Source organism: Bacillus sp. DWP3-1, assembly GCF_049896565.1.
Classification (GTDB): domain Bacteria; phylum Bacillota; class Bacilli; order Bacillales; family Bacillaceae; genus Bacillus.
Map to the genome: position 1 here is coordinate 57,672 of NZ_JAFCUN010000005.1, position 115,343 is coordinate 173,014.

Sequence of the window (115,343 nt, forward strand, 5' to 3'; positions counted from 1 at the left end):
CAGTGTCGTTCTTGCTTCAGAAGGATACCCGGAGGACTACGCAAAAGGCACACCGATTGGTGCTTTGCAAACAACGGTGTCTGATGTCGTGACCTTCCACGCAGGAACAAAAAAAGAAAACGATCAATTCGTCACAAATGGCGGCCGTGTAGCGAATGTGACGGCATTTGACGATACATTTGAAGCGGCAAGATCAAGAGTGTATGAAGCGGTTGAAGAAATCATGCAGCCAGGTCTATTTTACCGCCGTGACATTGGCGCCCGTGCACTGAAGGCTGCGGGGAAATCCGTTTAATTAAAACACCTTTCTATCTGATGAGATGGAAAGGTGTTTTTTGTTCATGAGAAGGGATGCCGATAGAATATGAAGAAGTAGTATGGGATCACGAATAGATATAGGGAGGAAACATGGAAATCAAAGCATTTATCATCTTTGCAATCGTCATGCTTATTTTATATCTCATAACTATAAATAACATCATGTTGACTGCCATTAAGCAGAATAAATTGAAAAAAGGCTTAGCCATTAGTTATATGATCATTTCAATTGTTTCTGGCATTGCTATTTCTTCATTTTTAATTTGGAAGTTTTTCATTAGCTAAGAGAGGATGAGTATATGGTGCAATTGAAGAAACTTGCAAACGAGCGTTTTTCTGCCTTGATCTGTATTGATTCATTTAATGAGCGAATCCGTTTGGATGACTATAGCGGCAGGGTGCGGGATGTGATTCAGTCGGTACTTCAGGAAGCGGCGGACTGTAAGGTTTCTAAGGTCATTGTGAAAGTAAGACGTGAGCATGTACCTCTTTTTTTAGAAAAAGGCTTTCGGCTTGAAGGGGTGTTTTCTCATTATTTCCTCGGAAGTGATGCGTACGGCATGTCGCTTTTTCTCACTGAGGATCGAATGAACAGTTCGTATTGGCTGGAGGAAGATAAGATCGTCGCATCCATTCAAGCGAAGGAGATGAAAAAAGACCAAGGCACGTGGCAGGATGAGTATGTGATGAGGAAAGCCGATCCGAAGGATATTCACAAGCTGGCAAAGCTCTATGATACGGTCTTTGAAACGTATCCTACGCCAATGAACGAGCCAGATTATATCCAAAAGGTAATGGCGGAAGGGACTGTCTTTTATGTTGTTGAACATGACGGACACATTGTGAGTGCAGCATCCGCTGAAATCAATGCGTTATATGGCCATGCGGAATTAACAGATTGTGCGACCCTTCCATCATACAGAAAACTAGGATTCATGCATCATTTGATTCTAGCACTTGAAAAAGAACTCCAGTCGATGCATATCTATGTCTTTTATTCTCTTGCACGTGCACTGTCCTATGGGATGAATCAAGTGTTTTATCAGCTCGGGTATACGTATACCGGGCGCTTCCAAAACAACTGCTATATTTTTGACAAAATTGAAGATATGAATCTATGGGTCAAAACGCCGAATGAATCATGAAATGGTTCTCATCTGATCTAGCAGACCAGATAGACGGTACGCCATGATACTGAGCTGCAGCTTCATCCGATCATCAGTGGATTTGAGGCTGCAGCCTGTTCTCGTTTCAATTTGTTTCAGCCGGTAGCTTAATGTATGTCTATGAATAAACAATTCTCCCGCAGATTTTTGAATATTTTCATTGTGTGCCAAATACACTTCGAGTGTATGGATCAGGTCAGCCCCTTGTTTTTTCGTAAAAAGCAAAGGACTTAACAGCTCCACGTAAAAGTCATGCAAATTCATACCCGCTTCATTCATTTCAAGAAGCATGCCATATAAGCCAAGCTTTTGATAATGAATGATGCTTTCGTCTGTTTTTAAAAGCGGAAGGAGCCTTGCTGCATACTGCGCTTCCTTCGCGCTTTTTGCAAAGAGACTGATCTGGTCATAGGCTCTCCCGATGCCAATGACAATCGGATGGACGGGAAAAAAATACGACCAAGTGCTCCGGCACTCCTCTGCTGCGCGATACCACTCCGCTTCTTGAAACGCTTTTTTTCCTGCGGGTGTCAGGACAAAAATGGAATCGAGCCTTGCCTTTAGTAAAAAGGGAATATGTCTGCGTTCAAAGATCGATGTGAGTAATTGAGAGAGGCGCTGCATCATTTGATGATCGAGCTGTGTGTGCTGATGCTGAAATTGAAAGTAGATCACCACCTGCTCATCGCTCATATCATATTGCAGCTTTGTTGCTTGTTCGACCACGTAGCTTTCTTCTGTATATTGCTGCTGCAAAATATCATCTAACAAATGTCCCTGCATTTGGTTTTCTGTATCTTGAATGGCCTTTTGCTTCAGCCATTCAATCGCATACACTGCCCCGGCATGCTCGATGGCAATCGCGTCGAGATGATGCCACGTATCCTTTTTCTTTAAAGACACAATAAACCCGAAAATATCCCCCATCGCAATCACCGGACATGCGGCGAGGACAAACGCTCCGTACGTGTCATAGACGAGCCGGCCTTTCTCCTCTGCCTGCTTAAGAAGGGGCATGGTTTCAATTGGTTCACGATCTGTCAGAAAGCCAAAGGCAGGAGAGTACGTCACTTCATCTTTGATGAGATGAGCCGCTGTTTGATGTAAAAAGACATCAAGCACGACAATGTTCGCTGCAGTGAGATGTGCCAGTTCATCTGTAATTTGCGTCACATTTTTATTCCTTACATTTAATTGGGTCAGTCTTTGATGAATCGCTGATGAATATTTAAGCTGATGGAGCTGACTGCTCACGATTTGTTCTAGGACGGCTTTTGTAATGTCTGAGAAATTGATGTGCGGCGGAATTTCGATGAGCGGAATGCCGCTATTTTTCGCTGCTTGAATGAGTGATGCTGGAATGTCGCTTAAGTATACACCTTTATAAATAGCGATGGCTGATAGCCTTTGAGATTGAATCAATTCCTCAAGCCGGTCGCGTCTTTCTTGATTGTCCGCGAGTCCGAATCCGGTTGTGACGAGTAATTCCCCTTCGGAAAGCCTCGAGGTGTCCTCGATAATTTCCACGATGGTCACCCACTGTATGAGGCGGTCCAGTCCATTTTCTCCAGCAAGCAGCTTTGTTCCCTTCATGATATCGAGCGAGAGTGCATCTTTGACGAGAATCGCCATAGACTCATGACCTCCTTTTGAACACTCTTATACACGATGTATAAAAAATGCGTGTGAAATTCGGGCATGTGGCGAATGGAGGATGACTGCCCTCTTGATTAAGCTAATCTTATAACAAGTATACAAAATTTTCTTGCGATTCATGAAAAAAGAAAGATGCAGCTGCTGACAAGAGAGGGAGGAATGGCAAAGTGGAGACCCGGGATTACTTAATCAAACCGATGTTGAATCAGCATTATCCTGTGGCTGTGAAAGGAGAGGGGATTTATTTATATGATCGGGACGGGAAAAAATATTTAGACGGCTCTTCGGGGGCTGTCACGGCAAGTATTGGACATGGCATACGTGAGATCATTGATGCCATGACAGAGCAAGCGGAAAAAGTGAGCTTTACGTACAGATCGCAATTCACAAATGAACCAGCAGAAGAACTTGCCTATGAATTGAGTACGCTTTGCCCAGGTAACCTGAACTGGTCTTTTTTTGTCGGAAGCGGATCAGAGGCAACGGAAACGGCTATGAAAATTGCTATTCAGCATTGGCAGGAGCAGGGGAAGGCTGAGAAAAATCACATTATCTCAAGATGGATGAGTTATCACGGCATCACACTCGGTGCGCTGTCGATGTCAGGACATATTGCAAGGAGAGAGCGCTTTGAACCATTGCTCGAAAAGCATCCGGTGCTGTCTCCGCCATATAGCTATCGTTCATGGCTGCCAAAGGAAGAGGTCAAGCAGGTCGAATGGTATGTCCAGGAATTTAAAACCGTCATTCAGCGTATAGGAAAAGAGAGGATTGCCGCTTTTATTGCAGAGCCGATTGTTGGAGCATCGGGAGCGGCGCTTGTACCGCCAGACGGATATTTTGAAGCGATGAAGCGTGTCTGTGAGGAAAACGGTATTTTAATGATTGCAGACGAAGTCATGACAGGCTTTGGACGAACTGGGAAAATGTTTGCGATGGAACATTGGGGCGTCGTACCAGATATTATGGTTCTCGGCAAAGGCATGAGTGCCGGCTATTCACCGATTGCGGCAGCCGTCTCAGCAGATCATGTTATCGCACCGATTCTGAGCGGTTCAGGTTCTGTGATGGCAGGTCACACCTATAGCGGCAATCCGCTTTCAGCAGCCGTCTCACTAGCTGTCATACGATATATGAAAAAACATCAGCTTCCTGAACGAGCGGATCTGTCTGGCCGATATTTAATGAATGCTTTAAAGGATTTGCAAACAAACCATTTCATCATAGGAGATGTGAGAGGAAAGGGACTGCTCATTGGCATTGAGTTTGTCGCAGACCGCTTATCGAAAACACCATTTCCTGCCCATGCTCAAATGACGCATTTAGTCGTTGAGACGGCCAAGCAAAATGGCTTGCTTGTTTACCCAGCAAGCGCTGGAGAGGATGGAGTGGGAGGTGCAGCGGTCATGATTGCACCGCCGCTTTCCATCACGCAGCAGGAGATGGATGAACTCATTCAATTATTTGAGCAGACAATCACGCAGGTCGAACAAGAAGTCATCAACCGAGGGTTTTTCCCATCTGCGATGTAGGGAGGAAAGATGATGAACAAAACAGCGAATGTTGATGAAGTGATCACGCATTTTAGGGACGGCATGACCATCATGTTTGGCGGGTTTGGCGGCGTAGGGTCCCCGCCATCATTGATCGACGCCATCCTAGAAGCGAATATCAAAGATCTGACATTGATCGGAAACGATGCAGGCTTCCCGCAAATAGGTGTTGGCCGGCTGATCACAGAAGGAAGAGTCAAGAAGATCATTGCTTCTCATATTGGCTCAAATCCAATAGCCGGACAGAAAATGCAGGCAGGTACACTAGACGTTCATTTTTACCCGCAAGGCATTCTAGCAGAAAAAATTCGAGCAGGCGGGATGGGCTTGGCAGGCATTGTGACAGATGTCGGCATGGATAGCCTCAATCTCGATGAGAAGCAGCTCGTTCCGCTAAACGGGAACACATATATCCTTGAGCCTGCGCTAACAGCGGATATTGCCATTGTGAATGCCCTCAAAGCAGACGAAGCAGGAAATCTGATTTTTGATAAAAGTGCACGGAATACAAACCCGATTGTGGCGATGGCAGGAGACTGGACCATTGCGGAAGTGGAAGAGATTGTGCCTGTGGGCAGTCTTCATCCAGAAGAAATCGTGACACCAGGGGTATTTGTGAACCAGATCGTGCAATCAAAAGGAGTGAACTGGACATGGGCATGGGAGACATCGATTTAAGACACCGCATAGCCAAACGCGCGGCGCAGGAAATTGAAGATGGTATGATCGTCAATCTAGGGATCGGCATCCCGACACTTGCAGCTGAATACATCCCAGCGCATTACAGGGTGTGGCTGCATGCAGAAAACGGCATTATGGGGGCAGGAGCCTCACCAGCACAAGGAGAAGAAGATCCGAATTTGTGCAATGCAGGCGGTTTTCCCATTACATTAACAAAAGGCGGTTCATACATGGACAGCACGACAGCTTTTGGCATCATTCGAAAAGGCATGCTGGATATGACCATTTTAGGTGCACTTGAAGTAAGCAGTCAGGGTGATCTTGCGAATTGGATTGTGCCGGGCAAACGAGTACCGGGGATGGGCGGAGCGATTGAGCTTGCGCAAAAGGCGAAAAAGGTTGTGGTGGTGATGAGCCACCTTGATAAACACGGTGAGTCAAAGGTGAAATCTGCCTGTACACTGCCCTTAACCGCTAAGTCTTGTGTGGATCTGATTATTACGGATATGGCAGTCATTGAGGTCAAATCACAGCTGCTCATTTTACGTGAAGTCATGCCGCCGTTTCAGCCGGAAGATGTCATAAGGGCGACAGAGGCCCCATTAATTTTAGCGCCTGATGTCAAATCTGTTGTGTAGAAAGGATGACTGACTTGCAGCCAATTACACGTATCAGAAGCTGGATGAGAGAGCACCAAGATGAAGCGATTGCGCTTCTTCAGCAAATGGTGCAATGTGAAAGCACCCAAGGGAATGAACAAGATGTGCAGCAAATCGTAACAAATAAGCTTTCCGCAATTGGTTTTGATGTAGATGTATGGGATATTGGCGGAGAAGACCTGCTGGAACATCCGTATTTCTATTCCCCGAGGCGTTCCTTTAAAGGAAGTCCCAATGTCGCCGGACGATTGAAGGGGAAAGGCGGCGGCAAATCCATTTTATTAAATGGGCACGTGGATGTTGTTCCAGCAGGAGATACGAAACAATGGACATATCCGCCCTACAGCGGGCATATCATAAACGGGAGACTTTATGGACGCGGGGCAACAGATATGAAAGGCGGAAATGTTTCTTTACTCTTCGCACTAGAGGCACTGCATGCGCTTCAGATTCCGCTGAAAGGAGATGTTGTGTTTCATAGTGTCGTCGAAGAAGAAAGCGGCGGTGCAGGCACCCTTGCAGCCATACTGAGAGGGTATACAGCAGATGCGGCCATCATTCCAGAACCAAGTCATATGAAAATCTTTCCGATTCAGCAGGGATCTAAGTGGTTCAGACTGTATATTAAAGGAAGGGCAGCTCATGGCGGAACAAGATATCACGGTGTTTCCGCTATTGAAAAGAGTATGATCGTTCTTACGCATATAGCGGCACTTGAAGAAGAACGAAATCAGCGCATCACCGAGCCGTTATTTCAGCATATCCCAATTCCGATCCCCATCAACATGGGGAAAATTCAAGGCGGTGATTGGCCGTCCTCTGTAGCAGATCTGGTCACAATGGAGGGCAGACTTGGAGTGATGCCAGGTGAGACGGTTGAGCAGGCAGAGAAGGAATTAGAAAATTGGATGACGGGACTTGGGGAAAAGGATGAATGGTTCAAAGATCATCCTGTCGAGGTCGAATGGTTTGGGGCAAGATGGCTTCCAGGCTCAATCGATACGGATCATCCACTTTTATGTCTATTGAAGGAACAATATGAAGCAGTCAAGAAGGAGCCGCCAAAGATCGAAGCCGCTCCTTGGGGAACAGACGGCGGATTACTGTCACAGGCGGCAGGTATTCCGATCATCGTGTTTGGACCTGGAACAACAGAGCTTGCCCATTTTCCGAATGAATCCATCGACATTGAGCATGTGATTGAAGCAGCAGAAATTATCGCAGGTACGATGGTGGAATGGTGTGAAGCAGCGGAGTGATATGAAAACGATCACAAAAAAAGAAGGCTGTTCACTCAGCCTTCTCTTTATGTGTGTCCTGCTGCTCACACATATATGTCACTGGACAAAAACGAAGAATGCCAGATGCCAGTTTCATCCCGCCGCACATGATGCTGAAAAGCAGCATTTTACTCCATGGTTTTCTAGCATATAAAGAACCAGCCACAGTACATATTGTCATTCCGCAGGCAATTCGAATGAGCGCTTCCATTAAGCCGAGATTAGGTTTCATTGAAGGTGAATCTCCTTTTTTAAATATTTTAAGTGTGATTTCAAGAAATTGTAACGTTTCATTAATGCGTAACGTGGTTCGTTATGTTACGATAGTGCTAATACAAATGAAGGAGAGTATGTGAATGTCCGAACGTACTTTTAATTGGAGAAACAATGACATCCGCACACAAATCGATGTAGTCGACTCAAAAATAGTTCCAACACTCCTTTTAACGAATGGACTCGTGCTAAACCCATTTTTGAAACAATGGGTGAAGGCAAATATTTGGATACATGATGATCGAATTGTTTATGTCGGAGCAGAGCTTCCTCAAAATAAATTAGCTAAACGTGTGATTGATTGTGAAGGGAAATACATTGTGCCTGGGTATATAGAGCCTCACGCGCATCCGTTCCATATTTATAATCCCCAATCACTTGCAGAATATGTGTCTCAATTTGGCACAACAACGATGGTCAGCGATAACTTATTTCTTCTTTTGCAGAGCAATGAAAAGAAAGCGCTTTCCGCTCTGTGTGAATTAAAACAGCAGCCATTTCAGTATTTCTGGTGGTCTAGATACGATCTTCAGACTGAAGTCAGATATGAAGATGAGATGCTTCCTATCAACTATCGCAAGGAATGGATTGATCATCCTGATGTCCTTCAAGGCGGCGAATTAACAAGCTGGCCAAGATTGATGGACGGTGATGATCTCATTTTATATTGCATGCAAGAAACGAAGAAGCAGAGAAAACGAATTGAAGGGCATTTCCCCGGAGCTTCCGAGAAAACGCTAACAAAAATGAAGCTGTTTGGCGCGGACAGCGATCATGAAGCGATGAATGCGGACGATGTGCTAAAACGCTTGTCCCTTGGCTACCATGTCTCACTTCGTCATTCTTCCATCCGCCCAGATTTAGTGAACATTTTAAGAGAACTGCACGAGCGTGATTTTAGACACTATGATCACTTTTTCTATACAACAGACGGAGCTGCGCCTCATTTTTATGAGGAAGGTATGATTAATCGTTTGATTTCAATTGCCCTTGAAGAAGGCGTGCCTATCATTGATGCGTATAATATGGCGACATTTAACATTGCAAAATACTATCAAATTGATGACCTATTAGGTGTTGTCGGTCCCGGCCGGCTGGCTTCTTTGAATATTTTAGATGATCCGATGAACCCAAATCCTGAAACGGTGATATCTAAAGGGGTTATTCTCAAATTGGATGGCGAGAACCAGCATCAATTTCAAGAAACTAAATGGAAAAATGGCGGGCTTGTTCCATTAGATTTATGCTATGATCTGACGATGAGTGATTTGCAATTTTCCATGCCGCTAGGTGTCAAAATGAGAAATGCTGTCATCATGGAGCCTTATACAGTGGAGATTGATAACTCGGTGAACCAGCTGTCCTGTGACCATGATCAAAGTTTCTTTAGCTTGATTGACCGAAAAGGCGAGTGGCGTGTGAATACGATGCTCAAAGGTTTCGCAAACAAAGTGCAAGGCTTTGTCAGCTCATTTTCGCTCACGGGTGACATTTTAGTGATTGGGAAAAATAAAGAGGACATGATGCTGGCACATAAGAGAATGAAAGAAATCGGCGGGGGGATCGTCCTCACAGAGAACGGGAAAATTTTGCACGAAATCCCGCTGCAATTATCAGGCTGTGCATCGGCTGAACCGTTTGAGACTGTTCTTCAGCAGATACAAACATTACGCGAGCTGCTCATTGAGCGAGGCTATCCATTTGATTGCCCAATTGATACACTTGTCTTTTTCCAAAGTACACATTTGCCGTATATTCGAGTGACACCAAGAGGAATATTTGATGTCATGAAAAAAACTGTACTCTTTCCGTCTATAATGCGTTAAAATATAACAGAGTGGAGCTGTATCATCTTTGCCACATTTCTGACAGCTGTTATAGGGCAGAAGTGAGCAATGGATCTCTTCGCTGCCATGTAAGTGAAAATGCTTATGTGGAGTTGTTGAAGCAGAGGGCTTTGACATGACGAGTGAAATGCCCTAATTGAAAAATGAATCTGTCGGTTACGCTGGCCGACCAACATATTTTGAATAATTGAGCGAGGCGGGGCGCATGTTTGTGGTCTCGCCGAGCTTTCCGCACAACCTGTATTTTAGGGCATACCTAATCAAGCAGAAGTGATTCTGATATCGAAAGCAAACAAGTTTGTCAGATTGTCGTACAAGGAAAATGACAGAACTTGTCGAATTTGTATACGATAAAGAAGCTTCGGCTTACGAAAGAACTGACGGCATTTCCAGCGTAGAACCAAACCTGTCATGATTCGTTCAAAGCTCATTGCTGAGGTTGAAAAAAATTAGTCAGGAAAGATACCGCTTTTCTTCTTAGAATGTCGTGCGAAGCGGTGTGCCAATAGTAAAGGAGAAGATGTATAAAGATGCAAATTGATAAATTAAGGGGCAAAAGCTTAGATCAGTTATTCAACTCCATCTTATCCCTTAAAGACCTGGAAGAATGCTATCGATTCTTTGATGATTTGTGTACCATCAATGAAATCCAATCTTTATCACAGCGTCTTGAAGTAGCGCGTATGCTTCGCGAGGGGAACACGTATCATAAAATTGAGACGGAAACAGGTGCGAGCACTGCAACCATCTCACGTGTCAAACGCTGCTTGAACTACGGAAATGATGCCTATACGATGGCACTTGACCGCGTAGCAGAACAGCAGGCAAATGACGAAACAAAATAAAACAGCTTTCACTGTAAACAATCCTTTTCAACAAGAATGGAGTTGTTTACAGTTTTTTTATGGAGAGCGCTGAAAAGACAAGCAAGGACTGGCTGAATCAAGCGGTCCTGTTTTTTATTTTAGCTCGCCTATAACCAACACGCATCCTCCATCTCCTATCATTTGTCTAAGTTCTTTATACGCGATTGAGCCAAAATGTCAACGAAAAAAAGGTGCGAAAACGCACCTTTTCTCAAACTAGACAGATGGCTGTGTCCCTGAAAACATCGGCACTTCACTTGTCTGGCCATTTTCTTGTCTGTAGATAATATGTTTTTCATTAAAATGAATGGGAGATTCAATTCCAGCGGCTGCGGATAAGTTAAACAAACCTTCTCTTAGAGAAAGGATATAATTGCAGACTCGGTATTTCTTTTCTTCAATTGATAAACCCTTTTGCAGCTTTGGATCCGTAGTGGCGACCCCGACTGGGCATTTATTCGTGTGGCACACTTGTGCGCGAATGCATCCGACTGAAAACATGAGTCCCCGTGCGATATTTACAAAGTCAGCACCCATGGAAAGGGCAATCGCAATTTTATCAGGTGAGAGAAGTTTGCCGGAAGCAAAGAGTTTTACCTGATCTCTGACACCGTATTCTTTCAATATTTGATGAACCATTGGGAGCGCCGTGAAAATGGGCAGCCCTGCGGAATCTGCCAATTCATGAAAGGATGCGCCAGTGCCGCCTTCTCCGCCATCCACTGTAATGAAATCAGGATGCTTTCCGCTTTTTTTCATATACGCTGCAAGCTCTTCAATGTTTTCTTTATGTCCGACCACAAGCTTGATGCCAACAGGCTTTCCGCCTATACTTCGCAGCTGTTCAATGAAATCAAACATATCAGGAATGGAGTGGAACATCTCAAATCGGTTTGGGCTGTCAATGGATTGATGGGGCGGCAATTTACGGATATTCGCAATTTCTTCGGTGACCTTTTCGCCGTCAATATGACCGCCGCGTGTTTTTGCTCCTTGTGCCAGCTTCAGCTCAAAGGCTTTGACTTCCTCGTGCTCACTTTTTTTCTTAAATTCTTCAAAGGAGAAAGCACCATCCTCTGTTCTGACACCAAATAGACCAGGCCCAATCTGGCAAATGATATCGGCTCCGCCTTTGAGGTGATATGGGGAAAGCCCGCCTTCACCTGTGTTCATCCACGTACCGCCAGCCATTTTTAATCCAGAGGATAGTGCTGTAATGGCCCTGTCGCCTAAAGATCCGTAGCTCATGGCAGACTGTCCAATCAGGCCTTTTACACGGAAAGGCTTTTGACATGTGTGTTCGCCAATCACTTGTACATCGTCTTGATGGAGATAGTAAGGTTTTGCTTCGACCTCTTTGGTATGTTCACTTCTTCGCAGTAAATTGTCTTGATCAATCTGATACACTTTTGTATGAATTTTTTCAGATTGATCGATGCGTAACTCATCTCGTTGCTTTGGAAATAGGACGTTGCGAATGTAGTAACCAGGCTTGTCAAAATCACGTTTTGATCCAAAGCCCATCGTCCGGCTTTTGTACTTCCCAGACATGACAGCTTGCTCATATTCTCTTCTTGAGAAAGGAAGCTCCTCCCGATCATTCAGAAAAAGATATTGGCGCAGCTCAGGTCCTATTTTTTCAAAAATAAACCGCAGCTTTCCAATGACCGGATAATTTCGCAGGACAGAATGCTCTTCCTGTTTTTCATCTCGCATCCAAATCCAGATGAATAAAATGATTGGTAAGATGAAACAAATCACTAATAGTGCGCCAATGACAATGAAAGTTGTTGTCACGAAGATCCCCTCTTTTCTCTATCATTGCTGTTGTTATTCCACTTTTCATTGAAAGAGAAACCACTTCAACAGATTGTGACGTTTAGAAATAAAAAGGCGGGGTAACTTACAAATAAGATCATAAGGGGAGGGAACATACATGAATAAGCGTCCAAATGCGTATGTACTTGCAGGATTAGGGGTTGGTGGTGCTGTGTTATTAGCGGTAAAAAATAAACAGCATCTCAAAAAATGGGCAAGCATGTTCCGCTCAGATGAAAAGATTCCTGAAAAAGCCGGACACCCTGATCCATTAGATATTCAAGACAACAAGATGGTCGATGAAGGGGCCATGACATCCGTCCATTATTTCAATGAAGTGAGACAATAGTTTGGAAAAACCGTTTTGACCATTCAAAACGGTTTTTTCTTGTCTTTATTTTGACGTTATATCGAAGAGGATCGACAATCGTAAAACCGATCAGCCCTTTGTGATCAGGCGTCGAGAATTGAAATTCAATGCCTGACAAATGATAGGTTGAGAGAACTTCCTGATCCGTAAAACGTAACGAAAGCTCGTCCTCATAAACGGGTGCATGCTTCAAAACCTCGGCTTCTTCTGCAAATAGCTCCAGCCCAGCCACTCGGCCCTCTTTATCAATATCTGCATTCACACATTCATTTACGTCAAATTCAATGGTTTCTTTGATTGTTCCGATTCTAGGCGGGATGAGATCAATGTATCCGATGTCGATCGTTTGATCATATGTGATGGTTCTTTTCAAATCATTCACCTGCTTATTAGATAGTAAAATGTTCCTTTATTGTATAATATCATGTGATGAGACGAAGCAGCTCGCATTTCAGTTCAGTATTAATATATTTATCTCCCTTAGTCCTCTTGAAGTGGATCTTTTCACATAGTCTCCATTAGCCTCATTTAGAGTTAAAATCGTCCATTTTCAAAAGAATGAAACTTTTAGCTGAAGGAGGTTACCCATTTTTTGCGGTCACTGATTTTGTTATAATATTTAAATGGAATGAAACGAATGGAGGAACGTTTTTCATGTATGATGTTACCGAGTGGAAGCATGTCTTTAAACTCGATCCAAATAAAGAAATATCCGATGAACAGCTGGAGGCGATTTGTGAATCTGGTACGGATGCCATATTGATTGGCGGCAGTGACAATGTGACAGAGGACAATGTGCTCCAATTGATGTCAAAGGTCCGCCGATTTCTTGTGCCATGTGTGCTCGAAATCTCAACACATGAGATGATTGTGCCGGGCTTCGATCTGTATTTCATCCCGACCGTCTTAAACAGCTCTCATCCTGATTGGATTGTTGGGCTTCATAAGGACGCGATGAAGGAATTCGGTGATTTGATGTCAATGGAAGAGATTGTGCCTGAAGGCTATGTTATTTTAAATGAAGAGTGTAAAGCGGCCAAGCTCACAGAGGCAAATACAGCGCTGGACATCGATGACGTAAGGGCATATGCAAGAGTGGCAGAGCATTTGATGAAGCTGCCCATTTTTTATCTAGAATACAGCGGAACGCTTGGAGATATAGAGCTTGTGAAAGAAACAAAAGCAGTGCTTCATGAAACGGTCCTTTTTTATGGCGGGGGCATTGAAAACGCGAAGCAGGCAACAGACTTTGCACAGCATGCAGACGTGGTTGTTGTAGGAAACGTCATTTATGACAATTTCAAAGAAGCATTAAAGACAGTGGGCGCAGTCAAAAAGTCATCATAGTCAAACAAGACGAAACGGGTTAAAATAGAACATAAGTTCGAATTGGCGGTGAATGGAATGAATGAAATATCGAATCATCTATTAGAAGGGCTGAATGACGCGCAGAAAGAAGCGGTCAAAGCAACAGACGGTCCCCTCCTCTTGATGGCAGGAGCAGGAAGCGGGAAGACACGGGTGCTCACACATCGAATTGCCTACTTAATGGCCGAAAAGCATGTGGCTCCGTGGAACATTTTAGCGATTACGTTTACAAATAAAGCAGCACGTGAAATGCGTGAGCGTGTACAAGCCATTTTAGGGCCTGGTGCCGATGACATTTGGATCTCTACGTTCCACAGCATGTGTGTGCGCATTTTACGACGCGATATTGACCGTATTGGTGTAAATCGCAACTTCTCTATATTAGACACATCTGATCAGCTTTCAGTCATAAAAAATATTCTGAAAGAACGAAATATCGATCCTAAAAAGTTTGATCCACGCAGCATTTTAGGTTCAATCAGCAGTGCAAAAAACGAACTCATAGACGCAGAGGAATACGCCAAAACAGCTGGTGATTTCTATGATCAAGTGGTCAGCGACGTCTATACAGATTATCAAAAACGGTTACTCAAAAACCAATCACTCGATTTTGATGATTTAATTATGATGACGATTCGTCTGTTTGAGCGCATCCCTGAAGTATTAGAACACTATCAGCGGAAATTCCAATACATTCATGTCGATGAGTATCAGGATACGAACAGAGCGCAGTACATGCTTGTGAAACTGCTCGCTCAGCGTTTTCAAAATATATGTGTTGTCGGTGACTCGGATCAGTCCATTTACCGCTGGCGCGGAGCGGATATTACAAACATTCTCTCCTTTGAAAAAGATTATCCGTCCAGTGAAGTGATTCTGCTTGAGCAAAATTACAGATCGACTAAACGTATTCTAAATGCCGCAAACACGGTGATCCAAAACAATTCAAACCGTAAGCCGAAAAATCTTTGGACAGAAAATGATGAAGGAGCGAAGATTGCCTATTACCGTGCAGATAATGAATTCGGTGAAGGTCAATTTGTTGCTGGAAAGATTCATCAGCTTCATCAGAGCGGTAAGCGTAAATTATCCGATTTTGCGATTCTTTATCGAACCAATGCCCAGTCTCGTGTCATAGAGGAAACATTATTGAAGTCAAACATTCAATACAACATTGTCGGCGGCACGAAGTTCTATGACAGGAAAGAGATCAAGGACATTTTGGCTTACTTACGCCTAGTAGCTAACCCAGATGACGACATTAGCTTTGCACGTATTGTCAACGTACCAAAGCGTGGAATCGGTGCGACATCTGTTGATAAAATCGCAGCATATGCGGAGATGAATGACCTGTCTATGTTTGAAGCGCTTGGTCAGGTAGATTTCATTGGACTCAGTGCAAGGGCAGCCAATGCGCTTGATGAGTTCAAACAGCTCATTGATCAAATGACGAACATGCAGGATTATTTATCTGTCACAGAATTAACAGAAGAAATCCTAGAGAAAACAGGCTATCGTGAAGCACTGAAGGTTGAAAAAACGATTGAAGCACAAAGCCGTCTAGAAAATATTGACGAGTTTCTCTCCGTGACTAAGAACTTTGAAGAACAAAATGAAGACAAGTCTCTCGTGACTTTCCTGACAGATCTCGCCCTCGTCGCAGACATTGATAAGCTGGATGAGAATGAGGAAGAAGATCAGGATGCCGTCATCTTAATGACTCTTCATGCTGCAAAAGGTCTAGAATTCCCTGTTGTTTTCTTAATGGGCATGGAGGAAGGTGTTTTCCCGCACAGCCGTTCATTAATGGAAGATGCAGAGATGGAAGAAGAGCGCCGCCTTGCCTATGTAGGCATCACACGGGCGGAAAAAGAGCTCTATTTATCAAGTGCCAAGATGAGAACACTCTTCGGCCGGACAAACATGAACCTTGAATCAAGATTCATTCGAGAAATACCAGCTGATTTATTGGACAACCTAAATGAGAAGAAAGAAACGAAAACACCGTTTGGCCAAACAAGAGAAAGACCGCAAAGACGGGGACCTGTCTCACGTCCGCAAACTCAAACCATTCAAAACACAGGCGGCGGAAGTATTGGCTGGGCTGTGGGTGATAAAGCGGCTCATAAAAAATGGGGCGTTGGAACGGTTGTGAGTGTAAAAGGCAGTGGAGACAGCACAGAGCTTGATATTGCCTTCCCAAGCCCTACAGGCATTAAGCGTCTTCTCGCAGCATTTGCGCCAATTGAGAAGCAATAAACCGATAGCACTTATAAAACGGATGAATTGAAAGGAAGAAGCAGATGGATAAAGAAGCAGCGAAACGCCGGATCGAGGAACTGCACCAGATTTTGAACCAATACAACTACGAATATCATACACTTGATCGTCCAAGTGTTCCTGACGCTGAATATGATGCGCGGATGCGTGAGCTGATCTCTTTAGAGGAAGAGCACCCTGATTTAAAAGCAGCGGACTCCCCTTCACAAAGAGTAGGAGGCGCTGTGTTAGACGCCTTCCAAAAAGTGCTTCACGGCACACCGATGCTCAGCCTCGGGAATGCGTTTAATGAACAGGACCTTCTTGATTTTGACCGACGGGTTCGTCAAGCAGTTGGTGACGATGTCGCATACAATGTCGAGCTGAAAATTGACGGACTCGCTGTTTCTCTCCGTTATGAAAACGGTGTGTTTGTCCGAGGTGCCACGCGTGGAGATGGGACAACGGGTGAGGATATTACTGAAAACCTCAAAACCATTCGTTCCATCCCGCTCAAAATCAAACGTCCTCTGTCGATTGAAGTGAGAGGCGAGGCATTTATGCCAAAACCTTCTTTTGAAGCATTAAATGAAAAAAGATTACAAAACGAAGAAGAGCCGTTTGCGAACCCGCGTAATGCGGCTGCAGGCTCGCTTCGTCAGCTTGATACGAAAATTGCGGCGAAACGAAACCTTGATATCTTCGTCTACAGTATAGCGGAGCTTGATGAAATCGGTGTTGAATCGCAAAGCGAGGGACTTGATCTTCTCGACGAACTTGGCTTTAAAACGAACAAAGAAAGACGGATGTGCCACACGATTGAAGAAGTGATCGACCTCATTGAAACATTGAAAACGAAGCGTGCCGATTTTTCATATGAAATCGATGGAATTGTGATCAAAGTCGATTCGTTAGCTCAGCAGGAAGAGCTCGGCTTTACAGCAAAAAGTCCCCGCTGGGCTGTTGCGTACAAGTTTCCGGCTGAAGAGGTCGTGACAAAGCTGCTTGATATTGAACTAAGTGTAGGACGTACAGGCGTCATCACACCAACGGCGATTCTTGAACCTGTCAAAGTAGCAGGGACGACAGTGCAGCGTGCTTCTCTTCATAATGAAGATTTGATCAAAGAAAAGGATATTCGCCTTTTTGATCAAGTGATTGTGAAAAAAGCGGGCGATATTATTCCGGAAGTCGCAGGCGTACTGATCGATCAGCGTACAGGAGAAGAAAAGCCGTTTCACATGCCGACTGAATGCCCAGAGTGTCATAGTGAGCTGGTGAGAATTGAAGGCGAAGTGGCTTTGCGTTGCATCAATCCAGAATGCCCTGCTCAAATACGTGAGGGACTCATTCACTTTGTTTCCCGTAATGCAATGAACATTGATGGGCTTGGCGAGCGGGTCATTACACAGCTTTTCCAAGAACAGCTTGTGTCTCGTGTGTCCGATCTTTACCGATTAACGAAAGAAGAGCTCATTCAGCTTGAGCGAATGGGCGAAAAATCTGTCGACAATTTACTGCGTTCGATTGAGCAATCGAAAGAAAACTCTCTAGAGCGTTTACTATTTGGACTCGGTATTCGATTTATTGGCTCTAAAGCGGCAAAGACCTTGGCGATGCATTTCGGCGACATCGATCAATTAAAGCAAGCGACGAAAGAACAATTACTCGAAGTCGACGAAATCGGTGAAAAAATGGCTGATGCCGTCGTCACGTACTTTGAGAAAGAAGAAATTCTCAACCTGCTAAATGAACTAAAAGAGCTAGGGGTCAATATGACCTATACAGGACCAAAGCCGGTGAAGGTTGAAGAAAGTGATTCCTATTTTGCAGGCAAAACCATTGTACTGACAGGGAAATTAGAAGAAATGGCCCGAAACGATGCAAAAGCAGCGATCGAAGCATTAGGCGGCAAACTGGCAGGTAGTGTGAGTAAAAAAACAGATTTAGTCATTGCCGGAGAAGCAGCGGGAAGTAAGCTGACAAAGGCAGAAGAACTCAATATTGAAATTTGGGACGAAGCTAAAATGCTCGAGGAGCTAAAGAAATAAGAGGAGTGTTTTCTATTGAAAAAGTTGTTATTGCTGCTGACAATGCTCACACTGGTATTGTCAGCGTGTGCACCTTTTGGGGGAAAGGAAGAAGAAGAGGTTACACAAAAAACGGATGAAACGAAGGAAACAGCCATCATCCCGATGTACAATATCTCTGACTCCTATTACAAAATGGTGCTGCCGTTTAAACAAGGGGCTGCGCGAGGATTAACAGCAGAGCGTCTCAACACACGCCTGGACATCGATGAATTTGAAACAGGACTTATGCGCCTTGCAACAGAGTCATTTAATACAAACGACTATCTTTTCCAAGAAGGACAGCATTTAGATGAGGACACCGTTCTCAGCTGGCTGTCGCGCAAAAAAACAGGCAGTGATCTGAAAAAGGCAGAAAAAGAAGATAAAGACTTTAAGAATCTCGGCTTAAACCCAGCTCTTCCAAACTCAGGTTCAACAAAGTCTAAAAATGAAAATAGTCCAATTTACTTAGCTTCGATGCTAGAACATAATTACTTAATTCGAAAAGATAAAAACAGCTTACAGCTTGGCGGAGTTGTCATTGGTCTTGCACTGAACTCTGTTTATTATTACCGTGAAAATATCGGTGATCCGCAGCAAGAGGTGACGATCGATTCATCGAAAAGTTCAAAGAAACTTTTGGCAGAAGGTGAAAAAATCGCTGAACAAGTGATCAAGCGAATTCGTCAAATGGATGGACTGCAAAAAGTGCCTGTCATGATTGCACTTTATAAGCAAGCACCAAAATCATCTATCGTTCCAGGAAACTTTATCGCCAAAACGGATGTGAAAGCAGGCTCAGCTGATATCGGCAATTGGGATACGATCAAAGAGGAGAATGTCTTCTTCCCTTCAGATAATGCGAAAGGCAACTACAAAGATGATTCCGAGCGATTTGACCGCTTCAAAACAAAAGTCGAAGACTACTTCCCGAATTACACTGGTGTCGTAGGAAAAGGCTTTTACAAAAACGGCAACCTGCAAAAAATGAAAGTCGAAATTCCAATGCAGTTCTATGGAAAAACGGAAGTTGTAGCCTTCACGCAATATTTAACAGGTGAAGTCATGGATTACTATAAGAGTACCAATATCGAAATTAACATCACATCTTCTGATCAACAAGAAGCCCTGATCACGAAAAATGCTGAAGACAAAGAACCAACTGTTCATATATATGACTAAATAAAAACCGCCTTTTGGCGGTTTTTTAGATTAGGTAAAATGTATCAAGTTATGAAAATATTGTTATAAAAAGTAGAAGTGTAGAAAATAATGTATTATTATGGGTGATAATGAAGAGAAAATGGAGATCAATATGAAAAACAAATCATTTTACTTTTTATTAGGGGGACAATCCCTAGCTAATTTTGGGGATTCGTTATATGTCCTCGTTCTGACCATCCTGACATATCAATTAACAAATTCTACACTGATTGCTTCAATGGTGGCTGTTTCGCAGTTTGTTGGACAAGCCCTTGGAGCGGTACTCATTCCTTTCTTTATGTATCAATTTAAGCTGAAAAGACTCATTATCTATTTGCAAATGTGTCAAATTGCTTTCTTCGGTTGCTTGATTTTCATTTATATTCTACAACTATCAACTTTTACTATTCCTTTCTTTTTTATCATTGTATTTTTCCTGTCTTTGATAGATGGAGGAACTATTCCTGTTCGAAATTCGATGATCCCGCGTTTAGTAGAAAAGAACTTTTTACTAAAAGCCAATAGTTATATCTTAACTTCTGATCAAATTGTTCTTTTACTAGGCTGGCTTTTAGGAGGGCTGTTTATTGGTATTCTTGGACCGCAGTTTCTCCTATTGACGACACTTGTTTTATACAGTTTGTCGCTCATATCTATGCTCTTTATGATTGATACTGGGGCTGCAGCTAAACATGAGCAACAGTCTGAATCATTTGCTACAAGGGTCTTTTCAGGGTGGAAGCTCATGTATGAAAAGCCAACTATTCGAACATTAACGGTTTTAGAAATGCTATCCATGAGCGGTAGAAGTATCTGGACTGGAGCCATTATCCTTGTGTATGTCACAGAAGTCTTACACCAGCCTGAAACATGGTGGGGCTTTATTAACGCAAGCTATTTTGGCGGAACCATTCTAGGCGGCCTGCTCGTGCTGCGGTTCGCAAAGCATGTGGAACAGCGTTTGTTTGATCACATTTTTTACAGTTCGGTGATCGTAGCTGTGCTAACCCTTTGCTTAGGATTGAATCATTCAGCATGGATGAGTTTGTTGTTTGTCTTTTTATTAGGGCCAGCTTTTCAGCTTCGCAGCATTTCTATTCGTACCTATGTACAAGATACACTGAGTGAAATTGAATTGCCCAAAATACTGTCAGCTCAACATACACTATCAACTTTTATATACGGAATGTCCATCCTTGTTATGAGCACCATGACCGATCTCTTTGGGGCAAGAGTCGTCTTTTTTATAAACGTTGCTCTGTTTACTGTGTCGGCTTTCCTAGCGTCTAGATTAAAAAATGAACAAATTTAGACATTTTATCTCAATTATTTACAAAAATACCGTTATATGATTTAATATGTTCGTAGAAATGTTAACTATATGAAAAGTAGAGGTGGCGTAATTGACTAGTAGTTTAGTATATTGGCCATTAACACATCCGCAGCGGCGCGTGATGAACATGGAAACATTTTATCCAGAAACACCGATCAATCATATTGGCGGTATCATTTTCGTCAATGGGCCGTTGCAGCTTGATAAACTGAAGCAGGCCATTGCATCTTGTATCATGATGACAGAATCTCTTCGTCTCAAGCTAGTAGAGAAAGATGGTGAGACGCTTCAATACGTTGATCCAAACGCCGATAATCCAATTCCTGCCTATGAGTTTTCCACACATGAAGACATGCTAGAATGGGCCGAAAAAGCCTTCAAAACACCATTTCAATTAACAGAAACCCCTCTCGCCGAATTTGCTGTATTAAAAGTCGGTGAACAACAATCCGGTTATTTCATCAAATGCCATCATACAGTAGCAGATGGATGGTCGATGAAAGTAATCATCGATAAAATTAGCCAGCTTTACACTGCTCTTACCCAAAGCTCCTCTATCGAACAAGAAGCAGACAATCATTCTGTATTTATTGATAAAGAATCAAAATATATGAACTCCCCAAGATTTAAAAAAGATCAGCAATTTTGGAAAGAAACATTATCTGATGTGTCTGATAGTTATTTGGTACAGGGAACTGACCAAATCAAAGGCCATCGGCACAGCCATTACCTTGATCGACAACTCTCAGAACGAATCTATGAATTTATAGATACCCATCATTGTTCAATCAACTCTTTATTTACTTTAGGACTCTTCGTTTACTTGCATAAAAGATACCAGCAAAAAGATTTTATTATTGGGACGCCAGTTCTCAATCGTTCCGGACAAAAGGAAAAAGCCACGTCCGGTATGACCGTCAGTACAATGCCATATCGAATGAAGATCGATCCTCATCTATCTTTGTTAGAAAGTCTGACAGACGTTCAAAAAAGCTATAAGGCTTACTTTCTGCATCAGCGTTATCCTTATGATGCACTTGTCAAAGATTTAGAGCTTGCCAAAGCAGGATATGATCAGCTTTTTCAAATCTATATCAACTCCTACAGCACAAATATGGTGCAGGAGATGGAAGGATACAAAGTTGAATACATAGAGCTTTACAATGGCTTCCAGCCATATGGCTTACAAGTTGCTGTGAAAGAATGGGATGAAAAAGGGCAAATCGAACTTCAATATGACTACAAGATCTCAGATTACAGCAATGAAGACATCGGCTTTCTACACGAAAGAATGCTTCTCTTTGTCGAAACCATACTCGCTCAGCCAAAGCAGCTGTTAAAAGACGTACTTCTCATGACAGAAGACGAGGAACATCGAGAGCTATATCAATGGAACGACACAGGCGTGCTATTTCCACAGAAACAAAAAATCCATGAATTGATCACAGACATGTCAAAGACTTCTCCTGATCGAATCGCGATTCAGGACGGATCTTGTATCATGACATACGGTGAACTTGAGAGAAAAACCAATCAAATGGCTCATTTCCTACAAACACATGGCTTACAGAGGCATGACTTTGTTGCAGTATGTATGAATCATTCACCAGAACTTATCGTGCTGCTGCTGGGGATTTTAAAGGCTGGAGGTGCATATGTGCCGATTGATCCTGAGTATCCGCAGGAACGCATTCAGTTTATTTTGGATGACAGCCAGGCAAAGCTGTTTTTCACAGATGACGCATCTGCATACCATTTTAATGGCGATACGTACAATATCTACAACGTGTGGGATCAGTTGGATCAGTATGATGCGGTACATCCATTCAGTGGGGATGCTGAAGACGTCGCATATATGATTTATACGTCTGGCTCTACAGGCCAGCCAAAGGGAGTCATGATTGAGCACCGAAGCTTAGTGAACTATATCATGTCTGCCAAAACACACTATACTGATTCATCGGATGATCATTTTGCCTTGTATTCATCTATTGCGTTTGATTTAACCGTGACATCCATTTATACGCCATTGGTCATTGGCAGTACAGTGGTGATCTATCGTCAAGAGGATCAGCCAGGCTTTTTATTAGAACATATTTTGTTTGATCAAAAAGCAAAGGTCATCAAGCTGACACCAGCTCATATGGCACTATTAACAGATGCTGCACTGTCTCAATCAGTTGTGAAACGGATGATTGTGGGAGGAGAACAATTATCGACCGCTTTGGCCAAAAGAATCACAGAGGCAAGTGATGGAAGGATATCCATCTTTAATGAATATGGACCAACTGAAGCAACCGTCGGCTGTATGATTCATCAATTCCATCAAGATGATGGGGGGACATCGGTGTCAATTGGTGTGCCAATGCCAAATACAGAGATTTACCTTTTAGATGAGAATCAGCAAGCCGTGCTGCCAGGGACAGTAGGAGAAATATATATTTCAGGCGCGGGTGTTGGAAGAGGATATTGGCAAAGACCTGATTTGCATGAATCGCGCTTTCTGCCCAATCCATTTGTAAGCGGTCGCCGCATGTATCGAACAGGTGATATAGCCAAACGAGCAAATGATGGAAAGATTGATTACATTGGCAGGATTGATCATCAAATCAAGCTGCGAGGCTACCGGATTGAGCTGGGTGAAATTGAACTTGCACTTATGGCACTTGAAGAAGTTGATAAAGCAGCTGTTATTGATCTAACCGATGCATCTGGAGAAAAACAGCTGGCTGCATATATTGAATTGAAAGAAAAAGAGCTGACGTCCTTTTTACTTAGAAAGAAATTATCAGATCAGCTTCCAGCTTATATGGTACCTGCCTATTTTGTTGTACTAGATGAACTCCCGCTTACTCAAAACGGAAAAATCAATCGGACAGCACTGCCTGATCCATTGCTGTCTCAAGTGGAAACAGCCGTTGAATGGTCCAAGGAAACAGCGGACATTGAAGAGATCATAGTAGATACAGCAAAAGACATCTTAGGGCATGAAACGATCGAACCGGCTGATCATTTTTATCAGCTTGGCGGTGATTCCATTAAGGCGATTCAATTTATTGCGAAGTTAAAAGACAAAGGACTCTATTTAAAAACCAAAGATCTTTTTACGTATCCCATTTTTCGAGAAATGGCACAAGTCGTTCAGCAGGAACCAGTCTTACATATTTCACAAGAGCAGGCTGCGGGCGATGTGAAATCGATCCCAATCATCGAATGGTTCTGGTCCCAGCGGTTAAAAGATGAACATTTTTGGCATCAATCCATCATTGTTCATTCAAATAAAAAGATGGATGAAAGAATCGTGCAGGATGCTTTAAAAGAGCTCGTCATTCATCACGACGGACTAAGGTTAAAAGTACATGAGGCAACAAACACGCTTCATTATGATGAAGACATTCAGGGTATTCCGCTGATGATCCACGATTTTACGGCATTGTCAGAAGAGAATGTGGAAGAAGCGCTACAAGAAGTAGGGTGTCAGGTCAAGCAAAGAACTCATCTTTATCAAGGACCATTGATTCAGGCAGCGCTTTGTCAAACTGCTTTTCAATCACATCTCATTTTTGCCGCCCATCATCTTTTAGCTGATGGTATGTCATGGCAAATTCTTGTGGAGGACTTGATTCAATTATTGCATGCAGAGAAGGTCACAGCTGAAGTGCTTCCGCCTAAAACCCATTCCTATCAAACATTTACAGAGCGGGTGAACGAGTATGCAGTATCAGAGGAGGTAAAAGAGTCGCTCAGCTATTGGCAAAAAGCGGTGCAGGATATTCAGCCTCTGTATCCAGTTTCTTCAAATGAGGGATATGTCAGAGACGAAGTCAAATTAACCAAGGCATTATCAGTGGAGCTCACGGATCAATTGATCAATCAAGCGAATAAAGCGTATCAAACGCAGCCTCACGAACTGTTAATTTCAGCCTTAACGCAAGCCTGTTATCAGCAAACGAATCAAAAGAGGATTTCTTTGGAATTAGAAGGTCATGGCAGGGATGCTGTGGAGGAAGATATTGATGTATCTAGAACGTTCGGCTGGTTCACCACCATGTACCCTGTGAATGTTCATGTGTCTGAATCTCTCTCAGATCACATACGGGCTGTCAAAGAAACGATACGTGAAGTGCCAAATAAAGGTGCAGACTATGGGCTGCTCTCACTCATCAATAGGCAGCTTCCTAATCATTCAGCGCCGCAATTACGCTTTAACTATCTAGGTGAAATTGATCAGGTGCTGAAACAATCATCTGATTATGAGATGTCTTACTTTACATCGGGGATTGATTCGTCATTGGATAATCCGTTAACAACCGTCATCGATATGGTCGCTACCATCAAGGGCGGTCAGCTGATTTTTCATCTTTCTTTTAGCGCAAAACAGCTGTGTGAAACAGACATGACGCAACTATTACAAGAGGTAGAGCGGCAAATTGAGCGTCTGATACAGCATTGCTTAGAGAAAGAAGGAATCGAATTTACACCGTCTGATTTTGAAACAGTGGATATGTCTCTTGAAGAAATGGATTCATTATTTACATGAGGAAAAATCAGTATGTTATCTATCTTTCATTTTTATTAGCGATCTTATGGATAAGCAGCTTTGCTGGGGGAATACATGCAAAAGCAGTGATTTCATCTAAAGCCATTGATCAAGTGATAGAGGAACAGATGGAGCTTGGACGCATTCCAGGCATGTCCGTTGTGGTTGTGAAAAAGGACGAAGTGGTGTACCAAAAAGGCTTTGGTTATGCGGATCGAAAGAAAAAGGAGCAAGTGACAGCCAGCACTTTCTTTGAAATTGGTTCTACATCAAAGGCGTTTACGGCCCTTGCTATTGTGGAGTTAGAGAAGCAAGGAAAACTTCATATAAAAGATCCAGTGAGCAGCTATATTCCAGGTTTTTTTCCAACATACCATGGAAAGCCTCAGCGTTTGACGGTGGAGCAATTAATGCATCACACAAGCGGCATTCCCTTTCAATCCATTGCGCTTATCCAGCCTGATCATGCAAAGGATGCGCTGAAAAAAACAGTCCATCAGCTGAAATCAATTGAGCTTAATCGTAAGCCAGGCAGCTCCTTTGAATATGCCACCATCAACTATGATGTCCTTGGTTTCATCATTGAAAATGTAACAGGAACGTCCTATGAGGCTTATATGAAAGAACTGTTTAAAAGGCATCATCTTGACCAAACGGAGGCTGGGCTAAAACGTATGAAGTCCGGTGTTGTCTCAGAAGGATTTAAACTGCAATTCCTTGCTCCGCATGCTTATGAAGCACCAGAATATCGAGGCAACACCCCTGCAGGCTATATCGTGATGAATAGTCAGGATGTGGGGACTTGGCTGCAATATCAATTGACCGATTCAACTTGGTCTCGCTTTGTCATAAATCCTGATCATTTAACTGTGAATGTCCCAGAAGAAGGGAAGCATGTCTATTACAATGCCGGCTGGTATATAGAAAAGGCGCATGGGCAGGTGGACTCGCTTTTTCATGCAGGCTCTAACCCAAACTATTCATCATTTTTTCTGATCCAGCCAAAAGAAGATATTGCTATCGGAGTGTTAGCAAATATGAATAGCAGCTACACCGAGCAAACGGCACGTCTTATTGCCAATACGATCGCGGGTACAAATGAAGAAGCAGAGTCATCAATAGATCCATTTCAGCTCATTGATCAATTGAGTTTAGCAGCGACATGTCTTTTTATTTTGCTGCAAATGGTGTCTATCGTTCGTTTTATCAAGTGGAAAAAGCGTGTAAGAAACGGCGCTTTAGTTCGCAGGGACATGTCACTTGGCGTCTGGCTGAAAAGCATCGGCTGGGTGCTGCTGCTAATTGGGATATTGCTCCTGCCAATGATTCTTTCGCAACTAGCCTTTAATGGGCTGCCTTGGAAAATGACTTTTGTATGGGGACCTTCCTCTCTCATTGAATTAGCGATTTCTTATTATTTGTTTTTCATTTGGTTTTGTACGATTGGTTTCATCAAAGGATTTATGGTGACATCTACTGCTGGAAAGAGAGGAAAAAAAGATGACCGTCAAACAGATTTCGGGCATTCATCCTTATAATGATTTGTTTTATCGAAGCTGTTTCTTCAATTGCTTTTTTCCAATTGTGAAGCTGCATGATCAAGAAGTCGCTCCATACTTATTAAATGATCAATTTGCCTATGGGCTTTCAGAGGACGGCTTGCTGCAGATTGACTGGATGTCGGCACACGATCCAGAAAAGATTATGAATTTACAAGGCATTCAAGTTGAAAAAATGACGTATTGTGTCAATCTCATTGAAAAGGTCAAACAAGATGTGATGCGGGACCGCCCCGTCATTGTGTGGGTAGACCCTTACGTTCAGAGAGGCAGAAAAGAGTATTTGACAACCCATAGCCGTCATTCAATTTTAATTAAGGGTTTCGATGAAAATCAGCAAACCTTTCAAGTATTAGAGAATCGGCATTTAGATAATTTGTCTTATGAGCATCAAGTGCTGTCATTTAAAGATGTACAGAAAGGGTATGACACCTTTCATGATCATTTTCAACCGAATGATCAATTTCATTCCTATGCGTCCTTCTACTTTGATCCGGACAAGCTCTCGACTGAATTATTTGATCAAAAAACGACTTATTTCCTGAGAAATATGCATGGTGAGATAGACGTAATCGAAAAAGGAATCACAGCTCTTGAAACATTTTATGAGCAGTATCCGCAATTGGATGATATCGAGAAGCTCGTGGCGTCGTTCAATCAGATCATCAATACGAAGAAAGTGGAGCTGTATCGGCTGAATCTCATCAAAGGCGATCTACCTGAGCTGGTGGGATGGATGGAACGTATTGTATCAGAATGGGAGAAAGCGAGGCATCAGGCAGCAAAACTCCTTTTTTCAGGTGAGATGTCTAGTAGGTACCAAGCCAATATCAAAGCTTCTTTAGAACAAATCATCGTTGATGAAAAAGACTGGCTGGAAGCGTTGGCAATCAAATGCAAAAGGGAGTGTGGCGTGTCGTGAAGTTATTTTGCTTACCGTACGCAGGTGGGGCAAGTACCGTATTCAGTACATGGAAATCTTATATAGACCAGTCGATAGAAATTCATGCCCTTGAACTCCCTGGGCACGGGACAAGAATGACAGAGCCTGTTCTAACCGATTTACAGCAGGTCGCAGATGATCTTTATGTACAGGCGTCCTCCTCTTTAAAAGAAGGAGAGCCCTATGCCATTTTCGGTCATAGCATGGGAGCCGTCCTTGCGTATGAATTACAAAAAAGAATGAAAACAAGGTTAAACAAAGAGCCTGTCCATGTCTTTTATTCTGGGCGCTTTCCACCACATATTCCAGAAAAGAAAGTCTATCATCAACTGTCAGATTCCAAACTAAAAGAGGCGATCATTGCGATGGGAGGCGTTCCTGAGGAACTTGCCGATAACCATGCAGTGCTTGATTTCTTTCTGCCGATTTTAAGAGCAGACTTTCAGCTTTTGGAGACCTATCTGTGTGATGAAGTCGTTCCAGCTGCTTGTCCAATTTCTATTTTTTATGGTACACGTGATTTGCCTTCTGTGCTGTTCGATTTAGACGATTGGGATCAATATACAAGCGAAGATTGTGCGTTTTTTGAATTCGATGGAGATCACTTTTTTATTCATTCATTAACAAATGAAGTCGTAGAAAAAATCAATGTCATTTTAAAGCGAATTGGAGTGTTGGAGAAATGAACACGAAGCACGTAGGTGTGATTGGAGCAGGTGTGATGGGGGCTGATATGGCATTAGACCTTTCAGCAAATGGCTATCAAGTCACATTAGTTGATGTCACAGAAGAAAAACTAAATGAAGCGCTGGAAAAAATCAAGAAGACCTATCAACTGGTTCAATTTGTGAGAAAGAAGAAAATCTCATTGTCTTTAGAAGATGTATTGTCTCAAATCCAGCTGTCAACTTCACTTGAAGGCTTACATGACGCGCATATCGTCATTGAAAATGTGACGGAAGATTGGGAGATTAAAAAACCCATTTATGAAGAGCTGCGAGATATTTGTGCGAAAGAAACCATCTATTTTGTAAACACGAGCTGTATTTCGATTACAAAGGTAGGGTCCCTTATGCATCACCCTGAGAAGGTCATTGGGGCGCACTTTATGAACCCTGTTCCTCTTAAAGCGTTGGTTGAAGTGATTAGAGGAAAAGCAACTTCTGATGACACAGTTGAAACCGCAAAAGGTTTCTTGAAATCGTTTGATAAAACACCTGTTGTGGTGCATGATTTTCCGGGATTTGTTTCCAACCGTGTGCTTATGCTGACAATCAACGAAGCGATTTGGGCGGTGCAAGATCAAGTCGCCACACCAGCGGATGTCGATAAAATTTTCCGCGGAGGTTTCGGCCATAAAATGGGACCACTTGCGACAGGGGACTTAATTGGACTTGATACGATTTTGAATTCATTGCTTGTTTTATACGAGAGCTACAAAGATCCGAAGTTCCGTCCATGTCCTCTACTTGTCAAAATGGTCGACGCAGGCGAGTACGGCAAAAAATCAGGTAAAGGCTTTTTCCAATATGACATGTGAGAGGAGAAAAACAAATGGCTAAGCAAATCAAGTGTGTTGTCTGGGATTTAGATCATACATTATGGGATGGAATTTTACTTGAATCAGATGAAGTGATGTTAAAGCCTTCGATGAAGGAAGTGCTAACAGAATTAGATGAGCGCGGTATCCTTCTTTCTATTGCAAGCCGGAATGATGAAGCAGCCGTGAGGGAAAAGCTCTCCGCCTTTGGGATCGAGCATTTCTTTCTCTATCCAGAGATTCATTGGAATGCCAAATCTAGTTCTTTAGAGAGAATCAGCGAGCGCCTAAATATTCATAAAGATACCATTCTCTTTATTGATGATCAGCCATTTGAACGAGAGGAAGTGAAGGCTGTTCATCCAGAGATTACGTGCTGGGATGCAGTGGATTATATGTCATTACTCACTGATGATCGGCTGCGTCCAGTCTTTATCACAGAAGATGCCAGACGACGCAGAAGAATGTATTTAGAAGCGGACCAAAGGCAGCAGGAAGAAGAGAAATATGAAGGGCCGCCTGAGAAATTCTTGGCGTCTTTACATATGAAATTCGTGATTTCAGAAGCAGGAGAACAAGACCTCCAGCGAGCTGAAGAACTGACCGTCCGTACCAATCAATTAAATGCGAGCGGGAAAACCTATGATTATGAAGAACTTGATTTCTTCCGTCAATCAGATTCTCACTTGCTGCTTGTCTGTGAACTTGAAGATAAATTCGGTTCCTATGGAAAAATTGGACTCTCATTAATAGAAGAAACAGGCGACACCTGGCATGTCAAACTGCTGCTTATGTCTTGCCGCGTCATGTCTCGTGGTGTCGGGACCATTTTACTCACAACGATTTTGCAAGAAGCGAAAAAGCGAGGAAAGCGGCTTGTGGCTGACTTTAAACAAACCGACCGAAACCGCATGATGTATATCACATACAAGTTTGCGAATTTCAAAGAAATCGAGAAGGGGGAGGATGGCTATATCTTGTTTGAAAATGATTTAAGCATGATTCAGCCTTTCCCAGAATACGTAGATGTCAATATTGAATTAAATCAGAAAGATCCAGCCAAACAATAAAAAAGCGAAAAGCGAGGAGATTAAATCATGAACCTACACGAACAAGTAAGAGCCTATATCGAGCAAAACCTAGTGGTATTTGATGAGGAAATTGAGCTTGGAAATGATGATCATATTTTTGAACAAGGCTTTGTCAATTCTCTATTTGCGATGAAACTAGTGAACTATATCGAACATGATTTTCACTTCCAATTAGATAACGAAGACCTCGACATTGCTCATTTTAGTACGGTCAATCGCATTGTCGCCTTAATTGAGAGAAAACAACAGGGGGCCGCTCTTCATGAAAACAGCTGAACAAACGATCGATGCCATTGAAGAAATACGACAGTATTGCAATGAACATATCCGTCCGTTTGCCAATGAATTCGATGAGACGGAACATTTACCAGAGTCGCTCATTCGAGATATGGCGAAACGAGGCTACTTGGCAGCAGGTATCCCGTCTTCCTATCAAGGGCTGGGGCTTGATCCAATCGCATATGGACAGTTCACAGAACAAGTGGGAAAAGCTTGCTGTAATGTACGGACATTATTGACAGTGAATTCACTTGTAGGAGAAGCCATTCTTCGTTATGGAACAGAAGACCAAAAACAAGGCTGGCTTGTTGAATTAGCTAAAGGAGAAAAAATCGGTGCCTTTGCTTTGTCAGAGCCGAATATTGGTTCAGATGCCAATCATGTTGAAACAAGCTATCAAAAAGAAGGACAATCCTATGTATTAAATGGGAAGAAAAAGTGGATTTCCTTTGGAGCGATTGCAGATTTCTTTATTGTGATTGCAAGAGACGGTGAACAAGTCACGGCATTCCTTGTCGATCGAGATCAGCCGGGTGTAGAGATTGAGAGAATTACAGGAATGATGGCCAATCGAGCATCATATTTAGCGGAAATCACTCTAGATCATGTCCAGGTGCATGAAGACTGTGTCTTAGGACCTGTTGGGGGTGGATTTAACCACGTGGTGTCACTCGCATTAGATCATGGAAGATACAGTGTCGCTTGGGCAGGGCTTGCCATCGCACAAGAAGCCGTTGATTCTCTTGTCACGTATTCACGTAAAAGAACACAGTTTAATGAAAAATTGTACAAGCATCAAATGATCAAAGGCATGATCGGAGATGCGGTTACCCAACTCCATGCAGCGAGAGCCTTATGCCTAAAGGCTGGAGAAATGAGAGAAGCGAATCACCCTGATGCGATCACAGAAACATCCATTGCAAAATATTTCACCTCTAAAATCGCCGTTGACATTACAAATACAAATGTCCAAATCCATGGCGGAAGTGGATTTAGCCGGGAAAACTCAGCTTCAAGACTATATCGTGAAGCGAAGGTGCTTGAAATTATTGAAGGAACTTCGCAAATTCAGCAGCAGGTTATTGCTAACTATGGTTTACGCCATTATTTCGTGAAACATTCTTAGAGAGAAAGGAGATGATCCCATGGCTTTACAGCCGCAGAAGCTGGATAAACAGAACATTGAAAATATGTTAGGTATCACTACGATCCAAGAGGGACTGCTGTTTCATCATTTAATGGAACCGAACGGAACGGCTTATTTTGAACAACTGCTGATCGAAATAGACGGACCGATAGATCGAGACATTTTTGAACAATCATGGACGAATGTCACCAAACAGCATGAAATGCTTAGAACATTGTTCAGATGGCAGGAACTCGCAAGACCAGTACAAATTGTGCTGAAGCAGCACCAGCCAGACATTCGATATCGTGATTTGACACAAGCGAAGGAGCCTCTTCATGTGCTGAAAGAGGAGGTGACGGCACAGAACCGAGAAGAACGCTTTGATCTGCAGGAAGTCCCATTTCGCCTGACGTTATGTGAAGTGAATGATGAAGTAAGCTGGGTTCTCATTAGCTTCCATCACATTTTATTGGACGGATGGAGCCTTGGGATTGTATTAAGCGATTGGATGAGTGCATATGAGCGCTTATCGAATGGGGACAAACCTCTTCTTGAACAAAGACCGTCCTACCAATCATTTGTCAAATGGCAGCAGAAAAGCCTTCAACAGACAGAAGCACAAGCCGCCTATTGGAAAAATGTTTTCAATGGCTGGAGTTATGCAGAACTGCTTCCGAAGTCAAGCGGCGCATATGAAAATTCAGAAGTTTTTCATCAATATGAACATCAAGTGGATACTTCCATTGCGGAGAGCCTGAGCAAATTCACGAATCAATATGACGTGACGCTCGCATCTGTGATGTATACGCTGTGGGGAGTTTTGCTATCTAAGTATGCCAACCAAGATGATATTGTCTTTGGGACAACAGTATCAGGGAGAAATGCGGATGTCCCTCATATTGAAAAGATGACAGGGCTGTTCATTAACACATTACCGCTGCGGGTCTCATTCGAACAAGAGCGGCCGATTCTTGAACAGATGCAGGAAGTGAGTCGTGAGATAGCTATAAGAAATGAATATGAACATACACCGCTATCTGATTTAAAGAAATATGCAGGAATGACGGCAGAGCAATCGTTATTTGATTCAATCGTCGTCATTGAAAACTATCCACTAGATCAAATGCTCACGAAAAACGATCAGCCTATTCGTATTCGTGGATTTGAGATGACTGAGCAGACAGAATTCGATCTCACGCTTAGTGTCCAGGCGTTTGATGATCAGCTGCACTTTTCATTGGTGTATAACCCCGTCAGCTTTTCAGCTGAACAAATCGAAAAGTGGTGTCAGCATTTTCTTCATCTCCTGTCTGATGCCTGTGCTCATCCGCACAAATCTGCTGCTCAGCTACAGCTGCTATCAGAAGAAGAGAAAGAAAAGCAATTAGCGGTCTTCCGGCAGTATGGCGGGGCAACATCTAGCAATGAACCAACGGTGATTGACCTTTTTGAAGCACAAGTGGAACGAACGCCAGCGGCAGCCGCAGTTGAGTTTGGCGATACGACGGTTACATATGAACAACTCAATAAGAGAGTGAACCAGCTCGCACATTATTTACAAAACAAAGGAGTCAAACAGGAGCAGCGTGTCGGCATTTTAGCAGAGCATTCCATTGAAATGGTGATAGCATGCTTAGCGATCTTAAAAGCTGGCGGTGCATACGTACCGATTGATCCTGAATACCCGCAGGAACGAATAGAATATCTATTAGAAGACAGCGGAGTAGAATGGCTCTTAACTCATCCAATTAAAGGGCTCACCTATGCTTATCATGGAGAAAAAATTGATATCACACAGCCGGATCTATACACCGGACCATCAGACAACTTGGCAGAAGCCATCACCTCAGACCAAACAGCCTACTGCATTTATACATCAGGTACGACCGGAAGACCTAAAGGTGTACTCATTCATCATCTTGGCTTAGCCAACTATATTGATTGGGCGAAGCAAGTATATGTTCGAGGAGAAACAAGGCATTTTGCTTTATATACTTCACTGTCCTTTGACCTGACGGTTACTTCTATTTTCACGCCGCTCATTTCAGGAAATACCATCATGATTTACCACCATGAAAACCGGCAGCTGCTTGTCGAAGACATCATAAAAGATAATCGCGTACATGTGATGAAACTGACACCATCTCATTTACATTTTATTAAGCATTTGTCTTTCCCAGACAGCCAAATGAAATGTTTCATTTTAGGCGGAGAACAGCTGGAAACATCTCTAGCGAAATCCATTCAGCAGTCCTTCCCGCAGCCAATTGAAATTGTGAATGAATATGGACCAACTGAAACGGTGGTTGGCTGCATGATTCATCGATATGACCAGGATTTTGATCAAGACGTGTATGTACCGATTGGAAAGCCTGCACAGCATACAGATATTCTTCTTTTTGACAGACATATGAATCTCATGCCGGAAGGAACCGTCGGTGAATTATATATTGGCGGGAAAGGTGTCGCAAAAGGGTATTTGAATCGACCGGAACTCACCGAAGAAAGGTTTGTCGATCACCCTTTCCAGCCAGGTGAAAAAATTTATAAAACAGGTGATGCAGCCCGCATTCTGCCTAATGGGCTCATTCAATTTTTAGGTCGAAATGATGATCAAGTGAAGCTGAGAGGCTATCGTATTGAAACAGGTGAAATTGAATTTTGGCTGAATGAACAGCCAGGTATGAAAGCAGCAGCTGTTGTTCTAAAGCCAGATGCTTCTGGTACACCATGTTTGGCCGCATATGTTGTCACGACAGCCAGACTTGATCAAGCTGCAATGAAACAAGCGTTGGCTGATCAGCTGCCGGATTATATGATCCCAACTCACTTTGTTCAATTGGACGATATGCCGCTGACTGCCAATGGCAAACTAGATAAACGGGCATTACCTGCTTTGAAACAGGCGCAGCAAACGAATAAGCAGGCGGGCGCTGCCAATCTTTCTGATACTGAGAAAGTCATTCAAGACATCTGGAAAAAAGTCCTCGGCTTAGATGAGGTAAGTGTTCATGACAAATTCTTTGACATTGGCGGGCATTCACTCAACTTAATCCACGTCAATCAACAGCTCGCTAAGCAATTGAATCAAAGCATTCCAATGGTCGAAATGTTCCGCCGTCCAACGATTAGAGAGCTTGCCGCATATTTAAGCGGCGATTCAGAGCAGGTAGCGGCAGGCACGCAGCCTGTGAAACAAAAGACAAGAAAAGCCAATGAGCCGATTGCCATTATTGGAATGGCTGGTAAATTCCCTGGTGCGAAAAATGTTGAGGCATTTTGGCGAAATTTGAAGAATGGAGAAGAATCAATTTCCTTCTTTTCCGATGAAGAACTGCTTGAAGCTGGTATTGACCGTCAGACCTTCGAACGACCCGATTATGTGAGGGCAAAAGGTGTGATTGATGGACCTGATTTATTTGATGCATCCTTCTTCGGCTATTCGCCAGGTCAGGCAGAAATGATGGATCCTCAAATACGCCTCCTGCATGAGTACGCCTATAAGGCGCTGGAAGATGCGGGGTATGTGCAAGAAGATTATACGGGTAAAGTTGGGTTGTTTACTGGGTCCACATCGAACTTTCAATGGATTCAGCGTTTTGCAGCTTCCCTTGATAGCAGCATGTCAGAGCTGTTTGAAGTGGGTTCACTCAATGATACGTATACCGTGAGTACAAGAATTGCCCATAAATTGAATTTGAAAGGACCGGCGCTCACGCTGCAAACCGCTTGTTCGACTTCTTTGGTCGCTTTGCATTTGGCCTGTCAATCCATTGCAAATGGTGATTCAGATGTAGCACTTGCGGGAGGTGTGTCGATCCTGCACCCAGTGAAATCAGGCTACGTTTATCAGCAGAACATGGTGAAATCAAGCGATGGCCATTGCCGCGCCTTTGACGATCAAGCAGATGGAACGGTTGGCGGAGATGGTGTTGGTCTTGTTGCTTTAAAAGCACTGAGTGAAGCCATAGAAGATGGTGACCATATTTATGCGGTCATTAAGGGCTCTGCCATCAACAATGATGGTGATCAAAAGGTTGGTTTCAATGCTCCAAGCGTTGAAGGACAGACACGTGTCATTCAGGATGCCCTGCATCAAGCAGATGTTTCACCAGATACGATTGAATATGTAGAAACACATGGAACTGGAACATCACTTGGTGATCCGATTGAAATAGAGGCGCTAACAAAGGCTTTCGACACAGAGAAAAAACAATTTTGCCGTATTGGGTCTGTCAAAACCAATATTGGACATTTGGATGCAGCGGCAGGAGCAGCTGGCTTGATCAAAGCTGTGCTTTCGCTTCAGCATCACACATTTGTACCTAGTCTTCACTTCAAAAAAGCCAATGAAAACATTGCATTTGAGCATAGCCCTTTCTTTGTAAACACTGAGCTGACTGACTGGAAGCAGCCAGCTTCACATTTGCGGCGGGCTGGGGTGAGCTCATTTGGAATGGGTGGAACCAATGCACATGTCATATTAGAAGAAGCACCACAAAGAGATCGTCAGCAAATGCCTCGTTCTGCTGAGCTGCTTGTTCTTTCAGCAAAGAGCAAAACGAGCTTGGAACGAATGAAAGACAAACTCGTAAACCAAATAGAAAACACGCCTTCTATCAATTTGGCAGACGCAGCTTATACTCTGCAAACAGGAAGACAGTTCTTTGGTTTCCGTCAGGCATTTGTTGCGGCAAGCAGAGAAGATGCTTTGCGAGTATTAACAGAAAAGCAAGGCAAGGGCATTGGAAAGCTCATGCATTCGCATGTGGAGCAACAAAAGATTATTTTTATGTTTTCTGGACAAGGCAATCAATATCTCAATATGGGATTAGATTTGTACCGGGAAGAGCCTTACTTTAAGAAGCAAATGGATGCTTGTTTTCAAGCATATGAAGAAGCAACGGGGCGAAGTCTTGCCCGTATTCTTTACCCATTAGCGGCTGAAACAGAAAAGGCGCGTGAAAAATTAGCAAGTACTCAATATGCACAGCCGGCCATTTTTGCCATTGAATATGCCTTATCCATGCTCTTCATTGAATGGGGCATTCGTCCTGATGCAATGATCGGCTATAGCTTTGGCGAATTAACAGCGGCCGCTATATCAGGGCTATTCAGCTTAAAGGACGCAATGTCCATGGTCGCCTATCGTGCGAATGCGATGCAATCGTCACCAGCTGGCGTCATGATGAGTGTTCCATTACCTGAGGCAGAGCTAAAACCGATGCTTCCAAAAAATATTTCTCTCGCGGTTGTCAATGATTCATCATGTATCGTGTCAGGTCTAGAAGAGGCGATAAGTGAATTTGAACAAGAGCTGAAAAGCAACAGATTGATGTGTATGCGGTTAGGTGGAACCATTGCTGCCCACTCACATGTCATGAAGGAGGCAGCGGAGCAATTCGGAGAAAAATTAAAGCATATGAAAGCCAAAACACTTCGTATTCCATTTATTTCGAATTTGTCAGGAGATTGGATGACAGATACGAGTGCGAAAGATATGTCTTATTGGAAAAGGCATATGACCGATACAGTTCGCTTTGCTGAAGGCATCACCAATATTTTACAAGAGGACAATATTCAATTAATTGAGATTGGACCAGGACAAGATTTAAGCGTGATGGTCAACAGGTCATTGAACGGCCTGAATCAGCATGTATGTCATGTGTTAAGACATGCAAAACAAGATGTGACGGATACTGAATTTTTACTTAGTCAAATGGGACGTCTATGGACAAACGGATTATCTATTGATTGGGACAGGTTCCATCTAAACCGTCAGCCGCGGAAAATGCCGCTGCCAACGTATGCGTTTGATCAAACCTCCTATTGGTATGATGCAGCAGATCGTGTGAAACAAGAAAAACCAAAGCAGTCTGGACGAAAGCAGCAAATGGATGAATGGTTCTATACCCCTCATTGGGAAGCGGATCTTTTACCTTGCGTGCCGTCAGAAGATACATCTGGCGGAGCCTTGCTTTTGTTTGCAGAGCCATCTGCTTTCGGAGAGAAGATTGCGGCTGAGCTCCTGACGAAACGGAACGAGTTCGTAGTGGTTCGTAAAGGAAATGAATTTACGAAGCATGACGAAAAAAGCTATACCATTCGGTCACATGAGCCATCTGATTATGAAAGGCTCATATCAAATCTGGCAGATGACGAAATGAACGTGTCAGAAGTTTGTCATCTATGGGGGCTTTCAGAACGACAGCCATCTCACACGGAAGAAGAATGGGTGAAGCAAACGCAGCAAGATGCTTATTACTCCTTGCTTTATATCGGCCAGGCATTGAAAAAATATGTTTTGGACCAAAAGGTATCGATTACCGTTCTTTCCTCATTGACATATGCTGTTGGCGGTGAACCTGTACTTTATCCTGAAAAAGCGATCCATCTAGGACCTGCCATGGTTATATCACAAGAAACACCGAACTTGCGTTACCGCATTCTTGATATTGATCGCCCGGTGGAAAATGGGGTTCAAGAAAAGCGATTGCTGAAGCAAATAAGCGATGAGCTAGATCGAGCGTATGGACAGCTTCTCACGGTCTATCGACGAAATAAGCGATATGTGAAAAAGTATGCGAAAGGATCAGTTCCCGAAACAGGACATGCTCATTTGGCTAAAAAAGATGGTGTATACATTTTAATTGGCGGACTTGGGTTTATTGGATTGAATATCGCCCAGACTTTGGCCGAGCAAACGAAGGGAACCTTAATCTTAACGAGCAGGTCTGGACTCCCTGATAGAAGCAAGTGGCAAGAATGGCTGTCTACGCACGATGAACAGGATCCAACAAAGAAAAAAATACAAAAGGTAATGGCACTGGAAGAGACAGGCGCAGACGTTCTCATACAGAAAGTAGACGTTCGTCACAGGGAAGATATCCAGCAATTGATCAACACAGTGGATGCGTCATATGGACAGATCGACGGTGTGATCTATGCAGCTGGAGTGACAGGCGACCAATCTTTCCAGGTGATGGAGCAAACAGATGTCACATTTTCGGAGCCGCATTTTGAAGCGAAGATGAATGGCGTACTTCATCTTGATGCCGCCTTAGGTGATCGATCCCTTGATTTCTGTTTTGTACTGTCATCTTTGTCACCGATCTTGGGCGGACTCGGTTTTACAGCCTATACAGCTGTGAATCATTTCATCGATGCGTACGTGTATGAACGCAATCTGCGTTCAGAAACACAGTGGTCTGTCATTAGCTTTGACGGCTGGGAATTTGAGCAGGGGAAGCAGCTCGATCTTCCAATCGGAGATGATGTCACCGAAACGTTAATTACAGAAAAAGAAGGAAGAATGATCTTCGAACGATTGCTTTCACTGGAGCAAGTGGAACAAATGGTTATTTCGACAACATCTTTACATGATCGTATTCACAGATATGTAGACCGTTTATCCCGTGAGGAAGAGAGCGGCGAAGAGCATGTACAAGATGGGAACTTGTATTCTCGGCCAGCGCTTTCAACGAATTATGCGGCACCTGAAACAGAGCTGGAGAAGGAATTAAGTCAACATTGGCAAGCATTCTTTAAGATTGATGAAATTGGCATAGATGATCATTTCTTTGAAATGGGTGGAGATTCTCTTAAGGCGATTACCTTCATTGGCATCATTCATCGTGCATTTAGTGTAGAGCTGACACTGCCACAATTTTTCCAAATACCTACGATACGATTAATGGCAGCATATATCGACCAAGCAGATACTGCTGCTTATCATGCGATTGAAAAAGCCGAAGTGAAGGAGCATTATCCTCTGTCGTCTGCGCAAAAACGGTTGTATCTCATGCAGCAAATGGATGTAAACAGCACAGGATACAACGAGTTTAAAGCGGGGCGAATCAAAGGAAAACTCGATATCAGCAGGTTGGAATGGGCATTTCAGCAGCTCATTAAGAGACACGAAAGTTTGCGGACAGCGTTTGTACTAGAGAATGGCGTCCCTTATCAAAAGATTGAAGAAGAGGTACCATTTGCAGTCACATTGTTTGACCTCACAAAGGGATCGACACAAGGATCTGAGGAAGATCAAAAACAAGTGATTGAACAATTTTTGACTGCCTTTACGTTAAGTGAGGCTCCATTGATGAGAGTCGGTGTGATGAAGCTGGCAGAAGAGGAATTCGTGCTCATGCTGGACATGCACCACATTATCTCAGACGGTCTTTCTCAAGATATTTTGGTCAACGACTTTATGCAGTTATATGACGGCAGGACGCTTGAGCCTCTCGCTCTGCAATATAAAGATTTTTCAGAATGGCAAAATGACATGCTTGCGTCTGAAGCACTGAAAGAATCGAGTGATTACTGGAAAAACCGGTTAGAGGGTGCCCCGCTACTTGATCTGCCAACAGATTTCGATCGGCCAGAGGTGAGACAATTCCGCGGCGGACATTATACATTCCGTATAGAAGAAGCGGAGCTGAACGCGTTTAAGCAAATGATTTTAAAAGAAGACGCCACTCTGTTTATGGGTCTGTTAAGTGTGTATCAGATTTTGCTTCATAAATTAAGCGGACAATCAGATATCACGGTCGGGGTTCCGGTAGCAGGCAGAAAACAAGAGGAGCTGCAGCAAGTCATCGGTATCTTTGTCAATATGCTGCCACTTCGTTTATATCCTAAAGCAGAGCTGACGTACCAGCAATTCCTTCAGGATGTGAAGGCACATGTCATCGGCGATTTCGGACATCAAGAATATCAATATGAACAAATGGTTCAAGACCTCCAGTTAAGCCGGAGTGTCAGCCGGAATCTATTGTTTGATGCTGTGTTCGCTTTGCAAAATATGAATCAGCCAGAACTGAAGGTAGGCGGTTTAACCTTTAGTGATTATCCGTATGAGACAGGAACGTCGCGCTTTGATTTACTCTGGATTGCGTATGAGCAGGAAGACGGTCTTTCTTCAACGATTGAATATAATACTGAGCTTTTCAGTGAGGAAACCATTCAGCGGATTGCAGGCTTGCTGAAAGACATCATGCGGGCTGTTTCAGCAGAAGCGATGAGAATAGAAGAGATCGAACTGACTTCTTCATTCAAGCAATTAGACGACGTATCTCTTTTCGAATTAGATGACTTAAAAATATAAGTAAAGAGGTGAATGGAAGAGTGATTGAACATGATGATTTTCAACTGAAAGCAGCGGCGAAGGAAAAGGCGAGGGAAAGAGCCTACTGGACATCTATTTTATCAGGTGTCCAGCTTGATGGCCGCATTCCTCATACGGTTTCGCAAGCCAAGCCTGCTGAAATAAACCGATCGCTTCATTCGTCCTTCCCGGTGGCTATGAACCATTCGTTAAAGCAATTATGTGGAGATTCTGATTTACGCCTGTTTATCGTGCTGACCACAGCTGCTTTTGGCTTGCTTCAACGTTATAGCGGAAAAACTGAGTTGATGGTGACTGTTCCTACAATGGAACAGTCTGCCAATCAATCAGCCATTAATCATATGCTGCCGCTTAAGGCAGAGATTGAGCCTCATATGAGCTTTAGCGCAGGGCTAGAGGCAGTGAAACAATCGTTTCAGGAGGCAGTGCGTCATCAAAACTATCCTGTTCATATTTTAATGGATGAGCTTTGGCATTCAGTAGGAGAAGACAAGAGGCGTGTCAATCTGGCATGTACGTTTGAGACATTGCATGGGCATGCTGACCGAGAGCAGCTGCATGCGGATGTGCTCATTGTTTGGAAGAAAGAACAAGATCACCTTCATGCTGAAGTTCACTGGGATGCTTCCATTTATGACGATCAAATGATGGAGCAGTTCTCCAGACATTTCATGACACTCACAGAGCAATGTCTCAAAACCCCGGAACAAGCGATGAGCACACACTCATTTTTATCTGATATGGAGAAAAGTCAGCTGTTTGATTCGTTTCAAGGAGAGTCGCTCGCTTATCCAGTGGATCGTGATATTGTGTCGTTATTTCAAGAACAAGTCCAATTGCATCCAGCACGAACGGCTGTTGTGTTTGGCACCACCTCCTATACATATGAAGAGGTTGATGATTTATCGAATCGCATTGCACTTAGACTGTCTCAAAGTGAGATGACACGTGAGACTCCTGTTGGACTCAGAATGAATCGGTCTGCTGAACTGGTCATTGCCATTCTTGGCATTTTAAAGGCTGGCTATGCTTATTTACCGATTGATGTCCATCTGCCGAACGAAAGAATTCGGTATATGCTCAAAAACAGCGGTGCTGCAGCTATTGTCTCGGATGCAGAAGGATATGAAGGATTGGATGTCGAGGTTCATGTTATTCAAGACATGCTTCAAGAATCGCCAATAAAAGAGAATCTGACTTGGTCTATTTCGCCTTCGGATATGGCGTATGTCCTGTATACATCAGGAACGACAGGCCATCCAAAAGGGGTCGTTATTGAACATCGTCATGTCATTAATTTGGTATATGGAATGAAAACGCGCTTTTTTGATCTGCTCCCTGATCCTTTGCAAGTAGGGATGCTGGCTTCACACATTTTTGATGCGTCTGTTCAAACATTGTTCCCGGCATTGCTCCTCGGGCATACGCTGCATATTGCCAAAGATGAAGTCCGTATGGATGGGCATGCGTTATGGTCGTTTTACCAAGAAAACCACATTCAGCTGTCAGATGTGACCCCTTCTCACTTAAAGCTGATGAACAAGGCAGCAGCGCAATCAAAACAAGACCTGCCTGCTTTGAACATGCTGCTAGTGGGCGGAGAGGTGTTCACAAAAGAGCTGATGGATCAATTTTTACAGCATGTATCAGGTGAAAAACCGATCATGATTAACGCGTATGGTCCGACTGAATGTACGGTTCAGTCATCATCCTTTTTGATTCCCCATGACTGGGACGAGCAGGTCATTCCTATTGGGCAGCCGATGCCGAATGAGCATATTTTCATATGTGACGCGCAAGGGGAGCCAGTTCCGATTGGCGTCTTTGGCGAACTATATATAGCAGGCGATGGTGTAGGTCGTGGATACATCAATCACCCTGATCTGAGCAAGGAGAAATTTATCAAAAAACCAGAGCTGAGCAGCGGGATGTTATACGGTACGGGGGACCTTGCAAGGTGGCGGTTTGATGGGTTGATAGAATTTGCTAAAAGAAACGACGACCAAGTGAAAATCAGAGGATATCGAATTGAGCTCGAGGAGATCCGCAGAGCCATTCTTGATGACCCGCATATGCAAGGGCTGATTCAAGATGTCATTGTCATTCCTAAGGAAACGAAGGATCAGGACCAATACATTTGCGCATATATGATGGCAAAACAAGCGATAGATCAGCGTGCGCTTCGTCAGTCTTTAAGTGAAAGGTTACCAGGTTATATGGTGCCGAGGCATGTCATTCAAATAGAACAATTTCCTTTGAATCTATCAGGGAAATTGGATATCCAAGCACTGCCGAATCCAGAAGATCAGGCGGCAGGCAATCAAGAGCCGTTGACCATTCAAGCACATAATGAAACAGAGCAGAAGCTTGTTCGCATTTTCGCATCTATTTTACAAGTCCCTGCTGCGCAGATTCGTATAGATGAACCGTTTTTCGATTTAGGCGGGAACTCTTTTAATATCGTTGAGCTGTCCAATAAAGTGAAAGAGGAATTTCAGCAGGAGCTGACAGTGATGGAGCTGTTCCAATATACAACTGTTTCGCAAATAGCCGCTCAATTGAGAAACAAAGTCTCAGGGCAAGAGAAACAGATCGAAAATGATGGAGAAAATGAAGCGGATGACTTAGAAAGTGCCGCTCAACTGTTAGGCGGGATGATAGATGAGTAAGTTCACAGGATTAGAGGTTGCAGTGGTTGGGATGGCCTGCCGTTTTCCGGGAGCAAAGAATATTCATCACTTTTGGGACAACCTTGCAAATGGAAGAGAGTCCATTACGTTCTTTTCGAAGGAAGAGCTGCTTGAGGCAGGGGTTGAGAAAAAAGCATTAGACCATGAGCAATATGTACGTGCTAAAGGAGCAGTCGATCAGCATGATCACTTTGATGCAGATTTCTTTGGTTATTCACAGCGTGAAGCAGAAGTAATGGACCCGCAAATCCGCATGTTTCATGAGGTGGCATGGGAATCCCTTGAAGATGCAGGCTATAACCCTGAAACCTATCAGGAACCGATTGGTTTATTTGGAGCTGCTTCTGCTAATTTATATTGGCAAGCTGCTTCCATGCTGATGAGAACGAATCACTCATCTGAACAATTTGCGGCTGTTCAATTAACAGATAAAGATTTCATGAACACAAAGGTATCCTACAAATTGAATTTGAAGGGACCGAGCGTAGCTGTTGATACAGCTTGTTCTTCCTCTTTGACTGCCATTCATATGGCGGCGCGCGCCCTGATTACCGGAGAATGTAAAATGGCACTCGCCGGCGGCGTCACCATTACGACCCCTCACAAAAAAGGATACATGTATCAAGAGGGCATGATCATGTCGCCGGATGGGCACTGCCGGACTTTTGATGAACAGGCAGAAGGGACCGTTGGCGGCGAGGGCTGTGGAGTTGTTGTGCTCAAATCATTAAAGCAGGCACTAAAGGATAAGGATCATATCTATGGCGTGATTAAAGGTTCAGCCTATAACAATGACGGCGGACGGAAGGTTGGCTACACAGCACCAAGTATAGAAGGACAAAGCGAAGTGATTAAAAAGGCACTCAACATCAGTCGTGTAGAAGCTGAGAGTATATCTTATATTGAAGCACATGGCACAGGTACGACTCTTGGAGATCCGGTTGAAATTGAGTCACTAAAGCAAGCCTTTCAAACGGATAAAAAACAGTTTTGTGCGATTGGGTCTGTGAAAACCAATATTGGTCATCTTGACTCAGCCGCAGGGATTGCAGGTTTTATCAAGACAACGCTTAGTCTGTACCATCAGATGCTGCCGCCTAGCCTTCATTATAAAAAACCGAATCCGAAAATTGATTTTGAATCAAGCCCATTTTATGTAAATGCAACACCCGTACCATGGACGAAATCAGAGCAGCCGCTGCGTGCCGGGGTCAGTTCATTTGGAGTCGGCGGAACGAATGTACATCTGATCATGGAAGAGGCACCCGTCGCCGACAAACCGTCAGTAGAAAGAGATCATGAACTAATGGTGATTTCGGCAAGATCGAAGCAGGCGGTTCAAAAGTCTGCTGAACAAATGACATCTTATTTAAAAGAACATAAGCATGTCACACTATCCGATGCTGCATTTACCCTGCAAGAGGGACGAAAGCATTTTCCTTATCGACAAGCTTTTCTTGCAGGTCCGGGCCGCACATTCCAGTCAGCCGGCCAGCCGCAAAAGGCCTTTCAACAGCCTGCGATCGTTTGGATGTTTTCTGGACAAGGTGCTCAGTATGTGAATATGGGCAAGGATTTATATGAGAAAGACCCTGTATTTAAAGAAACGCTTCAGAAATGTTTTGCCATCATTTTATCGTTATCAGGTGTTGAGATCGAGAACGTGTTATATCCAACAACCGAAGAAGAGTTCATAGAAGCAGAACAACTTATGCAGCAAACATCATATACACAAATCATCTTGTTTAGTTTTGAGTATGCGCTCGCATCGAAGCTGATGGGACTAGGCATACGTCCGCATTATTTCATTGGTCATAGTATTGGAGAAATCACAGCTGCCTGCGTGGCCGGTATGATCAACCTTGAAGATGCCATCCGGATCGTTTTAAAAAGAGGCAGTTTGATGCAAAAAATGCCTCCAGGTGAAATGGCCGGTGTGTCACTCCCTGCCGATGAGATTGAACATGATCTTCCAGAAGGTGTCGAGCTTTCTGCAGTGAATAGCTCACAATTATCCGTTGTTTCCGGTTCTTCAGAACGGTTACAGATTTATCTCGAACAAGCTGAAAAAAGAGGAGCTTCTGTCCAAAAGCTGAAAACCTCTCACGCCTTTCATACGAGTATGATGGCTGAAGCGTCCGAACAGTTTAAGAACGTTCTCTCGGAGATCACCTATCAGCAGGGCGAGGTTCCGATCCTTTCGAATGTGACAGGGAGCTGGTTAACAAATGAACAAGCCGCATCACCTGATTACTGGGCATCTCATATCAGGCAGCCTGTTTTATTTAGTCAAGGAGTAGAGACGTTACTTGGACTTGGAGAAGTGGTTTTCATTGAAGTGGGGCCAGGTCATACGTTAACTCAATTTGTGAGACGACATGATGACTATGATGTGAACAAAGCAGCGGCTGTTTCATTGGTGAGACATCCAAAAGAACAAGCTGCTGATGATGAATATATGAAAAAGGCTATAGGGAAGCTGTGGAGTTTCGGAGTGGAACCGAACTGGAGCACTGTCAGAAAAGAAAAGGCCCCATATCGAGTGTCACTGCCAACATATCCATTCGAGCATCAAATATTCCCCTCTCCGCAGTTTAAAGCGGATCAGCTGATGACCGCTTTAGCGCCATCAGAAAAGGGGGAGAAACTCTCAGCTGATTTTCAAGACTGGTTTTACATCCCGGTATGGGAGCGCTCTGCACCTGTACTAAAAGAGCAGCATCATCAAGGGAAGCGTATCTTGGTTTTTGAGAAAAATGGTCATATTGGCGCTTATTTGAAAGAACGGCATGCAGAGGTTGTCAGCGTATGTCAAAGTGATCATACGATCAAAGAAAATGACCAGTTGATGAAGGCTGACGTTCATATGCTGTCACATTTAGAGTGGGTGATGGCTGAACTGCAGCAATCTGAATTTATACCGGAAGAGATCATCTGGATGCATGATGAACTAACAGAAGATACCGATGATCAGCCAAACTACTTATCTGTGCTCGATCTCGTCAGGCTGATCAGCCAGTATCATAACACAGCCATCCGTCTTCATCTTGTGACAAACCAAGCGCATGATGTAATCGGGATGGAGAAGGTCAATCCTCTTCAAGCAACATGTACTGGGCTGGCTCTGACCATTCCTCAAGAATATCAGCATATTGCGTGTCAGCACATTGATTTATGTCAGGAAACAAAGGCGGACTGGCCGCTATTTCTTTCATACGAGGTTGCAATGCACGATCAAGATGCGGTCGTGGCGTATCGCGTGAACAGCAGGTGGGTTCGAAAGGCTTCAAGCACCCCTTTAAACAAAGAGGAATCGTCTAAGCAGCCTTTCAGGACTCATGGCGTTTACCTCATGACCGGCGGTATGGGGGGCATTGGCTTCACATTAGCTAAACATTTAGCAGAAACGTATCAAGCGAAACTTGTGTTCATGAGCCGATTACAAATACGTAAACGCTCTGCATGGCATGAGCTGCGTGATGCAGATGGGAAAGAAGCTGAGACCGTGAAAAAGCTGATGACTCTTGAAGAGTTAGGAGCTGATGTACAAGTTGTACACGGTGATGTGTCAGATCAAGATGCTGTGCAGAAAGCGGTCCAGCTGGCTCATACGTCATTTGGTGATTTACATGGTGTCATTCATGCGGCAGGAGAGGCAGATGGGAAGATCATCCAAGCAAGAACAGCAGACGATGAAATTCGCATGTGTCAGGCAAAAATCAACGGGACCTATGTGCTGGATGAAGCACTCAAGGATGAAACGCTCGACTTCTTTTTACTTTGTTCATCCCTAGTGTCCTTTCTTGGAGCGGCTGGACAAGTGGCTTATGCGGCTTCCAATGCTTTTATGGACAGCTTTGCTCATGCGAAGAGGCAGGAAGGAAAGCCAGTGATTTCTTTAAACTGGGATCGGTGGGAAAAAGTCGGTATGGCACACGACTCAGCATTAGCGGCCAAAGTCAATGACATGATGGCACTTGAGGAGCAGGCGGGAATTTTGCCAGAACAAGGGATAAAGGCCTTTCAGGAAGTGCTGCGTCTAGATTATCCGCAAATTCTTGTTTCTGTTCGAGACATGGGTGAGAGAATGAAACATCGATTAACACCTATGCAGCAGGAAGAAGAGCCGTCTCAACAAATATCGAAGGTCATAGATGATCGTCTAGAAGCATCATTGAGTGATGTACTCAGCTCCTTTTTTCATCATGAACCGGATGTGAATGAGAACTTCTTTGAAATGGGTGCGACATCCCTTGATTTGCTGCAGATGAGCGGTCATATCAAATCAATTTATGGCATAGAGGTTCCGGTAGTCATGATGTATAGCCACCCGACGATCGCGTCATTGGCTGCAGAACTGAAGAAGATACATGGGGTAAAGGAAGAAAAGCAAGCTGTCACTGAATCATCTAATCTCCGTAAACAGGCGATGGCAGATGGGAAAAACCGCCGTAAACAGAGATTAAAACGAAAATAGATGGGAGAAATGCAGCGTATGTCTGATCAAGAGCAATGGACCGAATCTGGACTTGAAATTGCAGTCGTAGGATTAGCAGGTACGTTTCCCGGAGCACCGAATGTGCAAACGTTTTGGGAAAATGTATCGCAAGGGAAAGAATCCGTTACGTTTTTCACTGATGAAGAATTAAAGGCAGCGGGTGTAGATGAGACGCTGCTAAAGCGTTCTGATTATGTGAAGGCAAAGCCATTTTTACAAAATGCATCATCATTTGATGCAGACTTTTTTGGCTACTCTCCGCGAGAGGCATCCATTATGGACCCGCAAATTCGATTGATGCATGAATGCACATGGCATGCGCTAGAGGACGCAGGCTATGAGCCTGAGCAATACGAAGGATTAATTGGTCTTTATGCCGGGGCATCTAGCAATCTATCGTGGATGGGGCAGCATATGTCGTCACTTGAAAAGAACGAAGATGTATTTCAAATCATGCATCTCAATGACCCGTCCTTTGCTTCTCGGATTGCTTATAAATTAAATCTAAAAGGTCCAAGCGTATCGGTACAAACGGCTTGCTCCACGTCGCTTGTTGCTATTCATATGGCCTGTCAAGGATTAATCGGAGGTGAATGCGACCTTGCGTTAGCAGGAGGTGTCACACTCCATCAGCCGCAAATCACAGGCTATCAATACCAAGAAGGAATGATTTACTCTCCTGATGGCCATTGCCGTCCGTTTGATGAAAAAGCAAAAGGAACCATTTTTGGTGAGGGTGCAGGCGTGGTTGCGCTAAAACGATTGAAAGATGCGATAGAAGACGGAGATTTTATTTATGCCGTCGTAAAAGGATCTGCAACGAACAATGATGGAAGCAATAAAGTCGGCTATACAGCCCCAAGTGTGAGTGGACAGGCAAGTGTCATTGAATCTGCGTTAGAAATGGCTGAGACAGAACCAGAGACGATTTCTTATATCGAAGCACATGGAACGGGTACGCCTGTTGGAGATCCGATTGAGATTGAGGCGCTTACTCGTGCTTTTCAAACAGATCAACAAGGCTATTGCCGGATTGGATCAGTTAAAGCCAATATTGGGCATTTAGATGCCGCAAGCGGCGTGGCTGGTTTTATCAAAACAGTCATGATGCTGCATCATCGTCAATTTGCCCCGATGCCGCATTTTGACAAGCCGAATCACCGTATTCCGTTTGATCAAACGCCATTTTATGTTGGGACAGACAAAGAGGAGTGGAAGACGTCTCATTTGCCAAGGAGAGCTGGAGTCAGTGCCTTTGGTATAGGGGGAGCAAATGCTCATGTCATCTTAGAAGAGGCGAAGCCGAGAAAAGCAAACGGCACGGCCTCGTCCAAAGAATTAATTGTGCTTTCAGCTAGATCAACGCATGATATGAAGAACATGACAAAAAACTTGAAGGAATATGTCTCCTCACATCATGAACTCTCACTTGGCCAAGCAGCTTACACCTTACAAAGTGGAAGAAAAGCCTTCAAATATCGAAAAACGTTTGTCTGTTCGTCGCGGGATGAATTATTAGAGCAACTGCAAGTGCAAGATACAGCAGGTAGAGAAAGTCTTCTTTATAAACGGATCAGCATGAGGCTGACGGGGTATCATGAGTCAGGTTTACGTGATTACATCAAGCTGTATGAGAAAGATCATTCTTTCAAAACAGAAGTGGATCGATTAATGAGCCTCGTCCAATCTGCGGTACCTATCAAAAAAGACGAGCTGTTCCATTCCAAACAAAGCAGACAATCAGAAGTGGCTATGCTGATCATGACATCGGCTTTTGCCAACGAGCTAAGGTCACTCGGAATTGAACCAGATGGTTGGATTGGAGAAGGCAGCGGAGTCTGGACAGCTTTATATGCAGCAGGCGGGCTTGAGCTAAAAGATGCGGCATCTATTGTGTACCATCTTCATGACATCGAGACGGTTAATCAAAGGCTGGCTTCCCTGTCTCAGAGGACACTCCAACAGCCTGTTTACTTGCAGCAAACCGGGGAGGAACTAACCACTTTCCATCCATCGTCTGCAAAGCGTTTTCTTGATATGGATCAGCCTGTAAAACCGCCTTTGATTGAGCAAGAATCAACAGCCTTGATCATTGATCTTTCAATAAAACAAAGCATTGTGGTTGAAAAGGGAGCAGAAAAATCAACCGAATCACTTGATGGAGACATTCTTCAAATCGCCGGTGTTCTTTGGGAAATGGGGGTCGGCTTATCCTTTCCTTTAACAGAGGAGAAGAACAGGCAGCGCATTCCGCTACCTGGGTATCCATTTCATAAAACCGATTTTTCTGCACAAACAAATACGATGGCAGCCATTGAGCCACAAAAGCCGCAGGATGTAAAGCGTGTTTTTACTTCGCTCGCTTCTTTACAAAAAGATATTCACGACATTGTTCAAACTCATTTTGGGTTTGATCAAATGGATGATGAATCGCCATTTTTTGAATTTGGTGCGACATCACTTGATATATCTCAGCTTGCAGCGAAAATATCTGAGCGAATGGATCAACAAATTGACACTGTTCAATTGTATCGGTTTGCTACAGTGGCAAGCCTTGCTGAATATTTGTTTGAAGAACAGATGGAACGTGATCAAACATCTGCTTCTCTCCCAATAAAGAACACGTCCCAGGAGCATACGGATATTGCGATTGTCGGAATGGCAGGAAGATTCCCAGGGGCTTCGTCGCTAGAAGACTTTTGGCAGCGTCTTGTGAATGGCGAGGAAATGATTCACTTTTTCACAGAAGAAGAACTCAAGAAAGCAGGGCTGGATGCGTCTGTTTATCAGCATCCGAATTTCATTGGAGCAAAAGGCCGTTTACAAGAGATCGAAGGCTTTGATGCAGACTTCTTCAACTATTCTGCTAGAGAGGCAGAGCTCATGGATCCGCAGTTCAGGCTCTTGCATGAATGTGCTTGGGAAGCGCTGGAGGATGCTGGCTGTGACCCTGATCGAATGGCAGGGAAAATTGGCGTTTATACAGGAACGAGTCCAAATCATGAGTGGCTGACGCGCTTTGCACATCAAATGGAAGCAACCGAGCAATTCAGCGCAATGCTGTTAAATGATCGTGAATTTTTTAGTACGCAGCTTTCTTATAAATTGAATTTACACGGGCCTAGCGTGACCATGCAGACAGCTTGTTCGACCTCACTTGTCAACATTGGCATGGCCTGTCAAGCATTATTGAATCAAGAATGTGATGCAGCACTGGCTGGCGGTGTGACGGTCAGTTCTCCAGAAAATATCGGCTACATCTATCAAGATGGGATGATTCAATCAAAAGATGGACATTGCCGTCCGTTTGACCAAGAGGCGAGCGGAACCATTTTCGGAGATGGAGCAGGGATTGTTCTGCTAAAACGTTATGAAGATGCGATGAGAGACGGCAACCCGATTCATGCGGTCATCAAAGGGGTTGGTGTGAACAATGATGGCAGCCGAAAAGCTGGTTTTACCGCTCCAAGTGTGGAAGGACAGGCAGAGGTTTTAAAAGAAACGTATGAAAAATCAGGTATCGATCCCGCATCCATTGGTTATGTAGAAGCACATGGTACGGGGACAAAAATGGGAGATCCAATTGAGGTATCTGCCCTTAGTCAAGTGTTCAAAGGGACAGATCCGCTGACGATTCCGATCGGTTCTGTGAAAAGTAATGTCGGCCACTTAAATAGTGCGGCAGGGATTGCAGGTCTGTTTAAAGCCATTTTGGCCCTCCAGCATAAAACGATCCCGCCAACCATTCATTATGAATCACCCAATCAGGAGATCCCTTTCAAAGATACACCGTTTTATGTGAATCAAAAGGCGTTGTATTGGAAGGAAGCAGATGGCCCGAGAAGAGCGGGGGTTAGCTCTTTCGGTATCGGTGGAACGAACGCCCATATGATCATAGAAGAGGGCATACAGGCGAAGCAAAAACCAGCTTCTAACCAAAAGCAGCTGCTCGTCTTATCAGCAAAAACGGATACTGCTTTAGCGAAAATGACAGAGCAATTAAAGCAGTATGTGATCCAGCACCCTCAAGTTCCGCTTGAAGATATTGCTTATACATTGCGGTATGGCAGAAAGCAATTTCCATACCGAAAAGCCATCGTGCTCGCGTCTGCTGATGAATGGATGCAGCAGAACCAGCTTGAAACGAGTGTGTTCCGAAGCAAAAAATGGCGTAAAGCGACCTTTATGTTTTCAGGTCAAGGCGCTCAGTATGCTGGTATGATGCGCGGATTATACGATGCAGAGCCAGTGTTCAAATGGGAAGTAGATAGATGCTTTAAATATGTAATGGAAACGGAGCAAGTTGATTTAAAGGGCTTTGTTTTTTCCAAGAATGAAACGAACGAAGACATCACAAAAACGTCAAATGCTCAGCCGCTTCTCTTTATATTTGAGTATGCATTAGCCAAATTGCTTCAGCATAGCGGTGTTGAGCCAGAATCAATGATTGGACACAGTATCGGCGAATACGTTGCCGCTTGCTTGTCAGGGGTCTTTTCTCTGGAGTCTGCATTAACACTCGTGATGGCAAGAGGAAGATTGATGCAAGACATGGAAAAAGGCGCCATGCTTAGTGTGCAATTACCCGAGGTAGAGCTGACTTCGATGATTGATGAATCGCTTTCTGTTGCTGCTGTCAATGCAAAAGACCTTTGTGTCGTTTCTGGAAGAGAAGAGCATATCACTGCATTTGAAAAGAAACTGCAAGACAAAGGAATTGTCACAAGACAGCTCCATACTTCTCATGCCTTTCATTCCTATATGATGGAGCCGATGCTTGAGGCGTTTCAACAATTCGTAGAGAAAGTAGAATTGCATGAGCCGACGATTCCGTTTATATCGAATGTGACAGGCACTTGGGCGACAAGTGAAGAGGTGATGACAGCATCTTATTGGACGAACCACCTGCGTGGAACCGTTCGTTTTCATGAAGGTCTATCTCAGCTGTTAACCGATGAAGTACGAGCGCTCATTGAAGTTGGACCTGGAAACAGCTTGACGGCATTAGCGAAACGTCATGAAAACAAAGAGTCTCATCATGATGTTCTGAATATGGTGAGGCATGCAAGAGAACAAGCGGATGACCATGCATATTTCTTAAAAAGAATAGGAGAGCTATGGGCAGGCGGCTACGAGGTCAAAGCGCAGCAACAACCAACTCAAGAGGAACGTCAGCTCGTATCGCTGCCGACCTATCCATTCGAACGGAAACGATATTGGATTGAAGCAGGAAAGCCGGCTTCTCCGCAGCTATCCGCTCCTAAGGAAACGAAGAAGAAAGAGATGGAAGAATGGTTCTACCTGCCTTCATGGGAGCAGCAGCCGCTAAAACCTGTTTTCGAAAAAGAAACAGAAGAACAAACGTGGCTCATTTTCAGGGAACAGGATGCTTTTCATGAACTGTTTACCCATTCATTTAAGCAACAAGGTATCAAGGTCATTTCTGTCACAAAGGGTGAAGCTTATCAAGAGCAAGATCAGTCGTTTACGATCAATCCGGCAGAAGGCCAGCACTACCGTAACATGCTAGATTCATTGTCTAATAGAGGTGTCAATATCCATCGGATTCTGCATTTATGGGAAGCTGCGAAAGAAAATGACAACTCGAATCGTCAATCCGCTTTTCAGGCGCACATTGAAAAAGGCTATTACAGCTTAATTTTCTTATCTCAAGCGATTGCTGCCCAAAAAAATATTCGAGAATGCCGTCTGTTTACGATCACTAGCGGAATTCAGCCAGTCACAGGCAATGAGACGATATGTGCAGAGAAAAGTGCAATGCTTGGACCGTGTAAAGTGATTTCACAGGAATACCATCATATCAAATGCTGGAATATCGATGTGGAAGATGTGCCAGAAGTCATGTCTTGGAAGGAACAAGTACTTGTCGATCTTATTGTGCAGGAAATCATGCAGCCTGGAAAGGACCAGCTTGTGGCGTATCGCAATCGTCAACGCTGGGTGCAGAGCTACAAACGTTTGCCGCTGCAAAAAGAAGATGGACTTCCGAAGATGATCAGGCCAAATGGTGTGTATCTGATCACAGGAGGTTTAGGCGGCATCGGATTTGTTCTATCAAAGATGCTGGCGAAGGAAGGAAATGTACATCTTTATTTAACTGGAAGAACGGCATTGCCGCCGAGAGATGAATGGGCGTCATACGTTCACCAAGTAAATGCCGATGAAGCGCAGCGTACGAGAATTGAGAAGGTGCTTGAGCTCGAACGATTAGGTGCAACAGTAGAAGCGGTGCAGGCGAATGCAGGAGATCTGGATCAGATGAAACGTGTATTTGATGCCATTCGCAAAAAGCATGGCGGCGTTCATGGTGTATTCCATGCGGCAGGATTACCAGGAAGTACATCCTTCCGTGCAATCAAAGATATCCCTTCTACACTGGCGCAGGGAGAGGATCAATTCCAATCAAAGGTGAAAGGGCTCGATGTGCTAGAGCAGCTGCTGGAACAAGAACAAGCAGATTTTTGTCTTCTCTTTTCTTCCATTAGTGCATTGCTTGGGGGCTTAGGATTCTCCGCTTACTCAGCGGCTAACTTATATATGGATGCATTTGCAGCTAGACTTAATCAACATAGTCAAACCCCGTGGATGTGTGTGAACTGGGATGCGTGGAATTTCTGGGGTGAGCTAGAATCCACAATTGGTGAATCGATAAATGAGCTTGCGATATTACCAGAAGAGGGTGCTGAGCTGTTCCAGTATGTTCTGTCTAACCGGCAGAATCGACACATGCTCGTGTCCACGGGAAATCTTGAAGAACGAATGGATCAATGGCTGTCACTAGAGCCGAAGGCAGCAGCGAATGAGGATTCATATGAGGTGTCTAAGCACGAAAGACCAGAGCTCGGCAATCCATATGTGGCTCCTCGAAATGAAACTGAAAAAGCGATCTGTCAAGTTTGGCAGGATTTTATGGGCATGGAACAAGTGGGCATTCACGACAATTTCTTTGATCTCGGCGCAAGCTCGCTGGATATTGTTCAAGTCACCAATCGGTTAAATCAAGCACTTCAAACAAATGAAGCGGTTGTGACCTTGTTTACGTACCCATCTGTTGCTGAGCTTGCGAAATATATCCAGCCTTCTGAGGACTCGCAGGAAGAAGCGATGGAAGAAGAACTAGCCGTCGTCACTTCAGGTGATCGAAGAGCTCGTTTTAAACAGCAACGGAATAAAAGATTGAGAGGCGGAATCGAGAATGAATGATACAACGAATCACTATCATGGCGCAGAAATTGCTGTTATCGGTCTTGCAGGTCGTTTTCCAGGGGCCAAAAATGTAGAAGAGTACTGGGAGAATCTGAAAAAGGGAAAAGAAACCATCTCTTTTTTTACAGAGGAAGAATTACGGCGTGAAGGTACAGATGAAGCCTTATTGAAAAACCCCCGTTTTGTTAAAGCAAAAGGGATGCTAGATGATGTTGATTTATTTGATGCGGATTTCTTTGACTATACACCAAAGGAAGCGGCTATGATGGATCCGCAGTTCAGACTGTTTCATGAATGTGTGTGGACGGCGCTTGAAGACGCTGGGTACGATCCGTTTGAATATAAAGGGCAAATTGGTCTTTATACAGGTGCAGGAATCAATACAGAATGGGTCATGAGAGCACTTCAAGGGGCGGCTCAAGGTGAGGATTCGAAAACACTGGAAGCTGCCGTTCTGAATATGCGTGATTATTTAGCGACGATGATTTCATATAAATTAAATCTGAAGGGACCGAGTATGGTGGTGCAAACCGCCTGCTCGACCTCAATGGTGTCGATTCATTTAGCCGTTCAGGCTTTATTAAGCGGCGACTGTCATATGGCTGTTGCAGGCGGCGTGTCCATTCGCCTGCCGCAAAAATCGGGCTATCTTTATCAAGAAGGCATGATCCATTCATCTGACGGACATTGCCGCGTCTTTGATAACAAGGCCGATGGAACCGTTTTTGGTGATGGTGCAGGAGCCGTTATTTTAAAAAATTTAGAGGATGCCATTGAAGACGGCGATCACATTTATGCTGTCATTAAAGGATCATCTATTAATAATGACGGAAATAGAAAAGTAGGATATACAGCGCCGAGTACGAAAGGTCAAGTATCAGCGATTAAAACAGCACTTCGAATGGCTGAGGTGGAACCTGAAACCATTTCGTACATTGAAGCACATGGAACCGGGACTACCCTCGGAGATCCGATCGAAATTGAAGCGCTCAAGCAAGCGTTTGATACAGATAAAAAAGGCTTTTGCCGCATTGGTTCTGTCAAATCAAATGTTGGTCATTTGAATGATGCGTCAGGTGTCGCCGGCTTTATTAAAACCGTTTTAAGCTTAAAGCATCAAGTGATTCCGCCGACGATTCATTTTGAAACGCCGAATGAAAAAATTGAATTTGCCAATTCGCCTTTCGTTGTAAACACAGACTTGACGCCATGGAGCAAGCAGGAATCTCCTCGCCGTGCAGGTGTAAGCTCATTTGGGATTGGTGGAACAAATGCTCATGTCATTTTAGAAGAAGCACCTGCTACACGTGTCGCCGCAGATAGCCCTGAGGATAGTGAACTTCTTTTATTATCTGCCAAAACACCAGCAGCTCTTGAGAAAATGACGGATCGCCTTGCGGACTATTTACTTCAGCATCAGCAGCATGTTCGTCTAAGTGACGTTGCCTATACGCTGCAAACAGGGCGCCATCATTTCCCGCATAAACGTGTCATTCTTGGAAGTAACACGGCTGACATGTTACAGGCGCTGAATCAAAGGTCAAAAGAGGTGGTCAAGACGGCCAGCTCCCAAACTTCGAGCCGGCCAGTCGTCTTTCTTTTCCCAGGCCAAGGATCTCAGTATGTAGACATGGGGCGTCAGCTTTATGACAAATATCCAGTCTTTAAGGAAGCGCTGGATCAATGCTTGAATCAATTCAAACAGCATATCTCAGTTGACCCATTCAGCATTTTATTCTCAACAGAAGCAAGTGATGATCCTCAGCTGATCAACCAAACAGAATATACGCAGCCGCTTCTGTTTAGTGTGGAATACGCTTTGGCTAAATTGCTGATTCATTTTGGCGTCAAACCGCAGGCACTGATCGGCCACAGTATTGGAGAATACACAGCTGCTGCCGTATCTGGTTTACTATCTGTTGAAGATGCCGTAGATCTTGTGTCTTATCGCGGACAGCTCATTAGCAAGCTTTCAAAAGGCTCTATGCTGAGCGTTCCTTTGAGTGAACAGAACGTGCTGCCATATTTAACAGATGATCTTTCACTTGCAGCAGTAAATGGTCCTGAGTTATGTGTAGTGTCAGGGGAGACCGCAGCCATTGATGCACTTGCTGAGAAGCTGGAGGCTGCTGGACATGGGTGCAGGAAGCTTCACACCTCTCATGCCTTCCATTCTAAAATGATGGATGACATCCTGCCATCATTCAAAGAAAAGGTAGCTGAGTATCAATTGAATGCACCGTCTATCCCGTATATTTCTAACGTCACAGGTACGTGGATTGACCATGAAGCAGTGCAAGACCCGGCATATTGGGCTGATCACTTGCGGCAAGCGGTCCGTTTCCGTGATGGAGCGGAGACATTATTAACGGAGCTTGATCCTATTTTCGTTGAAGTCGGGCCGGGGAATACGTTAAGTGCCTTTATTCGCCAAGCCTCAAAGGAACACCATCAGCAGCCGATTCCATTGATGCGTCACCCGAAAGAAGAGGCAGCAGACGACCGCTACCTGCTGGGCAGGCTTGGTGACATCTGGCTTCAAGGGGTGCCGGTTGACTGGACAAAATGGCGAAATCAGACATCAAATCAAAAAGTATCCTTGCCGACCTATCCATTTGAACGACAAAGATATTGGATTGAAAAGGTAGATACATCCGCATTATCTTCATCCTCAGGTGTGCAAATGGTGGTGCCGAAGGAAAACAAGGCACAGGGAATAGAAAAAAACAATCAAGTCCATTCCGCCGCAGCGAATGATATTGAGGCAACGTTACAGCGGATGTGGAAAGACATTTTAGGAATTGAAAAGGTGGAAAGAGACGACCACTTCTTTGAGCTTGGCGGACATTCGTTAAATGCGACCGGTCTGATTTCTCAAATTCACAAAGAGTTTGGTGTAGAACTTACGCTCACAGACATGTTCAACAATCCGACGATTGAAAAGCTCCAAGCATTCATCGAAAAGGCAGAGAAGCATCAATATTTCAAGATTGAACCAGTGGAAAAGAAAGACACGTATCCATTATCTGCTGCTCAAAGACGGACATTCCTCATTCATCAGCGTATTGGTCAAGTGACCTCATACAACATGCCGATGGCACTAAGATGTAAAGGTGAAATTGACGTCGAGCGCTTTGAGCAGACCTTCAAGCAATTAATTGATCGTCATGAAACATTGCGAACGACCTTTGAATTAAAAGATGGAGAACCGGTTCAGCGGGTCCATGATGATTTCCACTTTGCTGTTGAAATGACAGAGGCTGATGAAGAAGGATTAGAAGCACAAATCGATGAATTCATTCGTCCATTTGACTTAAAGGCTGCACCATTGATCCGTGTGCGTTTTGTGAAAATCGCAGCACATGATCATCTCTTATTAGTCGATATGCATAATATTGTGGCGGATGGAGCGAGCATGAACATCTTTATTAAAGAATTTACTGAGCTCTATCGAGGGGAAACCTTGCCGGAACTGACCGTTCAATATAAAGATTATGCAGAATGGCAAGACAAATATTTCCGCAGCGAGATGTTTCAAAAGCAGCAGGATTATTGGAAGCAGCAAATTGGCTCAAATGTGCCAACTTTGACAATGCCATATGATTTTGAACGGAAGGAACAATCCTTCTTAGGAAGAGCGATTAAATTTAATATTGAACCGCACATCGTTGAGAAAATTGAACAGCTCGCTGAACGGTATCAACTGACAAATAACGTCATCTTGTTCCAACTCTATGGGCTGCTGCTCTCACGTTATGCGGATCAGGAGGAATTGATTGTCGGTTCACTTGTGGCTGGACGACGTCATGCAGATATCGAGCATACAATTGGCATGTTTACGAACTTCCTGCCAATTAAACTAGACATGGTACAAGAAGCAACCTTTACAGAGCAATTGGCGCAGACAAAGCAAGTACTGCTTGATGCGTATGACCATCAAGAGTACCCATTTGACCAAATGGTTGAGCATCTGAATCCAAAAACAAGACCGCATCGCAATCCATTCTTTGATACGATGCTCATTTATCATAATGAGTACGATCCGAATATTAAAATTGAAGCCGATGGACTGACATTTGAAACTCATGAGTTTGCAAAGGGAATTTCCAAACTCGATATGAAAATGGATGTTGTCAGAGAGGTAACGGGCGAGTTAAAGTGCGTGCTTCAATACAATCTAGCTCTGTTTAAACATGAGACGATGCAAGCTTTCGTCAACCACTTCCAGCACTTGGTCGAACAGGCTGTTCAAACACCTGATCAACTGCTCAAGGATTTCGCTGTTCTTTCACAGGAAGAAGAACAAGCAGCAAAAGAAAAAAGGGAGCGCGCAGAGGAAAAAGCACCGCTCGTACTGACAGTCAGCTCGACATTTACAGCAGATCCAGTCGCACCTTATATTCAGTACTGGACCAAGCAGTTTGATGTGCAGCTCGATGTTCAATTTGCACCATATGGGCAGGTTTATCAGGAATTACTAAATGAGCGCAGCCTTATCTCACAGAAGAAAAACGGTGCGAATCTTCTGCTCATTCGTTTAGAGGATATCACTGGTCCCGCTCATCTCTCACTGGAAGAAAAGAAAAAACTGGCTTCAGAGCATGCTGAAGAACTTGCTAACGTTCTGAAATCAAAAACGAAACATAACCTATATTTTGTTGGGATTCTGCCGATAAGTGCTGCTCTTAAAGACACCCTGCAAGACGTGGAACAAGAGTGGATTGCTCAGTTATCTGAGATAGGCGGTGTTCAGTTGATCGATTGTCGTCAGCTTGCTCAGCAATATCAGATGGATGACATCTTTGATGAAAAAGGAGAGCAAGCCGCACACCTCCCATTCACTGAAGTCTTTTGTGGAGCTATCGGTACAAAAGTCGCACGCGAGATCATTGCATGGCAAGGTGCACCATTTAAGGTAGCGGCCATTGACTGTGATCATACGCTTTGGAGAGGTGTCGTTTCAGAAGACGGTGTGGAAGGCATCGACATTACGCCAGAACATCAAATGCTTCAGCGCTTTTTAAAACAAAAGCAGCAAGAGGGGCTCCTGCTTGTCTTGAGCAGCAGGAACAATGAAGAAGATGTGTGGCGCGTGTTTGAAAACCACCCAGATATGATCTTGCAAAAAGACGATATCGTCGACTGGCGGATCAATTGGGAAAGTAAACCGGCACATCTAAAAGAGATGGCAGATTCTCTGAACCTTTCATTATCTCAGTTTATTTTCTTAGACGATGATCCAGCTCAGTGCTTGCGTATGAATGAAGAGCTGCCTGAAGTGATGACACTGCTGTTACCTGCCAATGAAAAAGCGATTCCATTATTCGCCCAGCATGCTTGGGCATTCGACCGCTATGATGTCACAGATGAAGATAGAGGACGAACAACGAGCTACAAGGCTGAAAAGGCTCGTCAAAAAGAGAAAGCAGAGTCGCCGTCAATGGAGCAATTTTTACAAGATTTAAATTTGACCATGAGTGTAACAGAGTGGGGAGAAGAGCACCTTGCCCGCGTGGCGCAAATGAGCAGCCGTATTAACCAATTCCGCTTAAATGATCAGCGCTTTGATGAACAGCAGCTGAGAGAGCGGATGGAAAATGAGCATGTCCAGGGCTGGGTCATTGAAGCAGCGGATCGCTTCAGTCATGAAGGGATTGTAGGGGCTATCTTGGCTCATCATGCAGACGGCACCTTGAAAATTGATGCATGGATGCTAAGCTGCCGTGCTCTAGGGAAAGGGATTGAGCAAAAATGTCTGACATGGCTCGCTGAATACAGCCGTCAGCACCAGCTTTCTTCCATTGAATTTACATTTGCATCGACTGGACGTAATGAGCTGTTCAAGTCATTTATGCAAGAGCACCAGATGCAGGAGGTTGAGGGGCAGCAAACATATCGTATACAAGTGGAAGAAATCGATTCACTGAGCAATCACATTCAGATCGTCGACCACCTGTCACCTCGTCAGCACTCGGCAGAAGAAATAGAGGGTCAAAGGGTGGAGGCAGCAAGTCATTCAGCTTCTAAAGGTTATACATGGGAAACGGTTCAACCAGATCAAACGCTGCACAGCGGTTATGTAAAAGCCCTTAAGGTACATGATCAAGAAGGTCTTCGTGCATTATTAAAGACGGAACTGACACAAGATCATGGACTTTACGCACAGCCAACCAATGAACGCGAGGCATTGCTTTTTGATATTTGGTGTGACATTCTTCATGTGGAAAAAGTAGGAATTGACAACGACTTTTTCGATTTAGGAGGAAATTCTTTACTTGCTGTCAAAATGGAAGTAGAGATTGAAAAGAAGGGTTGGTATGTTGATGATTTGAATTTTGCTGAAAAACACACCATTCGAGAATTAGCAAAATATATGAAGAGGGAGAATCAGCATGCATAAAGATGTAAAAGCCATATATGAAGAATCAAAAATTTTAGATGAGGCCACTCATTTATACGGAGTCCAGCGAAGTGACATCCACTTTATCGCAGATGCAGAAAACTATGTGTATGAACTTAAAAAAGACGGAGAGTCTTTCATTTTAAAAATTACCCATACCATCCGCAGATCACCTGATTATATTTTAGGTGAAATGGAATGGCTCCATCACTTAGCGAAGGGCGGACTTTCGGTTGCGAAACCAATTGCTTCATTAAATGGCCGTGATATCGAGCAAGTAGACGATGGGCAAGGCGGTTCATTTTTGCTTCGAGTCTATGAAAAAGCATCAGGCCATAAAGTGGAAGAGGCAGACTGGAACGATGAATTATTTTATGCCCTTGGACAGTACACAGGGCGCATGCATAAACTGACAAAAAGCTATCAGCTGTCAGACCCACGTTATAAAAGACAAGAGTGGGATGAAGAGGAGCAGCTTAAACTGCGTAAGTATGTCCCAGCCGATCAGACTCTTGTGTTTGAACAAGCGGATCGGTTGATGGAAAAGCTGGCAAAGCTTCCGAAAAATCAGGATACGTACGGATTGGTTCATGCGGATCTTCATCACGGAAACTTCCACTGGGATCAAGGGAAAATTACGACCTTTGATTTCGATGATATCGGGTACAACTGGTTTATAAATGACATCAGCATTTTGCTATACAATGTCTTGTGGTACCCAGTCATTCCATACGAAGACAAAGCTGCTTTTGCAGGAAACTTTATGAAGCAATTCCTTAAAGGCTATCGTGAAGAGAATGAACTTGGGGATGAATGGCTTGCCTACATTCCTGACTTCCTTCGCTTACGACACATGCTGATCTATGGCTTGCTGCATCAAGCATTTGATTTGGCCACCATTGGAGAAGAAGAGAAGGCCATGCTCGCTGGCTTCCGCTCCGACATTGAGCAAGCAGCACCGATTACGACGTTTGACTTTACAAAACTAAGTCAATCTTAAAATGAAAATCCCCGCCTATATGATGAGGCGGGGGTTATTTTTTATGGGCGATAGGTGGACGGTGATTCAATAATGTGAAACAGGTTCTTTCCTTGCTTTGTATTATCGATCCAGCCTTGAAATGCTGCTTTACCAGGTCCATATGCATAGACAGGGACATCCTCACCTGTATGGGCAAAGGTTGTCCAGCCTGAGAAAGAACGCTGATCAAAGATATGTTGAATGCTGAGTTGGATCGTACTGGCCTTCCCTGATTGTGCCGCTTTCTCTACCTGTGAGATTTCCTCTTTTGTGAGCGCGAAATCAATATTGGTGTGAAGGACATCACGTACAGATTGACCCCCTGCGATTTTCTTTGCCATATACACAGGCGTTTTCTTAGCAGCTAGAATGGGTGCTGGGTCCCATTTATAGCCGGTCTCACTTGTCATACCATCTGCGCCAAAGGAAAATCCTCCAGTCGCATGATCTGCTGTGATGACGACGAGGGTTTCTTGATCCTTTTTAGCGAATTGAAGAGCCGCATGAACTGCTTTCTCAAAATCCTCCATCTCACTCATTGCGCCGACCACATCATTTTCATGTCCAGCAGAATCAATGGTACTGCCTTCAAGCAGCATGAAAAATCCATGCAGGTTGTCTTGATTTAATTGGGTTAATGCTGCCTGCGTCATGTCTTTTAAAGTAGGCACATGCTTTGGGCGATCAATGGCTCGATCCAGCTCGTCCTCCTGGAATAAGCCGAGCATTTTCGAAGATGATTGAGAGGTTAAATCATCTTTTGATCGTAGAATGGAATACCCGCTCTTCTTAAATTCTTGCACAAGATTACGGTCTTTTCGATCAAAATATTGCATTCCGCCACCTAGAAGGATATCAACTTTGTGCTCTCCGCCTATTTTCTCATCAAAAAAGTGGTCTGCAATTTGTTCTTTGTTTTTTCGGGAGACGTTATGTGTGCCAAAAGCGGCAGGTGTTGCATCGGTGATGTCAGATGAGACAACAAAGGCTGTTTTCATTTGTGCTTCCTTTGCTGCTTCAACGACACTTCTAAGAGGTTCTTTTTCTTGGTTGACGGCGATGGCATCATTGTATGTCTTTTTCCCAGTCGCCATGGCCGTGGCTGCGGCTGCTGAGTCGGTAATATTATCTCGAGGATCATCTGGATGTGTGGTCTGCATCCCGACTAAATACGGGTCCCAGACGGTTTGTGCTTTTGTAGAACCAAGCTTTTCCTGCTTGAATGTGCGGTAGGCTTTGATCACGGGCATCCCCATTCCATCGCCAACGATAAAAATAATATTTTTTGGTGTTTTCGTTTGTTTCTTGTCTGCCGCATTTGTTGATACGGGAGTGACATCATGTGAGGTTAATAGAACAGCTAATACGAGTACCGCTAGAATCCCACTCATAAGAAAAATACGATTTTTACGATCCATAGAGCCCATGAAAAATCTCCTTTTATCATTTATTTCATAATTTGTATTTTATTTGAATGAAGGCGATGGTTCAACCCTTTTCCCATAAAAAAAGGCGATGAGACTTTTATCTCACCACCTTTTATACCGTATCACACTTCACGCCAACGACGCCTTCTAGATCTTTAATATCAAAGTACACATCGGTTGTATAGCGATCTTTATGCACGCGTACGCGTACTTCCATAATCGGGTAGTTCTTTTCTGTTAAATCATCAATTCGAACAGAATGAATGCGAATATTGAGGGCTTTCATTTCTTTTAAAATATCCGTCATGCGGTTTCGATCAGAAAGAGACATTCTGATGCGGATTTCTTTTTCCTGTAAGCGAATCGGCCCGATCCGCTGGAAGAGCCATGGTAGAAATTCGACACTGATCAGAATAAAGAAAAGACTGAGGAAGGCTTCTTTATAAAATCCTGCACCTGTTGCAACCCCAAGTCCTGCTGCTCCCCAGATCATCGCAGAAGTCGTGAGACCTGAGATGACATCATTGCTTTTTCGCAGAATCACACCTGCTCCAATAAAACCAACACCAGATATAATTTGCGCCGGTAACCTGAGTGGGTCCATTTGAAGCTTAGAGACTCGAGGGAAATTGTAGGCTGCATCAATGCTGATGATGGTTAATACGCAGGAGCTGACAGCAATGACAATACACGTTTTTAAGCCGAGGGGCTTTTTCTTCAGCTCTCGTTCAAGCCCGATAATCAAACCAATTAAGGTGGCCACGGCTAATTTTAAGACCGTATCCCATTCAATTGTCCAAAACATGCGTATCGCTCCTTCACTTCATGTACGTTTCACATCATGTATATGATCTTCTCACAGCCCATATGGCTGCACAACTCTTATTTTATTCAGAATCGGAAGAAAGAAAAGCTTTTTATTTTTAAAAAGAGAGTCATCCGCATAAGGCAGATGACCCTTCATGTTCTTTATTTTGTTTCTTCTTCAAGATGATTTTCCATTTTAGTAAACAGCTGTTTTGATGCTTTTGTCGGCTTACTGGTCATTAAGCTCACAATAATGGCAGCTAAACCACTTAACGTAAAGCCAGGAATCATTTCATAAATACCGGTTGCATGGTTAAGGCCTGTCGTGATCCATGTGAGAACCACAACCGCACCAACAATCATCCCAACTAGGGCACCATGATGATTCATTCGCTTCCAGTATAGGCAAAGTAAGATGACTGGACCGAATGAAGAACCAAATCCAGCCCACGCATAACCGACAAGATCAAGAATGGTATCACTTGGGTTAAGTGAAAGACAAAGGGCAATCACAGCGACAACTAGTACAGACATACGGCCAATCATCACGAGCTCTTTATCAGATGCTTTTTTTCTAAAGAACGTTCTGTATAAATCCTCTGTCATCGCACTTGCTGTGACAAGCAGCTGAGACGAAATTGAACTCATAATCGCCGCTAAAATGGCAGAAAGTAAAAATCCAGTGATATATGGATGGAACAACACTTTAGAAAAGACGATAAAGATGGTTTCTGGGTCAGCAAGGTTCATACCCGTTTCATGAACATAGGCAACACCAACTAAACCGACAGATAGTGAACCAATTACTGAAATAATCATCCAGCTCATTCCGATGCGGCGTGCTGGTTTTAAGTCTTTGACGGACGTAATCGCCATAAAGCGCACGATAATATGCGGTTGTCCAAAGTAACCTAGTCCCCAAGCGAGGAAGGATATAATGCCAATGACGCTCGTTCCTCTAAAAATATCAAGCAATTTAGGGTCAATCTGTTGAATATCTTGGAATGTGGCAACAGGTCCACCTAATTGTGTAAAGGCAACGATCGGCACGAGCACTAATGCTAAAAACATGATAGCTCCTTGGACAAAGTCCGTTAAGCTCACTGCCAGGAATCCACCAAACAATGTATACAAAATAACAATACTTGACGTCAAAATCAGTCCAAACATGTAGTGTGCACCGAATGCTGACTCAAATAAACGTCCGCCTGATACCATCCCAGACGATGTATACAGTGTAAAGAAAATTAAAATGATGACGGCTGATACAGCTTTTAATAAAGAAGATGATCCTTTGAATCGTTTATCAAAGAAATCAGGAATCGTAATGGCATCATCAGCAATCTCTGTATAAGAACGTAAACGAGGTGCAAGAATGAGATAGTTCAAGTAAGCACCGACGATGAGACCAATCGCAAGCCAGGTTGTCGATAAACCTGTTTTATACATTTCACCTGGTACACCCATCAGCATCCAGCCGCTCATATCCGCAGCACCTGCTGAAAGAGCTGTAACAAATGGACCAAGTCCGCGTCCACCAAGCATATAATCATTTAAATCATGTGTTTTCCTGAATGCATACCAACCGATGGCAAGCATCCCGATAAAATAAATAGATAAGGAAATTGTAACTTCAATACTCATTTTGTGTTCTCACCTTTTTCGTATTAATTTGACATCACCTCAATCAAAATATACAGAAGTGTCAGGGCTGGTTTTTTGATTGAATGCCCTGCTCACTGCTATGGTTACTTAACCTAACAGAGTATTCCCAAGTGATCAACCTTCTTAAACCTCCACATTTTGAAGAAAAAATAGACAGATCGGTGATGAGAATCAGTTTGTATGCGCTTACAAAGGTGAGTAAAAGTAAAAATTTTCTGAAAATAAAAGGTGATCTGTATGAATATTTTCTTTATCAGTTGGATGACAATGATGCTTCGAGAGAAAAGGCCTCTTGCCGCGCCTGCGTAAAGTTGCTTTAGAACAGTAAAATTTGATATGATAAAGTGTATATGACTTATGATCATGACCACGAACACGTATCATTTTTGGAGGTGAACCTGCATGTCTAGAATTTCAATAGAAGAAGTAAAGCACGTGGCGCATTTGGCACGGCTTGCAATCACAGAAGAAGAAGCTGAAATGTTTACTGAACAGCTTGATAGCATCATTTCATTTGCAGAGCAGTTAAACGAGGTAGATACGGAAAACGTTGAACCAACAACACACGTATTAAAAATGAAAAACGTCATGAGAGAAGATGTTCCGAATAAAGGTCTTTCCATTGAGGCAGTCATCAAAAACGCGCCTGATCATAAAGACGGCTATATTCGTGTGCCATCAATTTTGGACTAAAGGAGGCCTGAGACATGTCACTGTTTGATCACAAAATTTCTGAATTAAAAGAGCTTTTACATAAAAAGGAACTGTCTGTTTCTGATTTAGTGGACGAGTCTTATAAACGAATCAATGAAGTAGACGGGAAAGTACAAGCATTCCTTGCACTGGACGAAGAGAAAGCTCGTGCGTATGCAAAGGAATTGGACGAGGCAGTTGGTGAAAAGGACGAGCTTGGTCTATTGTTCGGTATGCCAATCGGTGTGAAAGATAACATCGTCACAAAGGATTTACGTACAACAGCATCTAGTAAAATCCTGCAAAACTTTGACCCTATTTATGATGCAACGGTTGTCAATCGTCTGAGAGATGCGGAAGCAGTCACAATCGGTAAATTAAATATGGACGAATTTGCGATGGGATCTTCTACAGAGAACTCAGGCTACAAAGCAACGAAAAACCCGTGGAATTTAAACACTGTTCCAGGTGGATCAAGTGGTGGCTCAGCAGCTTCTGTTGCAGCAGGTGAAGTACCATTCTCACTTGGATCAGATACAGGCGGTTCGATTCGCCAGCCGGCATCATTCTGCGGAGTTGTGGGACTGAAGCCGACATATGGCCGTGTATCTAGATACGGTTTAATTGCATTTGCTTCTTCATTAGATCAAATTGGGCCGATTACGCGTAACGTAGAGGACAACGCATACGTACTTCAAGCGATTGCTGGCGTCGATCAAATGGACGCAACGAGCGCAAATGTCGACGTCCCAGATTTTCTTTCTTCATTAACTGGAGACATCAAAGGCATGAAAATTGCAGTGCCAAAAGAATACCTTGGAGAAGGTGTTGGCGAGGAAGCAAAAGAGTCTGTTCTCAAAGCGTTAAAAGTATTAGAAGGACTTGGTGCAACATGGGAAGAAGTGTCTCTGCCGCATTCTAAATATGCGCTTGCGACTTACTACTTACTGTCTTCTTCAGAAGCATCTGCGAACCTTGCGCGCTTTGACGGCATCCGCTATGGCTACCGTACAGATAATGCCGACAACCTGATTGATTTATATAAAAATACACGTTCAGAAGGCTTTGGAAACGAAGTGAAACGCCGCATCATGCTTGGGACATTCGCTCTTAGCTCAGGATATTATGATGCATACTATAAGAAGGCACAAAAAGTCCGTACATTGATCAAAAAAGACTTCGAAGATGTTTTTGAAAAGTATGATGTCATTGTAGGGCCAACAACGCCAACTCCTGCATTTAACATTGGAGAAAAGACAAGCGATCCACTGACTATGTACGCGAACGATATTTTAACGATCCCTGTGAACCTTGCAGGCGTTCCAGGAATCAGTGTGCCTTGTGGATTTGCAAATGGTCTTCCGTTAGGACTGCAAATCATTGGCAAGCACTTTGATGAAGGAACGGTTTACCGCGTGGCTCACGCTTTCGAGCAAGCAACAGATCATCATAAAGCAAAACCTGAACTGTAAGGGGTGAATCAGAATGAACTTTGAAACGGTAATTGGACTTGAAGTCCACGTAGAGCTAAAAACACAATCGAAAATTTTCTCCAGCTCGCCGACACCTTTTGGTGCAGCTGCCAACACGCAAACAAGTGTCATCGACCTTGGATATCCTGGCGTACTGCCTGTATTGAACAAAGAAGCGGTGAACTTTGCGATGAAAGCGGCCATGGCGCTGAACTGTGAGATCGCAACAGATACAAAATTTGACCGTAAAAACTACTTCTATCCTGATAACCCAAAGGCGTATCAAATTTCTCAATTTGATAAACCGATCGGTGAAAACGGCTGGATTGAAATTGAAGTAGAAGGCAAAACAAAACGAATCGGTATTACGCGTCTCCATTTGGAAGAGGATGCAGGTAAACTGACGCACACAGGCGACGGTTATTCACTTGTCGATTTCAACCGTCAAGGCACACCGCTTGTTGAAATCGTATCTGAGCCAGACATTCGGACACCAGAAGAAGCGTATGCGTACTTAGAAAAACTAAAATCCATTATTCAATATACAGGCGTTTCTGACTGTAAGATGGAAGAAGGCTCACTTCGCTGTGATGCCAATATTTCACTTCGTCCGATCGGCCGTGAAGAGTTTGGAACGAAAACAGAGCTCAAGAACTTGAACTCGTTTGCTTTCGTACAAAAAGGTCTTGAATTCGAAGAGAAACGCCAAGAGCAAGTATTGCTATCTGGCGGCTTGATCGAACAGGAAACGCGCCGCTATGACGAAGCGTCTAAAAAGACGATCCTTATGCGTGTCAAAGAGGGCTCAGATGATTACCGCTACTTCCCAGAACCAGATTTGGTGGAGCTGTACATTGATGACGAGTGGAAAGAACGCGTAAGAGCATCCATTCCAGAGCTTCCAGACGAGCGCCGCAAACGCTACATCGATGAGCTTGGACTTCCTGCATATGATGCCATGGTGCTGACGCTGACAAAAGAAATGTCTGATTTCTTTGAAGCAACCATTTCAGAAGGTGCAGAAGCGAAGCAAGCTTCAAACTGGCTGATGGGTGAAGTATCTGCCTACTTAAACTCTGCTCAAAAAGAGCTGGAAGATACAAAGCTAACGCCGCAAGGGCTGGCTGGAATGATCCAACTCATTGAAAAAGGAACGATTTCCTCTAAGATTGCCAAAAAGGTATTCAAAGAGCTCATTGAAAATGGAGGAGACGCAGAAACAATCGTCAAAGAAAAAGGACTTGTCCAAATTTCTGACGAAGGTGCACTGCTCAAACTTGTCACAGAAGCACTTGATAACAACCCGCAATCCATCGAAGACTTTAAAAATGGAAAAGACCGCGCGATTGGCTTCTTAGTCGGACAAATCATGAAAGCATCGAAGGGACAAGCAAACCCGCCGATGGTCAACAAGATTCTCCTAGAAGAAATCAAAAAACGCTAAATAGCAAAAACCGCCTCATGAGAAGAGGCGGTTTTTTTGCTTGAAAGGACAGGGTCTTATCATAGATTCAGACCACCGCCGTATATCAATTCGGAGATTCTTTTCTTATAATGAAGTATAAGCGAAAGTGCACATTCGAAGGGGGATAAAGGTGAATTAACCGGAAAAACAGCACGTAAAATTATTGAAGAAACAGCTTCAATTGTTCCACTACTTTTAAGACAGCAGGGTCCTCACACTTTTCTAAATTCGTCAGCATCCCTTGAATGACTGGCTTACGAGGCTCAGCTTTCACCAGTTCTTCTTCAATGACTTCAATGGATACAAGGGTATCATCAGAAAGCAGATGCTCAAGCTTTAACAAACGAAGCTCCACTTGAAGGGAAGCAGCACTCGGCGCTTCATCGTCCCAAATGGTCTGCTTCAGGATCGGTTTCGTCTGAGAACGAAGCAAGCCTTGGACCAAATCATCGAATCGTTCGAGTATAAAGGAAGAAAGCTCATCAAATGATAATTGCATCTGATCTTGTAAAAGCAGGACCTGCACATACGATTGAATGATTCCTTGAATCATGACTGACAGGTCAGTTATATATGGTTCGATCTCCTGTCCATAAGTGGTCAAGATGGAAATTTGAATTTCATCATTCATTTGCTTTTTCACTGTTTTTGAATACTTTTTAATTTGCTGGTTTTCTGGAATAATGTTCTCGCTGAGGATCAAAATGATAAAATCCTTGTTCTCAGCAAAATGCTGAAACTGTTCAGCGATTTGTTTCTGGAAGATCTTTCTCGGCGCGAGATGCTGATTCTCTTTTCGAATCGTTTCAATACTTTGCATAGACGTGTCGATATAATATTCAAAGGCTCGATTGAAAAGCTGTTCTTTTGATTTGAAATGTAAATAAAATGCGCCTTTTGATATTCCGCACTCATCTGCAATTTCCTGAATGGTCGTAGAAGAAAAACCCTTTTTCGCAAACAACTGTATGCTTGCTTTAATGATTTTTTCTTTTTTTTCGTTCATGAAATAAGGCCCCTTCAGCTTTAGAATGTTACGTCAAACGCAAGTGAAATGGTTGACGGCATTGTATATCACCGTTTATTATGATATAGAATGACCAGTCAGTCAATACATAAAGGAAAATGGAGGACATAATGAATTCGATCATCAATTTTGTATTAAAGAATAAGTTCGCTGTATGGCTCATGACGATTATCGTAACAGTTGCTGGTCTATATGCCGGATTGAATATGAAACAAGAATCAATCCCGAATATCAACACTCCAGTCATTACGGTTTCTACAACGTATCCTGGCGCAACGCCGGACGAAGTATCAGATAAGGTGACCGACCCAATTGAGAAGTCTATTCAAAACCTCAACGGAGTCAATGTGGTCACATCCAATTCATTTGAAAATGCCTCATCTATTCAAGTCGAGTACGACTATAACAAAGACATGGATGAAGCAAAGAAGGAAATTGAAGATGCGATTAGCAATATCAATTTTCCGGAAAATGCAGAAAAACCAAAAATTGCACGCTTTAGCATCAACGCGATTCCAATCTTAGCACTCAGCGTCTCTGGTGATAAAGAATCACTAGAAGACCTTACACAGAAAGTAGAAAACGACCTTGTTCCTTCTCTTGAAGGATTAAACGGTGTCTCTTCTGTCGAAGCTTCAGGACAGCAAATCAAAGAAGTAGAATTTTCTTTTAAACAAAAGAAATTGAAAGAATACGGTTTAGATGAAGAAACCGTCCAAAACATGATCAAAGGCTCTGATGTCAACGTACCATTAGGTCTATACACATTCGGCAACAAACAAAAATCAGTTGTCGTGGACGGCAATATTTTAAGCGTCAAAGATTTGAAAAACATGCGAATCCCTGTCACACCAAGTGCAAGCGGCGGTGCGGGAAGCGCTGGAGCTGGGGCACCATCCAGCGGCACTGAAAACCCAGGTGCGCAAGGTGCAGAGCAGCAGGCTGGAAATGCTAGTCAGCAGCAAGCAGCAGCTCAGCAGCAAACTGGTGGAGGAGCAGCAAGCGGTCAATCTGTAGAGCTGCCAACAATCAAGCTTTCTGAAATTGCGGATATTAAAGTAGTAAAAGATGCAGAATCGATCTCTAGAACGAATGGAAAAGACAGCATCGGTCTGCAAATTGTCAAAGGCTCTGATGCCAATACCGTGAGTGTGGCAGAAGAAGTGACAAAAGAGCTTGAGAAATTCAAAAAAGACAACAAAGGAATCAAAGTAAGCACGACATATGATCAAGCAGAGCCGATTAAAGAGTCTGTCAGCACAATGCTAAACAAGGCAATCATCGGAGCAATCTTTGCGATCATTATCATTATGTTGTTCCTTCGAGATATCAAATCAACATTAATTTCGGTCATCTCCATTCCGTTATCTCTGTTGATTGCTGTTTTATTATTAAATCAGTTGGATATTACATTAAATATCATGACACTTGGTGCCATGACCGTCGCCATTGGGCGTGTGGTCGATGACTCGATTGTGGTCATAGAAAATATCTATCGACGAATGGCGTTAAAGGATGAACCGTTAAAAGGCAAAGCACTCGTCAGAGAAGCCACAAAAGAAATGTTTATCCCGATCATGTCTTCGACGATTGTGACGATTGCGGTATTCTTACCGTTAGCATTAGTAGGTGGAATGATTGGTGAACTATTCATCCCATTTGCCCTAACGATTGTGTTTGCTTTACTTGCTTCACTGCTTGTCGCCATTACGATTGTTCCAATGATGGCACACAGTCTATTTAAAAAGGACCTGTACGGCACAGCGAAAAAAGTAAAAGAGCATAAACCAAGCAAGCTTGCTGGCGGTTATAGACGTGTACTCAATTGGACACTGAACCATAAATGGATCACATCAGGAATTGCCATTCTTATGCTCGTCGGAAGCTTATTCTTAGCACCACTTGTCGGTGTCAGCTTCTTACCACAGCAAGCAGATAAGACGGCGATGGTAACATATACACCTGAACCTGGACAAACGAGAGAACAAGCAATCGATGAAACGAAAAAAGCAGAAGAATACTTGATCAAACGTGACCATGTCAATACTGTTCAATATTCACTAGGTTCTTCAAATGCGCTTACAGCAAGTGTAGGCGGCAACTCGAACGGTGCGTTATTCTTCGTACAATATGATGAAGACACGCCAAACTTTGATAAAGAAAAAGATAAAGTGGTCAAAGCCCTGCAGGATAAAACGTCTAAAGGGGAATGGAAATCACAAGACTTCTCATCTGCTGGTGCAAGCAATACAGTAACGTACTATGTCTACGGTGACAAAGTAAGCGATATTGAAGGCACAGTAAAAGATGTCGAGAACATCTTAAAAGATGAGAAAAACCTGAAAAATGTCAGCACAAGCTTATCTGAGAAATATGACGAATATACGTTTAATGCAGATCAAGAAAAACTGGCGAAGCTGGGTCTAACTGCTTCACAAATCGCTCAAGCGATTGCTCCCCAAAATAGTGAAACAACACTGACGAAAGTCACAGAGGACGGCAAAGAACTTGATGTGAAGCTTCAAACCGAAAAAGACGAATATAAGAGCAAAAAAGATTTAGAAAATAAAAAGATCACAACACCAACAGGACAAGAAGTCCGGATTGGTGATGTCGTAAAAGTAAAAGATGGTACGACAGCAAATACGGTGACAAAACGTGATGGAAAAATCTACGCAGAAGTGTCTGGTGACATGACAACAGACAATGTCTCAAGTGTGACACAGGATGTTCAGAAGAAAGTCGACAAGCTTGATGTGAAGTCTGGCGTAACGATTGACACAGGCGGCGTAAGTGCGGATATTGAGGAATCCTTTACACAGCTTGGACTTGCAATGCTTGCAGCGATTGCCATTGTGTACCTCGTTCTCGTCATCACATTTGGCGGAGGTCTTGCACCATTTGCGATTCTGTTCTCACTTCCATTTACGATTATTGGCGCACTCGTAGGATTGTTTTTAGCAAAAGAAACCATCAGCTTAAATGCCATGATTGGATTGCTCATGCTGATCGGAATTGTTGTGACAAATGCCATTGTGTTGATTGACCGCGTCATTCATAAAGAAAAAGAAGGTCTTTCAACAAGAGAAGCTTTACTTGAAGCAGGAACAATAAGATTACGTCCAATCTTAATGACTGCACTTGCGACGATCGGTGCACTGCTGCCACTCGCATTAGGATTTGAAGGCGGAAGCCAGATCGTATCAAAAGGACTTGGCGTGACCGTGATCGGCGGTTTAACAAGTTCTACACTTCTCACATTGGTCATCGTCCCAATCGTGTATGAAATTTTAAGCAAGTTCAGACGTAAGAAAAAGTACGCTGAAGAAGAATAAGAGGGAGCCCCGCTCATTGGCGGGGCTTTCAGCGTGTAGACAAACCCTCGCATTCCTTGTCAGTCCTGTGCTCCGGTGCTCACGAATGTTCAATTCGCTCCGCTCCGGTGCTCGTCCTTCCTAGACTTCAAAGTTTTCTATCACGCTGAAAAAAGACAAAGGACTAAAATAAAGATCATTTTAGCCCTTTGTCAATAATCTGGAATCCCCGCTCATTGGCGGGGATTTTTTATGTTGAAATCTGACAAACAGCTTTTCTCATGAGCTCTTCAAATGCTTGGAAAAAGGCATCACGATCGACATGGTCAATCACTTGTATTGACTTTCCTTCTGGATGCTCTTCGGTACGTCCTTGCTTTGGCGTCTCGGTATAAACGATCGCGCTCACTTCCTTTGAATGGGTAAATGATGAAGAAGCAAGAGTCATCGTTGTCAGCACGTCCCATAGGTAATAGGTCGAATTCGTTTCATGATGAATGAGCGGTGGACAAAAGGCGTAGCACTGACCAATAAAATCAATTCCAATGTGAGAACGAAGGGAAGCCCAGCGCTGACGCACATCAAGTGTAAGCGGAACTTGATTCGTGCTTTCAAGTGCGACCATTTCAATAGGAAAGCGTTCCTGGAAGACAGTGCTGACAGCATAAGGGTCCCAAAATGCATTCCATTCTGCTGTCCCATCATGCTCGGGTTCCTCAACATTGCCTTTTTCAAGAAACGTACCGCCCATCCACACCAATTTCTCAATTTGATTAGAGATTGAAGGATCTTCTTCTAAGGCGCGTGCAAGGTCTGTGAGTGGGCCTGTAAAGAGCAGCGTGACAGGTTCTGCTGCCTTTTTAACGGTTTCGATTAAATGAAGGTGTGCTGGAAGCTTGGACACTTTTGTATCTACAATGCCTTTCTCGTTTAGAATAGGTAAGGCATCTACATAAAAAGTATGCATGCGCCACTCTTTCGGAAAAGGATTGACGCCTCTAGAATTTGAAGCAGCGATTTCAATTTCATAGGGGCTAAATCGATCAATGATTTTTTGAGACGCACTGAGAGCAGGCTCTAAATAACAATCAGCAGGAATCACAGATGTCCCGATCACTTTCAGATGTTCCATTTGAAGGAGAAGAAATAACGAGACGAGGTCATCAACACCGCCATCATGATTAAAATAGACAGGCTTTTTCATCGCATACCATCCTTTAGAGCGTTTTCTTTTATCTTATCAGAATGCTTTCTTGTTGAGTGAAATGTGGCAGGAGATTTCTCATATTAGCTGGTTGTTCTGTTGCCATTTTCAAATCTCATAGTATAATTAAAGGTTGTTAGTGGTGAAAATAGATTGCATAATGAATATAGGATGATGATGAATGAAACGTGCTCGAATTATATACAATCCGACATCTGGGCGTGAACTCTTCAAGAAGAATTTGCCGCAGGTTTTGCAAAAATTTGAACAAGCTGGCTATGAAACATCTTGTCATGCAACCACATGTGCAGGAGATGCGACACAAGCAGCTGAAAAAGCTGCACAGAGAGACTTTGATTTAATTGTAGCAGCAGGTGGAGACGGCACGATCAATGAAGTCGTCAACGGACTAGCACCGCTTGAAAAAAGACCAAAACTAGGAATCATTCCTGTTGGAACAACAAATGACTTCGCAAGAGCACTTGGCATTCCACGAGAAGGTGTTTTAAAAGCGACAGATGCCATTATTGATGGTGTAGCGAAGCCGCTTGATATCGGTAAAGTCAACGGCCATTATTTTATTAATATTGCAGGCGGCGGCCGGTTAACAGAGCTCACTTATGAAGTGCCTAGTAAGCTGAAGACAATGCTTGGACAGCTTGCTTATTATTTAAAAGGCATGGAGATGCTTCCTTCTATCCGCCCGACAGAAGTCGAAATTGAATATGACGGCAAATTGTTTCATGGAGAAATCATGCTGTTTCTTGTTTCACTCACAAATTCAGTAGGCGGCTTTGAAAAGCTAGCGCCAGATTCCATTTTAGATGATGGAATGTTTGACCTGATTATTTTAAAGAAGGTCAATTTAGCAGAAGCCATTCGAGTAGTCAGCCTTGCACTGCGAGGCGAGCATATTCATGATAACAATGTCATCTACGCAAAAGCGAATCGCGTGAAGGTAGATGTAAAAGATAAAATGCAATTAAATTTAGATGGCGAATTCGGCGGCATGCTGCCAGGTGAATTTGAAAACCTGTATCGTCATATTGAGTTTATAGTGCCAAAAGCAACAGCTGAAAAAATAGGGTAGAGATTGAACTTGGTTCCTTATGGCGCCAAGTTTTTCTTTGCAAATGAGGTGATAAAATTGGTGAAAATGAAACCGCCTGTTGAAAAGAATGAATACTACAATGTAACCTTCGAAGACTTAACGCACGAAGGTGCAGGTGTAGCGAAAATTGAAGGGTTCCCTGTCTTTGTACCGAATGCCCTGCCTGACGAACAAGGGAAAATCAAAGTCACACGTGTGAAAAAAGGATTTGCTTTTGGACGACTCATGGAGCTGACAAAGGAAAGTCAGCACAGGCAAGATGCGCCATGTCCTATCTACAAGCAGTGCGGAGGCTGTCAAATTCAGCATATGAGCTATGAAGGCCAGCTGCTATTTAAACAGAAACAAGTAAAGGACGTTTTAGAGCGGATCGGCAAGCTTGATATGAGCCGTGTAAAAGTTCATCCTGTACTCGGCATGGAAGTCCCTTGGAATTACCGAAACAAAGCACAAGTTCCAGTTGGCGAACGGGAAGGCGGACTTGTTGCAGGATTTTATCAGCAGCGTACCCATGAAATCATTGATATGGAAAAATGTTTGATTCAGCAGTCAGAAAATGACGAAGTGGTACAGGCAGTAAAAGACATATGCAATGCGTTTGGCATCAAAGCATATAACGAAGAGCGGCACAAAGGCTGGCTGCGTCATGTGATGGTTCGCTACGGTATTGCAACAGGTGAAATGATGGTTGTGTTTGTCACAAGAACGGCTGACTTTCCGCAAAAGCAGCAGGTGATTGAGCAGATTATAGCACGCTTCCCACACGTTCGGTCAATTGTGCAAAACGTGAATTCTAAGAAAACAAATGTCATTTTCGGAGACGAAACGACTGTTTTATGGGGAGAAGAATACATTTATGACACGATTGGCGACATCAAATTTGCCATTTCAGCCCGCTCGTTTTATCAAGTGAACCCAGCCCAAACTAAGGTGCTTTACGACAAAGCGCTTGAATATGCCGAGCTGCAAGGAGAAGAAACCGTGATTGATGCGTATTGCGGAATCGGTACGATTTCCTTATTTCTCGCCCAAAAAGCAGGCAGAGTATATGGCGTAGAAATTGTGCCAGAAGCAATTGAAGACGCAAAACGCAACGCTGCCTTAAATGAGATCAACAACGTCGAATTCGCAGTCGGCGAAGCAGAAACCGTCATCCCAAATTGGTATAAAGAAGGCATCAAAGCAGACACCCTCGTCGTCGATCCGCCAAGAAAAGGCTGTGACGAAGCACTGCTTGATACGATTTTAAAGATGAAACCAAATCGAGTTGTTTACGTGTCCTGTAATCCAGGAACGCTTGGTCGTGATTTGCGTATTCTTGAAGATGGCGGGTATGTGACAGAGGAAGTGCAGCCTGTGGATATGTTTCCGCATACGAGTCATGTGGAGTGTGTGGCGTCTTTATCCCTTAAATAATAAGGTTTGGGAAGCCATGAAAGCGCAATTGACCACATTTTGACCACTTAGCCTTATAATTTCATGTAATCACCAAATTTTTGTGCTGTTCTTGCTTTGATTTTTGGAGTTACATGAGCGTAAATATCACCAGTCATTTTAATAGATGAATGGCCAAGGCGTTCTTGAACTTCTTTTAACGATACACCAGCTTCTAATAATAACGTTGCGTGAGTGTGACGGCAGTCATGAATACGTATTTTTGGTAGAGCGGCTTCTTTAGTCGCTCTATTGAAGTTTTCAGTTAAGGTACGAGGATAAATCGGTCTGCCATCTTGTCTAGCGAAAATAAGATCCTGATCATCATATAATTTTCCTAAACTCATTTTTACTTCAAGTTGCTTAATACGATAAGATTTCAAACATTCGACTAGGTAATCTTCAATTGTAATATCTCTTTCCGATGATTCTGTTTTCAATGTCCCGAAACGGAAGCCTTCGTCATCATATATCAAATTTCTTCTTACGTGAATTGTACTATCATCAAAATCAACATCTTCCCATTTAAGCCCGAGAAGTTCACCGCGCCTCATGCCAGTGTAAAGGGCAGTTGTGAAAATAGCATGATACACAGGTGCTGTCACAAACTTAGCCACGTTTAAAAATTTGTTTACTTCTTCCCTTGTCCAAGTAACGTATTTTCTTCTACGCCCACGAGGTACCTTTACTTTGTCTAGAGGGTTTTTATTAATCAACTCCCAATCAACCGCTTTTTCCATGCATCCATACAGAACAGCAAATATATATTCTATATATCTTTCAGAAAGTCCCTCTTCTAATAACTTTGCAATAAAATGTTCAATATGTGCTGGTTTGATCTCGTTTAATTTGAAATGGCCCAGCAAAGGTATTATTTTGTTTTTAACTACTCTGCGGTAATTTTTGAAAGTTGTTTCCTTTACTTTTCTTTTTGCAACTAGATCCAACCATTTTTCTACATGTGATGAAAGAAGAACGTTACTATCTAAAATAAAAGTATTTTTATTGATCTGGTTTTCAAGTTCGTTGGCAACGACCTCAGCTTCTTTTTTTGTTTCAAATCCTCTACGCGTAACCTGTTTTCTTTTACCAGTGATAGGGTCTTTTCCTAATTCAATTGTAAAAGAGTATGTGTAGCCTTTTTTATTCTTCGCTGGAACCTTTCTAAAGTAAGCCATGTTATATAGTCTCCTCCTCAATTAATTTGTTTTAAAGTGTTTTCATATAAAGCAAAAGCAAAGCTTTTTCTTCTAAACATTTCTAAGCGGGTGGCGGCAAAAGAATAAGTCACATTAAAGGTGTCACCAATTAGTTTAATTGCTTCAGATTGCAAAGAAGGCAGGTTCAATTTTTGAAGCATAAAGGATGGCACACAGAAATGATACATAAAACTATTAGCCTGATATTCTTGCAATTCTCGAAAGAGCTTGTGCATATCAAACTGGTTGCCATAGTGCTTAATTACATGACACAGTTCGTGACCAAATTCTTCCCATTGTTGTTTTTTGTTTAAACGTTTATCAATGACCATGCTGTAAGATCCATTCACGCAAAAAACGACACTAGGCCTTCTTTCAAAGTGAAGCCATATTTTTAGTGAAGCTGCCATAAGTTCCATATCAATTGCTTCTGGTGTAAGCATATTTAATTTTGTGTAAATCTTCTTCACTTCTTCTTCTAAATGAGATAGTCCTTTCATATAAACACCCCTAAAATGAGAATGTATGTTCTGTTTTTGTTTGAAAAGAAAAGCCTTTTAATAGGCTAATCCTTAATTTTATAAGATTCATTGAATGTGTCAGGAACTGCTAGCTTTGATTGATCTTTATAAACAAAATAAATTCGGGGATCTTCAGCTATTCCGCCGCCTTTAATTCTATTTTTAATATCTAATCCAGCTTCATTAACCCATGATTCTTTTTCATATAAAGACATGGTTTTAAAATTTTCTGATACAAATGCATAAACATGTTCCCAACTGTTAGTCATAGGTTCGATTTTCATTAATAGGCCATCGCTACTGTCTACATATTCTTTAAGGCGATCTTTAGTATTATTCTCTAATTCTTTATTATTTTCTTCTTGTTTTTTCTTATTAGCGGCCTGTTTTTTGTTGAATTCTTTGGCTTCCGCAGCTTCTTTTTCTCTATCTTCCTTTTCGGTTGCTTCTTTTTTTATTTTAGCAGTTTCAATAGCTGCACGTTCTTGTTTTGCGCTTGGAAGGTTGTACGCAACAATAGGTACAACAATTAGTAGTAGTGCTAATAAGTATATTGTAGTTGCAATGATCATCTTTAATTTGTTTTGAGAGCGGAACCCTAGAAGTTTATTTTGCCACTTTCTTTTTTTGAACATCATCTTGATATTATGTTTCTCAATCTGCGCGTAAAAAGGTTTGTCTTCTGTGACTTTTAAAGTGATTTCTTTTTCTCCTAACAATGAAAATTCTGTGCTAAGAGCAAATTTATCTATCTCTACCTCAGAAAATTGTTTCCAGTTATAGGAGACCACATTGTTAACCGCTTCATCTTTTAATAAAAAGATATCAAAACCATCATCATGTACAGATATTTGAATAATATCCAACGTGCCGTATCCTTTAACACTGCCGCTTGTTAAACTTCCTTTTTTTAGACCATGATGGTCTATATATTCTTCGATAATTTGAGTGTGATTCTTTTTCTTCTTTTCACTCATCTGTAAAACACCCCTTTTATCGCTGTAATTTTTACAGTTGAGCAACTATTCAATTGTAGACTCTACTGTAATTTTTACAGTTGAATGGTCGTTCAATTGTAGGTATTACTGTAAAAATTACAGCAGAACCTTCAGCATTAATTAAACTAAATAAAACATATTAATAAATATAAACAAAACAGAATTATTTTTTGTGCTATTTATTTTCTACCCATCTTCTTTTCCTTCTCTTTGATGTAATTGATAAAGTCTATTGTTTGTCTTCTAGCTTCCTCTGAAAAATCAGAGGCTTCATTGAAAGCAATTTGAAGGTCAGGATCAGACTCTATTTTATTAGCATCAATGATTTTGTAACCAGTGTTATCACTTCTGCCAACTAGATAATCAGTTGAAACATTAAAAATCTCAGCAATTTTAATAAGTGTTTCATAATCCGGTCGTCGCTTATTTATCTCATAATGTGCGTATGTTCCTCTAGAAATGCCTATTTTTTTAGCTATTTGTTCTTGAGTAAGATTGTGCTTTTCTCTTAGGGATCTAATTCTGTCACCCAGCATTTTTATTCCTACTTTCAATATCAAAGTTGATTACATTATAACGTAGCAATAAGCTACAAAGAAAAAAAGTAGCGAAAAAGTACAAAAAGTGTTGACTGTAGCAAATCGCTACTGTATTATGTAATTAATAAGTAGCAAATCGCTACAAAAGGAGGTGCTAGTATGAAACCAAGAATATGGCTCTCTAAAATGCGTAAAGATTTAGGTAAGACACAAGAAGAAATTGCTTCAAAAGCAGGCATTAAAAGGCCGTATTATTCGCAAATTGAACTGGGATCTAGAAGTCCGAGTGTGGATGTAGCGAAACGAATCAGTAAAATTATAGGTTGTGATTGGACGATTTTTTTTGCTGTTGATTGTAGCGAAATAGAACAAAAATCAAACACTGCATAATTCAATTTGAAAGGAGCAAGATCATGGGAAACAAAAAAACGTTTCAAGTTGATTCGAAGTTAATTCAATGCACCAAGTGCAAGAAAGATAAGCATATTTTGGATGCTAACTTTTGCACTCGATGCGGATCAAAACTACCTTTGCATTCTTAGAATGGCAAATCTTCATCTGATGTGATGACTTGCTGTCTTACTACTTCTGCTCTTGGATATTCAACATCGATTAGACCTCGTTGGTTGAATAGAGATTCTGAACCACATTTAGGACAAAATGCGTTGTCTGGTTCCAAGATATAAATGTCATCACCAGAGTGGAAAGATACTCCTTCCCCATCTGTGAAATGATCAGTGGCTGTGCATTCATTTCTTAATGGAGACGCACATTTTGTACAGTATACATGGTCTTCTTGCAAATCATTTATTTCTCTTTTGCATCTTAAACAGGATTTAACAAATTTGTTTTCATGTGTAGGTATACCCATTAATTCTCACCACCTTTCAGAGATAATATCGGCTGAAAGGTAGAAAAATCCAATAGGGGGTTATGACGTGCCACAGACAGTTATCACTTTTGATGAAATGACAGCCACCGTGTTTCAAGTTCAAATGCAAAAGCTTTTCCAAGAAGCTTATGAAAAAGGCGTTGAAGACGGTCGAAACAAATATGCTCTTAAACCAGTTTTAACCCGTAAAGAAGCAATGGAAGTGCTTCGATGTAAAGAAACAAAAATGGCAGAGCTTGCAGCCAGATCAGACTTTCCTAAGAATCCGATGCTAGGAAGGAACATACCCACTAAGCAGCTGCTTGAATGGATTGATCTTCATACCGAATGGATGAAAGAAAACACAGATTACTTCAAGAAAGGAGCTACAGCATGAACAACCCACAGTTATTTAAAAATGAAATGTTTGAAGTATCAGCAACAATCGAGAATGACCTAATCATTTTTGATGCTGAACAAGTTGCTAAATCTTTAGGCTTTGTCCAAGAAAAAAATAACAAACAATACATTCGATGGGAACGAGTGAATGAATACCTTCCGAAAAATTCCCCAGAAGTGGGGAAAGGTGATTTCATTCCTGAACCATTTGTGTACAAGCTGGCGTTTAAAGCATCTAACGAAGTTGCAGAACAATTTCAAGACTGGCTGGCAATTGAAGTCATCCCTTCAATTAGAAAAAATGGTCACTTTGGTGTTCCTAAACCTTTAACCGAAAGAGAACAGCGCATTGAGTCTCTTAAACTCTTGTTGGAGACATCACAACGGCAGGATGAAATGTCTAAAAAATTAACCAATCACGAAAAGAAAATCCTTGAATTGAACACCAAAGTGGATGAGCAGATCACACTTGATCATGGTGAACAAAGACGGATTCAAAAAGCCGTTGCTTCTAGGGTTTACAGTTTTACAGAAGATGGATCAGAACGTAAGCGGCTATTCAGCGAACTTCATCGGGAAATTAAAGATCGTTTCGCCGTATCCAGCTATAAAGATTTAAAGAGAAGAGATATGCAAGTTGCTGTGAATTACATTGTTAACTGGGTTCCGCGCAGGGTTTCCTAGACCTGCCGTGTCCCTTCATTAATAAATTTTACCAATAAAAATCGTATAAAGAAGGATGAGAACAAATGAAGAACAGCCCGTATAATCAGCGGAATTTACCTGAAATCATGAGGAGAGTAAGGAAAGAAGCCGGATATTCACAGTATCAGCTAGGCACATTAATTGGAGGGCGTGATCAGAGGAATGTATCAGACATTGAAAATGGTTATGTCAGACCTACACCTGAATTGTGTATCAACTGGTTTAAAGCATGTGAAGCCTATGAACATATTGATCTCGTACACTACATTTTCAAGCTTCACCCAATGGCAGCCGCACCAATTAATCCCGCCCTAAATGATTGTGCTCATAAAGCGCTCATAAATCTTGTTCATGAAATGGAAGATGCCAAACAAGCAACTAAAGAGCTTGCGGAGTGGTTGAACAATACCCGCCCGGGCAAGCATGGTGAGCTTCCCATGCAGGCTATCAAGCAAATATACGACCTGACACAAGCAAACAAAACGCTGATGTACTCAATGTCGAGGGAGTTTGGACTAAGGATAACGGACTTAACTGACAAATGGTCGAAAAAGGCCATTGTCGCAGAGGTAGCAATGCACAAAAGACAGGATAGGGAGGCGGTTCTAGCGTGATTGAAAAACAGTTTTTAAGTGATGACGTTTCGAGAGCAAAGACCAAAATTGATTGTATAAACCAGCTTTTACATCTTGCTCATCAAGAATTACGTGACGGCAATTACGAAGAAGTGGCAAGTATGGCTGGCAGTATTAGAAACATTAGCGAGGATCTTGTACGGATGAATAACAAAGGTCTTTTAGTTAAAGCAGCTGAGTCAATTCAGAAAAAACACGGTGTACGTCTTGAGGTTGTCACACGAACTGAAAGGAGCGAGACAATTGAATATTGAGCATCCGATGGTGACGCAGATTAATAGATTTGGTTATCCGAAGAGTCATTGGAAAGATGAAGCGGAGCGCGATGGCTACGAAGAGGAAGACGATGAAGACAAATAAAAAACCCGCTTGGCATAGCGAGTTTTAAGGTGTACTGCTTCGATTAGGTACCGACAGTATACCAAATCTTTAACAAAAATTCAATGGAGGTATACACGATGTCAAAATTTCAAATCAGCTTTGATCACCGCCGTGAAGCGCAGGAGCGTTTAGAGCAAGTGGGCGGTTGGATCGACTACAAAAAAGGAAAACCCATGTTCAACTTTCCTAATGCTCAAGCGAAACAAAAATACATTCAGCTAGGACAAGCGGCATATCGCCAAAAGGTAGGTATGTAGCCATGCAAGCGAAGGTCCTTTCATCTACAGCTGAAATGTCACGCGAGGAATGGCTTCTCTCTCGTCAGAAGGGAATAGGTGGTTCTGATGCTGCTGTCGTGCTTGGCTTGAGTAAATGGAAAACGCCGTTTGAATTGTGGCTTGAAAAGACAGGGCAAGTCTTGCTGGATGATGAGCAGAGCGACGCAGCTTATTTTGGAACCATTCTTGAAGACATTGTGGCGAAAGAATTTGAGATTAGGAGCGGCAAAAAGGTTCGTAAAAAAAACGCCATTTTACAGCATCCTGAACACTCTATGATTCTAGCAAACATTGATCGGATGATCGTTGGAGAAAAATCCATTCTCGAATGCAAGACTACATCTGCCTATAACGCAAAGGAATGGATAGATGATGAGATTCCCGCCAGTTACATTGTTCAGGTTCAATACTATCTAGGGATTTTAGGTCCTGAATACAAAAAGGGTTACTTTGCTGTACTGATTGGCGGTAATCGGTTTGTTTGGAAAGAGGTTGAGCGGGATGAAGAACTGATTAACATGATCTTTTCATCTGTCGTGGATTTTTGGAATGACCATGTGTTAAAAGGTGTTGCTCCAGCACTAGACGGATCGAGCGCAGCAGAAGAGTTCTTGAAGAAGAAATATGCTGAATCAGATAGCACCAAAATTATTGATCTCACAAGCGCAAATAAAGAGCGCATCCAACACTATCTAAAACTTAAAGCAGACATTGCCACTTTACAAGAGCAAGCAAAAGAGCTTGAGAATCAAATCAAGCAAGAATTGAAAGACGCTGAAACGGGGTTTGTCGGGAAGTATCAAGCAACTTGGAAGCCTGTTGTTTCTAACAGAGTAGACACAAACAAACTGAAAGAGCACTTCCCGGATATTTACCAAAAAGTCATAAAAGAAACGAGATCTAGGCGTTTCGCAATCAAGGAGGTCGAATGATGGCTACTAATCAATCATTAAAAAACAACATTCAGAAACGGCAGAATAACGCAGCGGCACCCGCTTCACAAGGAACATCACTAAAATCATTACTTTCTTCGCCAACAGTCATGAACCGTTTTGAAGAGGTTTTAGGGAAGCGAGCACCACAGTTCACAGCGTCAATTTTAGGTCTATATAGCAGCGAGAAGATGCTTCAAAAAGCGGAACCGATGAGCGTCATTTCATCTGCAATGGTAGCGGCTACGCTTGATCTGCCAGTAGATAAGAACTTGGGTTATGCCTGGATTGTTCCCTACGGTGGAAAAGCGCAATTTCAGCTAGGCTACAAAGGTTATATCCAGCTTGCTTTAAGAACCGGACAATACAAATTTATCAACTGTATTCCTATTCGTGAGGGGGAGCTTCAAAAATGGAACCCTTTGACGGAAGAAATTGAAATAGATTTTGAAAAACGTGAATCAGAATCAGTCATTGGATATGCCGCATATTTTGAGTTGCTAAACGGCTTTAGAAAAACAACATATTGGACCAAAGCAGACGTTGAGAAGCATAAAAAACGTTTCAGCAAGTCCGATTTTGGGTGGAAAAACGATTGGGATGCTATGGCACTCAAAACGGTATTAAAAGCAATCTTGAGTAAGTGGGGCATTTTGTCGGTTGAAATGCAGTCAGCCCTGAAAGAAGACGGAGAAGAACAGCGTGAGCGCATCGACATTACGGATGAAATGCCGGAAACAGAAATCATTGATGCTGATGAAAAGCCAAGCGCAAAAGATGCCGATCCTTTTGATGGCGAAGCGGTTGATATAAAAGATGACGAACTTCCATTCAATTAGAGTGCCTATTCCCTTCTGTTATGTATGGATGACAGAAGGGGCACCCAATAGGTCTGAGTTGTTCCGCAACTATGTCGAGGGTTACATCAAAAGAACTGAGCCAAATTTGCAGCTTGTCCGCATCGACGGAATGACAGCTCTATGCGAAAGGGCGTGAGTAAGTGAACTACCTGAAAGAAATTAACGGCTTTATGAGATTTCTCGAAACAACAGAATTAAAACCTACCACTCAAGCATTGTGGTTTCACTTGATGGATATAAACAACGGTTGCACATGGAAAGAGTGGTTCACGGTGCCAAACAGTCGCCTTTATTCAAGGTTAGGAGTCAGTGAAAAGACTATGATTGAGCACCGGAAAATCTTGATAGAACATGGCCGTATCGAGTACAAGCCTAAAGGTAAATCAGCGGGCAGTTATCGCATCGTAAGTCTTGAGACTAAAGCAAGCATCGCCCCTGTACCTGATGAAGAACCTGAAAAGCCAAAAGAAGAAAAAACAACACGACAGGAGGACAAGCCAATGAACCCATTTGAATTTTACGAAAGCCACTTCGGAGGAACGTTAAACGCCTTCAATGCTGAAAAGATCAATCAAATGATTGATGACCACGGAGAAGAAAAAGTCTTGGAAATCATGAAAGAAGCCGTTGAGAAGGATAGAAAATCAATCAATTGGGTGTCGGCGGTATTGTACAGACCAATCATCAAAGGAGGCAAGCAGGATGCCAAAGGCAACGCTAGACGAAGTGTTTCAAAGAATGAAGGCAAATCTAAAGTCACGCCAATCTTCGGCACCGGTCGTCTCAGAAGAAACGTATGAATGCGATGAGTGCAAAGACAAAGGAATCATTGTTTATCGGATTCACGAGGAAACAGAAAAGCGAATGAAAGATGAAGGCAAACGCTTTGATCTAGCAGCACATGAAATGGTTCGTGAAGATGACTTTCTCGCTGGTAAAGTATGTAGCCCTCAAGATGCGAAGTATTGGAAGACAACCTTTTCCCGCCAGTGTCGATGTGTTGCCGAAAGAGCGGCGCAGAAAACACAAATGCAACTTATGAGTGCTAGCAATATATCTGAACGGTTTAAGAAAATGACTTTCAGTAGTTTTAAAACAGATGGAAAGCCTCAAGTAATCCAAGAAATGCGGGAATGCGCTTTTGAATACGCTAAAGCATTTCAAGATATAAAGAACACTGATGAAAACAGCATTGCTTTATTAGGTCAGTCAGGTGTTGGTAAAACACATCTACTATCAGCTGTTGCCAACGGATTTATTGAAACATATAAAATTCCAGTTCTGTATTTTCCGTACCTTGAAGGAATGACGGATCTTAGAAAAAATTTCGATAAGTTACCAGAGAAGATGGACCTCTTAAAAAACATAGACGTGCTTTTTATTGATGATCTATTCAAATCAAGAACAAACGAAAATGACGAGCTGAAGACATGGCCGTTTTTGCAAATGCAAGAAATTATTAACTATCGTTATCAACATCAAAAACCGATCATGCTTTCATCTGAATTAACATTTGAGGACTTCATACAAATGGATGAAGCATTCGGCACACGACTTTACTCAATGTGTAAGAACTTTGCTGTGACAATTGAAAAGAATATAAAGCTGAATCATCGGCTAGAAGGAGCATTTTAAATGTGTGAAACATGCAATGGCGAGAAAGTCGTCATAAACGAAAATACTTTCATGGCGGGCATCTTCCCTTGTCCTGAATGTAACACCACAGGGCGTAAGCAGAGCCTAAAACCAGTCATCGAAATGTTAGACAGAATGTTAGTCGAAGCAAGGGCGTTGGAAGGAAAGACAGCATGAAGACGATAGTCGCACTAATTACTATAGCCTTCACTGCTAGATTCAGAGAAACGAAGGTCCTGCAATGGTTGCGGGATGACGGGAGGTAAGGGAATGAGAGAAATCAAGTTTAGAGGTAGTCCTATTGAAGATTATGGTGATCTCAAATGGATTGAGGGAGGTATCTACTTAAACCGAGATGACCGGCTTGCGTATATTAACTCTGATGATAGAGGTGTTGTACCCGTACATTGGGAATCAGTGGGGCAATACACTGGATTGAAAGATTCAGAAGGAAATGAAATTTATGAGGGGGATATCATTCATTGTGTTCACTGGTTCTTTAATGGAGATGAAATAGAAGAGAATTTCACTGCTTCAGTAGGGTTTCGAAATGGATCGTTTACATTAGAGAACATTAAAAGCCGTTATTATTCTAATTTTACTGGTGAAGAAAACGGAAAAGGCGTCTGCTGGATTGGTGATATAAATTACTGTGAAGAAGATTACGAAGTCATCGGCAATATCTACGAAAACCCGGAGTTGTTAACAGAAAAATAATGAATCCTAGCATCACTGAACTACTGAAACGAACCAACCTAAACGAATCGGAAAAAGAAAAACTCGTTGCCGAACTGAAAAAGCACTTCCAGCAACGGAAAGCGAGGATCAACAAAACATGTCCAATAAATACGGCGCACGTAAAACGGTAGTAGACGGCATCACCTTCGACAGCAAGGCAGAAGCCAAATACTATGAGCATCTTAAATGGCTCAAGCAAGCCAAACAGATAAAAGACTTTTCATTGCAACCACGCTTTGAGCTTCAAGAAGCCTTTAAGAAACATGACAAGACTTTTCGGAAGATTGAATATATTGCAGACTTCGAAATCACTCATCTGGATGGATCAAAAGAGATAGTTGACATCAAGGGCATGGAAACAAAAGATTTTGCAATCAAGCGAAAGCTGTACGAACGCAAATTCGATACGCCATTAAAGGTTATTGCTTTTGATCGGTCTCTAGGATTCATCGAACTGGATAAACTCAAAAAGCTGAAAAGGAAGGCGGGGAAACCGAAGATTGGAGGGAGAAAACATGAGCGGAAAGCCTAACAACCCATATACTGCGGGTCCAGTCATCGAGTGGAAGATGACTAAAGAAGAGCTAGAGGCATATCTAGCGAAGCATCCTATCGTTTATCGAGAAGAGCTAAAACCGTCACCAACGTTCCAGATGGATAAATGGGCATAAAAAAACACCGAAGCCGCTGCTCCAGTGCTAATTAAAACTGACACTTTAATTATAACACATGGGGGCATGAAGCGGATGAAACCAACTGAAATTAAAGACTTTGATACAACCATTCAAAACGCAATAGAACCTGGTAAGGTCCGCATCATCGTGATTGACGGCAACGAAGGAACCGCCCACATCACAGACGCACCTGAACACGGAAAAACAATCATTCAAACGGCCAAAGGTGCTTTTGCTCGGGTCGATCATGAAATAGGATACAAGATCAAATAATTGGAGGAATCACGATGTTATCAAAAGATCAAGTAAACGTTGAGGACCTTTTGGAGGAGATCAGAAGTTTGAAAAGGGAAATAGAGAAAAAGAATCAGCAGATCGACGGATTCTCAAAGCTTTTCTTAAACGAACTGAATTGGGAGCAGCGTAATTACGAAGCATGTAAAGATGAATTCCACAGAGGCGGATTAGCAGCCATGAAAAACATCGAGAAGCAATATGAATTTGCTTTTATGAAGCGATTGGACGGTGAAAGAGTATGAGTCTACCTAAACACGTTGAACTGTCACAGGCCGTCAAAGCCTGCAAAAACAAAGCGATGACGATAGATGCTGCAGCTGCATATTTAGGCGTGCCGGAATTTTTCATACCAGTGCTTGCTGATAGTTGCCCTGATCTGATCATCGAAGGAAATGTAGTCATGGCAAAGCGTGAGTCAAACGGGCCTGTCATCTTCACGCTGCTGGCTTTCATGTCCTTTATCGTGATAGCTGGGTTGATGCAATGAAAAACATATTTTGTATTGATATAGAGAAAATTTGTGTTAAAACCCCTGAATTTGAGGTTTTTCTTATTTAATTCTACAAAAATATACAATTTGTGTGTAAAATGGAATAAAAAAAGACATGCAGAAGCTTCTACATGCCAGACAAACTATTCCATTAATAATATTGTATAAAATTTATTGTCTTGCTGTAAAGCCTCTTTGTGACAGGAGGACATAAAAATGGGTTCAAGATTTACACTGTTTCATGCACTTCATAAAACAAATAAAAACAAATTGTACGAAATCAGTGAGAAATTTGGTGCTGAATCAAAATTAAATCCAAATGCAGGAAAGACAGAGTTAGTCAAGGAATTAATCCCATTTATTCCCGACTCTGAAGGGGAGCGTATCATTGATGAAACGTTCAATACCCCAAAAACTAAGTATACAGGACACATTGGGAACATAAATGAAAATATGCCTGATGAAATTAATCTAAAAAAAGGGTGTCTGTTATTTAATAGAAAGTCTGACTATAATCAAGAGATTCCTGAATATCAAACCAATCAAAAAGAAGAAATTGAGTTAGTTCTATTAAAAGATAAAGAAGCGACTTTTTATTACACTCTATTTATAAAAGCGCCACAATATGACTATGATTCAATGGAATCTAAAGTGGTAGTCACTTCAAAAAAGATTAGAATCATAGTAAACGTTAACAAAAAAATTGTAACGGTTTTTACTGGGGATAAAGATCTGTTTAATAATGCTCTTTCTGCTTTGACTATTGTTATGGGATTTCCTTTAACTCCATTGGAGCCTAACTTAACTGGTATTTCTGAAGTTGTTAGAGGAAGCTTTTCATTTCATACTGTTAAGGTATTAGACTATGTTTTTCATGGTTTATCAATGTTGGGTACAATAGGTGCTATTAATGAAATAAATTTAGAAACCAGCAATAGGAATAAAAATGTACAAAAAGTTAAAGTTCAAGGTGGAACTAATTTAATAGATGACAAATCTATTTGTGAATATCTTTTCATTTATTCAAGGGACTTAATTGGTTTGAAACTTGATTTGAAATTAAATACTCATAATTTAGACGAGGTTATAAACCTTGATATTGGTATTAGAAGCGCACGAGTTAAAATAGGAATAAAAAAAGGCAAGAATTCGATAGAAAAATTACAGTTTATCTATGAGATTTTAGAGAATAATATCTATAGATATATTAAAGAACATGGTTTGATTAATGAAGAGAAGACTATCCAATTACTTGAAGATATTAGAAAAAAAGCGTTGGAATGATGAAGTAATAATCTAAAATTGAGGTGAAACAATGGGAATTAAATATGGCAGTTTTGATGCTTTAGAAGAACAAGTAAACAATATACTGAATACAAATGCACTTTTGATTTTGATGGGAGAGAAAGGTGTTATTAGTTCTGAAGAATTTGAGGATGCAAAAAACATAGCTTTAGAAGAATTTAAGAAAGAATATCCAGAACTGTTTAAGAGGTAAATAATGATGTTAGAGCAAATATTTAATCAAATAAATATTCAAAATTTTATTGTCTCGATATTGACTAGTGGAATCGTTACTCTTTTGTTTCAATCCTTTGTAAAAGGCGGAATTAATAATTATTTCAACAAAAAAATGGTTAAATTTAAAGATGACATTGCACAATTATCAGAGGAACGAAAACTAGACTTTGATAGAAGAATTCATGATTTTTCATTGTATTCAACTAAAAGGCATGAACTATATCCAGAGTTGTTCAAGCAAGTTTATAGAACAAGTAAATCAATTTTAAATTTAGAGGGGATGTCACATCTATCAAGAACTTTTATCAGGTCTAAATCAGAAATCATCCCTTACTATGAAAGCATCCATTTTCAATTTGATGAAGATTTAAGAAACGAGATTACACTTATATTAGAAATGTGGAATTCAAATGTAGATGAGTGTTTAGAACAAATAAGTTCAATAGTAAAGAAAAATCTTTGTAGTAAGATTTCTCTTGAATTAAAAGAAGCGAACGAGTTTTTTGAACAGAATATCTTATTCTTTTCTGATACGGCAGTAAATAAATTAGAACTATTAATGCCTGCATTATCACTTTTGTTCATGCAAAAGTCGGGTGAGTCTAGTGGGATTAGGCTTGATGAGGAAAAAGTGCAAAATGATATCGATTCATTAGAAGAATTGCTTAAAAGTGAATTGAGTAAAGGTGATTATAGTAAATAATAATTAAAACACTAATCACTTTATAAGAGAGGAAGATTAGCGTTCTTTTTTGTGGAAGTTTACGAATAGTTTAGTTTGATAAAATTATATTAAGGTGGCTTATTATGGGTGTTTTTATTTTCAAATATCTTGAAAATTTTAAAGGGAAGATAAAAAAAAACAAATTTTATGTAGCAATGATAGTAATATTATTTTTTATTCAAATTGTATCAATACTTATCAATGTGTTTATAAATCTTACTTTGTCATATAATTTTTTGGTTTTTTCTATATTTTTATTAATGTATGCATTTATCATACATTCAATATTTAAAATTAACCCCGAATATTCGAAACCGCCTAAAAATATATTTGAATGGTTAGATATTCCGATCCTTTATTATCAAGATCAATTTCTAGATGAAACTAAAAAGAAGAAAATTAATAAAGGAGATATTATGGAAAATCTAGATTACTTCCGTAAACAACTCTTAACATATACTAAACATGATTTAACTAAACTAAGGATGCTTAAGGCATACGTAAGGGCTAAAAACAGTAAGGGGAATTTTGCAATAATTATGCAAACATTAATAGCATTAATCTCAGGTCCGCTATTTGTTTTTGTTATCAGACAAGAAGCTGTTATTAACTACTTTAGCATTCCTGAAGCTAATCAAATTTTGAATAGTATTATGACTTATATATTAATATTCTTGTTATTTGTTTTTGTTTTGATTAACCTCATTTTTCTATTTTCAGGTAATAAAACCAGATTATCTTTTATAGAGGAAATGGTTGAGGTTTGTATAAAAGATATCGAAGAAGAAAAGAACAAATCCAAATAATTTGTGTATTTCTGTATGGTCTCAATGTATTTAGATTGAGTGACATGATTAATTGAAATAAGTCCAAGACGGAGAGCCTGCGGACACTGATCAACACCTTTTAAGGGTGCTGGTTGGTGTCCGTTTTTTATTTTTCAGAACGGAGGATGAACATGAAGAAGGAAAAGCCGAAAAAGGACACGCAGAAGCTCACTGACAGAGATTTAAGAGAGCTTATGGGGCAAAACATGCAGAGACTGAGAAGAGCCAAAGGCGGGGCGTACAAGCGTAAATAACGGGAGGAATATAGATGACAGATCAAATGATTGCTTGGAAGGTAGAAGAATGGATTAGAGACTATGAATTTATGCTACGAGAGATCGACAGGCTCACTAGGCTCCTGAATCGTGTTGAATTTGCAGGAGGTCAAAAGCTAACGGCAACATACGGTGATGAAGCTGCAATGCCTAAAGGATCAGCAGGAATAAGCCAAGCTGAACTAAGACATCTTGACCGCAGAGAAAAGCGACTGCTCAAATACGAAGCTATTGCTAATTTCCTTAATAAAGCCGTGGACCAAATGCAAGAGGAAAGACATTTAATCGTTTATGACTGCATGATGACTGGAATGAGTTACACCGCTATATCAGATCACCTTGAATGCTCAAGAGACACAATTAGAAAAATCAAAACTGAAATAATCGGCAACATCGTCAAAGAAGTCAAGAAAGTCAATTTTCTTCAACATTTGAAATCACTTAAAACCGCAGTGTAAACTTGAAGGCAGGACGGGGAGGCATAATTTCCCGCGTCACCACAAATTAATATATTTTCACTTGCTCTTGCGAGCTTGGGATTCGTTCGACAAATTTCGTAGACTCCTCAACTTTATCAATCTTATCCGATAATAAAATCGAGGAGTGAGTAGAGTTGGGTAAAAAAAATAAACGTGCAATTAAAAATAAAAGACAAAATGAAAAAATTAAGAAATTAGATAATGAGAACCACACGAAGAAATTAAAGGAATTAGAAGATGTGATCTACACATATCGAGATAAAGAATTACTTGCTTATTTTTTGAAAGAATTTAAATATGGTCAAGAAAAAAATTACTATAAAAAAAATGTGATACTACTTTATAATTTAGAAATTGAATGCCTAGAATTTGCGATAGCAAGGTTTTCACATATGGATAATAGTCTAGACCCTGTTAGAAGAAATCTAATGGCAATAGTGCCTTTATTCGCTGCATTTCTTACGGTCGCTTTTAATGTTAATGAAAATAAATGGTCAGGGTTTATATTTGTGACGGTATCAGTTCTAATTGTTCTGTGGCTTTTGGATAAAGACAGAAAGGATAGAATTGTTACAGGTTACATGTTAAAAACATTTGAGCAAGTAAAGGCAAGAAAAGAAAAGGATGAAAAGTGATTTTCGTTCGACAAATTTTGCGAATAGTTCCATATGCTCACTTTCTGCCGATATAAAGGAAGGAGGTGAAAAAATGGATAATCAATTGTTATTACAAGGGAAAATATTAGGTCAAATTTATCGTATCCAGAACAGACAAGGCTATTGTCCTGTCACTGAGGCAACAATATATGGCTTACTAAACGGAATTGAATCAGTGGTTAAAGATGAACTAGAAGAACTTAATTTCATTCCAGATAATAATTTAACGAAATTAAGTAAAATACTTTCTGTTTACTACAATGATAAAGAAAAGTTAAGTGAAGTAAGTGGATATTATGACATTGAATTGGATATTGAGAATGCAGGAATTACAAGAGAAGAAGCTAGACAAATATTGATTTATTTCTATGCTAGGGGTCAATTTGTTGAATTGATAAATAAATTCAATTCATCTAAATCACCTGTAGAATGCAAAATATTTGAGATTCCAGACTGGGATAAATAAATATTCACAAGACACCCTTGGGGGTGTTTTTTTTGTTCCCTGTAAACTGCTTCCGATAATTCTTTACACCAAGCATCGGCTTAAAGGTAGAGTGCGGCGGCAGTTTAGAGCGAATAAAACAAAAGGAGTGAATGACATGACAAAGGAACCGCCTTTAGGTGTTATTCCTAAGTGGCTACATGATGAACGTAGAACAGAAGATATAGCAGCAGCTATCGAACGAAGAATATCAGCAAGATCAGAAATTCCTATTGAGTGGTTTGAAGAGTACAACAACCTCATCAGGAACCAAGCGGAGAAATAAATTCCCGAAACAAACACGAATCAGAAGGAGGCGGCAGGTGAATGTAAATGGAATCGAAGCACATTCAGGCGGAGAAAGATTACGTCAAAGGCATGAAATACAAGGACCTTGCCGAGAAATACGGGGTGTCGATCAACACCATAAAATCATGGAAAAAGCGGCATGGTTGGGAAAGGAAAAAGGGTGCACCCAAAAGAAAAAGTGTGCACACAAAAAAGGGTGGTCAACCCGGTAACGTTAATGCGTTAGGTAATAGCGGGGGAGCAGCACCAATAAGAAACCAAAACGCAAAGACGCATGGATTTTATTCAAAGCACATGCCAGCTGAAGCGTTTGAGATCATGCAGGACATACAGGAGTTTTCCCCTGTTGATTTACTTTGGGAACAAATACAAATTCAGTTCACAGCTATTATAAGGGCACAAAAAATCATGTTTGTTGAAAGCAAGGATGATACTACAAAAGTTGTGTCAAAAATAAAAGGCGATCTTAGCGTAGATGAAACAGGGAATCTTAAGAAGATTCATTATGTGGAAGAGTTACAACATGACATACAATTTGCTTGGGATAAACAAGCTGCTTTCCTAAACGCTCAATCTAGGGCAATGGGCGAGCTGAGAAGCTTGATAAAGCAGTTTGACAACATTGCCCATGAGACAGACGAAAGACGGCTTAAACTGGAGCAGATGCGCTTAAATATCGAGAAGACTAAGAAGGCTATTGATGGCGGTAGTGAAAGCAGCGGAGAAAACAAAATTGCTTCAATGCTTCAAAAGATGGTGAATGAACATGGAATTGAATAAAAAGCAAAAAGAGGTATGGGACAGCTTCGTAAAAGAGCGGCCTAAAATCCTTTTATGTAGCGGGGCAAAGAGAGCGGGGAAAACATTCGTGCTCCTTTTAGCATTCCTTGCTCACATTAGTAAATATCAAAACAAGGGTCTTTCATTTATCATCGGTGGCGCTACTCAAGCAGCCATCAAGCGTAACGTATTGAATGACCTTGAATTGATCTTAGAGAAAGAACTTAAACTAGACAAAGCAAATGCCATTGAGATATTCGGCAACCGGGTCTACTGTTTCGATGGTGCCAATGTGGATGCTTGGAAAAAAGCGAGGGGTTTTACATCAGCTGGCGCATTTTTAAACGAAGCAACCGCTCTTCATGATTCATTTGTGAAGGAAGTTATATCCCGTTGTTCGTACAAAGGCGCAATGGTCTTGATGGATACAAACCCTGAAAACCCAATGCACACCGTAAAAAAGGATTACATCGACAAAGACGGGCAAAGATTAAAGAGCGGCCGCCTTAACATTAGGGCTTTTCACTTTTCTTTGTTTGATAATAACTTTCTTGATCCTGAATATGTTGAAAGTATAGTGGCATCCACACCGAGTGGCATGTTTACAGACAGGGATATTCATGGTTATTGGGTTGCGCCAGAAGGCGTGATATACAAAGATTTCAATAAAGATGTGCATTACATCAGGTCAGATCAATTAGAGAACGTCAACTTTGTAAAATACTTCGCTGGCGTTGACTGGGGGTATGAGCATTTTGGTTCCATCGTCGTTATTGGAGAGGATGATAAACAAAATTATTATCTCTTGGAAGAGCATGCAGCGCAGCATGAAGAAATAGATTATTGGGTCAAAGTGGCAAAAGATATAAAAGAGCGTTACGGCAGCATGAATTTTTATTGTGATACCGCACGGCCAGAACATGTCGTTAGATTCAGGCGTGAGAGGTTAAGAGCCTTGAATGCTGATAAGGCTGTAGTGTCTGGTATAGAAGAGGTGGCAGGCTTGTTCAAGAAGAACAGGCTTTTTGTCGTTGAGGACAAAGTAGAGCGCTTCAAACAAGAAATATTCATGTATGTATGGAATCAAAAGACGGGTGATCCAGTTAAAGAATGGGATGATGTTCTGGACTCCATACGTTATGCCCTTTATACACATAATAAACCAATGAGGCGTAAAGGAGAGAGGTGAGCAAATGAATGAATTTGTACAGTATTTAAGAGAAAACGAGATTAACAGCAAAGTCATTGATGCGATTATAAATTCTCATAAAGAACAGCGAGATAAAATGATCAATCAATATGAGAGATACAAAGCATCCATTGAGGGCGTTCCGATTCTCCAAAGGGATGCTTTTACACTTGAGCATCAAGAGGACTTTGAAACAGGAGCGATCCTCAGAATAGATGATCGAGTAAACAACCGCTTAAACAATGGTTTTGATAGTGAGATTGTTGATACAAAAGTGGGTTACATGTTTGGTCATCCAATCACTTATGAGGTGGATAAAAACCAAGTAAGTGAATCAGGGGCTTTAGTCGAAGTGATCAATAGATTTAATCTGATGAATACTATTGAAGATGCTGATAGTGAACTTGGTAAGAAAGCGGCCATCTGTGGATATGCTGCTCGATTGGCTTATGTGGACAAGGCAGGCGAAGTGAGAACCGTGAATATTGATCCGTGGGAAGCGGTCATTATTGGTAGCGGCAATGACATAACTGAACCTGAATTTGCTCTTCGATATTATGAGGTGACAACCTGGATAGATGGAAAGCAGATCAAAAGAGAAAAAGCGGAGTTTTACGACTCTTCTCACGTTTACTATTTTGAGAAGCTTGAAAATGGATGGCAAGAAATTGAAGTTAAAAAACACTTATTTGACCACTGTCCTTTATTCGGTTTGCCAAACAATGATGAGTTTATGGGTGATGCTGAAAAGGTCCTCTCTCTTATTGATGCTTATGACCGAACATTATCAGATGCATCAAATGAAATTGAGCAGTTGCGACTTGCTTACATGATCTTTAAAGGTGCTGGTGCTGACGAGGAAACGCTTGAGAAGCTAAAGAAACATGGGGTCTTTGAGCTGTTCGGCGATAACGATGACGTGAAGTTCCTGACAAAAGATATAAACGACACAATGATCGAAAATCATTTGAATCGCTTGGAAGAAAACATTATGCGCTTCTCCAAGTCAGTTAATTTTAGTGATGAAGCGTTTGGCGGCAATCTAACAGGCGTTGCAATGCGGTACAAGCTTATGGCTCTTGAGAACAAATGTATCACTATGGAGCGGAAAATGACTGCTGCTTTGAGGTACCAATACAAGCTGTTGTGTTCAGCGTGGTCAAGAAAAAACGCTGCTATTAGTAACGACGATTTTCTGAAAGTGTGGTTCACTTTCACGCGAAATCTTCCTGCGAATATCGTTGAAGAAGCTGAAACCACAGCAAAACTCAAAGGCCTAGTAAGTGAAGAAACAAGGCTGTCACTTCTCACGTTTGTTGACGACGTACAGTATGAAATAGAAAGAATGATTGAAGCAAAAATGGATTCCATATACAGCTTTGACGAAGATGAAGAGCTAGACAAACGACCTGCCGGAAGTCGTGAAAAGACGGAAAACTTAGACGTGTAGGCTCGTACTACATGGCTTGGAGGATGAAGAATAATGAACATTGAAGAAATTAAGCAGTTTCTTGAACAAAATAAAGAAAATGAAGAAGTAAAAGCGTTTGTAGGGGAACTATCAGCCGTGTCAGCAGACAAGGTGAAAGGATTCCTAGAAACAGAAGAAGGAAAGAAGCTCTTGCAACCACGCTTGGACCAACACTTCACTAAAGGTCTAGCGACTTGGAAAGATAACAACCTTGAAAAAATCGTTGAGGAAGAGGTTTCAAAAAGGAATCCTTCTAAAACGCCTGAACAAATTGAAGTAGAAAAGCTCAGAAAAGAAATTGAAGCAGAAAAAGCGGCACGAAATAGAGAAAATTTAGTCAATAAAGCCCTTAAAGCAGCTGATGAAAAGAAGTTGCCAAAGGACGTTATTGACTTTTTTATTGGGGAAAACGAAGATTCTACACTGGAAAATTTAAGCAAGCTTGAGCAGTCATTCAATGCTGCCGTGCAAGCTGCTGTAGATGGAAAGTTTAAAGAATCAGGAAGAGAAATTGAACGAGGTAACGGAGCAGTTCATTCAAGTGGTGTAGACATTGCAAAACTAGCTTCACAATCAAGCATTAGAAAATAAGGAGGGCTATCATGCCAACATTTGATCCGAAAACAGTATTGTTACAAGACGCAGTAAACGGAAAGATTCCAACGGAGCATGCAGAAATTGTTATGAAAGAGTTCATGCAAACATCTGCTATCTCACAACTAGCAAAATATGAACCAATGACAAAGCCTGAAAAGACTTTTACTTACTTAGCAGAAGGACCGGGAGCCTACTGGGTAGGAGAGGGCGAACGAATTGAAACAAGCACGGCTAAATGGCTCACCGCAAAGATGACAACCAAAAAGTTAGGGGTAATCATCCCTGTTTCTAAAGAGTTTTTAAAATATACCGTCTCAGACTTTTTTACTCAAATGCAATCAGCTATCAGAGAAGCCTTTGCTGTGAAATTTGACCAAGCAGCATTATTCGGAACAGAATCACCGTTTGAAAAAGGTGTTTCAGTTATGGAAAGAATCAATACTTCTGGTCAAAAGGTTGAATTAGGCACAGGAGCAGGTAGCAATTCAACAATCTATGATGACTTAGCTGCTGTTATGGCGTTAGTGGAAGATGCAGACAAAGATCCTGATGCATTTACAACTATTCGTAAATTCCGCCAAAAGTTGAGAGCATCAAAAGATAACAACGGTTTACCTTTGTTCAACCAAGTAACAGCAGATGCAACGCCTCAAGCGCTAGGCTTACCAATTGGATTTGTTGACAGTAAATCTTGGGACAAAACAAAAGCTGAATTAATTACAGGTGCTTGGGATTATGCGCGATACGGAATTTTACAAGATATTGAGTATGCTATTTCAACTGACGCAACCCTAACTACAGTGGTAGATGAGAATAATGTTCCGATCAACCTTTTTGAACGTGAAATGTTTGCTCTTCGTGCGACTATGCAAGTAGGTTTCACTACTTTAGCTGATGATGCATTCGCTGCTATCACGCCAAAAGGGGCTGCTGGTGAGTAATGAAAATAAAAAAAGGTAAGCACTCACTTGATGTCACTGAAAGAGCATTTGAAGTCATCTACAAAGACTTAGGCTATAAGATCGACAAAAAGGGCGAGAAGCAGGAACAAGATGAAGTTGAAGAAGTTCCTGAAGAACTAGTAGAAGAATAAGGGGGATGACGGTGGATAAAGGGAAATTTTTAAACGAGCTTTTGAAGCCGTTGGACCTTAAAGAGCGAGGGGCCATGAGAAGGTTAAAAAAGCTTTATCGTGAAGCCTCAAAGGAATTTATGAGTTCTCTTACTGATCTGTACGAGAAATTAGATCAAGGTGACGACCTTTCATATGCTGACATTAATCAGTTTGGCGATATTGAAGCCTTGAAGTCTCAAATAATTGCTTTGGCGTCCAAGCTGGATACCCGCTCTCAAAAGGAAATCATACGGCTTTTAGAAGACACTTATGATTTCTCTTATGACTGGATGGCATCTGTTGTCGAAGCAATGATTGATCAAAAGCTAAGAAATGCAACGCCTTCTTTGCCAAAGTTAGTTGAAGAAGCTCGTAAGAACGCTGTGTATGGACTCAAGCTAACGCAAGCATTGGAAAAGCATCGCGCAATGATTGTGAAGGACATAAACGACGCAATAGAAAGAGGGTTTATTGAACGCGAACGCTTTTCAGACATTGCTAGACGTGTTAGAAATGCTTTTGATACCTCTTACTATAGAGCAACTGTAATAACCCGTACAGAAGCTCATAGAGTGCGTGAAAAGGCTACTCACAATAAAGCTGAAGAGTTTGAGCAACAAGGCATCATTATGGAAAAGGTATGGAACAACGTTAATGATGCGCGGGTCCGACAAACTCGGAAGGCAAATCATAAAGCGTTACAAGGTCAGCGTAGAAAGGTCAATGAACAATTTGATCTAGGAAATAGTGTCACAGCAGTTGCGCCTGGACAATCAGGAAGCGCAGCCAATGACATACATTGCCGCTGCTTTCTAACATATGAAGTAGTGGGATTGAGGGGTGAATAATGGATTTAATAGAGTTGAAAGCCCGCTTAGAGATCCCTTTAGAAGATGAATCACAGGATAAAAAGCTCTTACTGGAACTGCAAGACGGCATTGAATACGCACAAGAATATTGTAACAACCCCTTTTTAAACAAAGAGGGGTTACTTGAGTTGCCTTCACCAGTCAAAAAAGGAATTGCCATGATGATTAAGATTGACCGCTCGAATGAGGTCGGTGTTTCCTCTGAATCTATCGGCGGCATGAGCAAGACATACACAAGTGATTATACGCGTTACGAGGCTGTGTATAAGCTGTGGAGAAAATACAGACGAGTTAAGTTCCGAGCGTTGAGGTGATGATATGGGGCGTATAAAGATCAAAGACAAAAACCGTATTCCGAAAGTGGTAAACGCACTTGGAAATGGCGAGAGAAAAGCAAGAGTGGGCGTTCTTGGAACAGGAAAAGAAGCCATGATTGCAGCTGTGCATGAATTTGGTACACGTATCACAGTGACGCCAAAGATGCGTGCATATCTACATTCTCAAGGTCTACATTTGCGAAAAGACACCACTCACATTGTCATTCCCGAACGTTCTTTTATTAGATCAGGCTGGGATGAAAATGAACGTGAAATCCTACGGAAGCTGGACAAATTTCTGCTTGAAGCTGTCCAAAAAGGAATCAGCACTCTAAGCATAATGAATGCCATCGGTCTTGAGACAAAGGGCAAAATACAAAAATACGCCCGGGATCTGAAGTCACCAGCAAATCAACCATTTACCACTCAACAAAAAGGATCATCAAATCCGCTTGTTGATACAGGTGAGCTAATTGGTTCCATTGATTATGAGGTGCAGTGATGAGCCAATTCAATTTCATGAAACTCATAGACAAATATAGTGTGACTTTTGATCTCATTGTGCAGAGTGAAGGAGATTATGATGATATCGGACGCTGGCAAGACGGTGAACCCATAACCACCACGCAAAAAGGGGCGCTTGTTGTTCTACCTAGTCAATTAATCTATCAATCAGGTGGCCGTTTAACGACATTTGACCGCCAACTTTATATCAGCAAATCTGTGGAGATCCCTTTGAAATCTAAAGTGATTTACAAGGGAAGCTCATACCATGTTGAATCTACGAATCCTTTCGAGGATTACGCAGACTTCAATAGTTACATCTTAAAGGCGGTGAGCAGCTTTGATTGATTACGAATCCATTATAAGCACGGTGATTGGTGTCATCAGAGATAGTACCGGTCACAAAGTGATTATGGAAAATGGAACAGGAAAGCAGCCTGCTTATCCTTTTTGCACATATACCATTACATCACCGTACATTCCCCAACATCGGGGAATTATCGAAGGCGATGCGATCACTGAAGATGTAGATATTTTCTTTTCATTCACTTGGATTTCCGATGATGCTATTGAAGTGATTTCTTTAACACAACAGACTGCTACGCTTTTGAGAACAATGAAGGCGAAGCAGGTTCTTTATGATAAGGGAATCGCGTTTATTCGAGCGGAGGGAACAGGTAACAGAGATACATTTCTATCAATTGAAAATGAGCGACGTCATGGCTTTGATGCACGGTTCAGAATACGAGTAACACATAACGGGGCAGAGTCAGAGTATTTTGATTCTGTCACCATAAATAACGAGAATATAGGAGGGTAATTACATGCCTTTATCAGACGTAAAAGTCAAAATTGATATTTTAAAGCCCACAACGCTTGTAGGTCTTGGCATTCCGCTTATCTTGGTTAAAAACACTAGCGCAACTGAAAGTGTTTATCGAGAATACGGGTCACTGGAATCATTAAAGCAAAATTACGGAGAAAGTACGGCCACTTACAAAAAGGCAGCGGCTATCTTTGCACAAGGTGACAATGCGCCGAATAAGGTCGCTGTGGCTTCATTTGGGCACGAATTTGAAACAGGAGATACAGAGAACCCCAAACAGGTTTTCAGCGTTAGAAACGCATTAGAAGAGTATTTTGACAAAGACTTTCATTTTGTATTACTGGCTGCTGTTAACGCAGAAGACCGCCTTGAGGCGTCTAAATTCTTTGAAGAGAAGTCATATAAATTCGTTGTCTTGAAAGTCGCGTCATTTGAAGAGCTTGAACAATACACAGGAAAAGATCGGACCATTGTATTCCATCATCCGCTTGTTGATGAGGAACCGGATGCCGCGCTTATTGGAGCAATTGCAAACAAGCCTGTCGGGTCTGTTACGTGGAAGTTTAAGTCTCTCATTGGTGTCACACCGCAAGACTACAAAGTCGATACGTTGGAAAACATCCACAAGGCGGGTGCCATTGCATTTGTAACTAAAGCTGGCCGCAATCAAACAAGCGAGGGTATTACAGGTTCGGGTGAATTTATTGACGTGCTGCACGGCAAAGATTGGGTCAAGCTTAACATCGAGACTTCAATTCAAACCGCTCTAAGCACTACTGATAAAATCCCTTACACAAATGAAGGGTTCGCTTTACTAGAATCACAAATTATCAATGTTTTGGAAACAGCTTTTACAAACGGCATCATTGCACCAGACGAGGACGGACAGCCTGTCTATTCTGTTCAGTCTAAAGGAAGAAGCGAGATGACAGACGAAAACCGCAAAAACCGTGTGTATGACGGCTTATCGTTTAGATTTGAGCTTGCTGGAGCGGTTCACACAGCAGAAATCACAGGGGAAATCATTATTTAAAGGGGGCTTAATTAATGGCATACACATATAATCCGATGGACGTCACCATAACGGTGGCCGGTAAAATTGTAACAGGATTTTCAGAAGGCACTATGGTTTCTGCATCTAAGGATGAAGATAATTTTCAAACGAAAATGAGTGCTAAAGGCGAAGCAAGTATGGCTATTACCAACAATCGACTTGGCACAATCACTTTAACGTTGTCACAAGGTTCACCATTCGTTGCATTACTAAACCAGTACGCAAATAACGGTAAACAATTTCCTATCTGGATCAAGAATAATGGAGAGGTAAAAGAAACGTTCGGCGGGACCAAAGCTGCTGTTAAAAAGAACGCTGATGCAGAGTATTCAGACGAAGTCGGAGATAGAGAGTTTGAAATTCAAGTCTTTGATTACACAGTGAAATAATGGCTCGAAAAAAGAAAACGAACACACGAAAGCAGTCTGTAAAGGCTGCTTTTATTCATATGAACAAACCACTAAAGGAGAGAAAACCGATGGCAAAATTAGGCGAATCAAAAGAAGTAACAGTAAAAGGCGTAAAGTATACACTTGTTCACCCAGGAGTAAGAAAGGTAGTTCAATTGCAATCATCTGTAGCTGCTGGTGATGGCTCTATTAACTTAGATGCCTTGTATGACGGTTACATGAAACATGTAATTCACAGTCCTAAAGTAGATTGGTCTCATTGGGATGAGCAAGGATTGAAGGCCTTGCAGGAGGTCATGAACGAATGTGACACGTTTCTTACAGCGGAAGACGAAGAACAAGAACCACTACAAGAACAAAGCAAAGAATGAGTGGGACATGTGGCGGCTAGTGATGGAGCGAGTGATCAGTTTTGACGTTGCTAGATATATGACACCTGACGAGATCGCCGAAGCTAATGCCGCCCTTGATCTCTATATTGATGCGAAGAACAAAGCAAATCAGAAAGGAGGTAAATAAATGTCCCAACCTTTGAGGACCACTGCCATAGAGTTAAAACTCATTGCTAACTCGAAACCATTGCAACAAATGAATACTCAAGTAAATAGTATGCTCAGTAGCATTCAGGGAGTAGACCGACCAATACAAGCAATGAGTAATGGCCTTAACAATACTAGTCAGATTGCAGCAGGAGCAACTAGACAACTAAGGCTTGCTAACGGGCAGGTTGTAAACCTTTCACGTGGAATGAGAACGGCGAGTCAAAGTGTCACCTCAACAAACACCAATATTAATACAGCAAGCCGCAGTATAATGCGTTTCAATAGATCCACTGATACAAGCGCAAGAACCATTCGGGTGGCAAATAGTCAATTGTCCGCAATGAGAAATAGAATTGCAGAGACTACAACAAATACAACTTCTTTTACTCAACAAGTGAACCATATGGGCGGTCAAGTGGGTGGACAGTTCCAACAGATGGCACAAGGTGCATCTAGGTTAGGTGGAGACTTTGGAAGAATGCCCTCATCAGTTAGCTCTATGTCTAGAAGTATTGCAAACAGTGTTAAAACTGGAATTACAGCACCATTCAGAGAAGCTAAAACAGCAGTACAAGGCTATGCAGGAGCGTTAGGGCTGTTATCAGGAGGAGCTCTAGCCGCAACAGGTATGGGGCGTTTATCTGCTATTGAGCAGGCTAAAACCTCCTTATCTGTTCTGATGGGTGATGCGAAGAAGGCGCAAAGCTTTCTTGATGACATGCTAACCTTTGCGAAAACAACACCATATGCCTTTACTGACATCGCAAATAGCGGTAGAAACCTTATTGCTTTTGGTATGAATGTTAAGAATGTAATACCAACAATGCAAGCTGTTGGGGATGCCGCTGCCGCAAGTGGTAAAGGTGCCGAAGGATTCAGGCAGATCAGTGATGCCTTTGGAGCAATGCAGGTATCAGGTACCTTATCTATGGAAGAGATGAACCGTCTCATGGATGCTGGTATTCCTGCGCTTAAGATACTGGCAAACGAAACAGGTCAAGATGTTATAGATCTGAAAAAGGTCATTTCTAAAGGTGGTTTTGAGAGTGAAGAAGCCATCGCTGCGCTTGTAAAAGGAATGCAGAAAGGGACCAAAGGAGCAGCGGGCGAAACAGCAGCAATGGCTGGTATCATGAAAGATTCAAAAGATACGTGGGTCGGATCTGTTGATAGTATGAAATCATCTATCAGCTCGACAATGGCAAAGATCATGGAGCCTGCAAAGCCTCATATTCAAGCTGCAATGGGATGGTTTTCTACTCAATTTAGTAAATTGCCTGATGTTATTTTTGGCATTGGCAAAGTAATGCAACCAGTTTTCAATACGATTGGCTCTATATTTAAAAATATATCAGGTCCAGCCCAAACCGCTAAACAAGCGATTATGGGTGTATTTGGCGTTATGCAAGGTAAAGGTACAGGAGATCGGTTAGAAGGTTACGGCATATTGTCACAGCTGTTTCCTCCAAGTACGGTAGATATGATTGTGGGAGTAACGGATAAAGTGAAATCGGTTTTTGATACAGTTAAATCCTCCATTGCTAGCGTATCTCCTTATGTGCATGCATTCATTATTAGTTTTATTTCAACAATGAAAAGCATGGCGCCGGTGTTTAGTACGATTTTCAACGGATTATTGTCTGCCGTTCAATTTATCGCGCCATACATAGGGCAAGCATTGGGCGGAGTGTTTAGCTTTTTGGCGTCCGTGGGAAATCAAGTGTCGGCATTTTGGAAAGAAAATGGATCACAAATAGTTCAATCTTTGCAAAACGTCTTCGGTATTTTACAAAAGGTCTTTGTATTTTTAATGCCTGTAATCCTCTATATTGTTCAATCTGTGTGGGGAAACATCAAAGGTGTTATTACTGGTGCGCTTAACATCATAATGGGTGTTGTTAAAATCTTCACAGGCTTATTCACAGGAGATTTCGGAAAGATGTGGGAAGGAGTAAAGCAACTCTTTTTCGGTGCTATTGAATTTATATGGAATGGCATACAACTACTTTTCATAGGTCGCTTATTAAAAGGCGTTTTAGGATTGGCGAACGGAATAAGAGCACTTGTATCAGGAATGTGGACAAGTGTCAAAAGCTTTTTCATGAATGGTGCAACACATGCTTCGAATGCTGTTGTGAATATGGGACGTTTAATTATAAGGGGTTGGAGCTTTGTAAAAAGCAATGTCAGTAGATTGGCTGGAGCATTATGGGACATTGTTAAAAAGAAATTTGGCGACATGGTTGCTGGCGCAAAAGCTTTACCTGGGAAGATTGGTCAAGGTATTAAATCAATGGCATCTAAAGCAGTTAGTGGAGTTAAAAGTCTTGGGAATATGCTAGCTGGAGCACTGGCAACCGCTGTGAACGGAGTGACAGGCGGTATAAACTGGGTGCTGAGACAGATTGGCATGAAAGATGTGCAAATCCCAAAATGGACCCCTCCAAAATATGCGAATGGTACAAACGGACATCCGGGTGGTCCTGCAATTTTAGGGGATGGTGGTGGACCTGAATTATATAAAACGCCGTCCGGCCATGTTGGGTTATCCCCGGGAACTGACACGCTGATGAACTTGCCAAAAGGAACACAGGTATTATCACATAAGCAAACGCTTGAAACTCTCGGAAATGTCCCGATGTATGGCGATGGAACAAAGGGAAACAAAAAAGGAAATGGATGGCTTGGTAAAGCTGTTGAGGGAGCAAAAAACGTTGTTGGAAAAGTGAAAAGCGCTGCTTTTGATGTGTGGGATTATATTTCTAATCCTACAAAGCTTATGAACAAAGCCTTTGAGATGTTTGGTGGGAAAGTACCTTCATTAGCTGGAGGTTTTGGTGATATAGCAAAGGGTTTATTCACTAAAGTAAAAGATGGCGCAATGAGCTGGGGAAAGAAAAAGATTGAGAGCTTCGGCGGTATGTTTGGCGGCGGTGGATCTGCTGCCGTAAAAAAATGGGTAGCTCAAGCTATTTCAATTAAAGGAATTAGTCCTAGCTATGCCGGGGCCTTACAAACCGTCGCGATGAAAGAGTCTGGCGGAAATCCAAATGTAGTAAACAATTGGGATAGCAACGCAAAAGCGGGGCACCCGTCACAAGGGCTTATGCAGTTTATCCCTTCAACATTCGCTGCATACAAAGAACCGGGTTACGGCAATATCAAAAATCCAGTACACCAAATTGTTGCCGCGATTAACTATCTTAATAGAAGATACGGCGGGATCTATAACCATCCGGGCTTAAAATCAATGGCGCGCGGTGGTCCATATAAGGGTTATGCAAAAGGTGGCCGTATCATTGGTGATCAATGGGCAATGGTTGGAGAGCAGGGTCCAGAGCTTATGCGTTTGTCTGGCGGGTCAACAATTTACAACAACCGTAGAACAAACAGCATGTTAAGTGACGCAGCTTACACACCTTCATCTAGTTCGACAACATATTCTAATTCTTCAAACAGCAATAGTTTTTCACCGACAGTTTATGTCCAAGTTTCTGGAGGTACTTCAACAGGCAGTGAGAGCATTAAACAAGCGGTTCAAGAAGCTCTTAAAGAAACGTGGGAGAAACTGAATCCAATGTATGCGCCAGAGGGGGAATATTGATGGCGAAGCTAGGGAAAATCAAAATAGTGAACGAAAAAGAGTCGGACAATCCCGAAGTAGAAGTGACATCATACCCTGTTGAAAAAGGTATTCCTATAACTGATCATGTACAACGAAAACCCGAAATCACTTCAATTTCGGGTTTTTTGCTTGGCAAAAATCCAAACAAAGACTTTGCATATCTAAAAAAGCAGATGTATGCGGGAAAATTAATGAATTACACAGGGCGAAAAGTTGCAAAAAACGTAGTCATTACCAATCTATCCCGCGATATTGGGGAGTACAAAAATGGTTTTGCTATCTCGGTTGAATTACAAGAAATCCGTATTGCAAAAAGTCCATTTGTAAAAAAGAAAGTGAAAGCAGCAGGGAAAAAGAAGAAATCAAATACGAAGAAAAGCAAAGCTGTCTATCACAAAGTGAAGAAAGGCGAAACATACAGCCACATGAGAATGTGGTACGGTACTAGCCTGTCACAGCTTAGAAAGTGGAATAAGTACCCTGACCGCCGCATTCCTATAGGGGTCAAATTACGGGTGAAGTAGGGGGAGCAAAATGGCAACGAGAGACTATATTCCAATTGATATAGAAGACATTCCGCAACAGTTTGAGATCGACTTAGCTGACAGCACATTTGTTTTTCAAATCAATTATAACGATACGGATGACAGTTATTCTATCGACCTTTATGACATGGATATGGATCCAATTGTACTAGGTGAGAAAATGATCTTAAATGTGCCGTTATGGGATGACATTATAGATGATCGTTTGCCGGCTCCTTCGTTAGTACCGTTAGACGAATCAAATACAGAAACTCGGCTTTCATCAGAAAACTTCATGAAAACTGTGTTTCTGTATATTGACGATGTTGGCGAGGAAGGTGAGGAAGATGGCGACGAATAATAATAAGCTGTTATTTGGTCGGATTGTAAAAGTGACGATTGATAACGGTTCTTATAAAGGAACCTTTGATTATAAAGATTTAGAAGTGAGATTTGAAGTTCCGTTCGATGATGATGCGAAACCAAATGAAACAAAGGTTGAGATTTTCAATCTAAGTAGCAGCACTATCAACAAAATTAAAAAAGGCGCTACTATGACCGTACAGGCGGGGTATAAAAGTGACTTTGGGGTATTAGCCATCGGAAAGGTTACAAAGGTACTGACGAAGCGTACAGGGGTCGATAAAATCACTTCAATTTTCATGAAAGAGGGAGACGATTACTCTCATATTAAGGTTGATCAAAATACCGCTGATGCTCCTGTGAAATATTACGTCAACAAGCGGTATAAACTGAAGAAACCATTAAAGGTTGAAACGAAAAAAATCTACAAGTTGAAATCAGGTAAGACTTCTGTCCGCAAAAGCACACGAACGATTAAGTACAAAACAGTCCGTGAGGCGAAATACAGAAAACAATCTATGAAAATCACCTTTAAAAAAGGAACAACAGCCCGCACGATTATAAAGCGTTTGATCCGCATTCTTGATATAAAACTTGCGAAGTTGTCTTTGCCTAGAAATAAGGTATACAAAAAAGGCTACACCGTAACTGGGTCAATAGAAAAAAAGCTAGAAGAAGTTGTACATGATTGTGGTGCTTCTTTGTATTACAGGCGCGGCCGTCTTGTTATCAGATCCATTACAGAAGGGGATGATGAGCGGTTTGAATTGAAAGAATCAACAGGTTTGCTTGACTCTCCTGAAGCGTTTGAGGATGAAAAGTTGAAAGGGTACTCGGTTAAATGCTTATTGCAGCACCGCATAACCACCGCTTCAATTATTATCATTAAGAGCAAAACGGCCAACGGAAAGTATCGTGTTAAAAAGGGTAAGCATGTGTTTGATGGGAACGATTTTTACACAGAAGCGGATGTGATCTAATGGCGTCAGATACGAATTTTTTCGATAATCTTATAAAAGGGATCAAGCATTCTATTCATGTTTGCGCTCCTGGTAGGGTCGTTTCTTACGATGCTGTCAGTCATACGGCAGATGTAAAACCGCTCTTTATGACGGCTGACGACGACACTTTATATGAACAACCATTGATACAAGACGCCCTTGTGTTAAAGCATGTCGAGCCAGATATGAAGGTTGGAGCGATGGTATTCCTATCATTTGCAGATAGGGCGCTTGATAATTTAACAAACAGACCTTTTGATCCCGATAGCACCCGAACACACGATATAACGGATGCTGTAGTGATTGGAGTGTATGACGGATGAAAACTTTAAAACTGGTTAATGGTGATATTAATTTCAAAGATGGGGAACTAGAAATGATCGAAGGCGATGAAGAGCTTGCACAAGCTGTAGAAATGATCTTGAAAACAAGTTTAGGAGAGTTTGAACTAGATGAGTTTTTAGGAGTCGAGCGTGAAAATCTTCTCGGTAAAAATCTTGATGAAGAAGAAGCTCAATATGACATTATTGAGGCAATAGCTCAAGAAGAACGCATTGCCACAGTAGAAGATATAGAATTTCAGTTTGATCGAAAAGCACGCTCCAGTCGTATCAAACTAAAATTGATCAAAGAAGAAGACGGCCAAGAGTTACAGTTAGGGGGTGTTGATGTTGTTGAATGAAAATGGCTTCCAGCGAAAAACATATTCAGACATTGTAGACGAAATGGAAGATAAGGCAAAGGAACAGTTCGGGGAGGATGTAAATACATCAAGTCGCACACCTCTTGGAATCATCTTTAGAATCATTGCGTGGTTTCTAGCAGGCGTTTGGGACATAGCTGAAAGAGTATATAACAGCGGCTTTGTTAGCAAATCTGAGGGAGTGCAGCTTGATAGACTTGGAAATAACAACGGCATTTCAAGAGAGCCGGCAAGTGAATCTTATGCGACGCTTGAAATTGAAGGTGAGCCGGGTCACATCATTGAAGAAGAAACCCAGTTTGCAACGGAATCTGATATTTATTTTGAGGTGCTTGAGGAAGCAATAATTGATAATAACGGGAAAGCTTTAGTTGAGGTCATATCAGTCGATAAAGGAGCAATGAACAACGTTGCAGCTGATACAATCACTGTACAAGCTGAACCAACGGAAAACATCAAAACTGTGACCAATCCAGAAGCGGCCGCCGGCGGTTCCGATATTGAAATAGATTCGGAGTATCGTACACGAATTAAAAGATCAGTAGAAGGCAGTTCCGCATCTACACACAGCGGGGTCATTGCGGCACTGATAAAAACATCTGGGGTCCGTTCAGCTAATGTGGTGATGAATAACACAATGGAAGTAGATGCTGACGGTAATCCACCGAAAAGTATTCATGCGTATGTACTTGGCGGTATAAAAGAAAATGTGGCTGATTCACTTTTTAATAGTGTAGCGGCAGGCATTGAAACAGTAGGTAATCAATCTGTTGTCATTACTGATTTAAGCGGCATTGATCATCAAGTCAATTTTGATTTCGCTCAAGAGGTCAAAATCTATGTCCGTCTTGAATTAAAGACAAATGCATCATTCCCCATTGATGGGGATGATCTGATCAAGAATAATGTTGTATATAAAATTGGTGGTGTGGACAAATCGGGATCTTCATTCACTGGATCTCAAATGGGTGACGATGTTATCTTGTCTCAACTATATAATGCTGTGTATCAAGTGGCCGGTGTTGATGATGTTGTCATCAAGATCGGAAAAAGTTCTGATACTCTCAGCCAGTCAAACATCGAAATTGAGCCTAAGCAAGTGGCGCAAGTTCTCTTCTCGGAAATCGAGGTGGTACATGTATGATTAAGGACTTAATCAGCAAGCTGACCGATGCTTTTCAGAAAGATGAGAAGAGCAACATCGGAAAGCTTTTTTTAATTGTAGATAAACAACTTACCGCAGTGAGGAAGACGCTGGCAACCGCAGAAAAATGGCGTGATTTAGATAACGCAAAAGGTCGCGGTCTGGATCTAATAGGTGACAACGTTGCACAAAATAGAGGCAGGGCCACAGACGAAATATATCGGGTCTTGATCCGTGGCAAAGTAGCACGGAACATTTCTGATGGAACAACAAATCGTATTATAGAAGCACTTGCCAAGACTTTGAATTGTGCATATGAAGAGATTAATATTTACACAGTGAAGGAAGATAACGAAGATGAGCCTGCTGCCATCATTGTGAAAAAGGCACCGCTTGAAGCACTTAATAAAGTTGGCATGTCTGCCACGCAATTTTCATCTATTGTGCAAAAAACTGTAGCAGCTGGTGTACGGGTGGCCTATATCAATCTTAATGGAACATTTAGTTTTTCATCTATTCCTGATGAAATCGAGACAAGCCAATTCGGGTTTTCATCTGATGGTACTGATGGTGGGACATTAGGTGGCATCTTTGAACCAGAGGATGATTATCCACTACCAATCTAATAAGGAGGGAAAGCATGGCTTTTACAAAGGAGTTACCACAATGGGACAATGCAGGTCAAAAGCCTCCACAAAGTAAAATTAGCGAGGGCTTTAAACCACTAGATCATCCGCCTGCCGATTGGTTCAACTGGTATATGAATGGAACCTATGAGGCTTTAAAGGAATTACAAAGTGGAGCGGCAACAACAACTGAAGTTACAGCAGCTTTAAAAGTTTTATCGAATGAAATAGCGGCACATTCTAACGCGAAAAATAATCCACATGCTGTCACGAAATCACAAGTCGGGTTAGATAATGTCGAAAATATTAAGCAGGCTTCAAAAATTGATTTTGATAATCATGTTGGCGATAAAAAATTACACACTTCTGAAGTTGAAAAAAACAAATGGAATAATGGTCAGTTATATAGGCTTACTCCAAACGATGGTAGAGTTGCAAGGGTTCCAAATGGTACCGATATATTCAAATTACCGACAGGTCCATACATGGGAGCTCAATTGTTGAATGCACCAGTAGACAATGATACGAGTTTCTATTACATCGATGTGTTGGAGACAGCCTATGAACAAAACGAAGTAGTATATAAACGTATTATCGTTACAAGATCATTTGATAACATAACTTGGATTGGTACATTCCATGCTCAAGGTTTCAAAGGGTGGGAGAGGATTATAACCAGCGGAGATGCAAAACTCAATTGGAAGTACCCCACGATCGAAAACGGATGGAAAACATATAAGTCTGAAGTCAATAATGATTATCGGGTTCGCGTTGGAAAAGATGCGATGGGAAATGTAACTGTTAAGGGCGCAATTGCCGGAGGAACATTAGGTGATGTTCCAGCGTTTATGTTACCGAAAGGATGCGAACCAGATTCTCCTTTCTATAATCTTGGGGTCGCATCAAGCACCGGTGGATTTAAAGGACCTCAAAAGAGTAGACAATATATCGCAACCGATGGACGTTTCTGCATACAAGATACATCCAGCAATACTGAGTTCATTGTAGTAAATTGCATGTTTAAGGCAAAGGAGTGAACCATATGAAACCTATATACGCCTATGATGAAAATTTCAAGTATATACGGGGCGCAGATTCAGAAATCCCTAATGATGCGGAAGTTCCAGAGGGGTTTACAGACGTTCAACCCCAAGACGGGTTATATTCAGCAGAATACGATCCCACAAGCAAAACATGGAGCGAGTCGGCAACCCAGGAGTACATTGATAGCTTACAAATAGAGCAACCGCCGTATGATATTGATTTACTAAAACAGCAAAATGCGGTTTTAACAAAACAATTGAGCCAGCTTTCAAAGGAATCAGCTGCAGCCAAACTGCGTGAAGCACAAATGGCGAAACAATTGGCTCAACTCATGACAGAGATTCAGCAATTAAAGGGTGGTGAAAAATCATGATATATCCAACAGTTGCGGATATAAAGCAGTTCTGGGACTGGAAGTGTTATGGCCCAGAGGATATTGCCTTTTATGTAGAAATCGGTTGGATTAACAAAGAAGACTATCAAGAAATAACGGGAGAACAGTACGAAGCCTAAAGGGGCTTTTTATTTTGCCTTCTTTAAGGGGGGTGATCAAGTGAGGGAGTAGGTGATTATGGTGGAAATGGATTTGGCTCAATATTTGATGACACAAGGACCCTTTGCGGTTCTTTTTTGTTGGGTGCTGTTTTATGTATTGAACACGACAAAAGAGCGTGAGAACAAACTCAATGAACAAATCGAAGCGCAAAATGATGTGTTAGCAAAGTTTAGTGAGAAGTACGACGTTGTCATTGATAAGCTCGATAAAATCGAAAGAAATCTAAAATAAAAGAAATGGGGAATTGAATATGAAAAACTTTGACAAAGGCA

At 42.1% G+C, this 115,343-nt stretch carries 102 protein-coding genes and 2 pseudogenes (2 of these 104 cut by a window edge); 90 read left to right on the top strand and 14 right to left on the bottom strand.

Annotation, left to right across the window (positions count from 1 at the left end):
* The 3 genes from purD to ablB all read left to right on the top strand — a co-directional run.
* A protein-coding gene (gene purD / locus ACP7A0_RS12140; RefSeq protein WP_060595686.1) for a phosphoribosylamine--glycine ligase crosses the window boundary here: on the top strand, nt 1-295 show its final stretch. 980 nt of this gene lie to the left of the window's left edge; the window shows 295 of its 1,275 coding nt (coding positions 981-1,275); its start codon lies off the left edge, out of view; it ends in the stop codon at nt 293-295.
* Between the two features lie 113 nt (nt 296-408).
* The gene (locus ACP7A0_RS12145) at nt 409-603 is read left to right on the top strand and encodes a hypothetical protein (RefSeq protein WP_060595687.1); all 195 of its coding nucleotides are present in this window, start codon (nt 409-411) and stop codon (nt 601-603) included.
* 14 nt (nt 604-617) lie between these two features.
* Complete coding sequence (gene ablB, locus ACP7A0_RS12150; RefSeq protein ID WP_106039485.1) at nt 618-1,463, top strand: putative beta-lysine N-acetyltransferase; 846 nt, start codon at nt 618-620, stop codon at nt 1,461-1,463.
* Here ablB and ACP7A0_RS12155 read toward each other — a convergent pair.
* Nucleotides 1,458-3,116 (bottom strand): PucR family transcriptional regulator, encoded by a 1,659-nt coding sequence (locus ACP7A0_RS12155; RefSeq protein WP_426005264.1) that lies wholly within the window; start codon nt 3,114-3,116, stop codon nt 1,458-1,460. The two genes, ablB and ACP7A0_RS12155, sit on opposite strands and share 6 nt — an antisense overlap.
* A gap of 191 nt (nt 3,117-3,307) precedes the next feature.
* Between ACP7A0_RS12155 and ACP7A0_RS12160 the strand changes: the two genes are divergently transcribed.
* From ACP7A0_RS12160 to ACP7A0_RS12175, 4 genes are read left to right on the top strand one after another with little or no spacing between them, the layout of a single operon-like run.
* Nucleotides 3,308-4,672, top strand: coding sequence for an aspartate aminotransferase family protein (locus ACP7A0_RS12160; RefSeq protein WP_060595690.1), 1,365 nt, complete (start codon nt 3,308-3,310; stop codon nt 4,670-4,672).
* A gap of 12 nt (nt 4,673-4,684) precedes the next feature.
* On the top strand, nt 4,685-5,371 hold the full coding sequence (locus ACP7A0_RS12165; protein ID WP_081311440.1) for a CoA transferase subunit A: 687 nt from the start codon (nt 4,685-4,687) through the stop codon (nt 5,369-5,371).
* The gene (locus tag ACP7A0_RS12170) at nt 5,347-6,012 is read left to right on the top strand and encodes a 3-oxoacid CoA-transferase subunit B (protein WP_066031218.1); all 666 of its coding nucleotides are present in this window, start codon (nt 5,347-5,349) and stop codon (nt 6,010-6,012) included. Before ACP7A0_RS12165 ends, ACP7A0_RS12170 begins: the two co-directional genes overlap by 25 nt.
* Nucleotides 6,013-6,026: 14 nt before the next feature.
* Nucleotides 6,027-7,292, top strand: a complete 1,266-nt coding sequence (locus ACP7A0_RS12175; RefSeq protein ID WP_106061745.1) for a peptidase — start codon at nt 6,027-6,029, stop codon at nt 7,290-7,292.
* A gap of 31 nt (nt 7,293-7,323) precedes the next feature.
* Here ACP7A0_RS12175 and ACP7A0_RS12180 read toward each other — a convergent pair whose 3' ends face one another.
* Nucleotides 7,324-7,545, bottom strand: coding sequence for a YgaP family membrane protein (locus tag ACP7A0_RS12180; RefSeq protein WP_060595694.1), 222 nt, complete (start codon nt 7,543-7,545; stop codon nt 7,324-7,326).
* A 124-nt stretch (nt 7,546-7,669) separates the two neighbouring features.
* Between ACP7A0_RS12180 and ACP7A0_RS12185 the strand changes: the two genes are divergently transcribed.
* On the top strand, nt 7,670-9,412 hold the full coding sequence (locus ACP7A0_RS12185) for an adenine deaminase C-terminal domain-containing protein (RefSeq protein ID WP_426005268.1): 1,743 nt from the start codon (nt 7,670-7,672) through the stop codon (nt 9,410-9,412).
* Between the two features lie 551 nt (nt 9,413-9,963).
* The gene (locus ACP7A0_RS12190) at nt 9,964-10,278 is read left to right on the top strand and encodes a YerC/YecD family TrpR-related protein (protein WP_003214053.1); all 315 of its coding nucleotides are present in this window, start codon (nt 9,964-9,966) and stop codon (nt 10,276-10,278) included.
* A gap of 237 nt (nt 10,279-10,515) precedes the next feature.
* On the opposite strand, the gene ACP7A0_RS12195 is transcribed toward ACP7A0_RS12190, so the two are convergent.
* On the bottom strand, nt 10,516-12,096 hold the full coding sequence (locus tag ACP7A0_RS12195; RefSeq protein WP_066031215.1) for an FMN-binding glutamate synthase family protein: 1,581 nt from the start codon (nt 12,094-12,096) through the stop codon (nt 10,516-10,518).
* 139 nt (nt 12,097-12,235) lie between these two features.
* Between ACP7A0_RS12195 and ACP7A0_RS12200 the strand changes: the two genes are divergently transcribed.
* A complete protein-coding gene (locus ACP7A0_RS12200; RefSeq protein ID WP_003214314.1) occupies nt 12,236-12,466 on the top strand; it encodes a hypothetical protein in 231 nt (76 codons plus the stop codon).
* On the opposite strand, the gene ACP7A0_RS12205 is transcribed toward ACP7A0_RS12200, so the two are convergent.
* Nucleotides 12,447-12,860 carry a DUF2283 domain-containing protein gene (locus ACP7A0_RS12205; protein WP_426005271.1) on the bottom strand — a complete coding sequence of 138 codons (414 nt, stop codon included), beginning with the start codon at nt 12,858-12,860 and terminating at the stop codon, nt 12,447-12,449. The two genes, ACP7A0_RS12200 and ACP7A0_RS12205, sit on opposite strands and share 20 nt — an antisense overlap.
* Before the next feature lie 281 nt (nt 12,861-13,141).
* Between ACP7A0_RS12205 and ACP7A0_RS12210 the strand changes: the two genes are divergently transcribed.
* The 21 genes and pseudogenes from ACP7A0_RS12210 (at nt 13,142) to ACP7A0_RS12310 (ending at nt 62,745) form a co-directional block, all read left to right on the top strand.
* Nucleotides 13,142-13,834 (top strand): heptaprenylglyceryl phosphate synthase, encoded by a 693-nt coding sequence (locus ACP7A0_RS12210; RefSeq protein ID WP_060595697.1) that lies wholly within the window; start codon nt 13,142-13,144, stop codon nt 13,832-13,834.
* Between the two features lie 57 nt (nt 13,835-13,891).
* The gene (pcrA, locus tag ACP7A0_RS12215) at nt 13,892-16,114 is read left to right on the top strand and encodes a DNA helicase PcrA (protein ID WP_426005273.1); all 2,223 of its coding nucleotides are present in this window, start codon (nt 13,892-13,894) and stop codon (nt 16,112-16,114) included.
* Nucleotides 16,115-16,158: 44 nt separating this feature from the next.
* Entirely contained in the window at nt 16,159-18,165 is a 2,007-nt protein-coding gene (gene ligA / locus ACP7A0_RS12220; RefSeq protein WP_426005275.1) for an NAD-dependent DNA ligase LigA, read from the top strand.
* Between the two features lie 15 nt (nt 18,166-18,180).
* Nucleotides 18,181-19,368 (top strand): CamS family sex pheromone protein, encoded by a 1,188-nt coding sequence (locus ACP7A0_RS12225; RefSeq protein WP_060595700.1) that lies wholly within the window; start codon nt 18,181-18,183, stop codon nt 19,366-19,368.
* Between the two features lie 133 nt (nt 19,369-19,501).
* Complete coding sequence (locus tag ACP7A0_RS12230; RefSeq protein WP_061420850.1) at nt 19,502-20,701, top strand: MFS transporter; 1,200 nt, start codon at nt 19,502-19,504, stop codon at nt 20,699-20,701.
* Nucleotides 20,702-20,792: 91 nt separating this feature from the next.
* Nucleotides 20,793-22,082 (top strand): annotated as a pseudogene (locus tag ACP7A0_RS12235) (condensation domain-containing protein); the annotation flags it as partial.
* Between the two features lie 141 nt (nt 22,083-22,223).
* A pseudogene (locus ACP7A0_RS12240) lies at nt 22,224-23,354 on the top strand (amino acid adenylation domain-containing protein); the annotation flags it as partial.
* A 12-nt stretch (nt 23,355-23,366) separates the two neighbouring features.
* Nucleotides 23,367-25,262 (top strand): condensation domain-containing protein, encoded by a 1,896-nt coding sequence (locus tag ACP7A0_RS12245; RefSeq protein ID WP_426005476.1) that lies wholly within the window; start codon nt 23,367-23,369, stop codon nt 25,260-25,262.
* Nucleotides 25,259-26,800: a serine hydrolase domain-containing protein gene (locus ACP7A0_RS12250; protein ID WP_375567004.1), complete on the top strand. Its 1,542-nt coding sequence runs from the start codon at nt 25,259-25,261 to the stop codon at nt 26,798-26,800. Before ACP7A0_RS12245 ends, ACP7A0_RS12250 begins: the two co-directional genes overlap by 4 nt.
* Nucleotides 26,763-27,743 (top strand): C39 family peptidase, encoded by a 981-nt coding sequence (locus ACP7A0_RS12255; RefSeq protein WP_426005278.1) that lies wholly within the window; start codon nt 26,763-26,765, stop codon nt 27,741-27,743. The genes ACP7A0_RS12250 and ACP7A0_RS12255 overlap by 38 nt, the downstream gene beginning before the upstream one ends.
* A complete protein-coding gene (locus tag ACP7A0_RS12260; protein ID WP_034664703.1) occupies nt 27,740-28,450 on the top strand; it encodes a thioesterase II family protein in 711 nt (236 codons plus the stop codon). The genes ACP7A0_RS12255 and ACP7A0_RS12260 overlap by 4 nt, the downstream gene beginning before the upstream one ends.
* Nucleotides 28,447-29,304, top strand: coding sequence for a 3-hydroxyacyl-CoA dehydrogenase family protein (locus tag ACP7A0_RS12265; protein WP_066031209.1), 858 nt, complete (start codon nt 28,447-28,449; stop codon nt 29,302-29,304). Before ACP7A0_RS12260 ends, ACP7A0_RS12265 begins: the two co-directional genes overlap by 4 nt.
* Nucleotides 29,305-29,318: 14 nt before the next feature.
* On the top strand, nt 29,319-30,374 hold the full coding sequence (locus tag ACP7A0_RS12270) for an HAD-IIIC family phosphatase (RefSeq protein WP_034664698.1): 1,056 nt from the start codon (nt 29,319-29,321) through the stop codon (nt 30,372-30,374).
* A gap of 27 nt (nt 30,375-30,401) precedes the next feature.
* Nucleotides 30,402-30,671 carry an acyl carrier protein gene (locus ACP7A0_RS12275; protein ID WP_034664694.1) on the top strand — a complete coding sequence of 90 codons (270 nt, stop codon included), beginning with the start codon at nt 30,402-30,404 and terminating at the stop codon, nt 30,669-30,671.
* Complete coding sequence (locus tag ACP7A0_RS12280; protein WP_060595704.1) at nt 30,658-31,800, top strand: acyl-CoA dehydrogenase family protein; 1,143 nt, start codon at nt 30,658-30,660, stop codon at nt 31,798-31,800. Before ACP7A0_RS12275 ends, ACP7A0_RS12280 begins: the two co-directional genes overlap by 14 nt.
* A 19-nt stretch (nt 31,801-31,819) precedes the next feature.
* Complete coding sequence (locus tag ACP7A0_RS12285) at nt 31,820-40,909, top strand: amino acid adenylation domain-containing protein (RefSeq protein ID WP_426005281.1); 9,090 nt, start codon at nt 31,820-31,822, stop codon at nt 40,907-40,909.
* Between the two features lie 20 nt (nt 40,910-40,929).
* Entirely contained in the window at nt 40,930-43,599 is a 2,670-nt protein-coding gene (locus ACP7A0_RS12290) for a non-ribosomal peptide synthetase (RefSeq protein ID WP_426005283.1), read from the top strand.
* On the top strand, nt 43,592-48,097 hold the full coding sequence (locus ACP7A0_RS12295; protein ID WP_375567012.1) for a type I polyketide synthase: 4,506 nt from the start codon (nt 43,592-43,594) through the stop codon (nt 48,095-48,097). Before ACP7A0_RS12290 ends, ACP7A0_RS12295 begins: the two co-directional genes overlap by 8 nt.
* An 18-nt stretch (nt 48,098-48,115) precedes the next feature.
* A complete protein-coding gene (locus ACP7A0_RS12300) occupies nt 48,116-55,342 on the top strand; it encodes a type I polyketide synthase (RefSeq protein ID WP_223260759.1) in 7,227 nt (2,408 codons plus the stop codon).
* Nucleotides 55,335-61,745, top strand: coding sequence for an HAD-IIIC family phosphatase (locus tag ACP7A0_RS12305; RefSeq protein ID WP_426005286.1), 6,411 nt, complete (start codon nt 55,335-55,337; stop codon nt 61,743-61,745). Before ACP7A0_RS12300 ends, ACP7A0_RS12305 begins: the two co-directional genes overlap by 8 nt.
* Nucleotides 61,738-62,745, top strand: coding sequence for a phosphotransferase enzyme family protein (locus ACP7A0_RS12310; RefSeq protein ID WP_060595710.1), 1,008 nt, complete (start codon nt 61,738-61,740; stop codon nt 62,743-62,745). The genes ACP7A0_RS12305 and ACP7A0_RS12310 overlap by 8 nt, the downstream gene beginning before the upstream one ends.
* A 41-nt stretch (nt 62,746-62,786) precedes the next feature.
* On the opposite strand, the gene ACP7A0_RS12315 is transcribed toward ACP7A0_RS12310, so the two are convergent.
* The 3 genes from ACP7A0_RS12315 to putP form a co-directional block, all read right to left on the bottom strand.
* Nucleotides 62,787-64,193: an alkaline phosphatase gene (locus ACP7A0_RS12315; protein WP_106031380.1), complete on the bottom strand. Its 1,407-nt coding sequence runs from the start codon at nt 64,191-64,193 to the stop codon at nt 62,787-62,789.
* Between the two features lie 112 nt (nt 64,194-64,305).
* Complete coding sequence (locus ACP7A0_RS12320) at nt 64,306-64,998, bottom strand: MgtC/SapB family protein (protein ID WP_034664661.1); 693 nt, start codon at nt 64,996-64,998, stop codon at nt 64,306-64,308.
* 164 nt (nt 64,999-65,162) lie between these two features.
* Complete coding sequence (putP, locus tag ACP7A0_RS12325; protein ID WP_106031378.1) at nt 65,163-66,644, bottom strand: sodium/proline symporter PutP; 1,482 nt, start codon at nt 66,642-66,644, stop codon at nt 65,163-65,165.
* 423 nt (nt 66,645-67,067) lie between these two features.
* Here putP and gatC point away from each other — a divergent pair, with 423 nt between their 5' ends.
* Genes gatC through gatB form a run of 3 tightly spaced genes read left to right on the top strand, consistent with a single transcriptional unit; the run spans nt 67,068 to nt 70,274 of the window.
* Nucleotides 67,068-67,358 (top strand): Asp-tRNA(Asn)/Glu-tRNA(Gln) amidotransferase subunit GatC, encoded by a 291-nt coding sequence (gene gatC / locus ACP7A0_RS12330; protein WP_003213898.1) that lies wholly within the window; start codon nt 67,068-67,070, stop codon nt 67,356-67,358.
* A gap of 14 nt (nt 67,359-67,372) precedes the next feature.
* The gene (gene gatA, locus ACP7A0_RS12335) at nt 67,373-68,830 is read left to right on the top strand and encodes an Asp-tRNA(Asn)/Glu-tRNA(Gln) amidotransferase subunit GatA (RefSeq protein ID WP_034664650.1); all 1,458 of its coding nucleotides are present in this window, start codon (nt 67,373-67,375) and stop codon (nt 68,828-68,830) included.
* 13 nt (nt 68,831-68,843) lie between these two features.
* The gene (gene gatB / locus ACP7A0_RS12340; RefSeq protein ID WP_034664646.1) at nt 68,844-70,274 is read left to right on the top strand and encodes an Asp-tRNA(Asn)/Glu-tRNA(Gln) amidotransferase subunit GatB; all 1,431 of its coding nucleotides are present in this window, start codon (nt 68,844-68,846) and stop codon (nt 70,272-70,274) included.
* Between the two features lie 181 nt (nt 70,275-70,455).
* Here the strand turns inward: gatB and ACP7A0_RS12345 are convergent, their stop codons facing one another.
* Nucleotides 70,456-71,301, bottom strand: coding sequence for a TetR/AcrR family transcriptional regulator (locus ACP7A0_RS12345; RefSeq protein ID WP_426005290.1), 846 nt, complete (start codon nt 71,299-71,301; stop codon nt 70,456-70,458).
* A 131-nt stretch (nt 71,302-71,432) separates the two neighbouring features.
* On the opposite strand from ACP7A0_RS12345, the gene ACP7A0_RS12350 reads away from it, so the two are divergent.
* Entirely contained in the window at nt 71,433-74,657 is a 3,225-nt protein-coding gene (locus tag ACP7A0_RS12350) for an efflux RND transporter permease subunit (RefSeq protein ID WP_106157117.1), read from the top strand.
* Between the two features lie 229 nt (nt 74,658-74,886).
* Here the strand turns inward: ACP7A0_RS12350 and ACP7A0_RS12355 are convergent, their stop codons facing one another.
* Complete coding sequence (locus ACP7A0_RS12355; RefSeq protein WP_426005293.1) at nt 74,887-75,840, bottom strand: nucleoside hydrolase; 954 nt, start codon at nt 75,838-75,840, stop codon at nt 74,887-74,889.
* Between the two features lie 181 nt (nt 75,841-76,021).
* Between ACP7A0_RS12355 and ACP7A0_RS12360 the strand changes: the two genes are divergently transcribed.
* Both ACP7A0_RS12360 and rlmD read left to right on the top strand, forming a co-directional pair.
* Nucleotides 76,022-76,930: a diacylglycerol kinase gene (locus ACP7A0_RS12360; RefSeq protein WP_034664632.1), complete on the top strand. Its 909-nt coding sequence runs from the start codon at nt 76,022-76,024 to the stop codon at nt 76,928-76,930.
* Nucleotides 76,931-76,990: 60 nt separating this feature from the next.
* On the top strand, nt 76,991-78,367 hold the full coding sequence (gene rlmD, locus ACP7A0_RS12365; protein WP_426005295.1) for a 23S rRNA (uracil(1939)-C(5))-methyltransferase RlmD: 1,377 nt from the start codon (nt 76,991-76,993) through the stop codon (nt 78,365-78,367).
* Between the two features lie 53 nt (nt 78,368-78,420).
* Here rlmD and ACP7A0_RS12370 read toward each other — a convergent pair whose 3' ends face one another.
* From ACP7A0_RS12370 to ACP7A0_RS12385, 4 genes are all read right to left on the bottom strand, one after another.
* Complete coding sequence (locus ACP7A0_RS12370; RefSeq protein ID WP_144521631.1) at nt 78,421-79,563, bottom strand: site-specific integrase; 1,143 nt, start codon at nt 79,561-79,563, stop codon at nt 78,421-78,423.
* A 17-nt stretch (nt 79,564-79,580) separates the two neighbouring features.
* The gene (locus ACP7A0_RS12375; protein WP_426005297.1) at nt 79,581-80,084 is read right to left on the bottom strand and encodes an ImmA/IrrE family metallo-endopeptidase; all 504 of its coding nucleotides are present in this window, start codon (nt 80,082-80,084) and stop codon (nt 79,581-79,583) included.
* Between the two features lie 65 nt (nt 80,085-80,149).
* The gene (locus ACP7A0_RS12380; RefSeq protein ID WP_426005299.1) at nt 80,150-81,082 is read right to left on the bottom strand and encodes a hypothetical protein; all 933 of its coding nucleotides are present in this window, start codon (nt 81,080-81,082) and stop codon (nt 80,150-80,152) included.
* Nucleotides 81,083-81,282: 200 nt separating this feature from the next.
* On the bottom strand, nt 81,283-81,639 hold the full coding sequence (locus ACP7A0_RS12385) for a helix-turn-helix domain-containing protein (protein ID WP_426005301.1): 357 nt from the start codon (nt 81,637-81,639) through the stop codon (nt 81,283-81,285).
* Nucleotides 81,640-81,801: 162 nt separating this feature from the next.
* Here ACP7A0_RS12385 and ACP7A0_RS12390 point away from each other — a divergent pair, with 162 nt between their 5' ends.
* Nucleotides 81,802-82,032: a helix-turn-helix transcriptional regulator gene (locus ACP7A0_RS12390; protein ID WP_426005303.1), complete on the top strand. Its 231-nt coding sequence runs from the start codon at nt 81,802-81,804 to the stop codon at nt 82,030-82,032.
* 148 nt (nt 82,033-82,180) lie between these two features.
* On the opposite strand, the gene ACP7A0_RS12395 is transcribed toward ACP7A0_RS12390, so the two are convergent.
* A complete protein-coding gene (locus ACP7A0_RS12395; RefSeq protein WP_335351294.1) occupies nt 82,181-82,513 on the bottom strand; it encodes a hypothetical protein in 333 nt (110 codons plus the stop codon).
* Nucleotides 82,514-82,580: 67 nt separating this feature from the next.
* Here ACP7A0_RS12395 and ACP7A0_RS12400 point away from each other — a divergent pair, with 67 nt between their 5' ends.
* The 52 genes from ACP7A0_RS12400 to ACP7A0_RS12655 all read left to right on the top strand — a co-directional run.
* Nucleotides 82,581-82,910, top strand: coding sequence for a hypothetical protein (locus ACP7A0_RS12400; RefSeq protein ID WP_426005306.1), 330 nt, complete (start codon nt 82,581-82,583; stop codon nt 82,908-82,910).
* Nucleotides 82,907-83,596, top strand: coding sequence for an ORF6C domain-containing protein (locus ACP7A0_RS12405; protein ID WP_426005308.1), 690 nt, complete (start codon nt 82,907-82,909; stop codon nt 83,594-83,596). Before ACP7A0_RS12400 ends, ACP7A0_RS12405 begins: the two co-directional genes overlap by 4 nt.
* 65 nt (nt 83,597-83,661) lie before the next feature.
* Nucleotides 83,662-84,231, top strand: coding sequence for a helix-turn-helix domain-containing protein (locus ACP7A0_RS12410; RefSeq protein ID WP_426005310.1), 570 nt, complete (start codon nt 83,662-83,664; stop codon nt 84,229-84,231).
* The gene (locus tag ACP7A0_RS12415; protein WP_426005312.1) at nt 84,228-84,506 is read left to right on the top strand and encodes a YqaH family protein; all 279 of its coding nucleotides are present in this window, start codon (nt 84,228-84,230) and stop codon (nt 84,504-84,506) included. The genes ACP7A0_RS12410 and ACP7A0_RS12415 overlap by 4 nt, the downstream gene beginning before the upstream one ends.
* Before the next feature lie 204 nt (nt 84,507-84,710).
* The gene (locus ACP7A0_RS12420; protein ID WP_426005314.1) at nt 84,711-84,890 is read left to right on the top strand and encodes a hypothetical protein; all 180 of its coding nucleotides are present in this window, start codon (nt 84,711-84,713) and stop codon (nt 84,888-84,890) included.
* A gap of 2 nt (nt 84,891-84,892) precedes the next feature.
* Complete coding sequence (locus ACP7A0_RS12425; RefSeq protein ID WP_426005316.1) at nt 84,893-85,843, top strand: YqaJ viral recombinase family protein; 951 nt, start codon at nt 84,893-84,895, stop codon at nt 85,841-85,843.
* On the top strand, nt 85,843-86,682 hold the full coding sequence (locus ACP7A0_RS12430; RefSeq protein ID WP_426005318.1) for a recombinase RecT: 840 nt from the start codon (nt 85,843-85,845) through the stop codon (nt 86,680-86,682). The genes ACP7A0_RS12425 and ACP7A0_RS12430 overlap by 1 nt, the downstream gene beginning before the upstream one ends.
* Before the next feature lie 161 nt (nt 86,683-86,843).
* Entirely contained in the window at nt 86,844-87,503 is a 660-nt protein-coding gene (locus tag ACP7A0_RS12435) for a DnaD domain protein (RefSeq protein ID WP_426005320.1), read from the top strand.
* Entirely contained in the window at nt 87,442-88,338 is an 897-nt protein-coding gene (locus ACP7A0_RS12440) for a DnaA ATPase domain-containing protein (protein ID WP_426005478.1), read from the top strand. The genes ACP7A0_RS12435 and ACP7A0_RS12440 overlap by 62 nt, the downstream gene beginning before the upstream one ends.
* Before the next feature lie 270 nt (nt 88,339-88,608).
* Nucleotides 88,609-89,055, top strand: coding sequence for a YopX family protein (locus ACP7A0_RS12445; protein ID WP_426005322.1), 447 nt, complete (start codon nt 88,609-88,611; stop codon nt 89,053-89,055).
* 118 nt (nt 89,056-89,173) lie between these two features.
* Complete coding sequence (locus ACP7A0_RS12450) at nt 89,174-89,608, top strand: DUF1064 domain-containing protein (RefSeq protein WP_426005324.1); 435 nt, start codon at nt 89,174-89,176, stop codon at nt 89,606-89,608.
* Nucleotides 89,592-89,747, top strand: a complete 156-nt coding sequence (locus ACP7A0_RS12455; protein ID WP_186300500.1) for a hypothetical protein — start codon at nt 89,592-89,594, stop codon at nt 89,745-89,747. The genes ACP7A0_RS12450 and ACP7A0_RS12455 overlap by 17 nt, the downstream gene beginning before the upstream one ends.
* A gap of 75 nt (nt 89,748-89,822) precedes the next feature.
* Nucleotides 89,823-90,023 (top strand): XtrA/YqaO family protein, encoded by a 201-nt coding sequence (locus ACP7A0_RS12460; RefSeq protein ID WP_426005326.1) that lies wholly within the window; start codon nt 89,823-89,825, stop codon nt 90,021-90,023.
* Between the two features lie 14 nt (nt 90,024-90,037).
* Nucleotides 90,038-90,289 (top strand): hypothetical protein, encoded by a 252-nt coding sequence (locus ACP7A0_RS12465; protein WP_426005328.1) that lies wholly within the window; start codon nt 90,038-90,040, stop codon nt 90,287-90,289.
* A complete protein-coding gene (locus ACP7A0_RS12470; RefSeq protein ID WP_426005330.1) occupies nt 90,286-90,534 on the top strand; it encodes a hypothetical protein in 249 nt (82 codons plus the stop codon). The genes ACP7A0_RS12465 and ACP7A0_RS12470 overlap by 4 nt, the downstream gene beginning before the upstream one ends.
* Nucleotides 90,535-90,753: 219 nt before the next feature.
* Nucleotides 90,754-91,821 carry a hypothetical protein gene (locus tag ACP7A0_RS12475; RefSeq protein WP_284553696.1) on the top strand — a complete coding sequence of 356 codons (1,068 nt, stop codon included), beginning with the start codon at nt 90,754-90,756 and terminating at the stop codon, nt 91,819-91,821.
* Between the two features lie 31 nt (nt 91,822-91,852).
* A complete protein-coding gene (locus tag ACP7A0_RS12480) occupies nt 91,853-92,035 on the top strand; it encodes a hypothetical protein (RefSeq protein ID WP_284553695.1) in 183 nt (60 codons plus the stop codon).
* A gap of 6 nt (nt 92,036-92,041) precedes the next feature.
* The gene (locus ACP7A0_RS12485; protein ID WP_426005332.1) at nt 92,042-92,761 is read left to right on the top strand and encodes a hypothetical protein; all 720 of its coding nucleotides are present in this window, start codon (nt 92,042-92,044) and stop codon (nt 92,759-92,761) included.
* 104 nt (nt 92,762-92,865) lie between these two features.
* Nucleotides 92,866-93,588, top strand: a complete 723-nt coding sequence (locus ACP7A0_RS12490) for a hypothetical protein (protein WP_284553693.1) — start codon at nt 92,866-92,868, stop codon at nt 93,586-93,588.
* Nucleotides 93,589-93,740: 152 nt separating this feature from the next.
* Nucleotides 93,741-93,863 (top strand): hypothetical protein, encoded by a 123-nt coding sequence (locus tag ACP7A0_RS12495; RefSeq protein ID WP_426005334.1) that lies wholly within the window; start codon nt 93,741-93,743, stop codon nt 93,861-93,863.
* Nucleotides 93,864-93,877: 14 nt separating this feature from the next.
* Nucleotides 93,878-94,342 carry a hypothetical protein gene (locus tag ACP7A0_RS12500; RefSeq protein ID WP_071168002.1) on the top strand — a complete coding sequence of 155 codons (465 nt, stop codon included), beginning with the start codon at nt 93,878-93,880 and terminating at the stop codon, nt 94,340-94,342.
* Between the two features lie 155 nt (nt 94,343-94,497).
* Nucleotides 94,498-94,998 carry a hypothetical protein gene (locus ACP7A0_RS12505; RefSeq protein ID WP_071168001.1) on the top strand — a complete coding sequence of 167 codons (501 nt, stop codon included), beginning with the start codon at nt 94,498-94,500 and terminating at the stop codon, nt 94,996-94,998.
* A 73-nt stretch (nt 94,999-95,071) separates the two neighbouring features.
* Nucleotides 95,072-95,485, top strand: a complete 414-nt coding sequence (locus ACP7A0_RS12510; protein WP_426005337.1) for a hypothetical protein — start codon at nt 95,072-95,074, stop codon at nt 95,483-95,485.
* A gap of 136 nt (nt 95,486-95,621) precedes the next feature.
* Entirely contained in the window at nt 95,622-95,789 is a 168-nt protein-coding gene (locus ACP7A0_RS12515) for a hypothetical protein (protein ID WP_426005339.1), read from the top strand.
* Nucleotides 95,790-95,836: 47 nt separating this feature from the next.
* Complete coding sequence (gene terS / locus ACP7A0_RS12520; RefSeq protein WP_426005341.1) at nt 95,837-96,592, top strand: phage terminase small subunit; 756 nt, start codon at nt 95,837-95,839, stop codon at nt 96,590-96,592.
* Nucleotides 96,579-97,781 carry a PBSX family phage terminase large subunit gene (locus tag ACP7A0_RS12525; RefSeq protein ID WP_426005343.1) on the top strand — a complete coding sequence of 401 codons (1,203 nt, stop codon included), beginning with the start codon at nt 96,579-96,581 and terminating at the stop codon, nt 97,779-97,781. Before terS ends, ACP7A0_RS12525 begins: the two co-directional genes overlap by 14 nt.
* A gap of 4 nt (nt 97,782-97,785) precedes the next feature.
* Entirely contained in the window at nt 97,786-99,231 is a 1,446-nt protein-coding gene (locus ACP7A0_RS12530; RefSeq protein WP_113768167.1) for a phage portal protein, read from the top strand.
* A 33-nt stretch (nt 99,232-99,264) separates the two neighbouring features.
* Entirely contained in the window at nt 99,265-99,843 is a 579-nt protein-coding gene (locus tag ACP7A0_RS12535; protein WP_426005345.1) for a DUF4355 domain-containing protein, read from the top strand.
* 11 nt (nt 99,844-99,854) lie between these two features.
* Nucleotides 99,855-100,790, top strand: a complete 936-nt coding sequence (locus ACP7A0_RS12540) for a phage major capsid protein (RefSeq protein WP_426005347.1) — start codon at nt 99,855-99,857, stop codon at nt 100,788-100,790.
* Complete coding sequence (locus ACP7A0_RS12545; RefSeq protein ID WP_426005349.1) at nt 100,790-100,942, top strand: hypothetical protein; 153 nt, start codon at nt 100,790-100,792, stop codon at nt 100,940-100,942. Before ACP7A0_RS12540 ends, ACP7A0_RS12545 begins: the two co-directional genes overlap by 1 nt.
* A gap of 11 nt (nt 100,943-100,953) precedes the next feature.
* A complete protein-coding gene (locus tag ACP7A0_RS12550) occupies nt 100,954-101,811 on the top strand; it encodes a phage minor head protein (RefSeq protein WP_426005351.1) in 858 nt (285 codons plus the stop codon).
* Nucleotides 101,811-102,146, top strand: a complete 336-nt coding sequence (locus ACP7A0_RS12555) for a phage head-tail connector protein (RefSeq protein WP_075611162.1) — start codon at nt 101,811-101,813, stop codon at nt 102,144-102,146. The genes ACP7A0_RS12550 and ACP7A0_RS12555 overlap by 1 nt, the downstream gene beginning before the upstream one ends.
* Nucleotides 102,147-102,150: 4 nt before the next feature.
* Nucleotides 102,151-102,651 (top strand): hypothetical protein, encoded by a 501-nt coding sequence (locus ACP7A0_RS12560; RefSeq protein ID WP_426005353.1) that lies wholly within the window; start codon nt 102,151-102,153, stop codon nt 102,649-102,651.
* Entirely contained in the window at nt 102,651-103,001 is a 351-nt protein-coding gene (locus ACP7A0_RS12565) for a hypothetical protein (protein ID WP_426005355.1), read from the top strand. Before ACP7A0_RS12560 ends, ACP7A0_RS12565 begins: the two co-directional genes overlap by 1 nt.
* Entirely contained in the window at nt 102,994-103,473 is a 480-nt protein-coding gene (locus ACP7A0_RS12570) for a phage neck terminator protein (protein ID WP_144495818.1), read from the top strand. Before ACP7A0_RS12565 ends, ACP7A0_RS12570 begins: the two co-directional genes overlap by 8 nt.
* Before the next feature lie 4 nt (nt 103,474-103,477).
* Complete coding sequence (locus tag ACP7A0_RS12575; RefSeq protein ID WP_144487693.1) at nt 103,478-104,512, top strand: DUF3383 family protein; 1,035 nt, start codon at nt 103,478-103,480, stop codon at nt 104,510-104,512.
* A 14-nt stretch (nt 104,513-104,526) separates the two neighbouring features.
* Nucleotides 104,527-104,922 carry a phage structural protein gene (locus tag ACP7A0_RS12580; RefSeq protein ID WP_056408011.1) on the top strand — a complete coding sequence of 132 codons (396 nt, stop codon included), beginning with the start codon at nt 104,527-104,529 and terminating at the stop codon, nt 104,920-104,922.
* 89 nt (nt 104,923-105,011) lie between these two features.
* On the top strand, nt 105,012-105,314 hold the full coding sequence (locus ACP7A0_RS12585) for a hypothetical protein (protein WP_126741376.1): 303 nt from the start codon (nt 105,012-105,014) through the stop codon (nt 105,312-105,314).
* Nucleotides 105,315-105,336: 22 nt separating this feature from the next.
* A complete protein-coding gene (locus tag ACP7A0_RS12590; protein WP_260856995.1) occupies nt 105,337-105,462 on the top strand; it encodes a hypothetical protein in 126 nt (41 codons plus the stop codon).
* Nucleotides 105,463-109,089 (top strand): tape measure protein, encoded by a 3,627-nt coding sequence (locus tag ACP7A0_RS12595; RefSeq protein WP_426005359.1) that lies wholly within the window; start codon nt 105,463-105,465, stop codon nt 109,087-109,089.
* Nucleotides 109,089-109,634 (top strand): LysM peptidoglycan-binding domain-containing protein, encoded by a 546-nt coding sequence (locus ACP7A0_RS12600; RefSeq protein WP_426005361.1) that lies wholly within the window; start codon nt 109,089-109,091, stop codon nt 109,632-109,634. Before ACP7A0_RS12595 ends, ACP7A0_RS12600 begins: the two co-directional genes overlap by 1 nt.
* 10 nt (nt 109,635-109,644) lie before the next feature.
* A complete protein-coding gene (locus ACP7A0_RS12605) occupies nt 109,645-109,995 on the top strand; it encodes a phage baseplate plug family protein (protein ID WP_426005363.1) in 351 nt (116 codons plus the stop codon).
* Entirely contained in the window at nt 109,982-110,977 is a 996-nt protein-coding gene (locus tag ACP7A0_RS12610) for a phage protein (protein ID WP_426005365.1), read from the top strand. Before ACP7A0_RS12605 ends, ACP7A0_RS12610 begins: the two co-directional genes overlap by 14 nt.
* A complete protein-coding gene (locus ACP7A0_RS12615) occupies nt 110,977-111,321 on the top strand; it encodes a Gp138 family membrane-puncturing spike protein (RefSeq protein WP_426005367.1) in 345 nt (114 codons plus the stop codon). The genes ACP7A0_RS12610 and ACP7A0_RS12615 overlap by 1 nt, the downstream gene beginning before the upstream one ends.
* The gene (locus ACP7A0_RS12620; RefSeq protein WP_426005369.1) at nt 111,318-111,680 is read left to right on the top strand and encodes a DUF2634 domain-containing protein; all 363 of its coding nucleotides are present in this window, start codon (nt 111,318-111,320) and stop codon (nt 111,678-111,680) included. The genes ACP7A0_RS12615 and ACP7A0_RS12620 overlap by 4 nt, the downstream gene beginning before the upstream one ends.
* Nucleotides 111,667-112,845: a baseplate J/gp47 family protein gene (locus ACP7A0_RS12625; protein ID WP_426005371.1), complete on the top strand. Its 1,179-nt coding sequence runs from the start codon at nt 111,667-111,669 to the stop codon at nt 112,843-112,845. The genes ACP7A0_RS12620 and ACP7A0_RS12625 overlap by 14 nt, the downstream gene beginning before the upstream one ends.
* Complete coding sequence (locus tag ACP7A0_RS12630; protein ID WP_426005373.1) at nt 112,842-113,471, top strand: hypothetical protein; 630 nt, start codon at nt 112,842-112,844, stop codon at nt 113,469-113,471. The genes ACP7A0_RS12625 and ACP7A0_RS12630 overlap by 4 nt, the downstream gene beginning before the upstream one ends.
* A 14-nt stretch (nt 113,472-113,485) precedes the next feature.
* Entirely contained in the window at nt 113,486-114,508 is a 1,023-nt protein-coding gene (locus tag ACP7A0_RS12635) for a hypothetical protein (protein ID WP_426005375.1), read from the top strand.
* Between the two features lie 5 nt (nt 114,509-114,513).
* Nucleotides 114,514-114,888 (top strand): hypothetical protein, encoded by a 375-nt coding sequence (locus ACP7A0_RS12640; RefSeq protein WP_426005377.1) that lies wholly within the window; start codon nt 114,514-114,516, stop codon nt 114,886-114,888.
* Nucleotides 114,885-115,028, top strand: a complete 144-nt coding sequence (locus tag ACP7A0_RS12645) for an XkdX family protein (protein ID WP_008361281.1) — start codon at nt 114,885-114,887, stop codon at nt 115,026-115,028. The genes ACP7A0_RS12640 and ACP7A0_RS12645 overlap by 4 nt, the downstream gene beginning before the upstream one ends.
* Nucleotides 115,029-115,089: 61 nt before the next feature.
* A complete protein-coding gene (locus tag ACP7A0_RS12650; protein WP_034620157.1) occupies nt 115,090-115,302 on the top strand; it encodes a BhlA/UviB family holin-like peptide in 213 nt (70 codons plus the stop codon).
* A 19-nt stretch (nt 115,303-115,321) separates the two neighbouring features.
* A protein-coding gene (locus ACP7A0_RS12655) for a phage holin (RefSeq protein WP_426005379.1) crosses the window boundary here: on the top strand, nt 115,322-115,343 show its beginning. It continues 242 nt past the right edge of the window; the window shows 22 of its 264 coding nt (coding positions 1-22); the start codon lies at nt 115,322-115,324; its stop codon lies off the right edge, out of view.

Excerpts from the sequence above, each read along its gene's own strand:
- ACP7A0_RS12145 (WP_060595687.1), top strand. The coding sequence starts at position 409 with ATGGAAATCAAAGCATTTATCATCTTTGCAATCGTCATGCTTATTTTA.
- ablB (WP_106039485.1), top strand. The coding sequence starts at position 618 with ATGGTGCAATTGAAGAAACTTGCAAACGAGCGTTTTTCTGCCTTGATC.
- ACP7A0_RS12155 (WP_426005264.1), bottom strand. The coding sequence starts at position 3,116 with ATGGCGATTCTCGTCAAAGATGCACTCTCGCTCGATATCATGAAGGGA.
- ACP7A0_RS12165 (WP_081311440.1), top strand. The coding sequence starts at position 4,685 with ATGAACAAAACAGCGAATGTTGATGAAGTGATCACGCATTTTAGGGAC.
- ACP7A0_RS12170 (WP_066031218.1), top strand. The coding sequence starts at position 5,347 with ATGGGCATGGGAGACATCGATTTAAGACACCGCATAGCCAAACGCGCG.
- ACP7A0_RS12180 (WP_060595694.1), bottom strand. The coding sequence starts at position 7,545 with ATGAAACCTAATCTCGGCTTAATGGAAGCGCTCATTCGAATTGCCTGC.
- ACP7A0_RS12185 (WP_426005268.1), top strand. The coding sequence starts at position 7,670 with ATGTCCGAACGTACTTTTAATTGGAGAAACAATGACATCCGCACACAA.
- ACP7A0_RS12190 (WP_003214053.1), top strand. The coding sequence starts at position 9,964 with ATGCAAATTGATAAATTAAGGGGCAAAAGCTTAGATCAGTTATTCAAC.
- ACP7A0_RS12200 (WP_003214314.1), top strand. The coding sequence starts at position 12,236 with ATGAATAAGCGTCCAAATGCGTATGTACTTGCAGGATTAGGGGTTGGT.
- ACP7A0_RS12210 (WP_060595697.1), top strand. The coding sequence starts at position 13,142 with ATGTATGATGTTACCGAGTGGAAGCATGTCTTTAAACTCGATCCAAAT.
- pcrA (WP_426005273.1), top strand. The coding sequence starts at position 13,892 with ATGAATGAAATATCGAATCATCTATTAGAAGGGCTGAATGACGCGCAG.
- ligA (WP_426005275.1), top strand. The coding sequence starts at position 16,159 with ATGGATAAAGAAGCAGCGAAACGCCGGATCGAGGAACTGCACCAGATT.
- ACP7A0_RS12230 (WP_061420850.1), top strand. The coding sequence starts at position 19,502 with ATGAAAAACAAATCATTTTACTTTTTATTAGGGGGACAATCCCTAGCT.
- ACP7A0_RS12250 (WP_375567004.1), top strand. The coding sequence starts at position 25,259 with ATGAGGAAAAATCAGTATGTTATCTATCTTTCATTTTTATTAGCGATC.
- ACP7A0_RS12255 (WP_426005278.1), top strand. The coding sequence starts at position 26,763 with ATGACCGTCAAACAGATTTCGGGCATTCATCCTTATAATGATTTGTTT.
- ACP7A0_RS12265 (WP_066031209.1), top strand. The coding sequence starts at position 28,447 with ATGAACACGAAGCACGTAGGTGTGATTGGAGCAGGTGTGATGGGGGCT.
- ACP7A0_RS12270 (WP_034664698.1), top strand. The coding sequence starts at position 29,319 with ATGGCTAAGCAAATCAAGTGTGTTGTCTGGGATTTAGATCATACATTA.
- ACP7A0_RS12275 (WP_034664694.1), top strand. The coding sequence starts at position 30,402 with ATGAACCTACACGAACAAGTAAGAGCCTATATCGAGCAAAACCTAGTG.
- ACP7A0_RS12280 (WP_060595704.1), top strand. The coding sequence starts at position 30,658 with ATGAAAACAGCTGAACAAACGATCGATGCCATTGAAGAAATACGACAG.
- ACP7A0_RS12285 (WP_426005281.1), top strand. The coding sequence starts at position 31,820 with ATGGCTTTACAGCCGCAGAAGCTGGATAAACAGAACATTGAAAATATG.
- ACP7A0_RS12295 (WP_375567012.1), top strand. The coding sequence starts at position 43,592 with ATGAGTAAGTTCACAGGATTAGAGGTTGCAGTGGTTGGGATGGCCTGC.
- ACP7A0_RS12300 (WP_223260759.1), top strand. The coding sequence starts at position 48,116 with ATGTCTGATCAAGAGCAATGGACCGAATCTGGACTTGAAATTGCAGTC.
- ACP7A0_RS12305 (WP_426005286.1), top strand. The coding sequence starts at position 55,335 with ATGAATGATACAACGAATCACTATCATGGCGCAGAAATTGCTGTTATC.
- ACP7A0_RS12310 (WP_060595710.1), top strand. The coding sequence starts at position 61,738 with ATGCATAAAGATGTAAAAGCCATATATGAAGAATCAAAAATTTTAGAT.
- ACP7A0_RS12315 (WP_106031380.1), bottom strand. The coding sequence starts at position 64,193 with ATGGGCTCTATGGATCGTAAAAATCGTATTTTTCTTATGAGTGGGATT.
- ACP7A0_RS12320 (WP_034664661.1), bottom strand. The coding sequence starts at position 64,998 with ATGTTTTGGACAATTGAATGGGATACGGTCTTAAAATTAGCCGTGGCC.
- putP (WP_106031378.1), bottom strand. The coding sequence starts at position 66,644 with ATGAGTATTGAAGTTACAATTTCCTTATCTATTTATTTTATCGGGATG.
- gatC (WP_003213898.1), top strand. The coding sequence starts at position 67,068 with ATGTCTAGAATTTCAATAGAAGAAGTAAAGCACGTGGCGCATTTGGCA.
- gatA (WP_034664650.1), top strand. The coding sequence starts at position 67,373 with ATGTCACTGTTTGATCACAAAATTTCTGAATTAAAAGAGCTTTTACAT.
- gatB (WP_034664646.1), top strand. The coding sequence starts at position 68,844 with ATGAACTTTGAAACGGTAATTGGACTTGAAGTCCACGTAGAGCTAAAA.
- ACP7A0_RS12345 (WP_426005290.1), bottom strand. The coding sequence starts at position 71,301 with ATGAACGAAAAAAAAGAAAAAATCATTAAAGCAAGCATACAGTTGTTT.
- ACP7A0_RS12350 (WP_106157117.1), top strand. The coding sequence starts at position 71,433 with ATGAATTCGATCATCAATTTTGTATTAAAGAATAAGTTCGCTGTATGG.
- ACP7A0_RS12355 (WP_426005293.1), bottom strand. The coding sequence starts at position 75,840 with ATGAAAAAGCCTGTCTATTTTAATCATGATGGCGGTGTTGATGACCTC.
- ACP7A0_RS12360 (WP_034664632.1), top strand. The coding sequence starts at position 76,022 with ATGAAACGTGCTCGAATTATATACAATCCGACATCTGGGCGTGAACTC.
- ACP7A0_RS12370 (WP_144521631.1), bottom strand. The coding sequence starts at position 79,563 with ATGGCTTACTTTAGAAAGGTTCCAGCGAAGAATAAAAAAGGCTACACA.
- ACP7A0_RS12375 (WP_426005297.1), bottom strand. The coding sequence starts at position 80,084 with ATGAAAGGACTATCTCATTTAGAAGAAGAAGTGAAGAAGATTTACACA.
- ACP7A0_RS12380 (WP_426005299.1), bottom strand. The coding sequence starts at position 81,082 with ATGAGTGAAAAGAAGAAAAAGAATCACACTCAAATTATCGAAGAATAT.
- ACP7A0_RS12385 (WP_426005301.1), bottom strand. The coding sequence starts at position 81,639 with ATGCTGGGTGACAGAATTAGATCCCTAAGAGAAAAGCACAATCTTACT.
- ACP7A0_RS12390 (WP_426005303.1), top strand. The coding sequence starts at position 81,802 with ATGAAACCAAGAATATGGCTCTCTAAAATGCGTAAAGATTTAGGTAAG.
- ACP7A0_RS12395 (WP_335351294.1), bottom strand. The coding sequence starts at position 82,513 with ATGGGTATACCTACACATGAAAACAAATTTGTTAAATCCTGTTTAAGA.
- ACP7A0_RS12405 (WP_426005308.1), top strand. The coding sequence starts at position 82,907 with ATGAACAACCCACAGTTATTTAAAAATGAAATGTTTGAAGTATCAGCA.
- ACP7A0_RS12410 (WP_426005310.1), top strand. The coding sequence starts at position 83,662 with ATGAAGAACAGCCCGTATAATCAGCGGAATTTACCTGAAATCATGAGG.
- ACP7A0_RS12420 (WP_426005314.1), top strand. The coding sequence starts at position 84,711 with ATGTCAAAATTTCAAATCAGCTTTGATCACCGCCGTGAAGCGCAGGAG.
- ACP7A0_RS12425 (WP_426005316.1), top strand. The coding sequence starts at position 84,893 with ATGCAAGCGAAGGTCCTTTCATCTACAGCTGAAATGTCACGCGAGGAA.
- ACP7A0_RS12430 (WP_426005318.1), top strand. The coding sequence starts at position 85,843 with ATGGCTACTAATCAATCATTAAAAAACAACATTCAGAAACGGCAGAAT.
- ACP7A0_RS12440 (WP_426005478.1), top strand. The coding sequence starts at position 87,442 with ATGAAGGCAAATCTAAAGTCACGCCAATCTTCGGCACCGGTCGTCTCA.
- ACP7A0_RS12445 (WP_426005322.1), top strand. The coding sequence starts at position 88,609 with ATGAGAGAAATCAAGTTTAGAGGTAGTCCTATTGAAGATTATGGTGAT.
- ACP7A0_RS12450 (WP_426005324.1), top strand. The coding sequence starts at position 89,174 with ATGTCCAATAAATACGGCGCACGTAAAACGGTAGTAGACGGCATCACC.
- ACP7A0_RS12455 (WP_186300500.1), top strand. The coding sequence starts at position 89,592 with ATGAGCGGAAAGCCTAACAACCCATATACTGCGGGTCCAGTCATCGAG.
- ACP7A0_RS12460 (WP_426005326.1), top strand. The coding sequence starts at position 89,823 with ATGAAACCAACTGAAATTAAAGACTTTGATACAACCATTCAAAACGCA.
- ACP7A0_RS12465 (WP_426005328.1), top strand. The coding sequence starts at position 90,038 with ATGTTATCAAAAGATCAAGTAAACGTTGAGGACCTTTTGGAGGAGATC.
- ACP7A0_RS12470 (WP_426005330.1), top strand. The coding sequence starts at position 90,286 with ATGAGTCTACCTAAACACGTTGAACTGTCACAGGCCGTCAAAGCCTGC.
- ACP7A0_RS12475 (WP_284553696.1), top strand. The coding sequence starts at position 90,754 with ATGGGTTCAAGATTTACACTGTTTCATGCACTTCATAAAACAAATAAA.
- ACP7A0_RS12480 (WP_284553695.1), top strand. The coding sequence starts at position 91,853 with ATGGGAATTAAATATGGCAGTTTTGATGCTTTAGAAGAACAAGTAAAC.
- ACP7A0_RS12485 (WP_426005332.1), top strand. The coding sequence starts at position 92,042 with ATGTTAGAGCAAATATTTAATCAAATAAATATTCAAAATTTTATTGTC.
- ACP7A0_RS12490 (WP_284553693.1), top strand. The coding sequence starts at position 92,866 with ATGGGTGTTTTTATTTTCAAATATCTTGAAAATTTTAAAGGGAAGATA.
- ACP7A0_RS12495 (WP_426005334.1), top strand. The coding sequence starts at position 93,741 with ATGAAGAAGGAAAAGCCGAAAAAGGACACGCAGAAGCTCACTGACAGA.
- ACP7A0_RS12500 (WP_071168002.1), top strand. The coding sequence starts at position 93,878 with ATGACAGATCAAATGATTGCTTGGAAGGTAGAAGAATGGATTAGAGAC.
- ACP7A0_RS12510 (WP_426005337.1), top strand. The coding sequence starts at position 95,072 with ATGGATAATCAATTGTTATTACAAGGGAAAATATTAGGTCAAATTTAT.
- ACP7A0_RS12515 (WP_426005339.1), top strand. The coding sequence starts at position 95,622 with ATGACAAAGGAACCGCCTTTAGGTGTTATTCCTAAGTGGCTACATGAT.
- terS (WP_426005341.1), top strand. The coding sequence starts at position 95,837 with ATGGAATCGAAGCACATTCAGGCGGAGAAAGATTACGTCAAAGGCATG.
- ACP7A0_RS12525 (WP_426005343.1), top strand. The coding sequence starts at position 96,579 with ATGGAATTGAATAAAAAGCAAAAAGAGGTATGGGACAGCTTCGTAAAA.
- ACP7A0_RS12530 (WP_113768167.1), top strand. The coding sequence starts at position 97,786 with ATGAATGAATTTGTACAGTATTTAAGAGAAAACGAGATTAACAGCAAA.
- ACP7A0_RS12535 (WP_426005345.1), top strand. The coding sequence starts at position 99,265 with ATGAACATTGAAGAAATTAAGCAGTTTCTTGAACAAAATAAAGAAAAT.
- ACP7A0_RS12540 (WP_426005347.1), top strand. The coding sequence starts at position 99,855 with ATGCCAACATTTGATCCGAAAACAGTATTGTTACAAGACGCAGTAAAC.
- ACP7A0_RS12545 (WP_426005349.1), top strand. The coding sequence starts at position 100,790 with ATGAAAATAAAAAAAGGTAAGCACTCACTTGATGTCACTGAAAGAGCA.
- ACP7A0_RS12555 (WP_075611162.1), top strand. The coding sequence starts at position 101,811 with ATGGATTTAATAGAGTTGAAAGCCCGCTTAGAGATCCCTTTAGAAGAT.
- ACP7A0_RS12560 (WP_426005353.1), top strand. The coding sequence starts at position 102,151 with ATGGGGCGTATAAAGATCAAAGACAAAAACCGTATTCCGAAAGTGGTA.
- ACP7A0_RS12565 (WP_426005355.1), top strand. The coding sequence starts at position 102,651 with ATGAGCCAATTCAATTTCATGAAACTCATAGACAAATATAGTGTGACT.
- ACP7A0_RS12575 (WP_144487693.1), top strand. The coding sequence starts at position 103,478 with ATGCCTTTATCAGACGTAAAAGTCAAAATTGATATTTTAAAGCCCACA.
- ACP7A0_RS12580 (WP_056408011.1), top strand. The coding sequence starts at position 104,527 with ATGGCATACACATATAATCCGATGGACGTCACCATAACGGTGGCCGGT.
- ACP7A0_RS12585 (WP_126741376.1), top strand. The coding sequence starts at position 105,012 with ATGGCAAAATTAGGCGAATCAAAAGAAGTAACAGTAAAAGGCGTAAAG.
- ACP7A0_RS12590 (WP_260856995.1), top strand. The coding sequence starts at position 105,337 with ATGGAGCGAGTGATCAGTTTTGACGTTGCTAGATATATGACACCTGAC.
- ACP7A0_RS12595 (WP_426005359.1), top strand. The coding sequence starts at position 105,463 with ATGTCCCAACCTTTGAGGACCACTGCCATAGAGTTAAAACTCATTGCT.
- ACP7A0_RS12600 (WP_426005361.1), top strand. The coding sequence starts at position 109,089 with ATGGCGAAGCTAGGGAAAATCAAAATAGTGAACGAAAAAGAGTCGGAC.
- ACP7A0_RS12605 (WP_426005363.1), top strand. The coding sequence starts at position 109,645 with ATGGCAACGAGAGACTATATTCCAATTGATATAGAAGACATTCCGCAA.
- ACP7A0_RS12610 (WP_426005365.1), top strand. The coding sequence starts at position 109,982 with ATGGCGACGAATAATAATAAGCTGTTATTTGGTCGGATTGTAAAAGTG.
- ACP7A0_RS12615 (WP_426005367.1), top strand. The coding sequence starts at position 110,977 with ATGGCGTCAGATACGAATTTTTTCGATAATCTTATAAAAGGGATCAAG.
- ACP7A0_RS12620 (WP_426005369.1), top strand. The coding sequence starts at position 111,318 with ATGAAAACTTTAAAACTGGTTAATGGTGATATTAATTTCAAAGATGGG.
- ACP7A0_RS12625 (WP_426005371.1), top strand. The coding sequence starts at position 111,667 with ATGTTGTTGAATGAAAATGGCTTCCAGCGAAAAACATATTCAGACATT.
- ACP7A0_RS12630 (WP_426005373.1), top strand. The coding sequence starts at position 112,842 with ATGATTAAGGACTTAATCAGCAAGCTGACCGATGCTTTTCAGAAAGAT.
- ACP7A0_RS12635 (WP_426005375.1), top strand. The coding sequence starts at position 113,486 with ATGGCTTTTACAAAGGAGTTACCACAATGGGACAATGCAGGTCAAAAG.
- ACP7A0_RS12640 (WP_426005377.1), top strand. The coding sequence starts at position 114,514 with ATGAAACCTATATACGCCTATGATGAAAATTTCAAGTATATACGGGGC.
- ACP7A0_RS12645 (WP_008361281.1), top strand. The coding sequence starts at position 114,885 with ATGATATATCCAACAGTTGCGGATATAAAGCAGTTCTGGGACTGGAAG.